Origin of the sequence: Methylobacter tundripaludum (assembly GCF_002934365.1) — a bacterium.
Taxonomy (GTDB): Bacteria; Pseudomonadota; Gammaproteobacteria; order Methylococcales; family Methylomonadaceae; genus Methylobacter_A; species Methylobacter_A tundripaludum_A.
Genome location: NZ_PTIY01000016.1, coordinates 1 through 84,828, shown reverse-complemented (window position 1 = coordinate 84,828; position 84,828 = coordinate 1). Strand labels below are relative to the sequence as shown.

The window sequence follows — 84,828 nt, the reverse complement described above, 5'->3', positions numbered from 1 at the left end:
TCGTTAGGGTCATACTGCCGTTGTCCTTTAACCGTTACCCCGGACAAGGTTGTAGAGCCTGCTGCTTTAGAAACCGGCGCTTTTTCAAGCGTCACACTATTTTCCCCGGTCAACCGGTAAGCCAAGCCGGTTCCCCGCAATAATTCGTTCAAGCCTTCTTGAACGCCGTAACTGCCTTTAAGCGGCATTGATTTTGAACCTGCTACCATAGAGGCCGGATAGCTTAATTCCATACCGGTTTTTTCCGCGTAACGATTCAGTGCGGAAGCCAAATCGCTGGAAGGCATGTCAAACTGGATTTTTTGGGTTTGTTCCGATAAAGCTGGCGCCGCATGGCAAAACGTTAAAATAAACACCCCGTTGATGAAGCATGACCTGATCTTTTTTCCCCGGTTAACCGCCATTCCGCCGGAAGAAAAGCTTTTCTTGTTATTAAGCATTTTAGAATTTTCCTTAGTAGTTTCGTGCTTGAGTCAAGTTCTTATAAAGCAGGAACCGAACACTTGCAGATATTGTTATCAGTGCAGCCAATACGTTTACAATAAGGTAGACGAGCAAGCTTGAAATCCACCCCACCCGCAAAATCATTTTGTTTAGAATAATTTCTCTTTGTAATGCTCCGGCTCCTGAACAAACCCGCTACGTCTAAAATAGTTTTGATAACGCGCCAACAACTCGCCGTCCAACATGGCGCACTCGATGCCTAATTTCGACAACACGCCTTGCGTTTCGCTGCAATCGTAGCGGATGTTATCTTCTTCCGACGCCTGCTCATCCTGGTTCTGGACCGAAAACACCGGCAGCAGCGGCAATAAAGCAAAATCTTCGTACCCCGCCTCGCCGGTTTTTAACACCTTGTTCACCCAGTCTCTATAAGGAATACGCTCCAGACGATAACCCGACCGGCTGAACCAATCGATCAGCTCATCGGAATAAGGCGGTTCGGGATGATTTAAATGGAAACAAGCGCCGACCGAACTCGGCTGCAACGAAAGCGAGACGATGGCGCGGCTCATGTAATCGACAGGCGCTATATCGAGCGGACTATTGCCTTCCGGCGCCGATCCCAGCTGAATACAGCCTTTAAGCATCCGGCACAGAAAATCGTCGGTGTTCCACACCCCGTTCCGGGTATCTCCCGAAACCGTCGCCGGCCTGTAAACACTCACCTGAAAACCTCTATCCCTGGCCGACCTGACCAGCTTTTCCGCCACCCATTTACTCTGCGCGTAGCCGTTGACTAGATTTCCGCTGGGTTTCGGCTCATCATTTTCCCTGTATCCGCTCGCATTACCGGCGGAAACTTCGCTAAACACCGACAAAGTCGAAACATAATGAATGGCCTTGGCTTTGCCGATACAGGCGAGACGCAGCACTTCTTCCGTACCCAGAACATTGGCGGCTTTCAGGGTTTTGTAAGGCTGGACGAAACTGACCAGCGCCCCGTTGTGGTAAATGACTTCAGCCTGCCCGGCTATTTCTTCGTAGCGTAATTTTGAGAGTCCAAGTCCGGGTTCCGCCAAATCACCGCAGACGGCGATAACCCGACTCCAATCGATACGCTCATGCAGCTCATAACGGTCCGCTTGGCGTTGCAGCCGGGTCAGCGCTTCCCGTTCATCGGCAGCCCTGACCAGGCAATAAATTTCAGCGTCGATCCGTTCCAGCAACTCGGCCAGCAAAAACACACCGAGAAAACCGGTCGCACCGGTCAGGAACACCGCTTGAGCCGCCGCTACGTCGATAGGCGCAGGCTGTAACGGAATAATCGCAGGGTCAAGCACGGCTTCGGCTTCAAGGTTAACCGGCATTTCACCGCTTTCGCCCCGATCGATTAACCGTGCTTGCGCCGCCAGGATGGGTGTCTCGAAAAAACTCTTCAGCGGCAGCTGGGCGTTCAGTTTTTTTTGCACCGAAAACGGCAACTGGGCCGCCAGCAACGAATGCCCGCCCAACTCGAAAAAATCGTCGTTTCTGCCTATCCGCTCAATGCCGAGTATCCCGCTCCAAATAGCCGCCAGGCTTTTTTCCGTCTCCGTCACAGGCGCTTCATAGGCGTTTTTTGCCGTTTCAGCCAAGTCCGGCTCGGGCAAGGCCTTACGGTCAATCTTGCCGTTAGCCGTCAACGGCAACCGCTCGAGAAAAACAAAAGCACCGGGCAGCATATAGTCCGGCATACTTTCCTTGATCGCGTCACGCAAGGCACTCTCGGTTAACGCCGCGTTATCCCGTGCGGTCAGGTAAGCAAGCAGACGCTTGTTGCCGAACCGGTCTTCCCTGGCTAGAACGACAGCCTCATCGACACCGGGATAAGCCATCAACCGCGTTTCTATTTCCCCCAGTTCGATCCTGAAGCCGCGGATTTTCACCTGATGGTCGATGCGGCCTAAAAATTCGATATTGCCGTCCGGCCGGTAACGGGCCAGGTCGCCGGTTTTGTAGAGCCTGCCGCCGTCAAGCCGGAACGGATCGGGGATGAATTTTTCCGCGGTCAGTTCGGGACGCCGCCAATAGCCGCGCACCACGCCTTCGCCGCCGATATGGAGCTCTCCCTGTACGCCGACCGGCACCGGACTGCCGGCCTTATCCAGAATGTAGAGCCTAACATTGCTGATCGGACGCCCTATCGACAGCGGCCTGTCCAAATCATCCTGATCGGCCAGGTAAACGCTGCTCCATACCGAGCCTTCGGTAGGGCCGTATTCGTTATATAAAGGCACATGCGGCAATACCGCGCGGTGTTGTTTGACGACCTCGACTGAACAGGCTTCTCCGGCAACGATAGCCGTTTTCAAGGATTGCAGCTCCGTTGCCGCCTGTTTCAACAGCAAGGCATAGAAGGACGGCAAGGCCAGCAGATGCGACACTCGCCGGTTTAAGATCAGCTCGGCCAATGCCGCCGGATCTTTGGCGTCATCGTCAGTCGGCAGACACAAACAACCGCCCTGCCCCAGCGTCCAGAACAGCCCTGCCACGGAACTGTCGAATGCAAACGAGGACAACAGCAGATAGGCGCTGACCGGATGCCGATAGCTTGAAAACCGTGCGTTTGTCGAATGCACGGCGTTGCGGTGCGAAACCATCACGCCTTTGGGTTGTCCGGTGGAGCCGGAAGTGTAGATCATATAGGCCAGATCGAGCGGATGATTGCACGGCGCCGGATTGTCGATAGACCCTTGCGCTATCGTCGCCCAATCGCTGTCCAGGTAAACCGTGTCCTTCACGCCGGACGGCAATGCCCCCGCCAGCCGCTGCTGGCTAAGCAGCATCGCAATGCCCGCATCTTTCAGCATATAGGCGATGCGCTCTTCCGGGTAATGGGGATCCAGCGGCACATAAGCGCCGCCCGCCTTCAATATGCCCAGCATGCCGACCGCCATTTCCAACGACCGCTCGACGCAAAGGCCGACCGAACTTCCCGGCCCTACGCCCTTGGAACGCAGATAATAGGCCAGCAGATTGGCTCTGGCGTTCAATTCGGCATAACTTAATGTTTGGTCTGCAAACGCCACCGCATCGGCGTCCGGCGTTTTGCCCACTTGCGCCTCAAACAGTTGGTGAAGGCATCGGTCGGCTGGATAAACCGCCTGCGTCGAATTCCAATCAACCAGGATTTGCCTGCGCTGATCCCGCGTCAGCAGCGGCAGTTCGGAAATGCGCGCCTGCGGTGCGTCCGCAATGCCTTGCAGCAGCGTCAGATAGTGTTCTGCAATGCGCGTTACCGTGGCCGGATCGAATAACTCGGTGTTATATTCAAAACTGCCGGCAAGTGCGCCTTCGTTTTCATGAATATGCAAAGTCAGGTCGAATTTAGCAACCGTGTTTTCCTCATCGATCACGCCAATGTCCAAGCCCGGCAGGCTCAGCGACTGGCCGGACTGGTTTTGCAGCACGAACATAACCTGAAACAACGGGCTGTAGCTCACATTACGTTCGGGCCTCAGCGCTTCGACCAGCTGTTCGAACGGCAGATCCTGATGGTTTTGGGCATCCAAAACGGTGTTTCTGACCTCGGCCAGCAAGCGGTTGAATTGCGGATCGCCCGACAAGTCGCTGCGCAACACCAGAGTATTGACGAAAAAACCGATCAAGCCCTCTATCTCCATGCGATTTCGGTTCGCAACAGGCGTACCGACGCATATATCTTTCTGGTGGCTATAGCGAAACAACAGGATATTGAGCGCCGCCAGCAGCACTGCAAACAAGGTCGCATCGTATTGGCGGCTTATTCGTTGGATTTGCTCCGCGAGCGCGGCCGGAATCTCAAACTGGTGTGATGCGCCGCGATAAGCCATGACCGCTGGCCTGGGACGGTCTGTCGGCAGTTCCAGCAGGCTTGGCGCACCGTCCAGTTTACTGCGCCAATAATCGATTTGCCGCTGCAATACATCGCCAACAAGACGGCGGCGCTGCCAACAGGCAAAATCGGCATATTGAATCGGCAACTCCGCTAACGGTGAAGGTCTGCCCCGGCTGAACGCCTGATACAGCGAAACAAATTCGCGCATCAAAATCGCCGAGGACCAGCCGTCGGAGATAATATGATGCATCGTCAGCAGCAGAATGTTTTGCTTCCGCCCGGCACCGTCAGGCAAGGCAATCAACGTTACCCGGATTAACGGGCCGACGGCTAACGAAAAAGGCTTTTCCGCTTCCTGCCGGCACAGATCCGACAGCGCATCCCGGCAAGCCTGCCGAGACAAGCCGGTTAAATCGACATGGGCAACAGGCAATGCGGATTCGGATGAAATCCTCTGTGTCGGCGCTGCATTCTCGGTCACGAAAGAAGTGCGCAAGTTTTCATGCCTGCGAACGATCTCGCTGAAACCTTGCTGCAACGCCGCGTCATTCAAATACCCGCTTAGCCTGAACGCGACAGGCATGTTGTAAAAAGAACTGTCCGGTTCCAATTGATCCAGAAACCACAAACGCTGCTGGGCGTATGAAAGCGGTAACGGCGCTGTTCTCTGGTCCGGCTTTATAGGTGATGCGGATGCTTGCCCGGCCTGGGACAGTGCTTCGATTAACTCCGCTTTTCTGGATTTGAGCTGTAACTTAAGCGCTTCGTTCAACGCACCTTTCGGCGCCTTGCATTTTAAATCGCCCTGCTCAACATAAAGATGCACATTCAAATCCCGCAATGTCGTCAGCAATTGACTCAACATCATAGTTCGATATCCTCAAGCTCGATTTCATCTGCATTCGCCGCCGTCTCCGCCTGATCTCTAGCCCAAGTCAGCAAATCGACTTTCGCGGCCAACTGCGCGACATTCGTCGTGTCAAAAAGGGTCTTTAACGGTAAATCAATCCCGAATCGGATACAAATCCGGGATACCAGCTGAGTCGCCAACAGCGAATGCCCGCCCAATTCGAAAAAATTATCCTCGACGCCGACTCTGTCAACGCCCAGCACATCGGCCCATATTTCCGCCAGAATCTCTTCGCTGTCCGTGCGCGGCGCGACATACTGTTTTGCCGACAGTTCGCTGAGGTCCGGCCGGGGCAAGCGCTTGCGATCCAGTTTGCCGTTGGCGCTCAGCGGCATGCCGTCCAACTGCACAAAGGCGCTCGGGACCATGTACTCGGGCAGCGTTTCCTTGAGCCGGAGCTTCAATAGTTCGCTCGCAACGGCGGTTCCGGAAACCAGGTAGGCAACGAGGCGCTTGTCGCCGGGCTGGTCTTCACGGGCGATGACGACCGCTTCTTTGATGTCCGGCGCTTCCAGCAGGCGGGCTTCGATTTCGCCCAGTTCGATCCTGAAGCCGCGAATTTTGACTTGATGGTCGATCCGGCCCAGGTAATCGATGTCGCCGTCCGGCCGGTAACGGACCAGATCGCCGGTTTTGTACAGGCGGCTGCCGCTGGGACCGAACGGGTTGGGAATGAATTTTTCCGCGGTCAGGCCGGGACGATTCAGGTAGCCGCGGCCCAAGCCGATGCCGCCGATATGCAGTTCGCCGGGGGTGCCGACCGGTACGGGGTTCAGCTGCCTATCCAGGATGTACAGGGCGATGTTGGCTATCGGCCGTCCGATAGGGATCGCGGTTTCGGCTCTGTCCGGTATGCAGGCCCAGTAACTGACGTCTACGGAGGCTTCGGTGGGGCCGTAAAGGTTGTGCAGTCCGGCCGGCAGTTTTTGCTGAAAACGTGCAACCAGGTCGGCCGGTAAGGCTTCGCCGCTACAGATCACGCGTTTCAAGCCGGTGCAGTTTTCCGCGCCCGTCGTGTCGATAAAGGCTTGCAGCATCGACGGTACGAAGTGGACGGTGGTGATCTGTTCGCGCACGATGGTGTCGATCAAGGCCCGGCTGTCTTTGTGTTGATCCGGCTTGGCGACGACCAGTTGCGCGCCGGTCATCAACGGCCAGAAGAATTCCCAAACCGAAACGTCGAAGCTGTACGGGGTCTTTTGCAGCACCCGGTCGCTTTGATCCAGGGCGTACTCCGCCTGCATCCATTGCAGCCGGTTGAGTATGCCCTGGTGCGGTACGCCCGCGCCTTTCGGTTGCCCGGTGGAGCCGGAGGTGTAAATGCAATAGGCCAGGTTTTCCGGCATCAACTTTATATCGGGATTGGCTGCGCTTTCCTGCGCCAGTTGCGCCCAATCGCTATCCAGGCGGAAGACGGCTGCCGAACCGAAATCCTGTTTTGCCGACAACGCCGCCTGGGTCAAAATTACCGGCGGGGCGACGTCGCTCAGCATGAATTCAAGCCGGTCTTGCGGATAGCTCGGGTCGAGCGGCAGGTAAGCGCCGCCGGCTTTCAAAATCCCCAGCAGGCCGATCACCATTTCCAGCGAACGTTCAACGCAAACGCCGACCAGCACATCCGGCCCGACGCCTTGCTTAAGCAGGTAATGCGCCAGCCGGTTGGCTTTGCCGTTCAGCTCGGCGTAAGTCAGCGCCTCGCCTTCGAACGCCACGGCGGGCGCATCCGGCGTTGCTTCCGCCTGCGCTTCGATCAGTTGATGGATGTACCGGTTCTTCGGGTAGTCGGCTTCTGTCGCATTCCAGTCGCCCAGCAGTTTTTTCTGCTCAGCACCGGTCAGAAAACTTCGGTAGTCGTAACGTTCCCGTGGCGACTGAGCAATCTGCGAAAGTATGTCCATTAAATAATCCGAAGCCGCATAGATTTGCTTTTCATCCAGGCGTCTCCCATTGCCCGAAACCAGCAGCCGGATTTGCGATAATTTAACATCCAGTTGAAAGGCTACTTCCAGCTCGAAGTTCGGCAGTATGTAATCCACCCACTCCAAGGCCTCAAATTGCCGGGATTGGGCCAAGTCGCTGACATTATGGAAATGGACGTAGTGAAATACCGCATCGAATAATGCCTGTCCTTTATGGTCATGCTGGATTTGCGCCAAGGGATAAAACCTGAATTTCAGCAACTCGCATTCGGCATCGAAAGCCTGCAGGATCAAGTCGGCCCAAGTACCGCCATGAAGTTGCACCGGGAGCGGCAGAGTATTCAGAAAAACGCCCAAAGCGCTATCCGCATCGTTTATTTCAGGGCGAACGCTACAGACCAGCCCCGTTGTAATATGCTGTTCGCCGTATAACATGCCGAGCGCTTTCAGGTGCGCGGCCAACAGTACGCTTTTTAGCGGAACTGAAAGCGATCTTGCTACCGCCTGCAAGGCTGCCGAAGTTTCCGGCGATAATGTGGTCAGTTTCCTGGAAGGCGTTATATCGCCGGTTTTCTTGGCATCGCCGACACCAGACCAGGCAGGCAGTAAAGCATGGCTGATACCGTCTAACTTGTTTTGCCAATAGCTTTGATGCGGCTCGGATTTTATAGCTTCGCGCTCCCAAACAACCAAATCTCTCAAGGCGTTATAGGGTTGTGAGTCAGCCGTATAATGCTGCCCGCTCAGCAAAGACAGATAATAGGTAAAAATCTCATTCAGCATCGCATTAAGGCTCCAGCCGTCGAGAACCGCATGATGCTCGGTCACCGTAAACCGGAATGTATCATCGCTAAGCTGATGGATATGAAACCGGATTAAAGGCGGCTTTGTAATGTCGAAGGCTCTGGCCCGCTCCAATTCCAGCCATACCGCAAGCTGTTGTTTTTGAAGCTCGGCAGAATGCAATCTCCAGTCATCGAATTCAACCGGCGTTAATGCTTTATCTTTAGCGAAAACCAATTGCAGCGGCTCACTGTAATTGCCCAAATCGAAAGATGTTCTCAAGATCGGATGCCGCTCGACAACGTGGTCGATGACCTTTGTCAAGGCCGCTATATCCAACGGGCACCGGAGCAATATGCTGTCGACGACATGATAGGCGTTCCGTTCGTATTCACTGTGGAAAATCATGCCCGCCTGCAAGGCCGTCATCGGATAGGTGTCTTCGACATCATTCGGCAGTTTATTACGGTCGGAATTGGAAATTAAAGCGAATGGCTGCAGCGGAACTTCAGGATTGGCATTGACCGGCTTCAAAACCGTCAACAGCTCCCGAATTGTCCCTTGCTGATAAAGCTGTTCCAATGAAAAAGCCAAGTTCCGCTGTTTTGCAAGGTTTAGAACCTGCAAGCTTCGGATCGAGTCCCCGCCTAATTCAAAGAAATTATCGTCTATGCCGACTTGCTCTATGCCTAGAACCTGCGACCAGATGCCAGCCAGAATTTCTTCGGCTTCGTTACGCGGCGCAGTATAGGCTTTCACCAGATCGGGCCTTGCGCCTTCGGGTTCCGGCAATGCTTTTACATTCAGCTTTCCATGTTCGGTTAACGGAAACGCGTTTAAAAAAACAAACACCGCCGGAACCATATAGTCAGGCAATGTATTTTTCAGGCCGCTACGCAATTCGGTGACCGTAGGCGATTGTTCGGGTTGCGGCACGATGTAAGCGACAATATATTTGCCTAGGGACTGATCTTCCCTGACCAAGGCGACCGTATCGCGAACGGCGGGTTGTTTTTTGATCGCCGCTTCTATTTCGCCCAGCTCGATACGGAAGCCCCTGATTTTTACCTGATGATCGATCCGGCCTAAATAATCGATGCAGCCGTTTTCCCTGTAACAGGCAAGATCGCCGGTTTTGTAAAGCCTGCTGCCGGCGCTTTCCCCGTAAGGATCGGGAATAAACCGTTCTGCCGTTAATTCAGGCCGGTTTAAATAGCCTCTGGTCAATCCCGCGCCGCCGACATATAACTCTCCGGGTATGCCGATAGGTACGGGGTTTAACGACGGGTCGAGCACATAAGCGTAAAGGTCGGACAAAGGCTGGCCGATCGGGCTTTTTATATCGCCGTAAATGTGTTCTTCGGTAATGCGCTGGAAAGTGACATGCACGGTCGTTTCGGTGATGCCGTACATGTTGATCAATTGCGGCTTGGCATCGCCATGGCGTTCGACCCAAGGCATCAAATCCAGCGGGCTAAGCGCTTCGCCGCCGAAAATAACATACCGTAACGCCAACTCCCCAGCCCGTGCCGGTAAAGCGGCCTCGGCGGCGATAAGCTGCCGGAATGCCGAAGGCGTCTGGTTTAAAACCGTCACTTGTTCATCGCAGAGCAATTGACGAAAGGCTTCAGGCTTCCGACTTATAGGATAAGGAACGACAAGCAAACGGCCTCCGTACAGCAACGCCCCCCATATTTCCCATACCGAGAAATCGAATGCGTAGGAATGAAACAGGGTCCAAGTGTCTTTTGAACTGAAGTTAAACTGCATTTCGCTTGCTTCAAATAAGCGCAATACATTTTCGTGCGTGATCTGGACGCCTTTGGGCTGTCCGGTAGAACCCGACGTATAGATGATGTAAGCAAGATTAGCCGGCCTTGCATCACTGACCGGATTGGTTTTGCTGCTCCGGGTATAAATTGGCTCTTCATTGTCGAGACAAATCACATTGTCGATAGCTGGCGGTATTTTCTCCAGCAGATGCTTCTGGGTTATCAGGATCCGGGTTCCCGAATCGTCCAGAAGATATTGAATCCTTTCTTGCGGATAGGAAGGGTCCAGCGGCACATAAGCGCACCCGGCTTTCAGAATGCCCAACAGGCCGATCACCATCTCCAGCGAACGCTCGACATACAAGCCGATCAAATTATCCGGGCGCACGCCGAGCCCGATTAAATAATGCGCCAATTGATTTGCCCGTTCGTTCAGTTCACGGTAATTCAACGACCGGTTTTCAAATGTCAGCGCCATTGCATCGGGCGTTTTTTCAACCCGGCTTTCGAATACTTGATGCAGGCATTTACCGGGCGCATAAGCGGCCCGTTTTGCACCCCATTCCTCGATAATTCGTGTCCGGTCTTTATCCCGCATCAACGGAAAATCGTTTATTCTCAGTTCCGGCTGATCGGCAATACCTTCAACCAAAACCCGGTAATGCTCGGCCATTCGCTTAACCGCAGCCTGATCGAACAAGTTCGTGTTGTATTCGAACAAGCCCTGCAAACTTCCGTTTTTTTCCGTTAACAGCAGCGTCAAATCGAATTTGGCCGTTTGCGTGTCGGCGGTTTCAAAACTCAATTCAAGCCCAGGCAAGGTCAATTGTTGCTCAGGCGTGTTTTGCATGACGAACATCACTTGAAATAGCGGGCTGCGATTTAAATCGCGCACCGCGCCGAGTTCTTCGACTAATTTATCGAACGGCAGATCCTGGTTCGCCTGCGCGTCTAAAACCATAGTTTTGGTTTTAGACAGCAAGGTTGTAAATTTTGCATTTCCCGACAAGTCGCAGCGTAATACCAAGGTATTCACAAAAAAACCGATCAGGCCTTCCAGTTCCTGCCGGTTGCGGTTGGCAACAGGCGTACCGATGCAAATATCGTTTTGGGACGAATAGCGGTAGAGCAAAACATTAAATGCGGCAAGCAGCGTCATAAACAACGAAACGCCTTGCTTGCGGCTCAAAACATTAAACTTTTCGTTCAGTATTTCCGGCAACTCGAAGCGACAAACGCCGCCTTTGTAATTCTGGGACGGGTTTGTCTGACTTGTTGTCGGCAATTGCAGGCTATCCGGCGCGTCCTTTAACTGTTCTTTCCAATAAGCCAATTGCTTTTTATAGGCCTCGGTCGTCAGCCATTGTTTTTGCCAATAGGCGAAATCCGTATATTGGATCGGCAGTTCGGCTAAGGGCGAGGGCTTGCCTTGACTGAATGCCGTGTAAATATCGATAAACTCGCGAATCAGAATGCTGTTGGACCAGCCATCCGAGATGATGTGATGCAGCGTAAACAACAGGAAATGATTTTGTTTATCCGCTTTATCGCTCAGCCGTATCAGGTTTATCCGTAACAGCGGCCCCTGCCTCAAATCAAAAGTTCTTTGTAAATCTTCATGCTCCAGACGCTGTTTTTCGGCCGCTTGTTGATCCTTGGGTAAAGCATCAAGATTGGTGACCGGATATGAAAGTTTTAATTTCGGCGCCACTATTTGCAGGATAGCTTGCCCGTCCTGGACAAAATGAGTCCGCAGAATATGGTGACGGCGGATAATTTCGTCAAATGCCTGCTGCAACGCTTCCATGTTAACCGTTCCGGTCAGTTGGAATACCGCCGGGATATTGTAAGTCGCATTAATCGATTGCAAATGATCGAGAAAGAACAGACGCTGCTGTGGACAAGATAATTCCGCCTGTAATTCCAAACGGGGCGCTATGCTGTCTCTGCCGGCATCCGTTTTAACCTGCCCTCTTAAATACTTCTCCAGCATGGCCTGTTTGGTTTCGGACAAATTGGCCCGGCGATTCGCTAATTCGTTTGTTTTTTGCATCTTCTTAATCCACAAAGCTATTGTTTCTATTGAACAAGTCTTCTATCTCATGCTCGGAAAGCGCTTCCAGTTTTTCGATCAACAGCTCCTCAATGACCATCGCTAAACCTGAAACGGTAGGCGCCGCAAAAATGGCATGCAGCGGAACATCCAGCTGGAACTGCTTGGTTATGCGGGATAAAAGCACCGTTGCGGTCAGCGAATGCCCGCCCAATTCGAAAAAATTATCCTCGACGCCGACTTTTTCAACGCCCAGCACATCGGCCCATATTTCCGCCAGGATTTCTTCGCTGGCCGTGCGCGGCGCGACATAATGCTTTGCCGTCAGTTCGCTCAGGTCCGGCCGGGGCAAGCGCTTGCGATCCAGTTTGCCGTTGGCGCTCAGCGGCATGCCGTCCAACTGCACAAAGGCGCTCGGGACCATGTACTCGGGCAGCGTTTCCTTGAGCCGGAGCTTCAATAGTTCGCTCGCAACGGCGGTTCCGGAAACCAGGTAGGCAACGAGGCGCTTGTCGCCGGGCTGGTCTTCACGGGCGATGACGACCGCTTCTTTGATGTCCGGCGCTTCCAGCAGGCGGGCTTCGATTTCGCCCAGTTCGATCCTGAAGCCGCGAATTTTGACTTGATGGTCGATCCGGCCCAGGTAATCGATGTCGCCGTCCGGCCGGTAACGGACCAGATCGCCGGTTTTGTACAGGCGGCTGCCGCTGGGACCGAACGGGTTGGGAATGAATTTTTCCGCGGTCAGGCCGGGACGATTCAGGTAGCCGCGGCCCAAGCCGATGCCGCCGATATGCAGTTCGCCGGGGGTGCCGACCGGTACGGGGTTCAGCTGCCTATCCAGGATGTACAGGGCGATGTTGGCTATCGGCCGTCCGATAGGGATCGCGGTTTCGGCTCTGTCCGGTATGCAGGCCCAGTAACTGACGTCTACGGAGGCTTCGGTGGGGCCGTAAAGGTTGTGCAGTCCGGCCGGCAGTTTTTGCTGAAAACGTGCAACCAGGTCGGCCGGTAAGGCTTCGCCGCTACAGATCACGCGTTTCAAGCCGGTGCAGTTTTCCGCGCCCGTCGTGTCGATAAAGGCTTGCAGCATCGACGGTACGAAGTGGACGGTGGTGATCTGTTCGCGCACGATGGTGTCGATCAAGGCCCGGCTGTCTTTGTGTTGATCCGGCTTGGCGACGACCAGTTGCGCGCCGGTCATCAACGGCCAGAAGAATTCCCAAACCGAAACGTCGAAGCTGTACGGGGTCTTTTGCAGCACCCGGTCGCTTTGATCCAGGGCGTACTCCGCCTGCATCCATTGCAGCCGGTTGAGTATGCCCTGGTGCGGTACGCCCGCGCCTTTCGGTTGCCCGGTGGAGCCGGAGGTGTAAATGCAATAGGCCAGGTTTTCCGGCATCAACTTTATATCGGGATTGGCTGCGCTTTCCTGCGCCAGTTGCGCCCAATCGCTATCCAGGCGGAAGACGGCTGCCGAACCGAAGTCCTGTTTTGCCGACAACGCCGCCTGGGTCAAAATTACCGGCGGGGCGACGTCGCTCAGCATGAATTCAAGCCGGTCTTGCGGATAGCTCGGGTCGAGCGGCAGGTAAGCGCCGCCGGCTTTCAAAATCCCCAGCAGGCCGATCACCATTTCCAGCGAACGTTCAACGCAAACGCCGACCAGCACATCCGGCCCGACGCCTTGCTTAAGCAGGTAATGCGCCAGCCGGTTGGCTTTGCCGTTCAGCTCGGCGTAAGTCAGCGCCTGGCCTTCGAACGCCACGGCGGGTGCATCCGGCGTTGCTTCCGCCTGGGCTTCGATCAGTTGATGGATGTATCGGTCCTTCGGGTAGGCGACTTCTGTCGCATTCCAGTCGAGCAGGATTTGCTGTTGCTCCGCCGCATTCAGGAACGGCAATTCGGATAAGCGGGTTTGCGGCTGCTCGATAAAGACTTCGAGCAGGCCTTGCAAATGCCCCAGCATCCGCTTGATCGTCTCAGCTTCGAACCGGCCTGCGGCATAGCTTATTTCCAACAGCAGCTCCGTTCCCGGAAAAACGGATACGGTTAACGGGTAGCTGGTTTGGTCAACGACACTGACCTCATCGATAGTCAGACCGTCCAGATTTCCGGTCAGCGCCTGATCGATAGGATAGTTCTCGAAAACCAGCAAACTTTCGAATAAAGACGCGCCGCGCGGCACGTCCGACCAACCTTGGATGTGCGTTAACGGCGCATATTCAAAACGATGCATGTCCTGATTTTGCGCAAACAGCGCTTGCAGCCAGACAAGCGCCGTGCTGTCTGCGGTCACCTTGACCCGCACCGGCAGCGAGTTGATGAACAAGCCGACCATAGACTCGATATCGGCCATATCGGCGGGCCGGCCCGACACCGTAGCGCCGAATACCACATCATTCTCGCCGCTGTAACGGCTGAGCAATAACCCCCAGGCGCCTTGCACCAGCGTGTTCAAAGTCAGCTGATGGTGTTTTGCGAAAGCCTGTAACGCTTGGCTAAGTGACGCCGATAAAGCCAAGCCCTCTTTGGCATGGCTGTCCGCCGCATGATCCGGCGTTTTATCGATGATTAACGGCGTCGGGGCGGTAAAGCCGCCAAGCGCCGACCGCCAGTAAGCTTCGGCCGCGCCCATATCCTGTTTTTGCAGCCAGGCGATATAGCCGCTATAAGGCTGCACTGAGGGAAAAGACGGCGCATCCCCGCGCCGCAACGCATGATAGGCGGAAAATACGTCTTTTATCAGCAGCGGCGCGCTCCAGCCGTCCAGCAATACGTGGTGATAACTCCAGACAAAGTAATGCGTCTTATCCGAGCATTGCACCAATGCCAATCGCATCAACGGCGCACGGGCAAAGTCGAAGCCGTTTGCCTGATCATCGGCCAATAACTGTTGCCAACGTAGCGCTTGTTCCTGCGCCGAATACCGGCGCCAGTCGTATTCGGTAATCGGCAACTGTACATGCTTGTGCACGATTTGTAACAGTTGATCCTGGTTCTTGACCTGAAAACTGCTGCGTAGAATCGAGTGGCGATCGGCAAGCAACTGCCAGGCTTGTTTGAACGCCGGAACATTGAGCTCGCCCGATAAGCGGCAACCGAGCTGGATGCAGTAAACACCGGATTCGGGCGCATACAGGCTGTGAAACACCAGACCGTATTGCAGCGGCGCCAACGGGTAAACATCTTCAATCTGCCTGGGCTTCAAGGCCATCGCGTCCAATTCGGATTGCGGCAACGCGATTAACGGAAAATCGGAAGGCGTGTAGCCGCCGGAATCCGGCAATACGCAATGCGCTATCAGCGCCTTAAGATGCTGCCGATAGTTGCCGGCCAGCGTTTCAATCGTAGCCTTGCGGTAGCGCTCCCCGCTGTAGCGCCAACTCAACTGCATTTGTCCATCCGAAATGCTGCCGACAATAGCCAATTCATGGGGCCTGACGCCGGCCGGATCGCAGCTTTGCCCGGTCGCTGCACGGGTCGGCACAAACGGCGCATCGGCCGCCATGACCGTATCGAGCTGCCCGAGATAGTTGAAAATAACCTGCGCCTTGGGCTGACTAGCCAACGCCACCGCATCCTCCGAAGCATAGCGCAACAAACCGTAGCCGATCCCGTTCATCGGAACGGCCCGCAGTTGCTCCTTGACCGATTTCAACATATCGGCTGATGAGGAATCGCCGGCAACAGTCAACAGCGCAGGATATACCGCAGTAAACCAGCCGACTGTACGGGAAACGTCCAACTCGTTTGCAATATCCTCGCGTCCGTGTCCTTCCATATCGATCAATACCGATTCGCAACGCATCCAGTCGCATAAGGTGCGGGTCAGCGCGGTCAACAACAATTCATCTATTTTGGTGCGGTAAGCGCCGGGAACGTCCTGCAACAGCGTGCGCGTCTCGGCCGCCGTCAATGCAAGCGTTACCTCGTCTTCCATTGCAACCAGGTTACGGCCGGCGGGCTCATCTACCGGTAAAACGGCAACCCGATTACGCCGCGAATCCAGCCAATACGCGTTATCGATCGGCAATCCGCCCTTCCCCGCCTGTTTAACGATTTGTTCCGACCAATATTTGAATGAAGTGGTTTTTGCCGGTAATACCGGTGTTCGCCCCGACATCAGTTGCAGGCAAACGGCCGCCAAATCTTCCAGTAAAATCCGCCAGGAAACGCCGTCCACGACTAAATGGTGTATCGCAATCAATACCCGGCTGGATTGCCCTGGACCTAAGTCGAACCACACTGCACGCAGTACAGGCCCCCCGGTTAAATGCAGCCGGGCTTGCTGGACCGATGCCGCCGATTCGAGCGTCGCCGCCTGCCGTTCTGCCGCGACGCCGGACAAATCGATATGTTCGACAGCAACCTGCGTTTCGTCGTTAAGGATGTATTGTTTCCACTCGCCGTTTTCTTGAGTGAACCGCGTCCGCAGCACGTCATGGTGGATCAGCAATTGCTTGATTGCGCTATCTAAAATATCCGGCGTCAGTCCGGGCTTTATTTCCAGAAACAAGGCCTGATTCCAGTGATGGGGATTGCTGAGGTTTTGTTCGAAAAACCAATGCTGAATCGGCGTCAACGCCACATCGCCGGTCACAACGCCTTGTTCGGCCGGAATTTGCCGGCTATGCCCGGCCGCCATCGCCAACGCGGCAACCGTCTGATGCTGGAATAATAGTTTGGGGGTAATGACGATACCGGCTTGGCGAGCCCTGCTCACGGCCTGAATACTCAGTATCGAGTCGCCGCCCAGCTCGAAGAAATTGTCGTGCCGCCCGACGCGCTTAACCGCCAGCAACTCGCTCCAAATATCGGCCAAAGCCCTTTCAACCGGCGTTTGCGGTTCCTCATAGTGCTTTGCCGATAGCCCACTGAGATCCGGTTGCGGCAAGCGCTTGTGGTCCAATTTTCCGTTAGGCGTTAGCGGCAGTTTGTCCAGGCTGATAAATAAAGACGGCACCATAAAATCCGGCAAGGCTTGTCCAAGATAGCGCTGCAAGTCCTGCGTTTCCGGCTCAGACGACGACGGGACGATATAGGCGGTCAGGCGTTTATTGCCGGGATTGTCCTCTGTCGCCAGCACTGCGGCGGCGGCAATGGCCGGATGTTGCAGCAAGCGGGCTTCGATTTCGCCGAGCTCGATCCGGTAGCCGCGAATCTTGACCTGGTTGTCGATGCGGCCCAAAAATTCAATTTCGCCATCGGCGCGAAAGCACGCCAAGTCGCCGGTTTTGTACAGCCGCTCGCCATCCGCACTGAACGGATTGGGTATGAATTTTTCCGCAGTCAACGCCGGCTGATTCAGGTAGCCTTGCGCCAAACCGGCTCCGCCTATGCACAACTCGCCGCTGATACCTATCGGTGCCGGTTGGCATTGTTCGTCCAGGATATAAATCCGCACGCCGGCTATAGCCCGGCCGATCGGCAACATGGTGTCCGCATCGGTTTTCTCGCTGTGGTAAACGCTGCTCCAAACCGTCCCTTCGGTAGGCCCGTATTCGTTGTAAAGCTGGACTGCCGACAACTTGCGGTGATGCTCTGCGGCGGTTTCGCCCGAACAGGCTTCGCCGGCGACGATAACCGCCCGCAAACTATTTAAGTGAGGAATATTGCCGTCATTGATAATAGCCGTATAAAACGAAGGCAAGGCCAGCAAATGGCTGACCCGGTGCCGGTCAATGAGTTCGGCCAGGGCTGAAGGATCGGTCAAATCTTCCTGTTGCGGCAGACATAAGCAGCCGCCTTGGCTTAGGGTCCAGAATATCCCGGCGACCGAACTGTCGAATGCGAACGAAGACAGCAGCAGAAAGCATTCCAGCGGCTCGCGGTAATAATCCGTCCTGACCAGTGTCGAATGCAGCAAATTGCGGTGGCTGACCGGAACGCCTTTAGGCTGCCCGGTAGAGCCGGAGGTATAAATAATATAGGCGGTGTTGTTCGGTGATACCGGACGGGAGGCTGTTCGCGTTGTTTGGCCTTCGACTAAAGCTTGATCCAAGTAAAGCATGTTGATGCCGCGATGCTTAAACTTGTCGACCAATGCGCTTTGCGTCAGCAACAACTCGATACCTGCGTTATCAAGCATATAATCCAGCCGCTCTTCGGGATAGCTCGGGTCCAGAGGAACATAGGCGGCCCCGGCTTTCAGCGCGGCCAGCAATCCGACAATCAGCTCGACGGAACGCTCGGCGCAGACGCCGACCCGGCATTCGGCGCCGATCCCCAAATCCATCAGGCGTTCGGCCCATCGCTGCGCGCGGCTGTTAAGTTCGCCGTAACTGATGCGCCGGCCGGCGAAAGCCAATGCCGTTTTATCCGGCATTGTTTGCGCCTGTATCTCAAAAAGCTGGTGAATCGCTGTAGGGCGTTCACTGATCGGCATAGCTTTAAAGGCATGCACGGCTCGCCCCACGCCACTCCAGTCCTCGAGCAGCCGCTTGGTTTCCGCTTGAGTCATCAGCGGCAATTGTTTCAGCGGCAGTTCGGGCTTGCTGACAACGCCCGCCAGCAGCATTTGCAGATGCCCGGCCATTCTTTGGATCGTCGCGGCATCGAATAAATCGGTGTTGTATTCGAAGCCGCCCAGCAGCTTGCCGTCGCGCTGATCGACAAACAAGGTCAGATCGAATTGCGCTGTATGGGTGTTGATCGCCAGCGGCATAGCCGACACGTCCTGCATCCGAAAATCCGCCATCGGCACATTCTGCACCGCCAGCATCACCTGGAATAAAGGCGCATGGCTGGTGTTGCGGACCGGATTCAACGCATCCAGCAATTGACCGAAAGAAAGTTCCTGATGATTCTGATCCTGCAAGGCTTGCTCCCGCAATTGCAGCAGCAGCTCCGAGAACGGCAGATCGGCCTCTGACCGGCAGCGCAACACCAGCGTATTGACAAAAAAACCTATCAAAGCCGCTGTTTGCGTTTGGCTGCGCCCGGCCACCGGATACCCGATGCAGAGTTCTTTACTGCCGGTATAGCGATACAACAACGTATTAAAGGCGGCGGCCATCACCATGAACAGCGTGGCATTGTATTGCTTGCCCAGTTCTATCACTTCCCGGCTCAATTCGGCGGAAAGCTCGAAACTGTACATCTCGCCTCGGTAGCTGGGTACCGGCGGCCTTGGCCGGTCGGTCGGCAACTCCAGCAGAGGCGGCGCGCCCGCCAGTTTTTGCCGCCAATAATCCAAATGCTTGGCCCATTTTTGCTGTTGCCCCCGTTGCCATACGCAGAAATCGCCATACTGAATCGGCAATTCCGGCAAGGCGGAAGGCTGGCCGTCGCCGTATGCGCGGTACAACGCGGCGACTTCCTGCATTAGCACCCCGACCGACCAGCGATCCGAAACGATATGATGCAAAGCCAGCAATAAAATATGCTCCCGCTCGCCCAAGATCACCAACAGCGCACGTAACGGCGGCTGCCCGGCAAGCCGAAACGGCTGGCGGTTAAAATCGTCGGCGCACCGCTGGAACAGCTCCATCGCCCGGTCTTGGCGAAAGCCGGCAAGATCCAAGCGAGTCAGCGGCAAGCCGCCGCCGGATAATACCTGCTGGCCTTCGGCGACAAAGCGGCTGCGCAGGATTTCGTGACGCCTGACCACCTCGTCCAAGCCTTGCTGCAAGGCTTGCGTATTCAGCAATCCATCGAATTGCACGGCGCCGGCGACGTTATAGATCGGATTGTCCGGCTCCAGCTCCGACATGATCCACAACCGTTCCTGCGAGTACGATAACGGCGCCGGCTGGCCGGCGCCACGTCTGCCGATAACGCCGCCGGTGATATGATCGGTTTTCCTGAGTCTGGCAATCAGCTGTGTGCGCTGGGCTTGCTGTAATTTGTCGCTGTTTGACGCGCTCTGCATCGCTGTGTTGGTCATGATTTTTTCCATAGTTTTAGCCTAACTCCCGGATGTTTTAGCCACCGCCGTTAAATAAAGCGAAATAACACCGTAGGAGCGGGGCGCGCCCGCGACATCCGGGCTGCGCTCTCTCCCACGCGCTCAGCTAAGAGCGCTACGCCGCTCCGGTATCGCCTGTGGATGTAGTGAATACGGATATTGCAAGACTGCATGGGCGCGGGAGCAAATATCTGCCACGCAATCGTTCTCGAACTTTACGGTTTTATGCTTTATGAGCTTGGCTGACGCATGCAACTCATTCCAAAGCCTCAAGCGGCTCTGTCGTCTGATACTCGGCCATCCGGTCGACAAATTTGGCGACGGTCGTGGCTTCGAACAAAACATTGACCGGCACCTCGATATTGAACAGTTCCTGGACTTTTGCCGTCACCTGCACGCCGGACAGCGAATGGCCGCCCAATTCGAAAAAATCGTCATGTATGCTCAGTTGCTGGACACCCAACACTTCCCGCCAAATATCGGCTACGGCTTCTTCCGCTTCGTCGCGCGGCGCGACGAACGGCTGTGTGCTGTCGACCTGGTTTGCCAGCCCAAGCAACGCATTGCGATCGAGCTTGCCGTTCGCGTTCAGCGGCATTGCGTCCAGCCACAGCCAAGCCGACGGCAGCATGTACTCAGGCAGGCAGTGTTTGATATGCGCTTTTAACGCTTCCGTATCGGTCACTGTGCCGGATTCCGCGACCAAGTATGCGGTCAGCCGTTTATTGCCCGGCACATCCTCGCGTATGGCCACTGCCGCTGCTTTTATCGCCGGGTGGCGCAACAGGCAGGCTTCGATTTCGCCGAGTTCTATGCGGTAACCCCTGATTTTGACCTGTTGATCGAATCGGCCTAAAAACTCGATATTGCCGTCGGCCAGATAACGCACCCGGTCGCCGGTTCTATACAACCTGCCGCCATCCGCACCGAACGGGTCGGGGATAAACCTTTCCGCCGTCAGCCCGGCTTGATCGAGATACCCGCGGCTGATGCCTGCGCCGCCGACCAGCAATTCCCCGGCAACGCCGATCGGCAGTCTGTTCAGCTCATCGTCCACGACATAGATATGCATGTTGTTGATCGGTTTGCCTATCGGTATCGAATCTCCATCTTGCGGCTGGGCAATAGCGTAAACGCTACTCCATACTGTGGCTTCGGTCGGACCGTATTCGTTAAATAACGCGGTATCGGGCAGACGTTTGAAATGCAATTCAGTCAGCGGATTGGTGCAGGCTTCTCCGGCAACGATAACGGTATTCAATGTTTTCAGTGCAGCCGTGGGTACATGCTCCAGCAACAGTTCGTACAGCGACGGCAACGCCAATATATGCGTTACCCGCCGGTATTCGATCAGCGCGCCCAAAGCGACCGGATCCTTGATCCGGCTATCCTCCGGCAAGCACAAACAGCCGCCCTGGCTCAAGGTCCAAAAAATGCCCGCCACCGAACTGTCGAACGCGAACGACGACAGCAGCAGATAACAGCCGACCGGCTCCCGGTAATAAGCGCCTCGGGCCCAGGTCGAGTGCATCAGGTTGCCGTGGCCGACCACCACGCCTTTGGGTTTTCCGGTCGATCCCGAAGTGTAAATGACATAAGCCGCGTTATCCGCATGCAACGGTATTTCGGGGTTATCGCTGCTGCAACCGACGTAGGCGTCAACATTATCGATGCAAATCGTCGCCATACCGCCGCAGTCTAGGCTAGGCAGCAACGCGGTACCGGTCAGTAGAAATTCGCAACCGGCATCCTGCATCAAGTACGTCAGCCGCTCTTTGGGATAGGCGGGATCGATCGGCACGTAAACCGCGCCGGCTTTGAGGATGGCCAATATGCCAACGACCAATTCAGCGCTGCGCGGAATGCATAAGGCGATGCGTTTTTCCGGCCCCGCACCTTGCGCCAGAAGGCGATGCGCCAGACGGTTGGCCTGCGCATTAAGCTCGGCATAGCTAAGGCGCGTTTCCTGATAAACCAGGGCTGCCGCGTGCGGTTGTTGCCGGGCGACGGCTTCGAAAACGCTGTGTACCGTGCCGTTACGCGGGTAACCGGAACCGGTTTCATTCCAGGCCGACAGCTGTTTGCGTTCCGGCACGGTCAGCAGCGGCAGCTCCGACAACCGGCCGGAGGGATTGGCAAGTATGCCGTGCAGCAGGCATTGGAAATGGCCGATAAGCCTTAAAACCACAGAACGGGACAGCAGATCGCTACGGTATTGGAACGAGGCGGCCAAACCCTGCGCAGTCTCCGCCATCAGCAAGGTAAGATCGAATTGTACGGCGACATCCTCCAACGCATAACTTTCGGCCAGCAGCCCCGCCCAATCCAGCGCTATGCCGGGTATGCCCAGCGCCAGCCCGGCTGCGGCCGATGCAGGGTCGGTGCCGCTTTGCAATCCGAACCACACCCGGTAAAACGCCGACGGCCCCTGATCGCGCTCAGGCTGCAATTTTTCCACCAGCAGCGAAAACGGGTAATGCTGATGCTCCATAGCGCCCAATACGGTAGCGTTGACCTCGGCTAAATAATCGCTAAAACGCTGTCCGGCGGCAGGGTGCGAACGCAGCGCCACCGGGTTGACGAAATAACCGACGGTATCGGCGAACTCTTTTTTTGGCCTGCCCAGCGTCGGCGAGCCGACAATGATGTCCTGTTGGCCGCTGTAGCGGTAAAGCAGGGTTTTAAACACCGTTAGCAACAACGCATACAGGGTCGTGTGCTGCTCTGCGGCCAGTCGTTTAAGCTTTTGCAGGGTATCCGGCGCGATATTAAGATTTTCCGAGCGGCCCCGGCATGACCGCGAGCCGGCCGTCTGCCGCTCGGCAGGCAATGCCAGCCTAGGCAATTCGCCGGACAACCGGTCTCGCCAGTATTGCCAGTCCTGCTCTGCGCGCTGATCGGCCAAGTAGGCTGATTGCCAGGCGACATAATCGCCGTAACTCGCCGCCAAATTCGGCAGATCCGGGGTACGCCCGGCTACCTGTCCCAGATAAAGCGTCTTGAATTCTTCCAGCAAAATCGTGAACGAGCGGAAATCGACGGCGATGTGATGCGCGCAAAACACCAGCACCTGATCGTCGTCGGCGCAACTGAACACCGCTGCAACCAGTAACGGTTCATTCGCCAAATCGAACGGTTCATGCACGAAAGCGGCGATATTTTCACTGCGTTGCCGCGCATCGTCGCAACTGATCTCGGCGAACCGGGGCTGTAATTCCGTCAGCGGGATGCGCACGATCCGGCTGTGTTGGTTAAGCCGAAAGCCGCTGCGCAATTGCGCATGACGCTCGAATAGTGCCGCCAATGCATCCCGTACCGCCGTTTTATCGAGCTTGGCGCGGACATGTATCGCAACCGACATGTTATATAGCGAGCTGCCCGCTTCTATCCGGTTGACGGTCCACAGCGCCTGCTGCCCATAGGAGAGCGGCTGTTCGCCGTCGTCTTTGACCGGTGCCGGCGCAATTTGCGCCTGCGCTGTCTTGGCCAGTTTCAACGCCTGTTCCGCGCACTCGCCCAGCGACTGATTGCCGAGCAAATGCATAACCGGCAAATCGATAGCCAACAGCTCGTCGATAAAGTATTTCAGTTCCACCGCTTTCAGCGAGTCCATGCCCAAGCCGGTCAGCGATTGCGTTATGTCCACGACTTCGACGGCCAAGCCGGACAGGGTCGCCGCCTTTTCGGCCAGATACTGTGCCAGCAGCTGTGCGCCTTCGGCGTCGTCAATCGACAGCAAAGCCTGCCTCAGTAAAGCCCGTTCCAGGCTAATCCCCGGTTTAGCCGACGCGTCACTGCCGCCGCCTTGAGTTACACCGTCCAACGCATCGACGGCGACCGCTTTAAACTGCTGCTGTTCAAAAGCCTGCCGGCAAGCCGAGCGCCTGATTTTACCGCTGCTGGTTTTCAGGATCGAGCCCGGCTTCAGCAACATCACGGTGTCGACCTGTATGCCGCATTCTTCGACCAGCCGGGTGCGTATCGCGGCGAATTCGGCCTTGTAGTCGGCCTGTCTTAAGCGGTTGCGCTTTAATTCCGCCAATACGATCAGCTTTTCGCTGTCGCCTCCGCTGACGGCAAAAGCGGCCGCACAGCCGGGATTTAAGGCATCGGTCGCGGCTTCGGCCGCGTATTCCAGGTCGTGCGGGTAATAGTTACGGCCGCGGATAATGATCAAATCCTTCAACCGTCCGGAAACGAACAATTCGTCGTCTTCAATAAAGCCTAAATCGCCGGTGCGCAGCCATTGGCCGTTGCTGTCGCCGACAAAAGCCTGCCCGGTGGCTAGCGCATTTTGCCAATAGCCCAGGCTGATGCTGGGGCCGCCAAGCTGAATCTCGCCGATCCGGCCATCGCTGCATAATTCGCCGGACTCAGGATCGACGATCCTAATCCGCTGCGCGGCGTCGGTGGCTATCTTGCCGCAGCCGACCAGGCGTCGGGCTGTCTGATCATCGATGACCTGCTGTGCTTTGCCTTGTTCCAGACCGTTCTTGTCAAAAGACGCGACTATGGGTTCGGCATTCTTATCGCCGCCGGTAGCCAGCAAGGTCGCTTCCGCCAAACCGTAACAGGGATAAAAAGCCTCGCGGCTAAATCCGCATTCTGCAAAAGCGGCGGCAAAACGATCCAAGGTATCCGGGTTAATCGGTTCGGCGCCGTTAAAAGCCAATTGCCAGCTGCTAAGATCCAAGCCGGCTTTTTCTTCGGCCGAGATTTTTTGCGCGCACAGCTCGAACGCAAAATTCGGCCCGCCGCTGGTATGGGCGCGGTAATCGCTGATCGCTTGCAGCCAACGGACGGGTTTTTCCAGGAACGCCATCGGCGACATTAAAATAGCGCTGGTTCCGCAATATAACGGCTGCATGACATTGCCGATCAAGCCCATGTCGTGGTACAGCGGCAACCAACCGACCACCGTCGAATGGGCATTGTGGCCGAAGCGGCGTTTGATCAATTGCTGATTCGCCATCAGATTGCCGTGGCTGATCATCACGCCCTTGGCGTTGCCGGTGGAACCCGAGGTGTATTGCAGAAAAGCCGGGTCATCGTCGCGCAATGCCGGCAAACGCCAGGCGCTTGCATCGCCGTTGGCAAGATTGTCGGTAACCAGCCAATGCTTATCTAACAAATCAGAAGAGCCGACAGGGAATTGACGCACCGCATTGGCGACGCTCTGTGTGCTGAGTATCACAGCCGCCTGGCTGTCATCGATGATCGCCTGCAACCTGGGCATATGCCGGCCGTTGGTCGGCGGATAGGCCGGTACTGCAATCAAACCGCCATATAAACAGGCGAAAAACGCCACGATATAATCCAAACCCGGCGGATAGAGCAAGATGGCGCGTTCGCCCCGCATACCCAGTTCCTGCAATTGCACGGCCAGCTGTCTGGCCTGCAAGTCCAACTCGCCGTATGTTATCGATCCGAGGGGGCGTTCGCCATTCTCCATGAACGTATAAGCCGTATGCAGGGCTTGCCGCTCCGCCCGCAAATTTAATAAAGCAACCAGGGAAGCCGCGTTGTCTGGTAATGCATCGTTATCGACGCAGTCAAAACTGTGTTGTTTGTTTAACATATCTGCCTACTCTCGTTGAATGAGTCGTCTGTTGAATTGCAGTCTTAGGCTGGAACCGCCGCCTCGCGCACACCCTTATTTTTATTTAAAAGCACGTTATTCCGGCAGGCAGTTGTGTCTGTATTTGACAGCCTTATTGAGGCTTGCATTGCCGATAATCGGTGGCTAGTTCCAAATCGGTCGGCACGTAAAAACCCAGTATATCCCGGCAATAACTTTGCCAAGCGTCAGAAACCCGGTCAAACAAGACGCCTTCTCCATGCCACATCGACGTTGTAACGCTAAAATCCTGATGCAGGTAGACGACCGCATCATCAGCCAGCGCTGGCCGCGCCTGCCAGCCAACCGGGTTGCTATCAAACGCTTTGACTGGGTAGGCCTTGCAATACGGACGCTCAGGACTTTCCGGCTTCATGCCGCTGTTTTGCTCCGCTTGTTGCAGTAGGGCCGCGACTTCCACTTGGGCGGCCGCCAACGCGATTCGATAAGGCGTTCGGAGATCGCGGCCGCTGTTAACCGCATTGGCCCCTGCTTCGAGTAAAGTTCGTACTATGGCCAGGTTGCCGCAACCGGCAGCCCAATTCAACGCCGTCCAGCCGTAGTCGTCTTTTTGTTCCAAATCCTCGCCGGTTTCAATTAAAGATTGCACCCAATAAATATCGCCCGCTTTCGCAGCGTCGATCAGCTGTAATTGATTCATAAACTGTTCCTTGATGTCTGTGGAAAACTCTATGCAGTCTGGACCTGAATGACTCCAATACAGCGTAGACGATTGCTTGTCATTTTTTCCTCATAGCATTGTCGATAAATTCGTCCGGCTGCCGCCTAATCATTTTTTTAGAGCGTTGAGCTTTTAACTTAATGACTGATGTTAGAAGCAGTTTAAAAACCAAAATGATGGAAACTCTCTGGAGTATGGGATAAGGCATTAACGCTCTGTCGTGAAACCTACCGAATCCAATCCGGTAAAAATGCTCGACCGACAGCGGCTATTATTGATGCACAATCGGTAAAAACAACGGGACCAGGCGAGCAACGAGGTTTTGACGCGGGTAAAAAGGTTAAAGGGAGGAAACGCCATATTGCTGTCGATACGATGGGAAATCTGCTGGCGGTGTGCGTTCATTCAGCGGGTATACAAGACCGGCGCGGCGCTCGGTTGCTCATGATCCGGCTGTATGCGATGTTTGCGGCCTTGGGTGTAATTTGGGCGGATGGCGGTTATAGCGGTGTTTTAGTCGAATGGGCGAAAAACATGTTCAACTGGAACCTTTCCATTGTTAAACGGACGGACGCCAGAGGGCATAAGGATTTTTGTGTAATCGGTCATTAGGCGGGAAACTGCCAGCACTTTTAGCATCGTTCAGCGGATAAAGCCTTGCTGTGTTGAATTAAGTCTTCATCAACAATGACTCAAACTTGCTAGTTCTTTATCGAGTGAATATACTGGCCCGGTATAACTTGCTTTTAGGTATTCATGGACTATTGTCCGCAGAATTGAAACGGGAAGTTGGTGAGTTTGCTCGAGATGCAAACAAAGCCTGCGCTGCCCCCGCAACGGTAAACAAGTAAAAGGTTGGTAAACGCCACTGTGTCATACATGGGAAGGCGCTAACCTTGAAAGCGCGAGCATTAGCTTTCAACTTGCAAGCCCGGAGACCGGCCTGAAGTGATAATCAAATTTGTGCGCGGAGGGCGCTCAGATGGATTGCTCTCCTTCGCGTCCGTCCTGCACTTTCTCCCTGTACAGATTATTTCCGCCGGCAACGTTACCGGCTTTACTGTCTCTTTACCCAGGAGAAAACACATGTCATCAACACCTGTTTTGCTCGATAACTCTCAAACACCAACCCGCTCTGAAGCCTTAAAAGACAGAATCCTGCCCGCCATGCTGGCCGGCATGCTGGGCTTGGGACTGCTGTATGCCGCCGGTTTCGCAGAAGCCGCACAACTGCATAACGCTGCCCATGATGGACGCCATTCCGCCAGTTTTCCGTGCCATTAATGTTTAATCTGACCACCTTCAGAGAGCTTGTTGTTGCGGCTCTCTGGACGGGCTTACTGGCGGGTCTATTACTAACCGCCGTTCAACAAATCCAAGTCCTCCCGACATTGCTCCAGGCCGAAGTGTACGAGGAAGCTGCGGCCGTTGCCAATACCCACGAACACCACGACTGGCAGCCTGGAAACGGCTGGGAACGGACGTTTTTTACCGCAGTAGCCAATATCGGCTTGGGCGTGGGTTTTGCCTTGTTGATTGGCGCGGTCATGTGTTTGCGCGGCCGCCCCAGCCATTGGCGCATGGGACTGTTGTGGGGACTGGCAGGTTATCTGACTTTTTTCGTTGCGCCGTCTTTAGGCTTGCCGCCGGAAGTTCCCGGTACCGAAGCCGCCAAACTGGCAGACCGGCAAAGCTGGTGGCTGATAACGGTGCTTGATACCGGCTTCGGCCTGTCTCTGCTGGCTTTTGCCCTTACCAGGACCTATAAGTTTTTCGGTGCGGTGTTACTCGTAGCGCCTCATTTAATCGGTGCGCCGCAGCCGGACGTTCACAGCAGCGCCGCGCCAGCCGAATTGGCGCAATCTTTTATAACCGCCACCGTTTTTGCCAATGCGGTCTTTTGGCTGACTATCGGCGGTTTGATGGGGCAGTTTTACAAAAAAGAGTCATGAGAACCCACAACAGACACGTATTGATGTGTACAGGCCCGCGCTGCTCTGGAAACAACGAAACCGCCTTTCAACAGCTGGGCCGAAAAATCGACGCCCGCCCCGAGCTTAAAGTCAAACGCACCCGCTCCAACTGTTTTGCGGTCTGCAAAAACGGGCCGATCCTGGTCGTTTATCCTGAAGGCGTCTGGTATTCCTGTACCGACGAGTCGGTGCTGGAACGCATCGTCAGCGAACACCTGGAAAATGGCGCCGAAGTGACCGAACACGTTTTCCACCGCTTGGGTACCGGCGATGCTTGATATGAACAAGCCTATAGCGCTGCTGACTCATGCACCCAACGACCTGATGGTGCTGCAAAGCGCGCAGGCGCAAATGCCGGAAGGTTTCCCGGAAGTAACCGGCGTCAACTTGCAGGCTTTGGAAAGCGACGCGCAAATGGCCGATCTGTTGGAACATCAGCTTGTTTCGGCGCGGATCATCGTGCTGCGCGTACTGGGACGTCTTGGCAGCGTGCCCGGCTTTGCCTATCTGCTGCGTCACGCTAAAAGCCAAGGACGGCAACTGATCGCGATCAGCGGCACCGGCGAGCCTGACCCCGAATTGGCAGCCGCGTCCACCGTATCGTCCGACGTGCTGCATCAGGTACAGGCTTATTTCCAGGCGGGCGGCAGCGTCAATATGGCGCAACTGCTGCGCTACCTGTCCGATCATTTTTTGCTAAGCGGCTTCGGCTTTGAACCGGCAGTCGATTTGCCCGAACACGGCATTTATCATCCCGATTTATCCCAAGATGCGAGCATAGACGACTGGCTTGGCCTGCGAGCGCCGGAACGGGCCAGTGTCGGCATCGTGTTTTATCGCGCCCACTGGATCAGCGGCAACACGCGCTTTATCGACGCGTTGGTTGACGCCCTTGAAAAACGCGGACTGAACGTATTGCCCGTTTTCACTTCGTCATTACGCGCAGGCCATAGCGACACCCCCCTTCCTTCCGCATTGCAATACTTTAGCGGTGAACAAGGCGCTTACATCGATGTACTGATCAACACCACCGCGTTTGCGATGGGCGAAATCACCCCCGGCGGAGCCACGCCCGCAGGCTGGTCGGTGGACGTGCTGGAGAGTCTCAATGTACCCGTGCTGCAAGCCATCACCAGCGGCATGATGCAGCATCAATGGGAGCAATCCGCACGCGGACTCAACCCGCTGGATGCGGCAATGAATGTTGTCTTGCCGGAATTCGACGGCCGCATCATCACCGTGCCGCTGTCGTTCAAGGCGAAAGCTTCCGGCTTATCGAACGAACTGATCGAATACGAACCCGTGCCGGATCGGGTCGCTCGCATCGCACAAATCGCCTCGCGCTTTGCACGGCTTAAACGCCTGGACAATACCGATAAGCGCATCGCTTTTGTGTTCACCAACTCCAACAGCAAGGCCTCGCAAATCGGCAACGCGGTCGGCCTGGATGCACCGGCATCCTTGATGCGTATTCTTAAAGCCATGCAAGCCGCCGGTTATAACATCGGTAAGCTGCCGAAAAACGGCACGGCGTTAATCCACGAACTGATCGACCGCTGTGCTTACGACAATACCTATCTGACCACAGAACAACTGGCTCATGCCGTCGGTCGCGTATCGGCAGCGCAATATGCAACGTGGTTTGACGATCTGCCGCTTGAGATGCAGCAGAAAATGACCGCGCAATGGGGAGCTGCGCCCGGCGAAGCTTATGTCCATGACGGCCAACTCGCGCTGGCGGGACTGGAACTGGGCAACTGTTTCGTCGCATTGCAGCCGCCGCGCGGTTACGGCATGGACCCCGACGCGATATACCATCAGCCCGACTTGCCGCCCACCCACCATTACTATGCGCTGTACCGCTGGCTGCGCGACGAATGGAAAGCCGACGCCATCGTGCATGTCGGCAAGCACGGCACGCTCGAATGGCTGCCGGGCAAAGGCGTGGGCCTGTCGGAAAACTGCTTCCCCGATGCGCTGTTGGCCGACATGCCGCTGTTTTACCCGTTCATCATCAACGATCCCGGCGAAGGCGCGCAGGCCAAGCGCCGCGCTCATGCCGTCGTGGTCGATCACCTGACGCCGCCGATGACCACCGCCGATACTTACGGCGCGTTGGCCCAGCTGACTCAATTGGTCGATGAATATTATCAGGTGGAAGTGCTCGATCCGTCCAAACTGCCGCTGTTGCAACAGCAAATCTGGGATCTGGTCAAAGAAACCAACCTGGATGCCGATTTGCAAGCCCGGTTGCTGCACCACGACCATGATCACGATCACAACGATGATCACCATACCGGTCATCATGACCACGATCACCACGAACATGAGCATCACGGTCACGAGCATCATCGCCATGATCATGCGCATGACGAACACCATCATGGACATCATCACGATCATGACGACGAGCATGAACATGGTGAGCACCACCATGCCGAGCATCATGACCACGATCATAAAAATGGACTGCCAGAACTGCTGACCAAAATGGCCGGCGCCGATGTCGCGCATTTGATCGAAGATCTGGACGGCTATCTGTGCGAACTGGGCGCGGCACAAATCCGCGACGGTCTGCACATACTCGGACTGGCTCCCGAAAACGAGCAACTGGTAGATATGCTGGTCTCGCTGACTCGCTTGCCGAATCAGGACGTACCCGGTCTGCCGATAGAAATTGCCAAGCTGTTCGGCCTGAGCATGGATTCGCTGCTTGAACATCAGGGCCGTCGACTGGAACAAGCAATGCCTGAACTTGAAAAACTGGCCGGGCGGCCATTGCCCACTCATGCCGACGTACTGGAAACCATCGAAGCCTTATGCAAGCGATTGTTCATTGAATTGCAGAAATACGCTTATGACGAGTCAGCCATAGACCTAGTCATTAACAAAACATTTGATAACAGTACAAAGCCCTCTCCAGAGGGAGAGGGTTGGGTGAGGGGAAATCAAAATAAGGAAAAAAGCTTATTTAAATCCCCTCATCCCAGCCTTCTCTCTAAGGGAGAAGGAGCGCATACTCTTAAGCCAACAGTATTGACTATAGACCAAGCCATCAATCAATCATTTGGCAACAACGCTGCCGATTTCACTGCATTAAAACGCATACTGAACTTTGCCTGCCGCGAATTAGCCCCTAATCTCACTCGCGCCACCGACGAAATCGATAACTTGTTGCGTGGCCTGTCCGGCGGCTATGTCCCGGCCGGCCCCAGCGGCTCGCCGACTCGCGGCATGGCCAGCATCCTGCCGACGGGGCGCAATTTTTACTCGGTCGATCCGCGCAGCGTACCGTCCCAATCCGCGTGGCGCGTCGGTCAGCAACTTGCCCACGAAGTGCTGTCGCGTTATGTCCGCGAAACCGGCGATTATCCCGAGAGCGTCGCCATCAGCATCTGGGGTACCAGTGCGATGCGCACCCACGGCGACGACGTGGCCCAAATTCTGGCGCTGCTCGGCGTGCGCCCGGTCTGGCAGCATGAAAACCGCCGTCTGACCGGCGTCGAAGTCATCCCGCTGGACGAATTAAAACGCCCGCGAATCGATGTCACGACCCGCATCAGCGGTTTTTTCCGCGACGCGTTTCCGCAACTGATCGATTTGATCGACGATGCAGTTAACGCCGTCATTGCACTGGACGAACCGCTGTCGCAGAACTTCGTGCGCAAGCATTATCTTGCCGAACTGGGCGAATTGATCGGCCAAGGCCTGACTGAACAGGACGCATCAAACCGCGCAGCCTTCCGCATCTTCGGCGCAAAACCCGGCAGTTACGGAGCGGGCATATTGCCGCTGATCCAGGAGAAAAACTGGCAGGCCGACGCCGATTTTGCCGAAGCCTACGTCAACTGGGGCGGCTATGCTTACGGGCGCAGCCAACAGGGCCACGACCAGCGCGATGCGTTCCGCACCCGCCTGTCCGGCGTTCAGGTGGCCTTGCACAACCAGGATAACCGCGAGCACGACATTTTCGACAGCGACGATTACCTGCAATTTCACGGCGGCATGATCGCGACGATCCGGGCCTTGACCGGATCGCAGCCGCGCAAGTATTTCGGCGACAGCCACGATCCATCACGAGCGCAGGTGCGAGACTTGAAGGAAGAAACTTTGCGAGTGTTCCGCTCGCGCGTCGTCAACCCGAAATGGCTGGACAGCATCCGCCGTCACGGCTACAAAGGCGGACTGGAGCTGACCGCGACCGTCGATTATCTGTTCGGCTACGATGCGACAGCACAGGTGATGGACGATTGGATGTACGAGCAAGTCGCCGAAACTTACGCGATGGATCCTGAAATGCAACGTTTTCTGGAAGAAGCCAATCCCTGGGCGCAAAACGCGATTGCCGAGCGCCTGCTGGAAGCCGCCGGCCGCGGCATGTGGGCCGAACCCAAGCAACAGACGCTGGACGCCTTGCAGGCTTTATACCTGCATAGCGAAACCCTGCTGGAGGCGCGCGGCGAAACACCGCGCGGGGCATGATGAATTTATTGGAAAATGGCGCACGGATGACACCGATTGGACGGATTGACACGGATAGACAACATTCCCAAGCTGGAGCTTGGGAACGAGCGTAACCCAATGAACCACGCCACCTTCCCTTTTTCCGCGATCGTCGAACAGACCCGGCTCAAGACCGCGTTGTTGCTGTGCGCCGTCGATCCGTCGCTGGGCGGCGTCCTGATACGCGGCGACAAAGGCACGGCCAAAAGCACGGCGGCACGGGCGCTGACCGACATCCTGCCCCCGATCGAACGGGTTGCCGGTTGTGCATATAATTGTCTGCCCGGCGCACCGTATCAGCACTGCGAAACCTGCAATGCCGAACATGCAACGGCGCAAGCCGACAGCGTGCCTTTCGTCACCTTGCCGCTCGGCGCGACCGAAGACCGCGTTATCGGTACCCTGGATTTGGAGCAGGCGCTTAAAGGCGGCCAGCGCGTTTTCAAGCCCGGCCTGCTGGCTGCGGCGCACCGGGGCATACTCTATATCGACGAGGTCAACCTGCTGCCCGACCATCTGGTCGACGTGCTGCTGGATGCGGCGGCGATGGGCGTTAATTCGGTACAGCGCGAAGGCTTGTCGGTCAGCCACCCTGCCCGCTTTACGCTGATCGGCACGATGAATCTGGAAGAAGGCGATTTGCGTCCGCAACTATTGGACCGGTTTGGATTGATGGTCGAAGTGACCGCGCCGCGCGACAAGGTTTTGCGCTCCGAAGTCGTGCGCCGCCGCATCGCGTTCGAGGCCAATCCTACGGCTTACGCCGCCGCCTGGATGCACGAACAACAGGCCTTGAAACATCAACTCGCTACGGCGCAGCAGTTATTAACAGAAGTCACTCTGGATGATGCGCTGCTCGATTTAATCAGCCATTTATGCTGCGAATTCGAGGTCGCCAGCCTTCGCGCCGACATTGTCATGCACAAAGCGGCGCGGGCATTGGCGGCATTAGAAGGCCGGTCACAGGTCACTTCGCAAGACGTGCGCGGCGCTGCGGAACTGGTGCTGCCGCATCGGCGCAGGCGCAAACCGTTCGAGCAACCTGGGCTGGATCAAGACCAGCTCGATGAGCTGATGCAGCAGGCGTTGCAGCCGCATGATGAAGGCGAATCCGCCGCTGATAGCGAACAGGAACATGAGCAAAACAACGGCGACTCGCAAAGCGAACAACAGGTATTCGCCGCCGCATCTGCCGGTTATGTACGGAAAATAGAAGTCGACACGGTTGCCAACCGCTACGCTTCCGGCAAACGCAGCACAGCGCAGGATGCGCCGCGCGGCCGTGTCATTCGCGCCGTGCCTGATCAGAATCCAAGCAGTCTCGCCGTCGGCGCAACATTGCGTAGCGCGGCATTGCGTGATTCCGATAATTTTCAGGTGACGAAAAACGATCTACACCAGCAAATCCGCACCGGCAGAACCGCCAACCTGATCTTGTTTGTCGTCGACGCCTCCGGGTCGATGGCGGCGCAACGGCGCATGGAGGCCGTCAAAGGCGCTGTGTTATCGCTGCTGACCGATGCCTACCAGCAGCGCGATGAAGTCGCGGTGATCAGCTTTCGCGGCGCGTCCGCACAGTTGTTGCTGCCGCCGACCCGCAGCGTCGACCTTGCCGAACAGAACCTGCGCGAACTGCCTACCGGCGGCCGCACGCCGTTGCCCCATGCGCTGTCCGTGGCGCTGGAAACGCTGGAAAAAACCGGCATGCCGCCGTTGCTGGTACTGCTTAGCGACGGCAAGGCCAATGTTGCGCTGAACGACGGCAACGACCCTTGGCAGGAGTCGCTAAGATTTGCAGGATTACTGGCAGAACGCGGCGTGCCTGCGCTGGTGCTCGATACCGAAACCGGTTATTTGCGCTTGGGAAAAGCCCGGCAACTGGCGCAAGCGTTGGGCGCTGAATACCTGACGCTGGAAGAATTATCGGCGGAAAACCTAGCGCTTACGGTACGTGGATGTATTAAATGAGCATGAGATTTATGCTGGTTCCCAAGCTCCTGCTTGGGAACCCAGTACGCGAAGCTCTCGGCAACCGCTCCTGCGTTGCTCTACCTCCTGCATCCATGCAAGTCGTTGCTTCGCGAAACAGGACAGGAAGCTGGAGCTTCCAAGACTGCATTCCCAAGCTAGAGCTTGGGAACGAGCGTACCCTACAATTTTTCGCGCTTTTCGTGTTTTTCGTGGACAAAAAAGCTTATTAATAAGGAACAATTATGATTATCTGCATAGGCGCAGGCCCCGGCGACGTGGCTTATCTGACTCAGCGCGGCGCGGAACTGATCCGCAATGCCGACGTGGTAGCCGGATTCGATGCCGTTATTAACGTCGTGCAAAGCCTGATTCCCGAAACCGCACAAACCGTACTGATGAATTACCGCGACCAGACCGAGCAGTTGGCGAAAGTGGCGGTTGAACACCATGCAGGCAAGAACTGCGTGGTGGTGTTCATGGGCGACATCCATTTCAGCGGCTTCCAGTACCTGGAACGGGTCGAGCGAGCTTGCGGCCATCCGGTCGAAACCGTGCCGGGTATATCGTCGGCGCAGATACTCGCATCGCGTGCCAAGGTCTGTTTCGACGAAACGACGTTTATTACCTTTCACCGCCGCGGCGATTTGACCCCGTTCAAGCAGCATCTGGTGCATGTGCTGCAAGACCAGCGCAATGCGATCGTGATTCCCTGCCCTTGGGACGAGGCGCGCTCTTTCATGCCGCGCCATATCGCCGCTTACCTGTTGGAGCAAGGCATATCGCCCGATCATCCGACCGAGGTTTGGGAGAATTTGACAAGGTCGGAAGCCGAATGGCACGGTACGCTCGCCGACTGCGCGATACAGGAATTCAGCGACATGAGTATCATGTTAATCCGCACCCGCAACCCCATGTCCAGCCAGATCGAACCGCCGGGAGCCGCTGTCTGATGCAGGCTGAAAAAAACCAACAATTCGGCATCGTTATCGCGGGCCACGGAAGCCGCGATGCCGACGGCATACGGGAGTTCGAGCAGCTGGTTGAACTGGTCAGGGAGCGCGCGCCGCAGCATACGATCAGCCACGGCTACCTGGAGTTTGCAAGTCCGACTATCGATCAGGCGATCGCAGCCCAATTGAACGCCGATGCCAAACAAATCGTCATGGTGCCCGGCATCTTACTGGCGGCAACTCATGCCAAAAATGACATGCCCAGCGAACTGCTGACCTCGGCTCGCGAACATCCCGACGTCGATTTTCATTTCGGTGCACCGATGGGCTTGCATCCGCTGTTGCTGCAAGTGGTTCAGCAGCGCATCGTCGAGGCCGAAGCGGCATCATCCAAGACGATACGCCGTGACGATACCTGCCTGGTGCTGGTCGGCCGCGGCACCACCGACCCCGACGCCAACGGCGAAGTCGCCAAGTTCGCGCGGATGATCGAGGAAGGCATGGGCTTTGGCGCATCTTACGTCTGCTATTCAGGCACGACCAAGCCGCTGGTCGCCGACGGCCTGCGCGCCGCCGCTAAACTAGGTTATGCGCGGCTGATCGTCGTGCCGTTTTTCCTGTTTGACGGCATCTTGGTCAAGCGCATTTATGACGCCGCCGATGCGTTGCAGCAGCGCGAACCCGACCTGGAAGTGCTCAAGGCCGGTTATCTCGGCGTGCATCCGAACGTAGCCGATGTAATCATCGCCAGGGCGCAAGAAGCCATAGAAGGCCGCGCGGCGATGAACTGCTCGCTGTGCAAATACCGGGTGCAAATCGTCGGCTTTGAACAGCAGGTCGGCGAACCGCAGCGCCCCCATCATCTCCAGGTTCGCGGTCTGCCCGAAAAAGCCGTTTTAGGTGAAGCCGCAACGGAATTTGCGCCTTACGTGCCGCATCCGATAGAGGCCGAAAGCTTCCGCATCATTGCTGCCGGGCGCGACTGGTCAGTTTTTCCCGAAGCGCATTTAACCGTGCTGCAACGCTTGGTGCATACCAGCGGCGACTTTAATGCAGTCGATGACATTTATTTTTCGCCGGGGGCGGTCGAAACCGGCATCCGCGCGCTGCTCCGCTGCAAGCGTGTAGTGACCGACGTAACTATGGTGCAGACCGGCCTAAAGCGCGCTCTGCTCGAACAGCTCGGCATCGAAACCTGGTGCGGGGTGCATGATCGCGAGACGGTTCTGATGGCGCAAACCCAAGGCATCACCCGCTCCGCAGCCGGAATACGGCGCGCGTTCGAAAAATTCGGCAACGACATCGTGCTGTCGATAGGCGATGCGCCGACTGCGATCATGGAAGCGGTGCGCCTGATTCGCGAACACGGCTGGCGTCCGCAACTGGTGATCGGCTTGCCGGTCGGCTTTGTCGGCACCCGTGAGTCAAAAGCGGAATTGAAGCGCTGCCTGCAAGTGCCGCGCATCACCAACAGCGGCACTCGCGGCGGTTCGCCGTGGGCGGCGACGGTCGTCAACGGCTTGATGATCGATGCGGTAAACCAGCTTGCAGAGTATGGTTCGGACGGAGCTTAAAGAATTCGACCTTAGCGTGCTCGCACCGAACGGTTTGCGGCGCGGGCGCACCACGGGCAGCTGCGCCGCGGCGGCGGTTAAAGCCGGGCTTTATCTGCTGCTGCACGGCGAGCGCCAAGCGCAGGTACAGATAATATTGCCTGACGAAGCCTGTTACCTGACCGTACCGATACAAGACAGCCGCAGACTGGACGAGCAAACGGCGCGCGCCGAAGTGCTGAAAGACGGCGGCGATGACCCGGATAACACGCACGGAGCGACCATCTTCGCCGAGGTGCGAAGGAACGACAAAGGGGAAATACGCTTTTTCGCCGGTGACGGCGTCGGCACAGCGACCCAGCCCGGCTTGCGTGTGGCCGTTGGAGAGCCTGCAATTAACCCTACTCCGCGCTGGATGATGCGGCAGGCGGTCGCCGAAGTATCCGGTAATAAGGATCAAGGCTTCGACCTGACCATAGGCTGCATCAACGGCGAGAAGATTGCCAAAAAGACTTTCAACCCGAAGCTGGGCATCGTCGGCGGCATCTCGATACTCGGCACTTCGGGCATCGTCGAGCCCTTATCGCTGGCATCATGGATTGCCTCGATAGAGGTTTATGTCCGCGTAGCACTCGGCAATGATGCAAACAGCATCGCGTTGCTGCCGGGCAAAATAGGCCGCGCCTATGCCAAAGAAATACTGGGTTTGCCAGAGCAGCGCTCGGTACAAATCGCCAATTTTCTTGGCGACGCACTCGACTTTGTGCAACAGGCATTGACCGAACAACAGCGCCATCTGGATGTGTTATGGTTATTGGGACATCCGGGCAAACTTGCCAAAGTGCTCGACGGCGTATGGGATACGCACTCCAGCAGGAGCGACATGGCCATGAATGTCGTGGCGCGGATAGCTGCGGAACGAGGGTTTAACAGTCTTCTGGCGCAGGAACTGGAACAGGCCAACACGGTGGAAGCGGCCATTCAACGGTTAACGAACGAACCCGGTTCGCAGGCGTTATGGATAGACATCGAACAACGAATCGCCGCGCTTGTTCAGGCCAGAGTGCCTGCCGTGAAAAAAGTTGAAGTGCGGCTATTTAATCTACAAGGCGATGCTTTGGGCACATCGTTCCCACGCTCCCGAAGCTGTGAAAGTATTCGTTTTTAGAAAAAATTAAAGAATTCACCACGAAGACACGAAGGCACGAGGAAAAACAATCGTCTTAATTCAATACATTGAAAACTTCGTGTTCTTCGTGCCTTCGTGGTGAAAAATGTTTTTAGCCTAATTTGGATAATACTTTCACAGTCTCTCCCGTTTGGGAATGCCGCAGTAAATGGCCAGCGTCCCGCAACGCTGAAGCGTTGCAGACTGAATTCCCACGCCGAAGCGTGGGAACGAGATAATACTTACTTATGAGAGGAGCAGTATGAGTTTGTTAGGTACATTGTGGGGCATAGGCGTAGGACCTGGGCCTGCGGGCTACATCCCGCTGGCGGCGGTCGAAGCGCTGCAACAGGCCGACATCATCTATGCACCGCGTGCGCACAGCTCGGAAACCTCGGTGGCCCTGCAATGTTTAGCGGGCATCGACATCAATCAGCAACGAATACGGGAAATCGAGTTTACGATGGACCCCGACCGTAGCGTGCTGAGCGATCATTACGCGCAACTGGCCGAGACCATCGCCGTCGATTTGCGCGCAGGGCTGAACGTGGCTTACCTGACCATAGGCGACAGCCTGACCTATTCCACTTACGGCTACATATTGGCAGCTTTGCGCGAATATCTGCCGGGTTTGCCGCACCGCACTTTTCCCGGCATCACCAGCTACGCGGCTGCGGCCTCCGCTATGGGCTGGCCGTTGGGCGTAGGCAAGGAGCGCACCTTGATTTTGCCCTGCCCCGAAGACGCGGCCGCTTTGCGGCAGGACATCGAAAGCCATGACATCGTCGTGCTGATGAAGATCGGCGCGCGCCTGCCCTGGGTGCTGGCCCTGCTCCGTGAAATGGGCATCGCCGAACACTGCGCGTTTGCCCGCCGCATCGGCTTGGAAGACGAAATGCTGGCCGATGATGTCAGCGATTTGTGCGCCACCTCGGCGATGGGCTATCTCGCCACTTTACTGATACGCAAAACACCCAGAGAGAGAAGACACGCATGAAAGTTTACTTTATCGGCGCAGGCCCCGGCGCTTCGGATTTGATCACATTGCGCGGCGCGGCTATTCTCGGCCGGGTCAGCATGGTGCTGTACGCAGGATCGCTGGTGCCTACCGATATGTTGCAGCATTGCCGCCCTGACGCCGAACTGATCGACACCGCCACGCTCGACCTTGAACAACAGGAAGCCTGCTACCGCCGTGCTCAGGAAGCCGCTTCCGATGTGGCGCGTTTGCATTCCGGCGACCCTGCCATTTACGGCGCAACGGCCGAACAAATGCGCAGACTCGACACGTTGGGCATCGACTACGAAATTGTGCCGGGCGTGTCTTCGTTCACGTCGGCGGCGGCGTCCATTAAAGCCGAGCTGACCAAGCCGGAAGTCTCGCAAACCGTGATCCTGACCCGTGTTTCCGGTCGCGCCTCCGCCGTGCCGGAACTCGAATCGATTGCACGGTTGGCCGAACACCAAGCGACGATGTGCATCTTCCTGTCCGGGCCGCATTTGAAAAAAATAGTCGCCGACCTGCGCCTGCATTACCCGGATGACACGCCGGTGGCGCTGATCTATCGGGCAACCTGGCCGGAAGAGCGGTCTTACCAGGGGACTTTGGGCGCCATTCTTAAAGAAACCAAGAAAAGCGAGTGGAACCTGACCACGATGTTATTGGTGGGCAAAGCGTTGGGGCGCGAAGATCAAACCGAATCCAGTCTGTATTCGAAAGACTTCACGCATATATTCCGGGTTGTGAAAAAGCAAAAGTCGCCCTCGACAACTTAAGTGATATGCATAAATTAATTTAAACAATTACCATGAAGGACATGAAGAGTTAAATTCTTCATGCCTTTCATGTTCTTCATGGTTCATGAATAAAACTATTTTCATGCATGCTCCTAAAACATTTCACCAAGAAGACACGAAGAACACGAAGGTTCTACTTTAGCTTTTCTTCGTGAACTTCGTGTCTCGGCAACTGCTCCTGCGTTGCTCTACCTCCTGCATCCGTGCAGTCGTTCGTGGTGAATTAATCGACTTACATTTTATTGATTGAATATATGGTTTTTTTGCTTAAGTTAATGTGTGTGTTAGAAGAAAAGGCAGCAGCATGACTGATTGCGGCATCTGGCTGGTAAGGCCGGAAAGCGAAGCCTTGGCTTTAGCCCTGCAAGAACGGCTTGGCGGCGTACTTTATCGGCCTTGGCTCAATACCGCCACCGGCCAAAAACAACAGTTTGCCGCCGCCTACCGGCAGCATGCGCAATGGATCATGATAGCGGCCGGCGGCATTGCGGTCCGCTTTCTCGATGGCTTGGCGCAGGACAAGCATAGCGACCCGGCCGTCGTGGTGCTCGACGAAGCAGGACGATTCGCGGTGTCGCTGTTGGCCGGTCATGAAGGCGGCGCAAACCGTTTGGCTTATCGCGTCGCCAATGCAATCGGTGCGGTGCCGGTCATCACCACCGCAACCGAAGCCTTGAAGCCATTAGTGGTCGGTATAGGTTGCCGCAAAGGCGTCACTGCCGGACAAGTCGCGGCTGCCGTGCATCAGGCGCTCGGCGATCGGCAGTTGAACGAAGTGCGCGAAATAGCGACCATAGACTTGAAAGCACACGAACCGGGTTTGCTGGAATTTTGCGGGCAACATGATTTGCCGCTACGCGTATTGGCAAGTGCGACAGTCGCGGCTAGGCCCTGGGTGACTAAAGTCTCGGACTGGGTGCAGCAGAATGTGGAGTTGCCGGGCGTATGCGAACCCTGCGCGTTAATCGCCAGCGCCCGCGGCAGATTGATTGTGCCCAAAATGGCTTTAGACGGGGTGGCCGTGGCTGTGGTTGAGGATAATATGTAGGGTACGCATGGCTCGCCCTATTCATCTGTTGAACCTAAAACACGCAGTTGAGCATTCCAAAATTCCGTTCGTCCTGAGCTTGTCGAAGGGTGGGCGGGATTTTGGAATGCTCAACAAATAGGTAGGGGTGTGAAAGCCATTCATGCTTCGACAGGCTCAGCACGAACGGCTTTCACACAAGGCAGTTCAACACTTGCTTTGCCCAATATGAAAAACAAATATTACAGATTAATAATCAGTGGATAAAAGAATGAAAGGTGTATTGAATTTGGTTTCGGTCGGACCGGGATTTAGCGACTTGATCGTTCCGCGGGCCGAAGCGGCGTTGCGGGACAGCGATGTGATTGTGGCTTATGACCTGTATTTGCGCTGGATCGAGCCATGGATAGCGGGCAAGGAAATCCACACGCCGCCGCTGACCCAGGAACGCGAGCGCGCCTTATTGGCAATCGAAAAAGCCCGTAGCGGCGCTAAAGTCGCGCTGATTTCCAGCGGCGACATCGGCATTTATGCGATGGCGGCGCTGGCTTTCGATGAAATGCGCGAAGATGACGACTATGAGGTCAACGTGATACCGGGCATTACTTCCGCCAATGCCTGCGCTTCGTTATTAGGCTCGCCGTTGTCGCACGACTTTGCCACGCTGAGCCTGTCCGACCTGTTGTGTCCCTGGGACTGGATCGAGCAGCGCGGGCGGCATATCGCCCAAGCCGACCTCGCCTGCGTGTTGTATAACGTACAAAGCGCCGGACGCCAGGAAGGCGTGTACCGCATTATCAACATCATGCTGGAATCCAAATCGCCTAAGACGCTGTGCGGCGTGATACACAATGCCTATCGGCCCGGCCAGAAAGTCAGCATTCACCACCTGGAAGACTTACCGTCTTTGCAGTTCGACATGCTGACCACGATCGTGATCGGCAACCGTTTTACCCAGCGTAAACGCGGCTTTATTTTTACCCCGCGCGGCTACAATAATTGGGATACACCCGCCGAACAACCGATTGTTGATGAACTGCCCAAGCACGCGCTATGGGTGTTCTCCGGCACCGGCGACGGCAATGCACTGGCTAACGAATTGGCAGGGCAAGGTTATCCGGTCGTGGTGTCCGCGGCGACTGAATACGGCGGCGAGGTTGCGGCCCGGCATTGTTCGGGCGTGTCGGTCTGGGCCGGGCATCAGGGCGTTGAAGCGCAAAAACAGGCGCTAAGCCAGAATCAGGCGCGGGCGATTGTCGATGCAACGCATCCTTACGCCAGCCTGATCTCGCAGCAATTGATGGGCTTGTCGAAAAGTTTGGCTATCCCCTATCTGCGCTATGAGCGCCCCAGCTCTTTTGCAGCAGACAGCGGCATTGAATGCGAGTCTACAGAGCAAGCTGCCAATCAAGCCATCGCCTTCGGATCACGTATTTTCCTGACTACCGGCTCAAAGGATTTGGCTACCTTTCTTCAAGCGCCGGGCGCCGCCGAACGCGAATGGTTTGTACGGATGACGCCCGAACCTGAATTCATCCAACGGGCCATCGATCTGGGCGTGCCGCGCAGCCATATTTGCGCGATGCAGGGGCCGTTCTCGCAAGTGTTCAATGAAGCCTTGTGGCGCGATTTGAAAATAGATTGCGTAATCACCAAGGATTCCGGCGATGCAGGCGGCTATAACGCCAAAGTGGCCGCAACGCAGGCGCTGAATATCCCGTTGCTGGTCATCAAGCGCCCGAAACTTGAATACCCTTTCATCACCTCAACTTTCGACGGGATATTACAGCAATTACAATCATGGCATGCAAACCCATAAATATGATTAAAAGCATTTTATTCACCACGAACGACTACATGGATGCAGGAGGTAGAGCAACGCATGGAACAGTTGCCGAGACACGAAGTCTTATTGCTCCGTGTTCTTCGTGTCTTCGTGGTGATAGCTTTTGTCCATTCATTACCGATTTGCCTGTTTTTAATGAGAAGTTACCATGCAATATCAACAGCTAATTCCGGTCACCATCGTTACCGGTTTTCTCGGTTCCGGTAAAACCACCTTGCTAAGCAGCCTGATTAAAACCCGGCAAAGCCGCCGCCTAGCCCTATTGATTAATGAGTTCGGCGAAGTTTCGATCGACGGCGCGTTGATTAACGACTGCGTTGGCGGTGACGAGCATGTGTGCATTCATGATTTCCCTTACGGCCTGATAGCCTACGGCGATGACGAGCACTTTATCCCGACCATGCAGGCTATCGCCGGGCGACGGGCCAATGTCGATCATGTGTTGATTGAAACTTCCGGGCTTGCGTTGCCGACGGCGGTCATGGAACTGCTGCAAACCCCCGAGCTGGCCGGGGATTTCATTCTGGATGCGACGCTGGCCGTGGTGGATACGCCGTTGCTGCTGTCCGACCAGTTTGACCGTGACTTAGGCCCGCACAGCCAGCAGGCTGCCGTCCAGGATTCAGTCGCAACCTTGTTTGAACGGCAACTCGAATTTGCCGATGTGGTGGTGTTGAACAAAATCGACGCGCTGGATGAGGAAGCCTTGCTGCTCGCGGAACAGCGGGTTCGCGACCGCGCGCCGAACGTGCGCTTCCTAGAGCTCGCTTACAACGCGCAGCTGGACATCCGGCTCGCCCTTGGCCTGCGCTTGCACCAGCCGACCTTTACCGCGGCGCATAACCATCGTTTTACGCCGATGCCCGGTTCCGATACGCCGACATTGCCTAGCCATGTCAGACTGAACGGCCATGCCCATTCCGGCTTGGCGGGACACAGCCACGGCCTCGCAACGCACAAGCATTTTCATGAACAGGATCCGGGCTGGCTCTCGTTCGTGCTGCGCAGCCCTGATCCGCAGCAGGCTGAAACGCTGAAACAGGGGTTAATCCAGGTCGCTAAAGCGGAACCGTTGTTGCGCGTTAAAGGCTTTATCAAGACCGCCCCGGATCAATCCGTTCTGGTACAGGGCGTGCGCACGCGGGTGGCGATAAGCGCCGATACCGCCAAACAATTCGCAAAGGATTCGGAACTGGTTTTTATCGGTTATCACCTGAACCGCAATACGGTCGCGGCGCTTTTATCAAAATTGACGGGGGCTACCTGGAAATGAGTGCGCCAAAAAACCGCTGCCCCGCCCTGTTCATCACCGCGCCCGGCTCCAATCACGGCAAGACCACGATCACCGCCGCGCTGGCCCGCTACCATGTCGAACAGAGCCGCAAAGTCAGGGTGTTCAAGTCAGGCCCCGATTTTCTCGATCCGATGATACTCGAACGCGCTTGCGGCTTGCCGGTGTACCAGCTCGACCTTTGGATGATCGGTGAAGCCGAATGCAGGCGATTGTTGTACGAAGCCGCGCTGGAAGCGGATTTGATCCTGATCGAAGGCGTCATGGGCTTGTTCGATGGCGAACCTTGCAGCGCCGATATTGCCGAATTATTCTCGGTGCCGGTGCTGGCGGCGATCGATGCCACCGGCTCCGCCCAAACGCTCGGCGCTATTGCTTACGGACTTGCCAATTATCGGCCTAACTTATTATTTACCGGCGTTTTAGCCAACAACGTCGCCAGCATCCGGCATAACGAAATGATCCTGCAAGGCATGCCGCCCGATCTGCGCTATTTCGGCGGGATGCCGCGCGATAACCGGTTTGTATTGCCGGAACGCCATCTGGGTTTGGTTCAGGCCGAAGAAGTGCATGATCTCGAATCGAGGATGTCGGCCGCCGCAGCGGCAATTGCTGCAACCGGGCTGGCAGACTTGCCGGAAGCCGTCGAATTTATATCGCCCGCTCATAAAGCGCCGCCTCAGCTGCTTGCCGGCATCCGCATCGGCATAGCCCGCGATACCGCTTTTTCCTTTATTTACGCCGCCAACCTGGATCTGCTGCGGGCGATGGGAGCGACGCTGGTTTTCTTCTCGCCGCTTGCCGATGCGGCGCTGCCCGATGTGGACAGTATTTACCTGCCGGGCGGTTATCCCGAACTCCATTTGCAAACGCTTCAGGATAATCGGGCGATGAAGTCGGCGTTGCAAACACACTTCCAACAGGGCAAACCGATATACGCCGAATGCGGCGGCATGTTGTATTTGCTGGAATCATTGACGGATAAAGCAGGGAATCGCGCTGACATGGTCGGCCTGTTGCCCGGACACGCCATCATGCAAAACCGGCTGAAAGGCTTGGGCTTTCAATCCGCACCGATGCCCGGCGGACTATTGCGCGGCCACACTTTTCACCATTCCCTGATAGAGTCGCCGCTTGTCCCTGCCGCCTTTGGTGAGCGAGTGCAAAACACTTCGGAAGGGGAAGCCATTTATCGGCTAAACCGGTTAACGGCCAGTTACCTGCACTGCTACTTTGCTTCAAACCCCAATGCCACCGCGCAATTATTTTTGCCTTAAGATGTCCCTATGTCCGATTGCCGGGACATAGGGATGTCACAAGCTTCAGTCGTCCGAACCTGGGTTTGATGCTTCCTTAATCTGTTTTCTATTAAACTCCTTTTTAATTTTGGTAAATTGCGACAGCTGTGCTTCAACCCGGCCATTAAACGATTCCGGCGGATAAACGCCTTGCTCGTTGGCAACGCCGGCCTCCATTCCGGTCAGTAACTCAAGCGCCTCGTCCACGGTTGATACCGCGTAAATATTAAATTGGCCGGATTTAGCGGCATGCACCACATCCCAGCGCAGCATCAAATGCTTAATGTTAGTGGCGGGAATGATCACTCCCTGACTGCCAGCTAAACCTTTTTGGGTGCAAATATCGAAGAAACCTTCTATTTTTTCATTAACCCCGCCTATCGGCTGCACATTCCCCAGCTGATTGACCGAACCGGTGATCGCCAGATCCTGCCGTAACGGGACCTGGGCAATCGACGACAGGATAACGCAAAGCTCGGCCAGAGAGGCGCTGTCGCCTTCAATATGTCCATAGGATTGCTCGAACACCAGACTGGCCGCTACCGAGAACGGCGTTGTTCTGGAATACCGGGAGGCGATAAAACTCGATAAGATCAATACGCCTTTCGAATGTATAGCGCCGCCTAATTCGGTTTCACGCTCAATATCCACCACTTTGCCGCCGCCTAAACGGGTGGTTGCGGTGATCCGGGAGGGTTGCCCGAAACTGAATTCGCCCAGCTGCAATACCGAAAGGCCGTTGACCTGACCGGTGACCCGGCCTTCCGTGTCAATTAATACGGTACCCCGGTGTATATTCTCGTACAGCTTTTCCCTGAGTTTATCCAGCCGATGAGTTTTGTGATCGATGGCTTGTTGCACGTCGATGTTAACGATATGTTCGTGACCGTTATTTTCGGCCCAATAGTCCGATTCCGTTAACAAATCCGTGATACTGCGCAAATGGGTCAGCAGTTTTTCCGCATCGCCGACCATCCTGGAACTGTGTTCTATAATCCGGGCGACTGCATTTTGGCTCAGCGGTCGTAACTTCTCGCGGCGGGCGATCGTCGCCAGCAAACGGGCATAATCGTTAAGGCTGTCTTCCCTGGAAACCGATTCGTCAAAATCGGCCGCGATTTTAAAAAGGTCGTGAAACTCGGGATCATACTGGCTCAGCAGATAATAAATCAGTGGCTCGCCCATCAGGATAAGCTTTAAATTAAGCGGGATCGGTTCAGGCTCCAGCGATGAAGCGCTAATCAGGCTGAGCGCCCGCTCCAACGATTCAATACGGATTTCGCCGGACTGAAGGGTCCTTTTAAGCGTATCCCAGGCATAAGGTTGAGTCAGCAGTTTCCGGGCATCGATAATCAAATAACCGCCATTGGCCTTATGCAGCGCACCGGGCTTGATCATCGTGAAGTCGGTGACCAGCGACCCCATATAGGCCTGATGATCGATACGGCCGACAAGATTGCTGTAATTGGGATGGTCTTCGTAAATGACCGGCGCCGATTTCTTGTCGCTGAAATCCACCATCAGGTTAACATAATAGCGTTTAAACGGGTTGGATTCCTGTTGCAATTCCATGAAAGGAAACATTTTTTCGCTACGCGGAAGAAAATCCAGCACATGTTCGACAATATCTTTCTGAACCTCATTCAGGTAGTCAAGGACGGCCTCTTGTTTGGCGTATTTTTCGATCAGATCGTCTATGGAATGATTGACGGCCTGCTCGGCAACTTCGCGGTTGAGCGCTTGAAGCTTGCGTTTGGTTTCTTTGCGCCAGATCGGAAAATTTTTCAGCAGCTTGGCCAGGCGTTCCTGCAACTCAAAAATGGATTTTTGAATTTCGTGCTGCTTGTCTTTATCCAGCTTGCCGAACTGCTCGGGGCTGATAATCTCGTTGTTTTCATCGGACGGCGAAAATGCGTAACCGGTCGGAGTTTCCGTCAGGATAATATGGGCGTTAACGGCCTCTTCGCGTAACTGGTTGAGTTCGCTTATTTCCCGTTGCCGCGATTCGGTTTCAATCTCACCCGTTCTGGAACGGTATTCTTCACCGTCAAACGCTGTAGGAATGGCGATGCTTAACTCGTCAATCAACTGCGCCATATCGTGCTTGAAAACCTTGCCTTGCCCCGGCATTAACTTAATCGCTTTCGGTTTGGCAGGCTGATTAAAGTTGTTGACATAACACCAATCCGAAGGAATATTTTGGCGGCTGGCTTCGTGCTCGACCAACTGTCTTACGGTAGTCAGTTTGCCTGTGCCGGAAGGCGCCATTGCGAAGATGTTGTAGCCGTTTTTATGCATACGGATGCCCAATTTGACGGCATCTACGGCGCGTTGCTGGCCGACGGTAATGTCTATATCTTCAAGCTCCTCGGTGGAGTTGAATTTTAATTGTTCAATATTACATGGCTTATAGAGTTGCGCAGGATCCAACGGTTTGTTTTTCATAGGTTATATAGTCTTCGTGGAGAGTTTGGTTTTATTGATTGCCAGCATTAAGCATGCGTTTGTGTAAAAAATGATTACCGTATAATAAAGGTTATGACCGATTTTAAGTTAAATATCGACCATTAAACACACCGAACACAGCAATGAGATCCGTATTTTGATGATAACCGCCATTTAAGCGCATTTCCAGAACATTGTTCCCGACACTGTTTGGACAGATATAACCGGCGGCCCCACCCATGCCGCCTATCTAACTGCCATAAAGATTCATTTATCTTTCAGCGCAATACTGAAACCACTGTGGCTCTAAGTATTTATACCAATAGGTTTACACTGAACTTTTTGTTTCACTATCAGCATTTAATATTATTTATAAAGAAATAAAACCGGAACTCTTTAACTGATAGGTTTATTATTTAATATTTTTGATTATGCCGATAAAACCAATAAAGGGGCAGTTAAATTCAATATAACGCAGAAAAAGATGAAGATTTAATTATTCCCTGCTCCAGCAACAGTAAACTCTTGCTTTTAGCTAAGTTCAATAAGGTGACTAACATGCAAATCCCATTACAAATCACTTTTCGCGGAATACCTCACTCTGATGCTGTAGAAGCCAGAATTCGCGAAAAAGCGGGCAAACTGGACAGATTCCACTCGCATATTATGAGTTGCCGGGTTGCGGTCGAAGCCGAACATCACCATCACCATCAAGGCAATCAATACCATATCCGCATTGACATCACTACGCCGCGCAAGGAATTGGTCATCAGCAGGGAGCACCATGACAAGCAGGCTTATGAAGATGTTTACGTAGCGATCCGCGATGCATTTGATGCTGCGACCAGACAACTGGAGGATTACGCACGAATTCAACGCGGTAAGGTTAAAACGCATAACTTGCAAAGCAGAGGCGGCGTAATCCGATTATTACAGGAAAAAGACCACGGCTTCATTGAATCGGAAGATGGCCGGGAAATTTATTTCCACCGAAACAGTGTATCAGGGGCCGGGTTTGATTCGTTAAAAGTGGGCGATGAAATTCGCTATATCGAAGAAACCGACGATCTCGGCCCGCAAGCCAGTATTGTTTATCCTTAGCAACGAATGTTCCGGGCTAATGAGTTAATTCAGGCATGTCTTGATTTTATTATAAATCGTTAAAATCATGCCGGGTTAGCTCAAGTTTAGAGCGATATGTTTCGGCATCGCCGTAATCGGTAAATTTCTGGTAGCGACTGTGTAAGTTTTTAATACGTTTGGCGTGTTTAATCGGACACCAGAATTGTTCTGTGCGACCGGCTATCTCCTGCAAATAACCAAACAAGCCATTGACATAGCTGCAATAGGCGCAATTTATCTTTTCTATAAGATTCAAGTAGTTGAGATATTGTCTATCGAAGACGATATAGTCTTGCCGCTTTACTTTGGGGATACCGTAAATAGGGAAACAGACTGCCTGATACAGGCTGATAGTTACATCCATTAATATCACAGGGAAAATACACATCCAGATAAATGGAGCGCTGATTATATGTTTCAGTTTCGCATCGGTTATATATTTGAATAAATGTTTGGCATATTCCTTATGCCGAATAATAACGTTTTCTTCAAAATAAACCCGCCGTTTAGTAACTTCGTAGGCAAACTCTTCCTGTTGCTTTTGTAACTCATCGACCAGTTCGTTTTCCAGGACTTTTATTTTATCCAGCAAGAATTCAAGTTTAGTCTGCATAATTAATTCCTGTATAAAGAAAATGAGCGGCATTGAAAATTAAAAAATCAATATGATTTAGGCTTGCATTTAACCACAGATAATGAAAATTATTTATTTTATTATCGAATCCACATAACTTATATGCTTACACAACTTAGCGCTAAAAATCTAAAATACAGGCCAAATACTTGCCGACGATATATAATATAATATTTTTAACTACATTGAGTCGGCCTCATTTTACTGAATACTGTTTAAATCATCCCCTTTCCAAACTCTATTTTTCTATGCAAGTGGCGTTATAAACTGTTTTTATCTCCTCATCCTGTTAATCGCGTTAACTCGGATTGCAGATACCTCATGAGCCCCTTAAGGGGGGCGTTGATTACATGAACTTTAATATATGATAAAATGTCTCTGTTGACGGATTATGACATATTCACCCAGCGGATAATGATTGCATCCGCCATAGTTTCCACCTTAAGAACAATTTCTTTGGAGTTTTTTATGATTATTCTCGGCATTAATGATCGTTGCCATCATAATTCCGCCGCTTCAATTTTAATCGATGGCAAATTGGTTGCTTCTATTGAATTGGAACGTATTTCCAGAATTAAAAATGACGGCTCCTTTCCTCATGCCGCAATCGATGAAGCTTTAGCTATCGCGGGATTGAACGCTGAAGATGTTGATATAGTCGCCAAGGCTAATTTATCGCGCCGGCAACAAATACCTTATCTTAACCGATATTACGATCATATGGCCAAGGTGGCGAAAACCGATACGTCAGTCAGAAGTATTTTCTGGAAAAAGCAATTTGAGCGTTATCGTCGCGTATTTCACCGGCGTAAAACCCCACTAGGGATTTTGGCGCAAAAACCCTATCAAACGGTCGAACATCATTTAGCCCATGCCGCATCGGCTTATTATGCCTCGCCTTTTGGCAACGAACGTGTAGGTGTGATTACTTTGGACGGCGTAGGCGACTTTTCCTGGGGTTCGGTTTGGATAGGCGAACACGGAAAGTTACGGCATGTAGACCATTTGCATCAGATAAACAGCATCGGTCTATTGTACTCCGCCGTTACCATTTACTTAGGCTTTAAGCCCAGCAGACATGAAGGCAAAGTGTTGGGTTTGGCCGCTTTCGGTAAGCCGGAGCCGTTATTATCCCGTTTACTTGCGCATACCAACAGCGAAAATTGGGATGAACTTTTTGACTCTAAATTGGTACGGGTTGTTCTAAAATTCGGGTCCGACCTTGGCCAATCCGTTATTAAGGAATTGTGCGCCGATCTGTCCAAAGAAGATGTAGCGGCCGGTATTCAGGCCTATACCGAAAAATTGATTTGCAAGTGGGTGCAAGATCAAGCCAAAGCATTAAAAGTCGCCAAATTGGCCTTGGCCGGCGGCGTATTTTCCAATGTAAAACTGAATCAACTGATCCTGGCGTTGCCGGAAGTTGAAACCATTTATGTACATCCGAACATGGGTGACGGCGGTTTGGCGACAGGCGCCGCATTTGAGCTTTACTCACGTTTGAATCAGGGTTTTGAACCCCAGTTTAATCAGCAAGTTTATCTGGGCACCGAAATTAACCGCGATAATGCATTAGCCGCACTCGAAAAACAGGGACTCGCGTATGAAGAACCCGACAATCTTGCATTGACCGTTGCCGGATTATTAGCCGACGGCAAGGTGATTGCGCGCGCCGACGGCAAGATGGAATACGGCCCTCGCGCCTTGGGCAATCGCACCGTAATGGCGGCGTGCAATGATCCAACCATTAACGATTGGCTGAACAAAAAGTTTGCCCGCACCGAGTTCATGCCTTTTGCCCCGGTTATCCTTCAGGAACATGCGAAGGAATATTTCCCGGAATGGGAAGAAGATCATATTACCGCGCGCTTTATGACGCTTACCTACCATGTTTCCGACCTGGCGAAAAGAAATATTCCCGCCGCCGTGCATATCGATAACACGGCGCGCCCGCAAGTGTTACGCCGGGAAGACAACCCGGACTATTACGATATTATTAAAGAATATTACGATGTTACAGGCGTACCCAGCGTCATTAACACCAGCTTCAATATGCACGAAGAGCCTATTGTTCGGACTGCCGACGAGGCTATTTGCGCCTTTCAGGCCGCCGGTCTGGATGCGTTGGTTTTGGGGCCGTTTTTACTTAGAAAAACCGACTAAGGATCGTGCATAAATTAATTTAGACAATTACCATGAAGAGCATGAAGAGCATGAAGGACATGAAGACTTAAACCTTTCATGCCGCTTCATGTCCTTCATGGTTAAAAAATGAAAAATAAAACTTGCTCAAATTATTTCATGCACGTTCCTAAGTACAACGTGGTAAACCGCTGATTAAAATTTTTATTCACCACGAACGACTGCATGGATGCAGGAGCAATTGCCGAGGCGCGAAGAGCACGAAGTTTTATGTTTTTCTTCGTGCTTTTCATGTCTTCGTGGTGTTCTTTTTATACAATAATTTCCCGCAACACCGACGTGGCGTAGCTCCCCGCCGGCAGGGTAAAGCAAAGCTCTAACACCGCATCATCAATAAACTGCCAGCGTATATCCTGCACGTTAACCCTTAAGGCGCGTCTATCCCGGTCAACATCGCTCGCCATCAATCCCTGAGCCAATTGCGGGTGCGTATCGATAACGGCTTGTTCAATAGCGAGCGCATCGACGGATACATCGGCATTTCCCCTGCCCCATAACACGCCGGTAGGATGAATTTCTTTTGCTTCTAGCCGTCGGATAATTTCAGCGTCCGGCTGATCCGATTGGAAACAGCTGTGCGACAGATCGAATTGATAGGTGTCGCCGACAACCGGCTGATTCCAGTTATTTTGAGCTACCCGTTCAGCCAAAATCAGGTTAAACAGATAAGACCTGACCGCAGACAAATAGATGCTGCGTTGCTCCCGGCCCACTTTCGCTCCCTCAAACATGCCCAAAGCCTTGCTGACATTCTGGCCCGCATTGCCAAAACGCTGCGAGCCGAAATAATTGGCGATGCCGTTGGCTTTAATCAGTTCCAGTTGCCGGATGGTTTTTGCCTGATCGCCCTGCCAATCGCGGACAATCAGCTTAAAGCTGTTGCCTGACAACACGCCGCGTTTGAGTTTTCTGGCATGGCGCACAGCTTGCAGCACCTTGATGCTGTCCGATTCAAACAGCGTCCAGTCTGGATCCGCTTTGCCCGGCAACCAGACGCTGAACCATTGCGTCGTGACGGCGTAGCGGTCTTTTAAGCCCGCATAACTGACATCGCGCTGCCTGACATTGGCGAACCTGGACAACTGCCTTGCGACATATTCGGTATTTTCGCCTTTCTTTTCTATCTGCAAGAAAACGTGTTCGCCATCACCCGACGGTTCGAATGACAGATTTTCTTTAACGATAAAGTCTTCGGGTAAACTGCGGATTTTGCCGGTGCCGGACGGCCCGCCGTAAACGTAAGGCCAGATGGGGATTTCAATATTTTGCATAAGGCAACTATTCAACGGAACACGGATGGCACGGATCAGACGGATTTAAACGGATTTTAAAAGCCGCAACCAAGTTTGCTGATTGCTCTTAATCAGCGGTTATCAGCCTAATCCGTGCCATCCGTGTTCCATTCTTTATGTCTGAATTTACTTTTCGATAAGGACTATCGCCTGCACGGCAATGCCTTCCTTTCGCCCCTCAAAACCCAGCTTTTCCGTGGTGGTCGCTTTGACGTTGATGCAATCGATATCCACATGCAAATCATCGGCGATATTGCGGCACATCGTGGCTGTATGCGGCGACATTTTAGGCGCTTGGGCAATAATCGTAATATCCGCATTGACCAGCTTATAGCCTTTTTCCTGCACGATACTGTAAACATGACGCAATAGAATCCGGCTGTCGGCGCCTTTAAATTCGGGATCGGTATCGGGAAAATGCTTGCCGATGTCGCCCAAGGCCGCCGCGCCCAATATCGCATCGCACAGCGCATGCAACACCACATCGCCGTCGGAATGCGCTTCCAGGCCTTGTTCGTAAGGTATTTTCACGCCACCTAGTATTATCTCGCCGCCGTCTTTGAAACGGTGTACATCGTAACCTTGACCTACTCTAATCATTGTTGCTCCATATAAAATTGCGCCAGCGCCAGGTCTTCCGGGCGGGTGATTTTGATGTTGTCGGGACGGCCCTCGACGATTTTCGGCCGCAATCCTTGTAATTCCAGGGCGCTGGCGTCGTCGGTGATGGCCGGGTTGCCTTGGCTTTGCTCCAGTGCGGTTTTCAGCATGCCGTAACGGAACATCTGCGGCGTCAATGCCCGCCAGATATGGCTTCTATCCAACGTTCCGGTGATGTCGTTACCTTGCACCTGTTTTAAGGTATCCGGGGATGCCAAAGCCAGAATTCCGCCCACGTCATCGCCAGCCAGCGTATCGATCAGGAGGTGAATGTCGCTCGCGGTAATGCAGGGCCTCGCCGCATCATGCACCAATACCCAGTCGTCATCGGACGCTTGCTCTCGGATGGTTTTTAACCCGGACAGTACAGAATCGGCCCGCTCTTTGCCGCCCGGAGCGGTGATGATGTTTTGATGTTGGGATACGGCAAGCTCGGGCCAGTAAGGATCTTCTTCGGAAACCGCAACGGCAATGGCGGCAAAGACATCGGCCTGCAACAAGCGCAGCAGGGTATGTTCGATGACCGTTTTCCCGGCAAGATCCAGATATTGTTTAGGCCGGTCGGCCTGCATGCGTTTGCCGACACCGGCAGCGGGTACGATAGCCCAGAATTTTATTGAATGGGTCATGGATAAAAAAAGCGAAGGGCTGAAGGCGAAAGACGAAAGGCTGGTGCTTTTTTCATCCTTAGCCTTTCGTCTTTCGCCTTATTCAAGCACATGAAAAAACGTTTCATCTTCCTTAATCATCCCTAATTCGTCTCTGGCCCGCTCCTCAATGGCTTCCTGTCCTTTTCTTAAATCCAGCACTTCAGCGTAAAGCGCTTCGTTGCGCTGTCTTTTTTCCTCGGCCTGTTTTTTCAAAACATCAAGTCGCTGTTGATAAGCTTCAATCTGCGCAACACTGCCGTCGCCAACCCATATCCGGTATTGAAAATGGATAATCAACAGGATGATGATTGCAATGAGGGTTTTCATGGATAAGGCAAAAGGCTAAGGGCAAAAGGCTAAAGGCTAAAGGCGCAAGACTCATGATTTCCACCCTTTGTCTTTCGCCTTTCGCCCTTCGTCTGCTTTTTTACAGCATTTTAAACGCGCTACGGCCTGCGTAAACCGCCAACTCGCCTAACTCTTCTTCAATCTTCATCAGGCGGTTGTACTTGGCGACACGGTCGGAACGGCTCAAAGAACCGGTTTTGATTTGTCCTGTTCCTGTTGCAACGGCCAAATCGGCAATGGTGGTATCTTCGGTTTCGCCTGAACGATGCGATACGACAGCGGTGTAACCTGCCGCGTGTGCAGTATTAATAGCATCCAACGTTTCGGTCAAAGTACCGATTTGATTTACTTTAATCAGAATTGAGTTGGCAATGCCTTTCTCAATGCCTTCTTTTAAAGTAGCGGGGTTAGTCACGAACAAATCGTCGCCGACCAATTGGATTTTGTTGCCCAATTTTTCGGTTTGATCTTTCCAGCCGGTCCAGTCGTTTTGATCCAGGCCGTCTTCGATAGAAATAATCGGATATTTGTTAACCCATTCGACAAAGAAATCATTCATTTCAACCGAATTGAAGCTTCTGCCTTCTGCCGATAACTCATAACGGCCGTCTTTGTAGTATTCGGAGCTGGCTGCGTCCATACCTAAATAAATATCGACGCCGGCTTTGTAACCTGCTTTTTCGATCGCTTCCAGAATGACTTCAATCGCTTCTTCGTTAGAAGACAGGTTAGGTGCGAATCCGCCTTCGTCGCCGACAGTCGTTGCCAAGCCTCTGCCTTTTAAAACTTTGCTCAGGTTATGGAAAACTTCAGCGCCGTAACGGATAGCTTCGCGGAAAGTAGGAGCGCCTACAGGCAGAATCATGAATTCTTGCAGGTCAACGCTGTTGTCAGCATGTGAGCCGCCGTTGATGATGTTCATCATCGGTACCGGCATCACGAATTTACCGCTGGTATTCAAGTGACGGTATAAAGGTACGCCCGCTTCTTTAGCCGCCGCATGAGCTGCCGCCAATGATACGGCCAAAATCGCATTCGCGCCTAAGCGGCCTTTGTTCTCGGTATCGTCCAGCGCAATCATTTTTTTGTCGATGCCCGCTTGATCGGCAACATCCATACCGACAACCGCGGCGCGAATTTCAGTATTAACATTGTTAACCGCTGTTAATACGCCTTTACCCAAATAACGGCCTTTGTCATTGTCGCGCAATTCTATCGCTTCGCGTTCGCCTGTCGATGCACCGGATGGAACCATAGCGCTGCCGATCACGCCGGACGCCAAAATTACGTCCGCTTCCAGGGTCGGATTGCCGCGTGAATCTAAAATTTCTCTTGCACGAATATCTACTATTGCAGTCATTATGTTTCCTTATTTAGAGAGTTGTTTCGATCAGGCCGGTTGTTTTTACCGCCTTGTCGATAGTTAATAAAATTTCCAGTAATTCTTTCATTCTGTGTAAAGACCAGGAGTTGGGGCCGTCACTTTTCGCTTCCGCGGGATTCGGATGGGTTTCCATAAACAGTCCTGCAATGCCTACCGCTACCGCCGCTCTGGCTAATACCGGTACAAATTCGCGTTGTCCGCCTGATACCGTGCCTTGTCCGCCGGGCAGTTGCACCGAGTGCGTCGCATCAAAAACCACCGGGCAACCGGTGTCGCGCATGACCGCCAATGAGCGCATGTCGGAAACCAGGTTGTTGTAGCCGAACGATACGCCGCGCTCGCAGACCATAATCTGCTGGTTTCCGGTCGCCTTGGCTTTGTTGGCGACATTCACCATATCCCAAGGCGCCAGGAACTGGCCTTTTTTGATATTGACAGGAATGCCGTGAGAGGCAACTTGCTGAATAAAATTGGTTTGCCGGCATAAAAACGCAGGCGTTTGCATCACGTCAACGACCGACGCGACTTCGGCCAGCGGCGTATCTTCATGCACATCGGTCAACACCGGCACGCCGATTTGCTGTTTGACTTTTTCCAGTATTTTTAGCCCCTCTTCCACGCCGGGACCGCGATAACTTTCGTGCGACGAACGGTTGGCTTTATCAAAAGACGACTTGTAGATAAAAGGGATATTCAGCTGGGTCGTTAATTCCTTAAGGTAACCCGCCGTGTCCAGCGCCAGTTGCTCGCTCTCGATAACGCAGGGCCCGGCTATCAAAAAAAACGGCTGATCCAGACCCGCTTCAAAACCACATAATTTCATTACACTGTACCTTTTTTATGTTCAACAGCCGCGACGACAAAACCGGAAAACAGCGGATGGCCTTTTCTCGGCGTCGAGGTGAATTCAGGATGGAACTGGCAAGCCAGGAACCACGGATGATCGGGTATTTCCACCACTTCGACCAGACGGCCGTCGATAGATTTTCCGGAAAAACGCATGCCGGCCTGTTCCAGTTTTTCCAGGTACTGGCTGTTAAACTCGTAACGATGCCGATGCCTTTCGGTAATCACATCTTTCTGGTATAGCTGGAAAGCCAGTGAATCCGATTGCAACCGGCATTGCTGACCGCCCAGGCGCATGGAACCGCCCAAATCGGAGTCTTCGCTGCGGATTTCCAACTGGCCGTCCTCAGACATCCATTCGGTAATCAAGCCGATCACCGGGTGCGGCGACTTGGGCAAGAATTCGGTGCTGTGCGCGCCTTCCAATCCGGCTGCATCGCGGGCAAACTCAATAACGGCAACCTGCATGCCCAGACAAATACCCAGATAAGGGATTTTATTTTCCCGCGCATACCTGACCGTGGCAATTTTGCCCTCCACGCCGCGCTCGCCGAAGCCGCCCGGCACCAGAATGGCGTCAATGCCTTTCAGCTTGGCAACGCCTTCATCCTCTATCGTTTCCGAGTCGATATAAACAATATTGACCTTGGTGCGGGTGCGGATACCGGCGTGTATCAGCGCTTCATTCAATGATTTATAAGCATCGGAATGATCGACATATTTACCGACAATGGCGATGGTCGCTTTATTGACGGAATGTTCCAGCGCATCAACGACCGCTTCCCACTCGGTCAGATTCGCCGGAGGCACGTCCAGACGCAACTTGTTGACGACAATGTCATCCAAGCCTTGTTCATGCAATAACAACGGAATCTTGTAAATCGAAGCAGCATCGACCGCAGAAATAACCGCCTTTTCTTCCACATTGGTAAACAACGCAATTTTGCGGCGTTCGCTGTGAGGTATCGGCTGTTCGGAACGGCAAATCAAAATATCCGGCTGTATGCCGATACTGCGCAGTTCTTTTACCGAATGCTGGGTCGGCTTGGTTTTTATTTCACCGGCGGAACGAATGTACGGCACCAGTGTTAAATGAATAAACAACGACCGTTCGGAGCCCAGCTCAAAACGCATCTGCCGGATAGCTTCCAGAAACGGCAAGGATTCAATATCACCGACCGTACCTCCGACTTCAATCAAGGCGACATCGACCGCGCCCTGGGTTATCCTGCCGCTGGCATCGATGCAGTCATCGGCGCTTTCGTATACACGGCGCTTAATTTCATCGGTAATATGCGGGATAACCTGGACCGTCGCGCCCAGATATTCGCCCTTACGCTCTTTGCGCAAAACACTTTCGTAGACCTGTCCCGTCGAGAAGCTGTTCTTTTTAGTCATCGTGGTTTTAAGAAACCGCTCATAATGACCTAAATCGAGATCGGTTTCGGTACCGTCTTCAGTAACAAACACCTCGCCGTGCTGAAAAGGACTCATCGTACCCGGATCGACATTGATGTAAGGATCGAGCTTGGTCATGGTGACTTTGAGGCCGCGAGACTCAAGAATAGCGGCAAGCGAAGATGCGGCAATGCCTTTGCCAAGTGACGAGACGACGCCGCCGGTAATGAAGATGTATTTTGTCATGTAGGATTTTAGACTTCAGTGAAAACTGATGAAGTTAGGTAAAACTGGTGCATTTTAATCGACAATACAAAATTCGTCATTGTCTTTTGGGTTTAATTCTTAACTTTGCAGGGACAAACTGACGCAAGCCTGAGGTTTTTCATCGTAGAACGCGGCACTGATCCATTTATCGCCCACGGCGGCAAGCTTACCATTCAGGTAAACCAAAGGCGTCACATCCCTTTCCCACGGCGGAACAGCCGCTTCCTGAAACAGTTTCTTCAGCGAATGATGACCTTGACGCCCCGGCAGGCAGATTTTTTCACCGCCCCTGCGGAATCTGATCTCGACCTTGGCGCTTAGCCATTGTTCACGGAGTATCCCTGTCGATGAAGGCACACAGAATAGTGTCCGGTCATGGCTGACTTTTATCGACATTTGTCCGACAGGCCAAACAAGGTCTTGCAGGGATTCTTGTGCCGATTGATTCGTCAGACAATACAGTTTATTCCGGTAACGGCGAATGTTGTACCCTTGTCCTGACAATACCGGATCGCGATGCTCGCCCGCCGCAACCACCTGACTTAAAATTCGCCCGATAAAAGCCTGCGAAGGCATTTTTAGCCCCAAGTACCGAAACCAATGCCTGAGGATAAGTTGCCGCGGATGGCTGTGATGTTCCATCAGCCGGCTGATACATAAGGTCTTGTCTTCTGGATTTAAAACCGCGCCGAACAACTCATCAGCGACTTCCTCGACCAGCAACTGTGCATCGGCACAATGCTTTGCCGAACGGGCTACGGTTTTATCGATTGCAGGCCAGCGCTGTTTCAGTAACGGCACAACCGCATTGCGCAGGAAATTACGGTCATAATCATTGCTTTGGTTGCTGGGATCTTCAACCCAGCTTAACTGATGTGCATGAGCGTAATCGATAATCGCCTGCTTGGGCGTATCCAGAAAAGGCCTGAGCATAACGCCCGCCCCGAAAGCCATGCGCTCCGGCATCCCGGATAGTCCGCGCAAGCCGCTGCCGCGAAACAATTGCAGCAACACCGTTTCCAGCTGGTCTTCCCGGTGCTGGGCGAGCAGCAACGCATCCCCGGCGTTAATGAGCGATTTTAAAGCGTCATATCGGGCGTTTCTGGCGACCTCTTCGGGACTTTCGCCCGGTGTCGGTTTGGCATTAACCCGTAACGTTAAAAACTCGACACCCAGCTCTTTTGCCGTTTTTTCGCAATGCTTAGCCCAGGATTCAGCCTCGGCTTGCAGGCCGTGATGAACGTAAACGGCGGTAATCTTATCTTTGAGTCGAGGTATTGAAGCGCAACAATGCAGCAACACATGGGAATCTACTCCGCCACTATAGGCGACATAAAGCCTTTGCCGCCCGTGCTCAAGATCAAGCCTGGAAATACTCTCGTGGAAATCCTCGTAAAGCAGCGAATCTTTCGCTTTTCGCCTTTCGCCTTGCACCTAAGCGTTACTTCCCGCTTTCCTCAAAAACCCCAAAATTCATAATCCGTTGATAGCGCCTTTCCATCATTGTATCAACGGGGACACTCTTCAACTCGTGCATATGGCGAGCCAGCGCTTCCTTCAAATTCGAGGCAATCGCTTTAAAGTTCCTATGCCCGCCGCCTAAAGGTTCCCTGACGACTTCATCGAGAAATCCCTGCTCACGTATACGATCCGAAGTAATACCCATCGCCTCGGCAGCCAATTGTGATTTATCGGCGCTTTTCCACAGAATGGATGCGCAGCCTTCCGGGGAAATTACGGAATACGTGCTGTATTCCAGCATGATTAAACGGTCGCCGACGCCGATGGCCAACGCACCGCCGGAACCGCCTTCGCCGATGATGGTGCAGATAATCGGCGTTTTGAGCTTGGCCATTTCAAACAGGTTTCTGGCGATAGCTTCGCTTTGGCCGCGCTCTTCCGCGCCGATGCCCGGATAAGCTCCCGGCGTGTCGATCAGGCAAATAACCGGCATTTTGAAACGTTCCGCCATTTTCATCATGCGTAACGCCTTGCGGTAACCTTCCGGGCGCGGCATGCCGAAGTTGCGGTAAATTTTTTCCTTGGTATCGCGGCCCTTTTGATGGCCGATCACCATAACCGACTCTCCGTTAAGGCGCGCTAATCCGCAAATAATAGCCGGATCATCGGCATAAGCGCGGTCGCCGTGCAGCTCATGAAAATCAGTAAAAATATGTTCGACATAGTCCAGCGTATAGGGACGCCCCGGATGCCGGGATAGCTGAGAAATCTGCCAATCGGAAAGATCGGTAAAAATAGTCTCTGTCAGCGCTTGGCTTCGATCTTCCAGCTGCTTAATCGCATCGGAAATATTAATATTATTGTCGAACTCGACATTGCGGAGTTCTTCAATTTTCGCTTCTAATTCAGCGATAGGTTGTTCAAAATCGAGAAATTTTAGGTCCATGTAGACTTGATCTGAAGAATTGTTACAGTAATGGGTAATTTTATAGAAATTCAGCAATTTATTCTAAATAAATTCCAGATTATTCCGAACATCGCTTTCGTTATGCTCGCAAAAGTTCACAGCGCTGGATTCGTGCCTGGCGTAAAATATTCGTCTCGGGTCCGGCACATCTCCCGCCTAATCTATCGTCTCAACCCATCGGCAACGGTCTTTCACAACCCCGGAGGTATTGGAGTCGCCAATGCCTTTGGCGATAAGCGCAATCACTCGGTCATCGGTATCGTAACCGACATGGGCGTCGATAGGGTTGGCGAATTTACCCAGACCGAATGCGTCAAGGATGGTCGCCACATTAATATTAACATTGGTGACTTCAGTGCATAACCTTGAATCCAGATATTTTTCCACGAAGCCGTGCGGAATCGCATAACTAAGCAAATCGTTAGGGTCGCTAAAGGCAATGATCGGTGTTTTAGCCAACATGCGTTGACTGTACTTTTCTCCATTCTCCTTGCAATACGCGTCTTTTTGATTGCTGACATCGGGTAGTTTCTCCCCCAACTGCAACATCGGCAGTTGATTGGACATCATATAAATGGGGATTTCTTTGCGCTTTAATGCCGCACTGAAATCAGCATCGCGCTGGTCCACTAAAGAAGCAATGCGTTGCATACCGTCAACAATAATCCGACTGCCCAGGCTGTGCGAAACAAAGGCATACTGATCAATCAGCATGTTTTTTGCGGCGCTGTCGTCATTAAATGAACAGGCTTGTACTTTATCGTCAGGCAAGTCGTTCCAGTTGCTTTTGGTCATCCAGCAGAAAGATTGGCCGAATGAAACCAATATGTCATTCCTGCTCTCTCCCAGATAGATAATCGGATCAGGCCCGGTATCATTGGAGAACAGCTTCATCATGTTATTGACTTCGGCTCTGCGAAATGAATATTCCCCTGAATTATCATAGGCCAGCACTTCTTTTTGCTTGGCGGTAATGATGGACCAGGTTAATTCATAAAACAGCAACTCCTTGCTTCTGTCTTTGCTTAAAAATCGGTTGATTCTCAAGTTGCCCAGGTTTTTGCTGTTATCCAGGCGGCTGGTTAGGCCGATGTTTTTATACTGCGACGACATCACCGGCAAATCCAGTTCTTTAGCCAGTTTTTCTATAAATTGCGTGGAGTATCCCGGCGAATGATCGCCCACCCCATGCACCATCAGCACCTTCATTTTGCCTTGTTTATTACCCAGATTCGGCGCAAGTCCTTTAAAAGGCTTGCCCCATATTTCGCAAAGACGGGTATCGACCGCTTGCTGTTTTTCCAGAAAGGCTTCAGCCATACCTTTGCCCAAACTCGCGCAGCCGCTTAGCTGGGTCGTCATCACAAGTAACAGAAAAATATGCTTCATGGGTCGCTTTTTATCAGTCGGGCTTTGTCGCTGTCACCAGCGCATTGACTTCAAGTCTGTGGCTCAGGGTGATGATTGAAAAACCGGCATCGCTCAGTTGTTTTAACGCCACTGATTCGCGCATAACGTGGTTTTCCGATTCATCGCTAAACAAATGCACTATCCAGTGTTCCAGTACGTCCAGCTTGTTAATCTGGGTTAATACCTTGAAATAACCGCTGACTTCGTCCTGGATAGTACGCGTATGCTTGGAAACATCATCCAAGCCGTAACGGTCGCCGTTAATGAAGCGGCCGCCCGGTGTCAAAATCCTGAAAACTTCTTGTAGGACTTCGTTGCGATAGGTATCGAGAAAGTTATGCAGGGTATAAGCGGAAGCCACTATATCGACGCTACCGGTTGCAATGTTTTTCAATGCCGTTAACGCATCATCGCCGCAAAAAGCCAGCCTGCCTTCTGTCGCCCATTTATGCAGATGCTTTTTGGCCTGTTCCTGCATGACCGGCTCGTTATCAATGCTCAAGATATTCAGTTTGTCCGACGCGGTTAGCAGCGATAAAGTGGTAATCCCTGTGCCGCCGCCCAGTTCCACCACTGTGAGATTACCGGTTGTATGCGCAGCATAGTCCGAGACCGCATCCCCTACCAGTCGGCTCATTTTGGTTGCTAAAGGGCAGATTAAGTTGAGCAGCTCATAATCTTGGCCGATAACGCCGGAAAATATAGCATCGTATTTGTCTGTCATTGTAATTTGGCTTGTTGTTTGCGTTCGAAAGCGGCTAACTGTTCCGCAGTGGCTTCGGTTTGAAATTTATCTTTCCATTCGTTATAAGGCATACCGTAAACGACTTCCCTGGCCTGCTCATAATCCATCTCTACGCCCTGTTCCACCGCTTCCGCCATATACCATTTGGCCAGACAATTTCTGCAAAAATCAGCCAAAATCATTAAGTCGATATTTTGAACGTCGGTGTTTTTTTGCAAATGACCGACTAAACGTCTGAACGCGCCGGCCTCTAGTTCTGTTTTTGTGTTTTTATCCACAGATCCGCTCCAAAAATAATCGATATTCTAGCAGAAACGACCATTCAAGCATGTACATTCCGCATCAAAGATTTTACAATGAACAACAGTTAGATATGCATAACGACTCACCTCATATATGAGAATTCATAGTTCATCATTAATTTTTCAGCCTATTAGCCTGAACCAGAAAGTTGGCCGGAATAATAGTGCGCAAAATAAAGATAAAAATGAACTCTCTGTTTCAATAGATGAGCAAAACAAAAAATCTAATCAAGCCTCTTCACCCGAAGAGATTAAAAAAACGCTGGATAATGTTAGCCTAGCCATTGATTCGTCAAGCCAGGACAATATTATCAAACCAACCAACTCGCGAACCTTAAGAGCACTTTCCGCCTACACCCAGGAATTCAATGCGCCACTGCAAGATCAACGTGCTCAATTGATAACAGGAATAGATGCTTACGCCTGACCACCCCACTTTCGGCTACTAATGAAACAGCTTTTCGAATTTTTCCCTATACTTTTATTTTTTATCGCGTTTAAACTTTACGATATTTATGTCGCTACCGCCGTTGTCATCGTGGCAACAATCATTCAGGTAGTCTACGCATGGTTTAAACACCGCAAGGTTGAAACCATGCAGTGGATTACCCTAGGCTTGATTCTGGTGATGGGCGGCGCAACCCTCTATTTGCAGGACGAGCAATTTATCAAATGGAAACTATCCATCATAGAATGGTTGTTTGGCGCAGCCTTTTTGGGTAGCCAGTATGTTGGTAAAAAACCCTTCATTGAAAAAATGCTGTCCGGCAGCTTAACCCTGCCCGCGTTGATCTGGAAACGATTAAACACCCTATGGGCCGGCTTTTTTATCAGCGTAGGCTTTATCAACCTTTATGTCATGTACAATTACGACACCGATGATTGGGTTACCTTTAAAACGTTCGGCGTACCGGCCTTAATGGTTGTTTTCATTTTGCTGCAAATGGTCTTTTTATATAAATACATACCCGATACAGAGGAATAAAACGTGTTATATGCCATTATCAGCGAAGACATAGCGGATAGCTTGGAAAAAAGACTATCCGTGCGTCCGGCGCATCTCAAGCGTCTGCAAGAGTTACAGGATGCCGGCAGGCTGATTTTAGCCGGCCCTCACCCATCAGTTGACAGTGACAACCCCGGAGCGGCCGGTTTTACCGGCAGTCTGGTGGTTGCCGAATTTGACAGCCTGACAGAGGCCCAACAGTGGGCGGATGTTGATCCCTATATCGACGCCGGGGTTTACGCCAAAGTTACCGTTAAACCATTTAAAAAGGTCTTGCCACAATGACATCCGAATTAATCAAACAGTTGCTGAATGAAGCCTTTAATCCGGGGCTTTTAGAAATCATTGATAACAGTTCGGCGCATGCCGGACATGCCGGCGCACGTAGCGGCGGAGGACACTATCATGTCACTATCGTCGCTGAAATTTTTGAAGGCAGATCTTTAGTCCAACGACACCAGCTTATTTATAACGCGCTGGGCGACATGATGAAACAACAAATTCATGCCTTAGGCATTAATGCTCTCTCACCCTCTGAAGAAACCAAAGGAAAATTATAAATGAAAAAATTTATCCCTCTGCTTGTTGTCGGCACGGCATTGCTTGCCGGTTGTAACCAAGAAAAAGCCGCTGACAGCGCTTCTCCTACTACGACTGCTGCCCCTGCTATTGATAAAGCTGATGCTGTTGCTGTCGTCAACGGCCAGTATATTGCCAAATCAACGCTTGAAACGCTGGAAAAAGAAATCGCCGAGCGTAGCCACGGACAATCTTTCCCCAAAGAAAAACTGATTGAAGAACTCGTTCAGCGCGAATTGCTGGTTCAAGACGCCACACAAAAGCAACTGGACAAATCGCCTGAACTCATAGCACAGCTTGAAGCCGCGAAAAAAGCACTGTTAACTCAAGCCGACCTGCAAAACTTCCTCAAAGCCAATCCGGTAACCGATGCAGAAATCAAAGCCGAATACGACAGCAAAGTTGCCGCTGAAAAGGGTACTGAGTACAAGGCAAGCCATATCCTGGTTAAAACCGAAGCGGAAGCTAAAAAACTGATCGCTGAATTGGATAAAGGCGCAGATTTTGCGAAATTAGCCAACAAGAACTCATTGGATGCCAAAGAATCGCAAAATGGCGGCGACTTGGGCTGGTTTTCCGCCGCGCAAATGGTTGCTCCTTTCTCTGAAGCAGTGGCCGCACTGGAAAAAGGCAAATACACTAAAGAGCCAGTTAAGACTCAGTTTGGCTACCATGTGATTTTAAAAGAAGATTCGCGTGCATTAACCCCTCCTCCATTGGAAGCGGTTAAAGACCAACTGATGCCTTTCCTGCAACGCAAAAAAGTTCAAGAGATGATAGAAACATTGCGTAAACAGGCGAAAGTAGAAATTTTGGTGCCGTTGACCGACGAAAAACCCAAAGCCGAAGCCGCGGCAGCTCCAGCAGAACAACCTGCGGCTACCGAAGCAGCGCCTGCTGAAGCCGATAAAGCGGCAGCTCCCGCAGCAACGGAACCGGCTAAAGCGGAAGAACCCGCCAAACCGGCTGAAAAGGCAGCAGAACCCGCACCCGCAGCGCCTGCTGAACCCAAAAAATAGTATTGCGTTATCTGCAAAAAAGGGCGGTTTATCCGCCCTTTTTTTATGTGATTTTTTCCAGATACTGCACTATGAACTGCACGCTGCGATTACCCCTGAACTCATTAATGTCCAGTTTGTAAGCCGCCTTGATATGCCGCAACCCCAACCAGTTCTCCGGCTTATCCACATAAAAAGCAATCGCATCGATCAACAAATTGCCGTGCGGTTTTCTGAGCACTAATTTAAGATGCCGCTCCTTGAGAATACGCGATTGAATCACATCAAAAACCCCGTCGAACACGGGCTCGGGGAATTCCTGCCCCCAAGTACCGGCATTTTGCAGCAAATCGGCAAATTCGATAGTCATTTCCTGTTCGGTCAACTCGCCGTCGGAATAGATTTTTTGCTCCAGATCGATAGTTGCCAGACGCTTTCTGACCATTTCATCAAAAGCCAGCGCAAAAGGCGGGTAGTCGTGCATTTTCAGGCTCATGCCTGCCGCCATCGCGTGTCCGCCGAATTTACTCAGCAATTTAGGATGTGCGGCGGCAATATCGCTCAGCACATCGCGAATATGAACGCCGGGAATTGAGCGGGCCGAGCCTTTTATCTCGTCTTTTCCGGCAGGCGCAAAGGCGATAACGGGACGATGCAGTTGGTCTTTAATCCGCGACGCCAAAATACCGATAACACCTTGGTGCCAGTTTGCATCAAACAAACAGACCCCCGCCGGCAAATGGTGCTCATCCAGGCGTTTCATCTCACTTAACAAGGCCGTGGCCTCGTTTTTCATTTGCCCTTCGATTTCCCGCCGGTCATTGTTCAGCTCATCGAGTTGCAGCGCCATTGTTTTTGCCAGCGCCGGGTCATCGGTCAGCAAGCATTGAATGCCCAGCGACATATCGTCCATACGCCCTGCCGCATTAAGCCTAGGCCCCAGCGCAAAACCCAAATCGGAGGCAAAAATGGCTTCAGGTTTTCTGCCCGATACCTCGATCAGTGCATTGATCCCCGGATGCGCCCGCCCCGTGCGTATTCTTAACAAACCCTGATGAACCAGAACCCGGTTGATTTGATCCAGCGCCACCACGTCGGCGACCGTACCCAAGGCGACATAATCGAGCAATTGGGCAAGATTAGGCTCCTGAACCTGGTTAAGCTCGAACCAGTTCTGTTCCCTTAACCGGCTCCTTAAAGCCATCAACACATAGAACATAACGCCGACACCGGCAAGCGCACCGCTGGGGAATTGATCGTCGGCCAGATTCGGATTGACGATGGCGTCCGCAACAGGCAACTCATGACCCGGCAAATGATGGTCGGTGATCAGGACTTTTATGCCCAACTCTTTAGCTACCCTAACCCCGTCTATGCTGGATATGCCGTTATCCACGGTAATAATCACATCAGGGTTTTGCAGCTGAACCAGATCGACGATTTCAGGCGTCAAGCCGTAACCGTATTCAAAGCGGTTGGGTACAACAAATAAAACTTCCCCAGCCCCCAGCAATTGCAAGCCCTTGATAGCCACCGCGCAACTGGTAGCGCCGTCGGCATCGAAGTCAGCCACGATGCAAATTTTTTGCCGCTCATTGATTGCCGTGATCAAATGCCCGACCAAAGCTTCCATGCCCGACAGCAGCCACGGCGACGGCAGTTTTGCCAGCGTCCTGTCCAGTTCCGCTTCCGAAGTTAAGCCCCTGGCTAAAAAGATGCGCTCCAATATGGGATGCATTTGGCCCAGGTTAGCGCGTTTTTTCGGGACAGGACGGGTAACTATGGTTTTTTTTACACCTTGATAATACATGGGGTTTCCAATAAAAAAGCCGACATTGGTCGGCTTTAAATTTTACAAAAATTCACCACGAAGACACGAAGAACACGAAGGTTTTATTGAAAACTTAGCGTAGGGCGTGCCGTGCGTGCCAAAAGATAGAAGGTTGGGCTTTAATTAAATCCCTAACTCTCAAAAAAGGTACGCACAGTGAACTTTGCTTAGCTATGTAAATAGCTTAACAAACCACGGCATAGCCTCAGCCGCAATAATAACGCCAAGCATCCATTTTACCAGCATCAACTCCCCTCCCATACGCGTATCGAGCTTGTCAATGCGTGACTCTAATCTTAATTCAGTATCTTTAAGATCGCGCTTGGTTGCTAAATCAGCTTCACCGGATGCATCACGGAAAGCTTCCGACATTGCTTTGGCTTGTTCTTCGGGTACACCCGCAGATTTTAGTTTTTCAACGAATTTAAGCGTATCAAATGTCACAGCCGTCATAACGCATCTCCTGAAAAATAACTATCTGTAAAGTGTAAGCTACCCATGTAATCCGAACAAGAGCGCATTCGCACACTATTGACGAACACCGTTTTCGTAAGTCGAATATGCCGACATCGCCATCGGCTTTACATTATTTGATCGTTCTCGGATGAGTTGCAGAAAAATGGATTAATTCACCATGAAGACACGAAGAACATGAAGTTTTTGCCTTATTTTTCTTCGTGAACTTCGTGTCTTCGTGGTGAAAATACATTACAAACAATCCAAAATAGCCCGCTTAACCGCATCCAGACTGGCTTCAATCGTCACCGGATGTGCCGCGGCGCATTGCGAGATAGCGGTATCGGGATCTTTCAAGCCGTTACCGGTCAAGGTGCAGACAATTTTGCTGCCTTCGGGGATTTTACCGGAACCGATGTCCTGCAAGGCTCCAGCTAAAGATGTCGCCGAAGCCGGCTCGCAAAAGATGCCCTCATACTGGGACAGCATTTTTTGCGCGGCTAAAATCTGTTCGTCGGTGAACTTGTCAAACCAGCCGCCGGATTCTTTTTGCGCGGCCCAGGCAAAATCCCAGGATTGCGGATGGCCGATGCGTATCGCCGTAGCAATGGTTTCCGGCTCGTCGATCATGTGACCGGCAACGAACGGCGCGGCCCCGGCCGCCTGATAACCGCACATGACCGGGCGAGTGCTGCACACACGACTGACGGCATATTCGGTATAGCCTTTCCAGTATGCGCTTATGTTTCCGGCATTGCCGACCGGCAGGCAGTGATAGTCGGGCGCGAAACCGAGGTCGTCGACGATTTCAAAGGCGGCGGTTTTTTGTCCGTCAAGCCTGAACGGGTTGATCGAGTTCACGATGGTGACCGGCGCATGGTCGGCGATTTCCTTAACCAGCGACATGCCTTTATCGAAGTTGCCGTTAATCTGGATAATCTCAGCGCCGTACATCAGCGTTTGCGCCAGCTTGCCCTGGGCAATCTTGCCTTCGGGTATCAACACGAAAGCTTTGATGCCGGCGCGCGCCGCGTAGGCTGCGGCAGCGGCGGAGGTATTGCCGGTTGAGGCGCAGATAATCGCCTGGCTGCCTTCTTCCACGGCTTTGGTAACCGCCATGGTCATGCCGCGATCCTTGAATGAACCGGTCGGATTCAAGCCTTCGAACTTGACGTAAATCTCAACATCCTTGCCGATCAAGCGGGGGATGTTTTGCAGTTGAATCATCGGCGTATTGCCTTCGTTCAAGCTGATGATGCGGGTGCTTGCGCTGACCGGCAAGCGGTCTCTGTAGCGTTCAATCAAGCCGGTGTAGTGTTTTTGCGTAGACATGTTTTATTTATCCCAAAGTTTCCAGGCGGATGCGGTTGACTTTACCGCTAACGGTTTTTAACGCTTCAATTTCAGCGATAGCCGCGTTCATTTCTTTTTCCAGCGTGATTTGCGTCAGTATGATAATCGGTACCGACGTTTCATTGTTCAGCGGCACTTTCTGGCTGATGGCTTCAATACTTATTTGATGCTCGGCCAGAATACGGGTCACTTCAGCCAAAACGCCCGGTTTATCTTCCGCATTAAGCCGCAAATAATAAGCGGTCCTGAACATGTCAGCAGGCAATACCGGAATGTCCACTAAGGCATTGGCCTGAAACGCCAGATGCGGCACGCGGTTTTCCGGGTCGCTGGTCAAGGCCCTGACCACATCGATCACATCGGCGACGACGGACGATGCGGTAGGTTCGGCTCCGGCTCCGGCTCCGTAATAAAGCGTAGGCCCGACCGCATCGCCTTTAACCAAAACGGCATTCATGACGCCGTTGACGTTGGCGATAAGACGCCGTTCCGGGATCAGCGTCGGATGCACTCTTAATTCGATGCCTTCCGGCGTTTTGCGGGCGATACCCAGATGCTTGATTCGGTAACCCAGCTGTTCCGCGTATTCGACATCGGTACGGGTGATCTTGGTAATGCCTTCGGTATAAACCTTGTCGAACTGCAAAGGGATGCCGAAAGCGATCGATGCCAGAATGGTCAATTTATGACCGGCGTCTATCCCTTCCACATCGAAAGTAGGATCGGCTTCCGCGTAACCCAGAGCTTGCGCCTCGGCCAATACGTCGGCAAAATCGCGGCCTTTGTCGCGCATTTCGGTCAGGATGAAATTACCGGTGCCGTTGATGATGCCCGCCAGCCATTCGATCTGGTTGCCGCTCAAGCCTTCGCGTATCGCTTTGATAATCGGAATGCCGCCGGCGACAGCGGCTTCGAACGCGACGATCACGCCTTTTTCGCCGGCTTTGGCGAAAATCTCGTTGCCGTGCAAGGCAATCAGCGATTTGTTCGCGGTAACGACATGCTTGCCGTTTTCTATGGCTTTCAGCACCATGTCTTTGACCGGCCCGGCCCCGCCGATCAGCTCCAGAACGATTTCAATTTCGGGGTCATTGATAATTTCATAAGGATCGGTCGTTAAGGCGATGCCTTGCGTGTCGCAAATGCGCTGCTTGTTTAAATCCTTGGCCGAAGCGCGGGTGATAATAATTTCACGCCCTGCCCTGCGGGCGATTTCCGCCGCGTTCCGCTTCAACACATTGACGGTGCCGCCGCCGACAGTACCCAATCCTAATACACCTACTTTTACCGGTTTCAAATCAAACTCCAGTTAAAAAATTATTATATGACCTTGTCTTTCTTCATCATATTGCGTATGCCGCGAACCGCTTGGCGCGTCCGGTGTTCGTTCTCGATCAGGCCGAACCGGACATGATCGTCGCCATGCTGACCGAAACCGACGCCCGGCGAAACCGCCACTTTCGCTTCCGCCAGCAGTTTTTTTGAAAACTCGAGCGAACCCATGTGTTGATACGCTTCGGGGATACGCGCCCAAACGAACATCGTGGCTTTGGGTTTTTCAACCGGCCACCCTGCTGCGGTTAAACCGTCGCACAGCACATCGCGCCGTTTCCGGTACATCTCGGCAATCTCCGCCACGCATTCCTGCGGGCCTTCAAGGGCTGCAATCGCGGCAATTTGAATCGGCGTAAACGTGCCGTAATCCAGGTAAGATTTAATCCGCGCCAACGCGCTTACCAGTTCTTTGTTGCCGCACATGAAGCCCACACGCCAGCCGGGCATGTTGTAACTTTTCGACAGCGAGAAAAACTCGACCGCGATGTCTTTTGCGCCTTCGACCTGAAGAATCGACGGTGCCTTGTAGCCGTCGAAAACGATGTCCGCATAAGCAATATCCTGTACCACCCAGATGTTATGCTCTTTGGCGACAGCGATAATTTTCTCGAAAAAATCCAGCTCCACACACTGCGTGGTCGGATTGCCGGGAAAATTAAGGATCAGCATTTTCGGTTTGGGCCATGAATCGATAATGGCTTTATGCAGCTCATCAAAAAAATCACCGCCCGGAACCATCGGCACATGCCTGAGATCGGCGCCGGCAATCACCACGCCGTAAGGATGTATCGGATAAGCGGGGTTCGGCACCAGCACAACATCCCCAGGCCCCAAAGTCGCCAACGCCAAGTGCGCCAAACCTTCTTTTGAACCTATGGTCACAATCGCCTCGGAATCCGGGTCCAGATCGACATCAAAGCGGTTCTTATACCAGGTGCAGATGGCTTTTCTTAACCGGGGTATGCCTTTGGAAACCGAATACCGATGGGTATCGGGGCGTTGGGCGGACTCAATCAATTTATTGACGATATGGTCAGGCGTGGCTTGATCGGGATTGCCCATGCCGAAATCGATAATATCTTCCCCGGCCGCTCGTGCTTTGGCTTTCAGATCAGTAACAATATTAAAAACGTAGGGAGGTAATCGACTTATTCTTTGAAATTGTTCCATTGACTGCTCTTGAAAAACCGGTGTTTAAGTTAAAGTTAAAAAATGTTGCCCAAAGTACTGTTATTAATAAGCTATGTCAAACCGAAACAGCCCTGTAGGCCGGAATACGCTATACGGCGAGCAAGGCTTGCTCCACGCGCAGCAAATCTTCTTGCGTATCGACACCGGCGGCCGGTGTTTTATCTACGATTTTTACCCGGATAGCTTCGCCGTGCCACAGTATTCTCAGCTGCTCCAGCGATTCGACCGACTCCAGCTTTGACGCATCCCACAGGCAGTAGCGGTTTAAAAAATCAACCGTATAAGCGTACATGCCGATATGCCGAAGGTACGGCAGTTTCCCGGAGGGCGCGCCGCCTGAGCGGCTGAACGCATCCCTTTCCCAAGGAATAGGCGCTCGGCTGAAATAAAGCGCATAACCGTCTTTGTTCAAAACCACCTTGACCGCATTGGGATTGAAAATTTCTTCGGGATCGTTGATTTCAGCGGCCAGCGTCGCTATGCCTGCGAGCTCTTGATCTGCCAATGCTTCAGCGGCATCACGGATATAAGCCGGCGGAATCAGCGGTTCGTCGCCTTGCAGGTTAACGATGATTTCATCGCCGGCCCAGCCGCAAAGCCGTGCGACTTCTGCAATTCTTTCGGTGCCGCTTTGATGGTCGGCACGAGTCATGACCGCTTTAATGCCCAAATCAGCGACGGCCTGCAAAATCCGCTGATCGTCGGTAGCGACAACAATTTCGTCGGCATCGGCTTCCTGCGCGCGTTCGCAGACATGCGCAATCATCGGTTTGCCGGCAATGTTCAGCAACGGCTTGCCCGGCAATCGTGTCGACCCGTATCGTGCCGGGATCACGACTTTAAAACGCACACTCATTTGGAGTATGCGTCGATTTCGTCACTGCTTAATTCGCGGGCTTCATCTTCAAGCATGACCGGAATGTCGTCACGAATAGGGAAAGCAAGGCGGTCGGCTTTGCAGATAAGCTCCTGCTTGGACTTGTCATAAATCAACGGACTCTTGCATAAAGGACAGGCCAGAATATCAAGCAGTTTTTTATCTATCATGGTTTTCTCGTAATTGAAGTTAAGTGGCATAACTCGCCTTTTGGGCATTTTACAGCATTTTACAGCATTTTTAAGCAGCCTGTTTTATACGCGTATCGGTCGGTCATAAGTCTGAATCGACATGGATTGCCGACTATGGTCAAATAAGATGCAACTGCCTGAATACGAGGTTTTCAGCATGACCGAACTATCGTTGTGTTTCTATTGCATCATCCAGGCTATCGTGTTGCTTGTTGCCGCGAACGGCGCGCCGGTGCTGGCTGCTAAAGCATTAGGCAGACGCTGGGCCTGGCCGGTGGATTATGGATTAACATTGCCTGACGGACAGCGCTTGTTCGGCCGCGCCAAAACCTGGCGCGGCGTATGCTCGGCTGTTTTATTGACCACCCTTGCAGCAATTTCAATCGGAATAACGCCCTTAACAGGAGCATTATTCGGCGCTCTGGCAATGGCCGGAGATTTGTTGGCAAGCTTTAGCAAGCGCCGAATGGGCTGCGCTGAAAGCGGCCGGGCGCGAGGCCTGGACACGGTACCCGAATCGCTGCTGCCGATATGGCTGTTAAAAGAACCGCTGGCATTGGGTTTGATCGACATCATCCTGATAGTGGCGCTGTTTTTCCTGATGGAGGAATGGATCTCGCCGGTGCTTTACCGGTTGCATATCCGCAAGCGGCCTTATTAGACTAACTTCACTCACTAAAGTACCTATGAATAAACAAGGATTACGGGTATTAACCTACAACATCCATAAAGGCTTTAATGTCGGCAACCGGCGCTTTGTGCTGCACCAGATACGGGATGCATTGGTAGCCGCCGACGCCGATTTGATGTTCTTGCAGGAAATGCAGGGCGAGCACCAGCGCCACGAGAAAAAAATCCCGGATTGGCCGGTTTTGTCCCAGCTTGAGTTTCTCGCCGAAAACACTTGGCCTTTCCACGCCTACGGCAAGAATGCGATTTATAATGCCGGTCATCACGGCAACGCCATCCTGAGCAAACACCCGTTCGTGCGCTGGGAAAACATCAATGTCTCGCCCTTCCCCTGGGCCAGCCGCAGCTTGCTGCATGGCGTTATAAGATTGCCGAATAGCAATCAGGATCTTCATATTGTGTGCATACATTTCGGCTTGGTCGGCAAAGAGCGCCGCCTGCAGATAGGCAAGTTATGTGCGCGTATCGACAGCCATGTGCCGCATGACGCGCCGCTGATCATAGCCGGCGATTTTAACGACTGGCTGGGACAAGCTGACCGGCTGCTGCACGATCATTTGGGTTTGCAGGAAATTTTCCGCAAGACTCACGGCCGCTACGCGCGAAGCTTTCCGGCCTGGATGCCTTTTTTACCGATGGACCGCATTTATTACCGCGGCTTAACGCCGCTATCCTGTGAACGGCTGGGCCACGCACCGTGGCATACGCTTTCAGACCACGCACCACTGACCGCTACGTTTGCCTTATGAACATGACGCAATCAAAACTGACCTTGCCCAACCTGTTGACCGGGTTTCGCTTTGTGGCGGCGCCGGTGTTGCTGTGGTTGGCATGGCATGGGCACGGCATCGCCTTTATGGCGTTGCTGGCGGTTGCTTTTCTTACCGATTTGCTGGACGGCATGGCCGCCCGCTTGACCGGACAGGTTACCGAGTTCGGCGCAACCCTGGACAGCTGGGCGGACGTCGTCAATTATCTGACCATAGCCTTGTGTTGTTGGTGGTTGTGGCCGGATATGGTGGGCCGTGAACTGCTCTACGTCAGCCTGATTGTCGCCAGCTGTCTGTTACCGGCGCTGGCGGGTTTTTTCAAGTTCGGGCGTTTTACCAGCTACCATACCTGGGCGGTCAAAATCGCCGCCGGCGCTATGGGCCTGACCTTGTACGTGCTGTTCCTGGGCGGCCCGGCATGGCCGTTCCGCGTGGCCGCCGTGATCTGCATCATTGCGGCCGTTGAAGAGATCGCAATTACCCTGATATTACCTGAACCTGAATCCAACCTGCGTTCGGTCTGGGATGTATTGAAGCGTTCCGTGCGGAATAATCGCCGGTCATAGCCTCCTCAAATACCGATACCGACAAAATACAACATATATTCCATGCATCATTCATTAATTGACGACAATGGGCGGCAAGAGGCCAAATTAACCCTTAGCCAGGTTTTACATTGGTTGCAGGAAGACGGGATGATTTCCGACTCTGACTTTAAAAAGTGCCAAATATATGGAAAATCACCCAGCCAACAAGCCAAACACCCGCTCAAGATTATTGTCGAATGCGGCGTAACCGACCAAAGCCAACTGGCAAAACCGTTAACGCTTGAAAACCTGACCCAGTGGCTGGCCAAAAAAGTTAACCTGCCTTATTACTATATCGACCCGTTAAAAATCGACATTCCATCGGTGACCTTGATTTACAGTCACGCTTATGCGGCAAATTACAACATCCTGCCGATCAAAGTGAGCAAAGACGAAGCCGTCATTGCGACCGCGGAACCCTATATCCGCGCTTGGGAGGCTGACCTTAAAAAAATCCAACCGGGCCGGATAACCCGGGTAATAGCCAATCCCGATGAAATCAGGCGGTATTTGGGCGAATTTTACGCGTTTGCAAAATCCTTAAAAGGAGCAACCGATAACTCCGCCGGTCAAACAGCCAACACCCTGTACAATTTCGAGCAATTGGTGGAACTGGGCCAGATCAGCAATCTGGATGCGGAAAACCAGCATATCGTCAATCTGGTCAACTGGCTGCTGCAATATGCGTTCGACCAGCGCGCCAGCGATATTCATATCGAACCACGCCGCAGCCAGGGCAACGTGCGCTTTAGAATCGACGGCATTTTACATGATGTTTATCAACTGCCCGCGGCCATTATGAATCCGGTCATGAGCCGGTTAAAGATTCTCGGCAGGATGAACATTGCCGAAAAAAGACTGCCGCAAGACGGCCGCATTAAAACCCATATCGCAGGGGCAAAAGAAATAGAGTTGCGGCTTTCCACGATGCCCAGCGCTTTTGGCGAAAAAATGGTCATGCGCGTGTTCGACCCCGAAGTATTGACCCGCGATTATAAACAGCTGGGATTCAACAACTATGAAAAGACAATCTGGAACCGATTGATTCAACACTCGCACGGCATCATCCTGGTCACCGGCCCTACAGGCTCAGGAAAAACCACCACGCTGTACTCAACCTTGAAACATCTGGCTACACCGGAAGTCAACCTGTGCACCGTAGAAGATCCGATTGAGCAGATAGAACCCAGCTTTAACCAGTTACAGGTTAAAGCCAATATAGGCCTGACCTTCGCCAGCGGCATACGCACCTTAATGCGTCAGGATCCCGACATTATTATGGTCGGCGAAATCCGCGATCTGGAGACGGCGGAAATGGCGATTCAGGCCTCGCTTACCGGGCATCTGGTGTTTTCGACCTTGCATACCAATAATGCGCCCTCGGCGGTGGTTCGTTTGCTGGACATTGGCGTGCCTGCTTATTTGATTCAACTGACTTTGTTGGGCGTAATGGCGCAGCGCTTGGTGCGGGTTTTATGCCGGGAATGCAAAAGACGGGTCGGCATAAACGATGAACAGTGGTCGCAATTAATCACCCCTTACACAGCCCCGACTCCCGCCCATATCTACGAAGCGGTCGGTTGTAAAGAATGTAGGCATACCGGCTATTCGGGCCGCATCGGTATTTATGAAATATTCAGCAACTCACCGGCGTTAAAAAAACTCATGGTCAGCGGCTGCGACAGCAACGTACTGCGAAAACAGGCCATGCTTGAAGGCATGCGGCCGTTGCGCCTCAGTGCGGCGGAAAAGGTAGCGACCGGGATAACCAGTGTTGATGAAATGTTGAGAGTCACGCCGGAAAATATCGAGGATTAATGCAACCGTAAAAAACCAAGTTGCGAATGGAGATCAACCGGATAATCTTCTTATTCTGGAGCCAGGCGGAAGCCAATCGAGTAATAACCCAGCTCCGGGGTTGGATTTCCTCCTTTAAATATGATAAAAATGGAACTAAAGCAAATAAATAAGGAGATGAACAGTGGATTTATCTGATTGTCGGCGCAATTCGCGGCGCACATCAAAGAGTCGACGCACGGCTGACAGGCGCATAGCCCCCTATCCGTTCGGCTCCCCGGAGTGGGTGGAACATGTAAAAAAGAATTATGTGGCCTGGCCGAAATCGGATCGCCGCGACCAAAACAGACGCTGCAATGAGCGCCGGGCGCCTGACCGAAGGCACCAGCAGCTTTCCGAGCAGGGCCGTTCCGAACTGAAATTTTCCACTATTTTGCTGACACAAGAAGAACGGCAATTAATCGAAAACTTGTATCTGAGCGATTTCGAATAACTGCTTTTAGCGCCGCGCCCAGGAATCATGCGCCGGAGCATCGTCAATACCAAGTCTTCTCTAACTCTTCTGTTCCTCATTCAATATTAGCGTAAGCCGGAAACGCCTCTCGCTGCCGCTGAATTCGGCTTATTTCCGCCTACAGAACTAATTGCTCAAAACTCAATCCGGCAAATTTGCTTTATCCCCCCTACCCCTTATAATCATTCCTGCTTTCAGGTTCCAGAGGGTTTTTCAGGCCCAATGGTTAAACGGGAAGTCGGTATCCAAATCCGACGCTGCCCCCGCAACGGTATGTAAGTAAAAGTTTCATCGAGACGCCACTGTGTTCACGCATGGGAAGGTGATGATTCAGGTTTAACGCCACTTATAAGCCCGGAGACCGGCCCGAAAGTTTAATCCGGTACAGCGGAGGGCTGTCAGCGAAAATGACAGTACAGCTCCGCGTCATCTCTCGTTTTCCTTTGTCCTCTGTTGTGTACTCACAACCATCATGCGCGGGCGGCGCAGAGGACACACATGCAAAAATTCATCTTCAGCCCATTATTAGCCACTGGTTTTAATACCTCACCACAAACTCCGAAAAACCTTCCCGATATAACTCCGCTTGGCGGTCGAAAAAAATATCGCCATCCCTATCAGGCTAAAATCCATGTTGGTATCGGAATTTTGTTGGGCCTGAACTGCGTGATGGTTCAAGCAGACTCCAAGGCAGAGGAACCTCAATCAGTGAGACTCGAAGAAATGGTCGTTACAGGAGATGGGCGAGCAAAAACTCTTATCGGTATGACCGGTTCGGCATCCCAGGGCGAAGTGAGTCAGGCGCAATTTGAATACCGCCCGCTTTCCCGTAACGGCGAGCTAATGGAAGTGATACCAGGTGCGTTAGCTAACCAGCACAGCGGTTCCGGCAAGGCTAATCAGTATTTCCTGCGCGGTTTCAATCTCGACCACGGCACCGACTTTACGACCTACGTCGACGGCATTCCGATGAACATGCCCACCCATGCTCATGGGCAGGGTTATATGGACATTAACAGCATCATTCCCGAATTGGTAAACAAGATTGAATACGGCAAAGGCCCGTATTATGCCGAGGTCGGAGATTTTTCATCAGCCGGTTATTCTAAAATGTTCTCGATGAACAAATTGCCTGAAGGCATTTTGAAGTTTACCGGCGGCGAGTTCGGTTATTACCGTTCCCTGCTGGCTAACTCCAACAAAATCGGCAACGGCGATCTGCTTTACGCCGGCGAATTCAATTTCTACAACGGCGTCTGGCAGCAGCCGGAAGATTCGAAAAAATTCAACGGCATGCTGCGTTACACCCTGGATAAGGGCGACTGGGGTCTGTCGGCTAACGGAAAGGGTTATACCAACGACTGGACGGCAACCAACCAGATCCCTCAAGCCTTGGTTGATAACAGCACGCTCGGCCTTTACGACACCATGAGCCCTACGGACGGAGGCACAACCAACCGCTACAGTTTTTCAAGCAATCTCTGGAACAAAGGCGGCAACTGGAAAAATGACGCCAATATCTATGCGCTCTACTACGATCTGAATTTATTTTCCAACTTTACCGGTTATGCGGATAACCCGGTTGACGGCGATCAGATTCACCAGTTTGAACGTCGGGTACAGACCGGAGGCAATATCGAACATACCCGCTACAACAAGCTGTTCGGTTTTGATATGGACAACACCGTGGGTTTCCAGCTTCGTCACGATGAAATCATGGGCTTGGGCTTGGATCACACCGTTAACAGACAATATCTCAGCACGGTCAGTCACAGCAATATCAGCGAGACCACTGCCGGCGTTTATCTGAAGAACCAGACTTATTGGCATGAAAAAGTCCGCACCATTGCCGGTTTGAGGGGCGATTTTATCCATAACGATGTCACGGTGCTCGACACGGCCACGCATGATCCTAATGTCAATGCGGCAAATTCAGGCAATCGAGATCAAGCGCTAGTCAGTCCGAAACTAAGCCTGGTCATCGGCCCCTGGTTCAATACCGAATATTTTATCAATGGCGGTTTCGGCTATCACTCCAACGATGCGCGCGGCACTACACTGCGATTCGATCCGGGTACCGGCGCGGCACTGGACAGTAGCGCCGCCAGAATCTCGCCTATGGCCCAGTCACGCGGCGCTGAGGCCGGAATTCGCAGCAACTTTATCAACGGCCTGAACAGCACGCTGGCATTATGGTGGCTGGAGAGCGACCAAGAACTGGTGTTTACGGGCGATACCGGTACAACTGAAGTGAAAGGAAAATCACATCGATACGGCGTTGAATGGACCAATTACTACAAACCTACAGATTGGTTGACGCTGGATGCCGACTTTGCGTTGACTTCGGCGCGTTATGCGGCGACTCCAGAAGGCGAAACCAACAGCTATATCCCGAACTCGGTGGGCAGAGTCATCACGACGGGTGCTACCGTGGTTGCGCCTAACGGCCTGTTCGGCACGGTACGCTTGCGTCATTTCGGCGACATGCCGCTGGATTCGTCCGGTACGTTCCGGGCCGGTTCTACCAGCATCGTCAATCTGGGAGCGGGTTACAAACAAAAGCAATATAAACTGGAACTCGATATGTTCAATATTTTCGATTCGTCCGCCAACGATATTGCCTACGCCTATCAATATGCCTATCCCGCCGGCGCCGCATCGCAGACAGGGCTTATGAAACACCCGGTCGAGCCGAGAATGGTGCGGGCAACAGTCACGGTCAATTTCTAACGAAAATCTGGTGAAATTTTATCTATTCCGCCCTGGGTTTCTACTGAGCGGAACGCTCATAAGAGCGTCAAGTTAAAAAGCACATCGTCATTCCGGCAGGGATTGCCGACATGACGACTAAAACACTTCCGGCCAATAGCTGATGGATCGGATTTTGTCATCAGGTATTACCCAGTAAAATTTGCTTTATCAATATATCTCCCTATAATTGCGCCTTGCTTTCAGGTTCCAGAGGGTTTTTCAGACCCAATGGTTAAACGGGAAGTCGGTATCCAAATCCGACGCTGCCCCCGCAACGGTATGTAAGTAAAAGTTTCATCGAGACGCCACTGTGTTCACGCATGGGAAGGTGATGATTCAGGCTAACGCCACTTATAAGCCCGGAGACCGGCCCGAGAGTGTAATTCGGTACAGCGGAGGGCTGTCAGCGAAAATGACAGTACAGCACCGCTTTATCTCTCGTTTTCCTTTGTCCTCTGTTGTGTACTCACAACCATCATGCGCGGGCGGCGCAGAGGACATCATGCAAAAAATCATCTTCGGCTCATTATTGCTCACGGGGTTTAATACCCCGTTACATGCGCAGGAAACTGTGCAAAACCTTCCCGACCAAATTGTTACGGCCACCCGAACAGAAACGGCTAAAAACCAGCTGGCGGCTGCGGCCACTGTCTATACCCGCAAAGACATTGAGCGCTTGCAGGCCAAAACCCTGCCGGAACTGTTAAGCGGCACGACCGGCATCGACATGTCGCAAAGCGGCGGCTATGGGAAGGATACCAATATTTACCTGCGGGGAACCAATGCCGACCATGTACTGGTGCTGATTGACGGCATTAAAGTCGGCTCCGTCACTTCCGGCACCACACCCTTTCAATTTATTCCGCTCGATCAGGTCGAGCGGGTGGAAATAATCCGCGGCCCTCAATCGAGCCTCTACGGCTCCGAGGCGATAGGCGGGGTTATCCAGATTTTCACCCGCAAAGGCAATCAAGATGAAAAACCCAGCGTTACCCTGGATGCAGGCGGCGGCAGCTATGACACTTACCGCGTTTCCGGTACTGTCAGCGGCAAATGGAAAAACAGCTGGTATAGTTTGGGTTCATCGCAGTTCGGTTCCCAGGGTTTTAATACCCGGCAGTCTATTAAAGGTTTAAACCAACCCGACAAGGACGGTTACCTGAACACGGCGCTGAACGCCCGCTTAGGCCACCGTTTCGACAACAATGCCGAAGTTGAGACGTTTTTTATGCGGGCCGAGGGGAAAAACGAATACGACGGCACCGCCCAAAATAAAACGGAATTTATGGAGCAAACTCTCGGCACCACAGCCAGTATAAACATTGTCGATAACTGGCGCTCCATACTGCGTCTGGGACAAAGCCGCGACGACGGCGACAATTTTGCGCCTGATGGAGCATTTTCCAGTAGCTTCAACAGCACCCGCTGGAACGTCAGTTGGTTGAACGAGGTCGCCTTGTCCGATGATCACCAGATGGTTATCGGTTCCGACTACCGCCTGGATCAGGTCGACAGCTCAACCGCCTACAACGAAAGTTCCCGCTATGATGCGGGTATTTTTACCGAATTGCACAGCCGCATTCTGGACGACCACTTTATCAACGCATCGGTACGCGGGGATAAAAACGAAGCCTTCGGCGAGCAGGTGACCGGCAATTTCGGTTGGCGTTATAACGGGGTCTACGGCATCAGCCCGTTTGCCGGCTTCGGCAATGCGTTTAAAGCGCCGACATTTAACCAGCTGTATTTTCCGGGATTCGGCAATCCCTCGCTGAAAGCCGAACAATCAACCTCGTTCGAAGCGGGGCTGGCCGGTGACCATGATGGGCTGCAATGGGAACTTCGCGGCTACCATACCAATATCGACAATTTGATCGTGAACGTCACCAACCCGACAACCTTTCTATCCAGCGCGGAAAACGTCGGCAAGGCGCAAATTGACGGCATCGAAGCTGAAATCGGAACTCAAATCATGGGCTGGAACAGCAAGTTGAACATGAACCTGCTGAGCCCTAAAAACCGCGAGACTGACATGCGGCTGCCGCGCCGCGCGGAAAAAACCTTATCTTATGATTTGTCGCGCTCATTCGGACAGTTTGACCTGGGCGCTCATGTAATGGCTCAAGCCGAGCGTTTTGACGATGTGCAAAACAAAACCAAGATTGGCGGCTATGTAACCGTTGATTTACGCACAGCCTATCATTTAAACAAAAACTGGATACTGAGCGCAAAACTGAACAACCTGCTGGATAAACAGTATCAAACCATCAGCACCTACAATACCGCGGACCGGAATTTCTTTCTTTCAATCCACTACAACAACTAACCTTTGGAGAAACACCACTATGAACATAAAACAATGGCTGCAAGCAGACTATTTGCCTATCCCCCTGATCGCACTGATGGCGCTGACGCGCTTTCATCACTTTGGCGACGTATTGCATCTGCCCGATGCAACGCTTGCGGTTTTTTTCTTTGCCGGTTTTTACCGCAAAAAAGCCTTATTCCCCTTCTTGCTGGTTCTGGCCGGATTGATTGACACCATCGCCATATCAAACGGCACCAGCAGTTGGTGCGTGTCGCCCGCCTACGTTTTCCTGATTCCGACCTATGCGGTCATGTGGTTTGCAGGCCGATACTGCTCGGCGTTTAAATCGCTGAAACCGGCTGAACTTTTAATGCAGTTTGGCGTAATAACGCTGGCGACATCGGCTGCATTCGCCATTTCAAACGGCAGTTTCTATGTGCTTTCCGGTCGTTATCCTGATTTATCCTGGGGGCAGTATTTTTCACGGGTAGCCATGTATTACCCGCCTTATGTCAGTTCCGCCCTGCTCTATATGGTTTTGGGTTATGGCATCATGAAGCTGGTCAAGTCATTGCCTGATTTGGTGGCTAGTCATAAAGAAGTTTAAAGAAGTTGGTTCGGGTTAACGGCCTTGCGCCCCCGAGGTGTTGCCGTTAACCCGACATCAGCCCAAAAAGTTTGCAGAGTCTGAAGCTTAGAATTATTACCATTGTTCGTTGTGAGTATTCATGATTCAATTACCTTGCTTTTATATGTCGCCACATGAATTTATTTTAGAGCATACTGACTGTACAACATGATGAAATGTTTTACATCTATTAGGATGTTTAATTATAGCTAGGCAGATTTACAACACACCTTTAGCAGGTGTGATCTAGGAGAAGCATAATGAGTTACGATGAAAACGACGCTGCAATGGATGCTTTCTACGATGAAATGCGAGAACAACTCTATCCTGAGATAATTAATGACTTTACGAGTGAGCGACTTCAATCATATTTTTTATCTTATCCAGAGGCGGCAAAACCTGCTTATTTAGCCCTGGAAGAATTTCTACGTCTTCGGGATGCTGGTTTTTTTTCTGCCGCCTTCCTTTTTGCAGTCATAGCCGCAGAAGTTGCTGTAAAAACCGCATTACTAAAGCCAATAGTACATGGATTAATTCATAACTTACATACATCAACACTCATTACCGACCTTGTTGTTAGGAACGGCTTAGATAGGATTGAAAATTTACTTTTCGAATCGCTGAATAGTGTTGCTAACATTGACCTCAATTCATTTTGTCGCCCTACCAGTGATCAAAAGCTATGGTCAGAAATCAAAGACTTACAGAAAAAACGAGACCATCTTGTTCATCGGGCGCAAATGCCGTCATCAACCGAGGCTGAAATAGCAATTTCTGTCGCCAGTGCAGTTTTAGAAACCGTATTCCCCATTGTCATCAAGGCAATCGATTTACATCTACACGAACGCGGGCGTATTTGTAACGATTCCTTGTGTAAATTGGAAGGAGAATATAGTCCAGAATGGATAGAAGAATTGAGAAGTCGCCGCAATTCTAATGCCTAATAATTCAGTCAAAAGTACGCTATGAGTAATGGTAGTTGGGAGGTATTAATGAAACTTGATGGACTAATCCCCTTATACAAAAGCATGAAATCTCAAAATATTGAGAGGTACAAATTTGAATACAAAGCAAGCAAAGCAGTATTTGACGTATTCTTCTTTATTGACGGCTCCCCCTTTCTTCTTCTGTTTGGCGTTAAAGCAGAAAACTTTAGCTTCGAGCTAGAAGTCAACAACGGTTTCGTTATCGATCACAACCTCGATAGATCAACTTATAAAAGGTTGTGTGAGGTACTGGGACTTGAATTTGATCCAAAGCGACCAATTTAGCCCTTGGAACTTTTTTTCTGAGTTTAATGGAAAAATCCCTGAACAAGCATTTGAGCATCAGAAAGCGAAACCTCATGATGTTGCGCAGTACAAAAACATAGCAGAAGAAGCTGACAAGATTTATTTTGTTGGCTGGCGTGATAATTAGTCAGCCCTGAAAAAAGCCCCCGAACCATGCCTACAGATACCGAGACTCCGATCTCAGCCGGTAACAAGTTGTTAAGCGGAAGCCATTTCAAC

At 52.7% G+C, this 84,828-nt stretch carries 60 protein-coding genes and 3 riboswitches; of the genes, 32 read left to right on the top strand and 28 right to left on the bottom strand.

Annotated elements, in window-relative coordinates; translation table 11 throughout:
* The 6 genes from B0F88_RS16515 to B0F88_RS16490 all read right to left on the bottom strand — a co-directional run.
* A partial coding sequence (locus B0F88_RS16515) for an STN domain-containing protein (protein ID WP_181049935.1) occupies positions 1-440 on the bottom strand: 440 nt, incomplete at its 3' end.
* 153 nt (positions 441-593) lie between these two features.
* Positions 594-5,168, bottom strand: a complete 4,575-nt coding sequence (locus B0F88_RS16510) for a non-ribosomal peptide synthetase (RefSeq protein ID WP_104425039.1) — start codon at positions 5,166-5,168, stop codon at positions 594-596.
* A complete protein-coding gene (locus B0F88_RS16505; RefSeq protein ID WP_104425038.1) occupies positions 5,165-11,737 on the bottom strand; it encodes a non-ribosomal peptide synthetase in 6,573 nt (2,190 codons plus the stop codon). Before B0F88_RS16505 ends, B0F88_RS16510 begins: the two co-directional genes overlap by 4 nt.
* Before the next feature lie 4 nt (positions 11,738-11,741).
* Positions 11,742-19,625, bottom strand: coding sequence for a non-ribosomal peptide synthetase (locus B0F88_RS16500; RefSeq protein ID WP_181049934.1), 7,884 nt, complete (start codon positions 19,623-19,625; stop codon positions 11,742-11,744).
* A 277-nt stretch (positions 19,626-19,902) separates the two neighbouring features.
* Positions 19,903-25,224: a non-ribosomal peptide synthetase gene (locus B0F88_RS16495; RefSeq protein WP_104425036.1), complete on the bottom strand. Its 5,322-nt coding sequence runs from the start codon at positions 25,222-25,224 to the stop codon at positions 19,903-19,905.
* Positions 25,225-25,357: 133 nt separating this feature from the next.
* On the bottom strand, positions 25,358-25,924 hold the full coding sequence (locus B0F88_RS16490; RefSeq protein WP_104425035.1) for an ankyrin repeat domain-containing protein: 567 nt from the start codon (positions 25,922-25,924) through the stop codon (positions 25,358-25,360).
* 255 nt (positions 25,925-26,179) lie between these two features.
* Between B0F88_RS16490 and B0F88_RS16485 the strand changes: the two genes are divergently transcribed.
* The 15 genes from B0F88_RS16485 (at position 26,180) to B0F88_RS16410 (ending at position 45,301) form a co-directional block, all read left to right on the top strand.
* On the top strand, positions 26,180-26,557 hold the full coding sequence (locus tag B0F88_RS16485; RefSeq protein ID WP_104425034.1) for a transposase: 378 nt from the start codon (positions 26,180-26,182) through the stop codon (positions 26,555-26,557).
* 119 nt (positions 26,558-26,676) lie between these two features.
* Positions 26,677-26,906: riboswitch (cobalamin riboswitch) on the top strand.
* 125 nt (positions 26,907-27,031) lie between these two features.
* Positions 27,032-27,229, top strand: coding sequence for a CbtB domain-containing protein (locus tag B0F88_RS16480; protein WP_104425033.1), 198 nt, complete (start codon positions 27,032-27,034; stop codon positions 27,227-27,229).
* Positions 27,229-27,897 (top strand): CbtA family protein, encoded by a 669-nt coding sequence (locus B0F88_RS16475; RefSeq protein WP_104425032.1) that lies wholly within the window; start codon positions 27,229-27,231, stop codon positions 27,895-27,897. The genes B0F88_RS16480 and B0F88_RS16475 overlap by 1 nt, the downstream gene beginning before the upstream one ends.
* Entirely contained in the window at positions 27,894-28,196 is a 303-nt protein-coding gene (locus B0F88_RS16470) for a (2Fe-2S) ferredoxin domain-containing protein (protein ID WP_104425031.1), read from the top strand. The genes B0F88_RS16475 and B0F88_RS16470 overlap by 4 nt, the downstream gene beginning before the upstream one ends.
* Position 28,197: 1 nt before the next feature.
* Entirely contained in the window at positions 28,198-32,400 is a 4,203-nt protein-coding gene (locus tag B0F88_RS16465; RefSeq protein ID WP_104425030.1) for a cobaltochelatase subunit CobN, read from the top strand.
* A 99-nt stretch (positions 32,401-32,499) separates the two neighbouring features.
* Positions 32,500-34,389: a putative cobaltochelatase gene (locus B0F88_RS16460; RefSeq protein ID WP_104425029.1), complete on the top strand. Its 1,890-nt coding sequence runs from the start codon at positions 32,500-32,502 to the stop codon at positions 34,387-34,389.
* A gap of 245 nt (positions 34,390-34,634) precedes the next feature.
* Positions 34,635-35,342, top strand: coding sequence for a cobalt-precorrin-7 (C(5))-methyltransferase (locus B0F88_RS16450; RefSeq protein ID WP_104425027.1), 708 nt, complete (start codon positions 34,635-34,637; stop codon positions 35,340-35,342).
* Complete coding sequence (locus B0F88_RS16445; RefSeq protein ID WP_104425026.1) at positions 35,342-36,916, top strand: precorrin-8X methylmutase; 1,575 nt, start codon at positions 35,342-35,344, stop codon at positions 36,914-36,916. The genes B0F88_RS16450 and B0F88_RS16445 overlap by 1 nt, the downstream gene beginning before the upstream one ends.
* A complete protein-coding gene (gene cbiD / locus B0F88_RS16440; protein WP_104425025.1) occupies positions 36,897-38,063 on the top strand; it encodes a cobalt-precorrin-5B (C(1))-methyltransferase CbiD in 1,167 nt (388 codons plus the stop codon). Before B0F88_RS16445 ends, cbiD begins: the two co-directional genes overlap by 20 nt.
* Positions 38,064-38,325: 262 nt before the next feature.
* Positions 38,326-39,060: a precorrin-2 C(20)-methyltransferase gene (cobI, locus tag B0F88_RS16435; protein ID WP_104425024.1), complete on the top strand. Its 735-nt coding sequence runs from the start codon at positions 38,326-38,328 to the stop codon at positions 39,058-39,060.
* Complete coding sequence (cobM, locus tag B0F88_RS16430; protein ID WP_104425023.1) at positions 39,057-39,839, top strand: precorrin-4 C(11)-methyltransferase; 783 nt, start codon at positions 39,057-39,059, stop codon at positions 39,837-39,839. The genes cobI and cobM overlap by 4 nt, the downstream gene beginning before the upstream one ends.
* A 325-nt stretch (positions 39,840-40,164) precedes the next feature.
* A complete protein-coding gene (locus B0F88_RS16425) occupies positions 40,165-40,908 on the top strand; it encodes a cobalamin biosynthesis protein (protein ID WP_104425022.1) in 744 nt (247 codons plus the stop codon).
* 250 nt (positions 40,909-41,158) lie between these two features.
* Positions 41,159-42,706 (top strand): precorrin-3B C(17)-methyltransferase, encoded by a 1,548-nt coding sequence (gene cobJ, locus B0F88_RS16420; protein ID WP_104425021.1) that lies wholly within the window; start codon positions 41,159-41,161, stop codon positions 42,704-42,706.
* A gap of 175 nt (positions 42,707-42,881) precedes the next feature.
* Positions 42,882-44,006 (top strand): CobW family GTP-binding protein, encoded by a 1,125-nt coding sequence (locus tag B0F88_RS16415; RefSeq protein WP_104425020.1) that lies wholly within the window; start codon positions 42,882-42,884, stop codon positions 44,004-44,006.
* A complete protein-coding gene (locus B0F88_RS16410; protein WP_104425019.1) occupies positions 44,003-45,301 on the top strand; it encodes a cobyrinate a,c-diamide synthase in 1,299 nt (432 codons plus the stop codon). The genes B0F88_RS16415 and B0F88_RS16410 overlap by 4 nt, the downstream gene beginning before the upstream one ends.
* 45 nt (positions 45,302-45,346) lie before the next feature.
* Here B0F88_RS16410 and B0F88_RS16405 read toward each other — a convergent pair whose 3' ends face one another.
* A complete protein-coding gene (locus B0F88_RS16405; RefSeq protein ID WP_104425018.1) occupies positions 45,347-47,767 on the bottom strand; it encodes a Lon protease family protein in 2,421 nt (806 codons plus the stop codon).
* A 558-nt stretch (positions 47,768-48,325) separates the two neighbouring features.
* Here B0F88_RS16405 and B0F88_RS16400 point away from each other — a divergent pair.
* Positions 48,326-48,868 (top strand): HPF/RaiA family ribosome-associated protein, encoded by a 543-nt coding sequence (locus B0F88_RS16400; protein WP_104425017.1) that lies wholly within the window; start codon positions 48,326-48,328, stop codon positions 48,866-48,868.
* Between the two features lie 49 nt (positions 48,869-48,917).
* Here B0F88_RS16400 and B0F88_RS16395 read toward each other — a convergent pair whose 3' ends face one another.
* The gene (locus tag B0F88_RS16395) at positions 48,918-49,502 is read right to left on the bottom strand and encodes a hypothetical protein (protein ID WP_104425043.1); all 585 of its coding nucleotides are present in this window, start codon (positions 49,500-49,502) and stop codon (positions 48,918-48,920) included.
* A 489-nt stretch (positions 49,503-49,991) separates the two neighbouring features.
* Here B0F88_RS16395 and B0F88_RS16390 point away from each other — a divergent pair, with 489 nt between their 5' ends.
* On the top strand, positions 49,992-51,686 hold the full coding sequence (locus B0F88_RS16390; protein WP_181049933.1) for a carbamoyltransferase family protein: 1,695 nt from the start codon (positions 49,992-49,994) through the stop codon (positions 51,684-51,686).
* A gap of 290 nt (positions 51,687-51,976) precedes the next feature.
* On the opposite strand, the gene truD is transcribed toward B0F88_RS16390, so the two are convergent.
* The 12 genes from truD to B0F88_RS16330 form a co-directional block, all read right to left on the bottom strand.
* On the bottom strand, positions 51,977-52,996 hold the full coding sequence (gene truD, locus B0F88_RS16385; protein WP_104425015.1) for a tRNA pseudouridine(13) synthase TruD: 1,020 nt from the start codon (positions 52,994-52,996) through the stop codon (positions 51,977-51,979).
* Between the two features lie 147 nt (positions 52,997-53,143).
* Positions 53,144-53,617 (bottom strand): 2-C-methyl-D-erythritol 2,4-cyclodiphosphate synthase, encoded by a 474-nt coding sequence (gene ispF, locus B0F88_RS16380; protein ID WP_104425014.1) that lies wholly within the window; start codon positions 53,615-53,617, stop codon positions 53,144-53,146.
* Entirely contained in the window at positions 53,614-54,306 is a 693-nt protein-coding gene (ispD, locus tag B0F88_RS16375; protein WP_104425013.1) for a 2-C-methyl-D-erythritol 4-phosphate cytidylyltransferase, read from the bottom strand. Before ispD ends, ispF begins: the two co-directional genes overlap by 4 nt.
* A 78-nt stretch (positions 54,307-54,384) precedes the next feature.
* Positions 54,385-54,654 (bottom strand): septum formation initiator family protein, encoded by a 270-nt coding sequence (locus B0F88_RS16370; RefSeq protein ID WP_104425012.1) that lies wholly within the window; start codon positions 54,652-54,654, stop codon positions 54,385-54,387.
* Between the two features lie 100 nt (positions 54,655-54,754).
* Complete coding sequence (gene eno, locus B0F88_RS16365; protein WP_104425011.1) at positions 54,755-56,035, bottom strand: phosphopyruvate hydratase; 1,281 nt, start codon at positions 56,033-56,035, stop codon at positions 54,755-54,757.
* 13 nt (positions 56,036-56,048) lie between these two features.
* Positions 56,049-56,882 carry a 3-deoxy-8-phosphooctulonate synthase gene (gene kdsA, locus B0F88_RS16360; RefSeq protein WP_104425010.1) on the bottom strand — a complete coding sequence of 278 codons (834 nt, stop codon included), beginning with the start codon at positions 56,880-56,882 and terminating at the stop codon, positions 56,049-56,051.
* Positions 56,882-58,549: a CTP synthase gene (locus B0F88_RS16355; protein ID WP_104425009.1), complete on the bottom strand. Its 1,668-nt coding sequence runs from the start codon at positions 58,547-58,549 to the stop codon at positions 56,882-56,884. Before B0F88_RS16355 ends, kdsA begins: the two co-directional genes overlap by 1 nt.
* Before the next feature lie 99 nt (positions 58,550-58,648).
* Entirely contained in the window at positions 58,649-60,004 is a 1,356-nt protein-coding gene (gene tilS / locus B0F88_RS16350) for a tRNA lysidine(34) synthetase TilS (RefSeq protein ID WP_104425008.1), read from the bottom strand.
* A gap of 7 nt (positions 60,005-60,011) precedes the next feature.
* The gene (gene accA / locus B0F88_RS16345; protein WP_104425007.1) at positions 60,012-60,977 is read right to left on the bottom strand and encodes an acetyl-CoA carboxylase carboxyl transferase subunit alpha; all 966 of its coding nucleotides are present in this window, start codon (positions 60,975-60,977) and stop codon (positions 60,012-60,014) included.
* A gap of 177 nt (positions 60,978-61,154) precedes the next feature.
* Complete coding sequence (locus B0F88_RS16340; protein ID WP_104425006.1) at positions 61,155-62,387, bottom strand: hypothetical protein; 1,233 nt, start codon at positions 62,385-62,387, stop codon at positions 61,155-61,157.
* A gap of 13 nt (positions 62,388-62,400) precedes the next feature.
* The gene (locus B0F88_RS16335) at positions 62,401-63,132 is read right to left on the bottom strand and encodes a class I SAM-dependent methyltransferase (protein ID WP_104425005.1); all 732 of its coding nucleotides are present in this window, start codon (positions 63,130-63,132) and stop codon (positions 62,401-62,403) included.
* Positions 63,129-63,431, bottom strand: coding sequence for a DUF1244 domain-containing protein (locus B0F88_RS16330; protein ID WP_104425004.1), 303 nt, complete (start codon positions 63,429-63,431; stop codon positions 63,129-63,131). Before B0F88_RS16330 ends, B0F88_RS16335 begins: the two co-directional genes overlap by 4 nt.
* A 118-nt stretch (positions 63,432-63,549) precedes the next feature.
* On the opposite strand from B0F88_RS16330, the gene B0F88_RS16325 reads away from it, so the two are divergent.
* From B0F88_RS16325 to B0F88_RS16305, 5 genes are read left to right on the top strand one after another with little or no spacing between them, the layout of a single operon-like run.
* The gene (locus tag B0F88_RS16325) at positions 63,550-63,882 is read left to right on the top strand and encodes a hypothetical protein (protein ID WP_104425003.1); all 333 of its coding nucleotides are present in this window, start codon (positions 63,550-63,552) and stop codon (positions 63,880-63,882) included.
* A 21-nt stretch (positions 63,883-63,903) separates the two neighbouring features.
* Positions 63,904-64,440: a septation protein A gene (locus B0F88_RS16320; RefSeq protein ID WP_104425002.1), complete on the top strand. Its 537-nt coding sequence runs from the start codon at positions 63,904-63,906 to the stop codon at positions 64,438-64,440.
* A gap of 3 nt (positions 64,441-64,443) precedes the next feature.
* Positions 64,444-64,746: a YciI family protein gene (locus tag B0F88_RS16315; protein ID WP_104425001.1), complete on the top strand. Its 303-nt coding sequence runs from the start codon at positions 64,444-64,446 to the stop codon at positions 64,744-64,746.
* Positions 64,743-65,021 (top strand): BolA family protein, encoded by a 279-nt coding sequence (locus tag B0F88_RS16310; protein ID WP_104425000.1) that lies wholly within the window; start codon positions 64,743-64,745, stop codon positions 65,019-65,021. Before B0F88_RS16315 ends, B0F88_RS16310 begins: the two co-directional genes overlap by 4 nt.
* Positions 65,022-66,059, top strand: a complete 1,038-nt coding sequence (locus B0F88_RS16305) for a peptidylprolyl isomerase (RefSeq protein WP_104424999.1) — start codon at positions 65,022-65,024, stop codon at positions 66,057-66,059. It begins immediately after the preceding gene.
* A 43-nt stretch (positions 66,060-66,102) separates the two neighbouring features.
* Here the strand turns inward: B0F88_RS16305 and recJ are convergent, their stop codons facing one another.
* The 7 genes from recJ to B0F88_RS16270 form a co-directional block, all read right to left on the bottom strand.
* Positions 66,103-67,848 (bottom strand): single-stranded-DNA-specific exonuclease RecJ, encoded by a 1,746-nt coding sequence (gene recJ / locus B0F88_RS16300; RefSeq protein ID WP_104424998.1) that lies wholly within the window; start codon positions 67,846-67,848, stop codon positions 66,103-66,105.
* Positions 67,849-68,040: 192 nt separating this feature from the next.
* Complete coding sequence (locus B0F88_RS16295; protein ID WP_104424997.1) at positions 68,041-68,322, bottom strand: DUF1640 domain-containing protein; 282 nt, start codon at positions 68,320-68,322, stop codon at positions 68,041-68,043.
* A 255-nt stretch (positions 68,323-68,577) separates the two neighbouring features.
* Complete coding sequence (gene thrC, locus B0F88_RS16290; RefSeq protein ID WP_104424996.1) at positions 68,578-69,657, bottom strand: threonine synthase; 1,080 nt, start codon at positions 69,655-69,657, stop codon at positions 68,578-68,580.
* A 7-nt stretch (positions 69,658-69,664) separates the two neighbouring features.
* The gene (locus tag B0F88_RS16285; RefSeq protein WP_104424995.1) at positions 69,665-70,975 is read right to left on the bottom strand and encodes a homoserine dehydrogenase; all 1,311 of its coding nucleotides are present in this window, start codon (positions 70,973-70,975) and stop codon (positions 69,665-69,667) included.
* A 23-nt stretch (positions 70,976-70,998) separates the two neighbouring features.
* Positions 70,999-72,183, bottom strand: coding sequence for an alanine transaminase (gene alaC, locus B0F88_RS16280; RefSeq protein ID WP_104424994.1), 1,185 nt, complete (start codon positions 72,181-72,183; stop codon positions 70,999-71,001).
* 109 nt (positions 72,184-72,292) lie between these two features.
* On the bottom strand, positions 72,293-73,060 hold the full coding sequence (gene kdsB, locus B0F88_RS16275) for a 3-deoxy-manno-octulosonate cytidylyltransferase (protein ID WP_104424993.1): 768 nt from the start codon (positions 73,058-73,060) through the stop codon (positions 72,293-72,295).
* Positions 73,057-73,251, bottom strand: coding sequence for a Trm112 family protein (locus tag B0F88_RS16270; protein ID WP_181049932.1), 195 nt, complete (start codon positions 73,249-73,251; stop codon positions 73,057-73,059). The genes kdsB and B0F88_RS16270 overlap by 4 nt, the downstream gene beginning before the upstream one ends.
* A gap of 178 nt (positions 73,252-73,429) precedes the next feature.
* Here B0F88_RS16270 and B0F88_RS16265 point away from each other — a divergent pair, with 178 nt between their 5' ends.
* The 10 genes from B0F88_RS16265 (at position 73,430) to B0F88_RS19580 (ending at position 84,588) form a co-directional block, all read left to right on the top strand.
* Entirely contained in the window at positions 73,430-73,933 is a 504-nt protein-coding gene (locus B0F88_RS16265; protein ID WP_104425041.1) for a CDP-archaeol synthase, read from the top strand.
* Between the two features lie 25 nt (positions 73,934-73,958).
* Positions 73,959-74,711: an endonuclease/exonuclease/phosphatase family protein gene (locus B0F88_RS16260; RefSeq protein WP_104424992.1), complete on the top strand. Its 753-nt coding sequence runs from the start codon at positions 73,959-73,961 to the stop codon at positions 74,709-74,711.
* The gene (locus B0F88_RS16255; protein WP_104424991.1) at positions 74,708-75,298 is read left to right on the top strand and encodes a CDP-alcohol phosphatidyltransferase family protein; all 591 of its coding nucleotides are present in this window, start codon (positions 74,708-74,710) and stop codon (positions 75,296-75,298) included. Before B0F88_RS16260 ends, B0F88_RS16255 begins: the two co-directional genes overlap by 4 nt.
* A 42-nt stretch (positions 75,299-75,340) precedes the next feature.
* Positions 75,341-77,137: a GspE/PulE family protein gene (locus tag B0F88_RS16250; protein WP_104424990.1), complete on the top strand. Its 1,797-nt coding sequence runs from the start codon at positions 75,341-75,343 to the stop codon at positions 77,135-77,137.
* Positions 77,138-77,300: 163 nt separating this feature from the next.
* The gene (locus B0F88_RS16245; RefSeq protein ID WP_104424989.1) at positions 77,301-77,609 is read left to right on the top strand and encodes a hypothetical protein; all 309 of its coding nucleotides are present in this window, start codon (positions 77,301-77,303) and stop codon (positions 77,607-77,609) included.
* Positions 77,610-77,809: 200 nt separating this feature from the next.
* A riboswitch (cobalamin riboswitch) is annotated at positions 77,810-78,014 on the top strand.
* A 324-nt stretch (positions 78,015-78,338) separates the two neighbouring features.
* Positions 78,339-80,360 carry a TonB-dependent receptor gene (locus B0F88_RS16240; RefSeq protein ID WP_258076706.1) on the top strand — a complete coding sequence of 674 codons (2,022 nt, stop codon included), beginning with the start codon at positions 78,339-78,341 and terminating at the stop codon, positions 80,358-80,360.
* A 206-nt stretch (positions 80,361-80,566) separates the two neighbouring features.
* A riboswitch (cobalamin riboswitch) is annotated at positions 80,567-80,770 on the top strand.
* Between the two features lie 113 nt (positions 80,771-80,883).
* Positions 80,884-82,707, top strand: a complete 1,824-nt coding sequence (locus B0F88_RS16235; RefSeq protein WP_104424988.1) for a TonB-dependent receptor domain-containing protein — start codon at positions 80,884-80,886, stop codon at positions 82,705-82,707.
* A 19-nt stretch (positions 82,708-82,726) separates the two neighbouring features.
* Positions 82,727-83,296 (top strand): hypothetical protein, encoded by a 570-nt coding sequence (locus tag B0F88_RS16230; protein WP_104424987.1) that lies wholly within the window; start codon positions 82,727-82,729, stop codon positions 83,294-83,296.
* A gap of 281 nt (positions 83,297-83,577) precedes the next feature.
* Positions 83,578-84,261, top strand: coding sequence for a hypothetical protein (locus tag B0F88_RS16225; RefSeq protein WP_104424986.1), 684 nt, complete (start codon positions 83,578-83,580; stop codon positions 84,259-84,261).
* A gap of 48 nt (positions 84,262-84,309) precedes the next feature.
* Positions 84,310-84,588 (top strand): hypothetical protein, encoded by a 279-nt coding sequence (locus B0F88_RS19580; protein WP_104424985.1) that lies wholly within the window; start codon positions 84,310-84,312, stop codon positions 84,586-84,588.
* A gap of 23 nt (positions 84,589-84,611) precedes the next feature.
* On the opposite strand, the gene B0F88_RS19800 is transcribed toward B0F88_RS19580, so the two are convergent.
* The coding region (locus tag B0F88_RS19800; protein ID WP_258076705.1) for a hypothetical protein at positions 84,612-84,828 on the bottom strand (217 nt) is incomplete at its 5' end.

Bases quoted from the DNA above. Each gene is read 5' to 3' on its own strand.
- B0F88_RS16320 (WP_104425002.1), top strand. From the start codon at position 63,904: ATGAAACAGCTTTTCGAATTTTTCCCTATACTTTTATTTTTTATCGCG.
- cbiD (WP_104425025.1), top strand. From the start codon at position 36,897: ATGGTTCGGACGGAGCTTAAAGAATTCGACCTTAGCGTGCTCGCACCG.
- B0F88_RS16340 (WP_104425006.1), bottom strand. From the start codon at position 62,387: ATGAAGCATATTTTTCTGTTACTTGTGATGACGACCCAGCTAAGCGGC.
- B0F88_RS16495 (WP_104425036.1), bottom strand. From the start codon at position 25,224: ATGTTAAACAAACAACACAGTTTTGACTGCGTCGATAACGATGCATTA.
- B0F88_RS19580 (WP_104424985.1), top strand. From the start codon at position 84,310: ATGAAACTTGATGGACTAATCCCCTTATACAAAAGCATGAAATCTCAA.
- B0F88_RS16445 (WP_104425026.1), top strand. From the start codon at position 35,342: ATGCAGGCTGAAAAAAACCAACAATTCGGCATCGTTATCGCGGGCCAC.
- B0F88_RS16475 (WP_104425032.1), top strand. From the start codon at position 27,229: ATGTTTAATCTGACCACCTTCAGAGAGCTTGTTGTTGCGGCTCTCTGG.
- cobJ (WP_104425021.1), top strand. From the start codon at position 41,159: ATGAAAGGTGTATTGAATTTGGTTTCGGTCGGACCGGGATTTAGCGAC.
- B0F88_RS16230 (WP_104424987.1), top strand. From the start codon at position 82,727: ATGAACATAAAACAATGGCTGCAAGCAGACTATTTGCCTATCCCCCTG.
- cobI (WP_104425024.1), top strand. From the start codon at position 38,326: ATGAGTTTGTTAGGTACATTGTGGGGCATAGGCGTAGGACCTGGGCCT.
- B0F88_RS16335 (WP_104425005.1), bottom strand. From the start codon at position 63,132: ATGACAGACAAATACGATGCTATATTTTCCGGCGTTATCGGCCAAGAT.
- alaC (WP_104424994.1), bottom strand. From the start codon at position 72,183: ATGGAACAATTTCAAAGAATAAGTCGATTACCTCCCTACGTTTTTAAT.
- B0F88_RS16395 (WP_104425043.1), bottom strand. From the start codon at position 49,502: ATGCAGACTAAACTTGAATTCTTGCTGGATAAAATAAAAGTCCTGGAA.
- B0F88_RS16490 (WP_104425035.1), bottom strand. From the start codon at position 25,924: ATGAATCAATTACAGCTGATCGACGCTGCGAAAGCGGGCGATATTTAT.
- B0F88_RS16265 (WP_104425041.1), top strand. From the start codon at position 73,430: ATGACCGAACTATCGTTGTGTTTCTATTGCATCATCCAGGCTATCGTG.
- B0F88_RS16325 (WP_104425003.1), top strand. From the start codon at position 63,550: ATGAGAATTCATAGTTCATCATTAATTTTTCAGCCTATTAGCCTGAAC.
- B0F88_RS16410 (WP_104425019.1), top strand. From the start codon at position 44,003: ATGAGTGCGCCAAAAAACCGCTGCCCCGCCCTGTTCATCACCGCGCCC.
- B0F88_RS16425 (WP_104425022.1), top strand. From the start codon at position 40,165: ATGACTGATTGCGGCATCTGGCTGGTAAGGCCGGAAAGCGAAGCCTTG.
- B0F88_RS16310 (WP_104425000.1), top strand. From the start codon at position 64,743: ATGACATCCGAATTAATCAAACAGTTGCTGAATGAAGCCTTTAATCCG.
- B0F88_RS16460 (WP_104425029.1), top strand. From the start codon at position 32,500: ATGAACCACGCCACCTTCCCTTTTTCCGCGATCGTCGAACAGACCCGG.
- eno (WP_104425011.1), bottom strand. From the start codon at position 56,035: ATGACTGCAATAGTAGATATTCGTGCAAGAGAAATTTTAGATTCACGC.
- ispD (WP_104425013.1), bottom strand. From the start codon at position 54,306: ATGACCCATTCAATAAAATTCTGGGCTATCGTACCCGCTGCCGGTGTC.
- B0F88_RS16235 (WP_104424988.1), top strand. From the start codon at position 80,884: ATGCAAAAAATCATCTTCGGCTCATTATTGCTCACGGGGTTTAATACC.
- accA (WP_104425007.1), bottom strand. From the start codon at position 60,977: ATGGACCTAAAATTTCTCGATTTTGAACAACCTATCGCTGAATTAGAA.
- recJ (WP_104424998.1), bottom strand. From the start codon at position 67,848: ATGTATTATCAAGGTGTAAAAAAAACCATAGTTACCCGTCCTGTCCCG.
- B0F88_RS16305 (WP_104424999.1), top strand. From the start codon at position 65,022: ATGAAAAAATTTATCCCTCTGCTTGTTGTCGGCACGGCATTGCTTGCC.
- kdsA (WP_104425010.1), bottom strand. From the start codon at position 56,882: ATGAAATTATGTGGTTTTGAAGCGGGTCTGGATCAGCCGTTTTTTTTG.
- cobM (WP_104425023.1), top strand. From the start codon at position 39,057: ATGAAAGTTTACTTTATCGGCGCAGGCCCCGGCGCTTCGGATTTGATC.
- B0F88_RS16400 (WP_104425017.1), top strand. From the start codon at position 48,326: ATGCAAATCCCATTACAAATCACTTTTCGCGGAATACCTCACTCTGAT.
- truD (WP_104425015.1), bottom strand. From the start codon at position 52,996: ATGCAAAATATTGAAATCCCCATCTGGCCTTACGTTTACGGCGGGCCG.
- B0F88_RS16465 (WP_104425030.1), top strand. From the start codon at position 28,198: ATGAACAAGCCTATAGCGCTGCTGACTCATGCACCCAACGACCTGATG.
- B0F88_RS16270 (WP_181049932.1), bottom strand. From the start codon at position 73,251: ATGATAGATAAAAAACTGCTTGATATTCTGGCCTGTCCTTTATGCAAG.
- B0F88_RS16450 (WP_104425027.1), top strand. From the start codon at position 34,635: ATGATTATCTGCATAGGCGCAGGCCCCGGCGACGTGGCTTATCTGACT.
- B0F88_RS16295 (WP_104424997.1), bottom strand. From the start codon at position 68,322: ATGACGGCTGTGACATTTGATACGCTTAAATTCGTTGAAAAACTAAAA.
- thrC (WP_104424996.1), bottom strand. From the start codon at position 69,657: ATGTCTACGCAAAAACACTACACCGGCTTGATTGAACGCTACAGAGAC.
- B0F88_RS16250 (WP_104424990.1), top strand. From the start codon at position 75,341: ATGCATCATTCATTAATTGACGACAATGGGCGGCAAGAGGCCAAATTA.
- B0F88_RS16470 (WP_104425031.1), top strand. From the start codon at position 27,894: ATGAGAACCCACAACAGACACGTATTGATGTGTACAGGCCCGCGCTGC.
- B0F88_RS16225 (WP_104424986.1), top strand. From the start codon at position 83,578: ATGAGTTACGATGAAAACGACGCTGCAATGGATGCTTTCTACGATGAA.
- B0F88_RS16405 (WP_104425018.1), bottom strand. From the start codon at position 47,767: ATGAAAAACAAACCGTTGGATCCTGCGCAACTCTATAAGCCATGTAAT.
- B0F88_RS16260 (WP_104424992.1), top strand. From the start codon at position 73,959: ATGAATAAACAAGGATTACGGGTATTAACCTACAACATCCATAAAGGC.
- B0F88_RS16415 (WP_104425020.1), top strand. From the start codon at position 42,882: ATGCAATATCAACAGCTAATTCCGGTCACCATCGTTACCGGTTTTCTC.
- B0F88_RS16505 (WP_104425038.1), bottom strand. From the start codon at position 11,737: ATGCAAAAAACAAACGAATTAGCGAATCGCCGGGCCAATTTGTCCGAA.
- B0F88_RS16480 (WP_104425033.1), top strand. From the start codon at position 27,032: ATGTCATCAACACCTGTTTTGCTCGATAACTCTCAAACACCAACCCGC.
- B0F88_RS16390 (WP_181049933.1), top strand. From the start codon at position 49,992: ATGATTATTCTCGGCATTAATGATCGTTGCCATCATAATTCCGCCGCT.
- B0F88_RS16355 (WP_104425009.1), bottom strand. From the start codon at position 58,549: ATGACAAAATACATCTTCATTACCGGCGGCGTCGTCTCGTCACTTGGC.
- ispF (WP_104425014.1), bottom strand. From the start codon at position 53,617: ATGATTAGAGTAGGTCAAGGTTACGATGTACACCGTTTCAAAGACGGC.
- B0F88_RS16510 (WP_104425039.1), bottom strand. From the start codon at position 5,168: ATGATGTTGAGTCAATTGCTGACGACATTGCGGGATTTGAATGTGCAT.
- kdsB (WP_104424993.1), bottom strand. From the start codon at position 73,060: ATGAGTGTGCGTTTTAAAGTCGTGATCCCGGCACGATACGGGTCGACA.
- B0F88_RS16370 (WP_104425012.1), bottom strand. From the start codon at position 54,654: ATGAAAACCCTCATTGCAATCATCATCCTGTTGATTATCCATTTTCAA.
- B0F88_RS16255 (WP_104424991.1), top strand. From the start codon at position 74,708: ATGAACATGACGCAATCAAAACTGACCTTGCCCAACCTGTTGACCGGG.
- B0F88_RS16500 (WP_181049934.1), bottom strand. From the start codon at position 19,625: ATGACCAACACAGCGATGCAGAGCGCGTCAAACAGCGACAAATTACAG.